The sequence below is a fragment of the Streptomyces sp. T028 genome, assembly GCF_048159505.1.
In the GTDB taxonomy this organism is placed as follows: domain Bacteria; phylum Actinomycetota; class Actinomycetes; order Streptomycetales; family Streptomycetaceae; genus Streptomyces.
The window spans coordinates 114,694-224,169 of record NZ_JBLRVZ010000004.1; the positions used below are offsets into that span (position 1 = coordinate 114,694).

Here is a 109,476-nt window from a genome sequence, read left to right on the forward strand (position 1 = left end):
GGCTGAAGGCGAGCCAGGCTCCGGTGGCCTGGGCCCGTCCTTGGAGGTGGTCGGGGGCGAGTTCCTGGCGGACGGCGCGCTGGAGCCCGCCGTGGCACACAGCGGCACCGGTTTGGATGACCATGCCGACGCCGATGGCGAACTGCCCGCCGAGCCCGGGGCCGGTGACGACCAGGGGAATCTGGGCGACTGGGTTGAGGGCGAGCGCGCCGAGCATCACCTTGCCGGGACCCCAACGTCGCTCCAGGGGCTGCCAGACGAGGGCTCCGAGGATGCCGCCGACTCCGCCGGCGCCCATGACGATCCCGAGGGCGGTCGGGCTCCAGTGCAGTTCGCGTAGCAAATACAGCGACCACAGGGCGCTGCTGGCAGCCAGCACGAAGGAAGTGGCCGTATTCGACAGCACGATCGAGCGCACGACGGGGGTATGCAGCGTGTAGGTGAGGCCCTCGCGGATTTCCGCCCAGTGGCTCCTGCCTGCCGTGCGGGCGGGAGGCGGGTCCTCGCGGTGCTTGATGCGCCACAGGAGCAGGGCGCTGGCGAGGTAGGAGGCGGCATCGACGGTGACGGCGCGGGCCGCGCCGAGCACCGTGACGAGGACGCCGCCGGAGTTTGTGCCGATCAGGTCGGCCAGGGAGTTGTTGGCGCCCATCTTGGAGTTGCCGTCCTTGATCCGGCCTGGGCCGAGGAGGGAGGGCAGGTAACTGATTGAGGCGTTACTGCCGATGACCTGCACGGCGGCCACTGTGAAGGCGACCGCATAGAGGTGAATCAGGGTGATGCGGGCGAGGAGTTGCGCGGTGGGGAGAGTGAGCAGGACGGCGGCGCAGAGCAGGTCGCAGGTGATGATCACCGGGCGCTTGCGACGGCGGTCTGCGAGGACGCCGGCATGGAGGGACAGCAGCAAGGGTGGGAGTTTGGAGGCGAAAGCGATCAGCGCGACGTTGAAGGTGGAGGCGTGCAGTTCGACAACGGCCAGGACGGACAGCGCGATCGTGGTCACGCGACTTCCGGTAACGCTGATGCCGTGCGCGACGGCGTAGCGCCGGAAGTCTCTGTCTCTCCACAGACTTCCTGAGGCGTCGGGTCCGGATCGGTGCGACACGTCAGCGAACTCCCCTCGTAGGTATGACTGTTACGGCCCCGCCGTGCGGCGTCGCGTCCCGTGTTGGGCTCCCGCTGCAGACCAGGGCCGCCCGCGGTCAGCGCGGCAGGAGCCGTTCGACTCCTTCGCCGTGCAGCAGCTGCGCGATGTTCTCCACGAGGCCGCCGACGTCGCCGGCCGGTCCGACGGCTGCGACATGGATCGCGTCGTCGCCTAACGGGTGGAAGACGGCGGCGTCGACTCGGATCCGGTCGGGTTCGTCGGTGTAGTGGGCGTGGACCGAGCAGGCGGTCTGGCAGTTGCCTTTGAGCTGGGCTAGGACGCCGCGCTCGACGGCCAGCAGCCGGGCAGTGGCCGGGTCGTTGATGGCGTCGAGGAGGTGAGCGGCGATGGTGTCGCCACTGCGCTGCTCGACGACGAGCGTGCCGGCGCCGGTGGCCGGGGCTAGCACCGAGGCCGGGATGAGCTGGGTGGCCCGGTCCGCCTGGGACACCCGGCAGAGTCCCGCGTAGGAGACCACGAGGGCATCGAGCGGCTTGTCGCCTTCGCCGGCGTCGAGGCGGGCGAGGCGGGGAAGCAGGTTGCCGCGCACCGGCTGGATGGTGAGGTGGGGGTAGCGGGTGCGGAGTTGGGCGATGCGGCGCGGTGCGCTGGTGCCGAGGACGGTTCCGGGTGGGAGGTCGTCCAGGGTGGCGGCGGGCTGTCCGGCCGGGAGGACGAGGGCGTCCCGGGCGTCTTCGCGGGGCAGGACGGCGCCGATGGTGGTGTCGGTGCCGCGCTCGTGGGGGCCGGGGAGGTCTTTGGCGCACGAGACGGTGGCATCGACGCCTGCGGTGGCCAAGGCCCGGTCCAGCTCGCGTACCCAGACGGCCTTGCCGCCGATCTGCGCGAGGGGTCCCTGGTGCAGGTCGCCAGCGGCTTTCATCGAGGCGACGTGGACGGCGACTTGGGGGAAGGCGCGTTCGAGTAGTCCGGCGACGTGGGCGGCTTGGACGAGGGCCAGGTCGGAGTCGCGGGTTCCGATGACGATTCTGGGCGGGAGGCGGGTCACGGACGGATCCTGTGGTCAGGGAAGTGGGAGGTGAGGAGGGTGACGATCGTGGTGACGGCGAGGCCGCCAGCGATCACGCCGAGACAGCCCAGCAGGTCGCGCAGGGTGCTCCACAGCGGGTCGCCGACCCACTTACTGGGCCGGCGCGCACCGGACCGGGCGGTGTGCAGCGGGTCGTGGGTGTCAAGAGCGCGGCGATCTGTCCGCCAGACCAGGTGCAGGGTGCTGTCCACCAGCGTCGGCACCATGCGGGCGGCCTGCCCGAAGATGGTGTCCAGCCGCGCGTACGCGCGCCGCACCCCGCCGAAGTCGTAGCGCAGCGCCCCGCCGAAGAAGGCAACCTCGGATTCAGAGACCGTCGGCTCCGTCCTCCACACCCGTGTCAACAGCCGCTTCATCGCGCCTCCGACACGGTCGGGCCAGTGGGGCTATGGGGCTCGCCGTCGAGCAGGGCGGCCGGTACCCCAGCGCCCAGGGCGGCATGCGCCGCCTGGATGCGGCGGGCGAGGCGGTGCGGCAGCCGCGCGAGCGCCTCCTCAACTGGGAGGAACTCGGCCGCACCGATCTCCCCGTCCGCGAAGCGCAGGGATTTGGTCTGCTGGTCGGTGAGCGGACCTACGTGGAAGACCGTGACGACCATGGCCCGTCCATACCGGGCAGCAGGGACCTGGTCCAGGACGAGGAGCCGACCGATCGGCACGCCCGTCAGGTCGAGTTCCTCGGCCAGTTCCCGTTGCAGACCCTCGATCTGCGTTTCGCCGGCGTGCACCATGCCGCCGGGCATGTCGAAGCCGTCCTTGTAGGTCGGGTCGACCACGAGGATGCGGTCGTCGGCATCGGTGATCAGGGCGGTGCAGGAGGCCATGGGGGCCTCGACCTGCGCCCAGTACGCCCGCTGCGCGTCGGTGACCACGCGGTCAGGGCGGCCGACAACCTGCTCTTCGCTGGTCATTGAGGTCCTCCTCCAAGGCCACAAGGGCGGTGCGGGGCATCGCGCCGGCTATAGACCGGCACTCGGTGGGCATCACGAACGCAGGGTCAGGGCAGCAGGACCGCCGTGCCCGGATGGGGGATCTCGATCGCGGCCTGCGGCGGACAGAGCGGAATGCCCCAGCAGGCTGCCGCCGTACGAGCCGCGTACACGGCCTGCTCGCGGCCGGCGCGTCCGAGGCCGAGCAGCTCGCTTGCCTGCACCGGGCTGACCAGTAGCCGCCCGTAGGTGATCCCGGTCGCGACATCCTGCGGCGCCGGTCCCAGGGAGGCGATGCGGGCGATGTAGCGGGCCCGGGCATTCGGCCCGGTGCCCGGGCCGTAGACAACACCATCCGGATCGAGGAGGTATCCGAGGTAAGCAACAGCCTGCAGGTGCAGGGCCGCCTCTTCGGAGGCTTCACGAAGTGCCGCCGCCTTCGGACCATCGTCGTGCTCTTCGACCGTGCCTCCTGGAAGGACGCAATGGCCGTCGCGCGGATCCACCAGGACGACGACCCGGCCGAGCGGGTCAAAGGCCCACACCCACGCTTGTTTCACGGGCAGGCTGGCGGCGGGCTCGCTGCCGGGATGCCAGGCGATCTGCTGGTATCCGGCCGCGATGCGCGGAATGACCTTCTGACGCTGCAGCGCCGACCCGCCACCGACGGCATCCCCGTCCTCCAGCACGGCGGGTCCGGCACGGTCGATCCGGGCGCGCAGGGCAGCCAGCATCCGTCGTCCCTCGATCGGGAACATCCGGGATGCGGCCTGGGCCGGAGGCAGGAAGTGGAACGAGGTGATTTCGTCCTCGGCCAGGCGAATCCGAGCGCTGTCACTCTCCTCCAGCACGCCACCGTCCCAGATGGCCACGGTCTCACCTGGGAAGCCGTACACGGTCCCGAACTCAGGATTGCCCTTACTGACCCAGTCGACTGCCAGGAGCCGACGTACGCCGATGGACAGCCCAAGCTCCTCGACCACCTCGCGCACCGCTGCGGCTGAGGGGCGCTCCGTCTGGTCAACTCCCCCGCCGGGCAGCAGCAGCGTCCCCGGCCGGTACGCCGGGTCCAGGGCCAGGACCTTGCCCTCGGCGTCCACGAAGAGCACCGCGGCGCCGCCCCAGAATGCCGCGCGCGAGCGCGCGTAGTCCTCCGGCGCCATCAGCCCCACCGGCTCGCGCCCATCCTCAACAGGCATCGGGCCACCCCAGCGTGCTCGCGCTCTGGCCCCGCTGAATGCACACCAGGGCCTGGCGGGTGTAGCGCACCAATTTCTCCGGCAGCTCCGAGAGCGGCCACCACCGCAGCTCCGCGCACTTGTCCGGTTCCGCAACATAGGGCCGCCCCGAGTACTGCTTGACGGTGAAGAAGACTTGCAGCCGACTCTGGCCGGTTTCGAGGTCATGGTCGTGGACGGCGTGCGCAACCACCAGGTCCTCCTCGGCGAGGGCGATGCCCAGCTCCTCCCGAGCCTCACGGACCATGCCGGCGAGGAAGGACTCCCCGTCCTCAAGATGGCCGGCTGGAACGTGCCACCACCCGTCACACCAGGCGGTGCCCGTGCGTAGGCCGAGCAGCACCAGGTCCTCTTCGATCAGCACCAAGTGAAGTCCGATCACGGACTGGTAGGACAACGCCTTCTCCTTCTCGACAGGTCGGTGCGATCGGGGGGCAGTTGACCGTTCGGACCGCAGTGCTGCCGCCCAGGCGCGGGACGCTCCGTCCTGCCAACGTGATAACTGAAGAGCACGCGACCTTGTGATAAGCGACGGTATGGGTTCGGCCAACGCCCCAGTAAGTGCGTCGGGGTGATACCGACGGCGCCTAGCAGGCAGCACACACGGCACAGCGGGGCCTCCCGAGGCATGAGGAATTCGATGCGTACGCCGCCTGTGACCGCAGCGACTCGGGTGCCCGTTGCCGGACTCTGCCGAGTCTATCTAGCCTGAGCCGTAAGGTCGTTGGACGAGACCGTGTTCTCGACGCTTCCACTCGTTGCGGTGTTTTTCGGATCCTTGGGCGCGTTGAGGCGTGCGAAGGCAAGCAGCCCAGCCGCGGCTGAGAGCCGTTCGCCCGCTCGCCCTCGCAGGTCGATCCGTTGTGCGATGTCGCGTTCGACAGTCGCCCCCGCCTGGGCGAGCCCCGCGAACGCCGACCCCCGAGTGGCGTGCCCTGGTGGAGCTGGCGACGAACTGGCTTGCCACGTCTAGCTCGTGGAGAACGCCAAGGAGGCCCGCCCCGTCCCGGCCTTTGTGGAGGGCCTGGAATGCCTCTTGGCGGCCCCACAGGAGGAGATGGTCCGGCCCACCAAGAGCCGCGGAAAGCCCAGAATCCCACGCTGACCGGCCGGCCCGCCCCACCATCCTCTCGGAGATGGCCGAGGTGGACCGCCTGCGGACCCGGCAGCCCAAGCCCGAGGCACTCGCCGGAATGAGGGCCCGTCTCGGCATCTCCGTGACCGGGTGACCCCGAGATTCCCCCGCGGAGAGCCCGTCACCGCCCCGCAGGATGACGGGCTCCCCCCGGTTGTGGTGAATGATGGCCCCTTAGCACTTGCCGACAAGGGGGGTAACAGCGATGAGACAAAACGACTTCGAGGTCATGCTGGAGTTCTTCCGGGCCCGTCTTCGTGAGGATGAAACTGCTGCTCGCGCGGTGAAGCCCGGCAAGGACGAGGGCACGGCAAGGTTGCAGGCCCGGGTCCTCGCCGACGTTGCCGCGAAACGCCAACTCCTGCGCTGGGTTGCGGCGCCTGAGTGGAAGGCTTGGAAATCAGAGAGTGGGGGCCTCACCCGCTGGCAGAGGGTGGGCGTGGACTTGGTCGCCAGTGTCCCGCAGTATCTCCGTAGACCAGTGATCTACAAACTCGTTGAGGCGTACGCCGACCACCCCGACTTCCGGCCCGAGTGGCTGCCGCTCGAGGACGAGCGAGAGCTGGACAAGGAGTACAAGCCCGGCGCGCACGAGAGCAGCACCGGCAAGCAGGGCCGCACCGTCTGACCCGCAGAGGCACAAGGGTCCGTCACTGAGCGTTTTCAGCGTGGGCACTGATCGGGTGACGCCGGTGTGATGGGGCGGGGGCCGCAACGCACGAGGAGTGGGCGGTGCCGACGGATATCCCGAAGCCAGCCGCGATGCGGTCGCAACAGTCGACGGACAACCCGTTGCTCGATCTCGTCACGGCTCGGCCATGTCCGTAACACCACCGCCCAACACCCGCCCTCGAGCGTCTGAACCGACCCGGCACCAGCACATAAACATGCACTGTTCGCGGCCGATTTACACTCAGACGGCAGGCACTTCGATCGCATTCAGCAGGGCCAGAATAGGTTCGTTCGCACCCAAGCAACGGTCCGCGACCCACTCAAGACCGTAGTCGGCGTAGCTGGAAGCAAGTCTGATGACATCTCGCGGCTGCGCGAGGATTGCCTCGCCCTTTTCGGCTATCGCAAGCAACTCAAGGTGGACGATGCGCCAATCGTCGCTCGCGAAGATGGCGCCATCGGCGAACTTTCGGACTTCGCCAGCACGCTGACGCGTCTCACCGTGCTTGACGCCGATGCACAGACCAAGCCACCAGGCATCGATCATTCGTCCCACTGGCTTGCCGGGCCCGAAAAACTGGCTGATCTTCGGGTGTAGATCCGCCGGCATGGTCAGCTCAACAGACGCGTATGGGTTCATACCGCTCATGCCACCGATTCCTCTCTGAACCGCAAGCCGAGATCGTTGTCGTGGCGCCGCGCACAGATATTGCACTGTTGTCGGTGGCTGCAGCCACAGTTGCGCGAATAAGGCTCATCTTCGGCCCACTTGTGCACGAGATCGAGTGGGTAATGCTGGCTACACGACAGGGTACCGAAGGCTCCAGCCCTCTGGTCCAAGATGTGTTCCACGCCAGCGATCTCTGAACGAGTCAATAGCAGCACCACTTGGTATGGCGTTTCATCGGCCGCTGGAGGACGCGTGATGGCTTCGACCATGCGCTCCTTGGTCGTGCCTGAGACCATTCCAAGCGGGGTGTCGATGAACCGCGGTGCAACGGTGCCAGCGACTTCCATGAGTGACCATACGAATGCAAGTGTGAGCGCCCGCTGAGAGGCCCCGTTTACTTCAAAGTCAGGGTCTAGGCTGTTGCCGTGCTGACTCGAAACAACGATGTCGAAATTGCTAGTGATTGATGTCGCGGTGATGACACCCGTGCTGGCACCATTATCAGCACCAATGATGTCCTTAAACATGCGGTCAAGCCGTTTCGAGACCCGCTCGACGTAGGGTCCCTCAAGCTGGTCCTGCACCGCCCTCGCCAGGTTTAGAAGATCCAGTCCGACGTCCCGCCTAACGGCAAGGTCTCGCGAGATGCTGGCGTTACGCTCGGCGTTTCTTTTCTCCTCGCGTTTCTGGTCACAGTCGTACTTTGCAGTCCCGCGGCGAGTGTCCAGGTTGCCTAGTTTGAATTTGACGTCGCCCTTTTTGCGGTCGAGTTCGGCAAGTTCCTCGGCCAGCTCGCGCACCCTCACGTCGTCAATCAGGGCACGGCGCTCTTTTGCTGCCTGCAAGGCAGTCGTTTTACTCCGCACGGATTCCGCCAGCTTCGCGAAGTCTCCCAGAGCATCGGTACGAGCTCCCGCGAAGTCCTGCTGGTTTACACTGCGCAGTGCCCGCGCGCCGTACCGTAGCTCGGTGAGTCGCTCCGCGATCGCACCTCGGTCCTGCTGCTCGGCCAGCAACTTAGCGACCTCATCACGATGGGTCGAGCCAGGCTCCAGTTCCTCCCCGCAGATGCAGATGCCGAGCTCGAGCCGATCTTCCAAAATCTGCGTCGAGGTCTTCGGGATCAAACGAAGGTCCTTCAGCTCGTCGAGGCGTGTCAGGGCCTTCTTCAGCGAGGCACCGGCAAGAGTCCAGGACAGGGCTTCACTGCGCAGCAGGCCACTCATCGCGGCGAAGTTCTTTTGTTGATATCCCTCTAGCGCAGCGAGATCTTCCTCTAGCCCTTGGATCTCTTGGTTGATGGCGTCGAGGTCGCCGATGCCGCGGATGGCTTCAAGCTCGCGGCCTTTGCGGACTTGGTCCCTCTCAATGTTTCCGAGACGAACCGTGAGCTTTTCATATTCGTCGTCGATCTCCTTGAGTGCCAGTTCGAGCTTTTCGAGCTCACCCGTGACCTTTTCCAGTTTGCCGCCGGCATCCCGGGCGGCCCTGCGGTCGAGGCCGGACTGCACCGCCTCAATGTCAACGACTGCCGTCCGAAGCTGACGGATTCCGAGCAGGCTCTCGATCGCGAGATGAACCTTCTCTTGGCGCACCCGAGCTTCTTGCTTGCCGGTGATGAACTTCTGAACGTCGTCGCCGTTTGTAAAGAAGATGTCCACGAGCCTCTTTGGCAGCCACTGTTCCAACCAGGACTCCGGCTGGTCAAGCTCCTTATCTCCTGCTGCGGTGAGCTTTGAGAGCTTCACGACTTCCCGTCCACGCTCCGCTGATCCAGTCACCTGGGGGGTTTCCTGAACGTGTCGCGTGAGCCGGTAATACGCCGTCCCGCCCTCGTCAGTGATATGGAAGTCGAGAACGACCTCAATGAATACCGGCGATCCCGCAGGTGCAGCCTTGGAAGAGAGTCTGATATCTGTGGGGCTGGTGATGCTCTTGAGAGCGTCCATCCCGTATAGACCCCAGATAATCGCATAGTGGAGGGACGTCTTGCCCGACCCGTTCTCGGCTCGTATGACCGTCAGCGGTTTGGCAGGGTCGATCGATAGTTGAATATCGACGTCTTTGAGCAGCTTGAAGTTATGGACTCTAATCCGCTGGATTATCATTGGCTGCTTCCACCACCAAGCGAGGCCGCCATACTCCCTACCTTCTCTACACGCTTGGCGATGAGTTCCTGCCGCTGCCGGCTGGTCATCATGTGATCCTGCTGCCTTGCGATCAGATCAAGCACCTCAACGAGATCCTCGTGATATCCCTCGTACCGCAGCGGGAGCTGTTTCACCTCGACGCTCGCGACTTCCCGGATGCGGGGAGTTGTTGCCATTCCGCCACCCCTGCCTATAGTGCGGTCTCATACTTGGCGATAATCTCGCGAGGACCGTCGTTGTCGTATTCATTCTCCGCCGTACCGGCGAACTCCCGCGCCCTGGCAAGTTCCCCCTTCAAAACAGAACGTGCAGCTGTCGTATCTAGCCGCGGGGGAACAACCAGGAAGTCATGCAGCTCGGCGATCCTCTTCCCAGGGGATTGACGAAGGATTCTGCCCCTCCTCTGAATCCACTCCCGCCGAACCGTACTAGATGCGAGCAGGTATGCAGTGTCTGTCTGCGGGATGTCCACACCTTCGTCGAGGACCTTCATCGAAGTCAGGGCCTGATAGTCGCCGCTACTAAAGCGTTCAAGGTATTGAGCAGCACCCGAACTGGAGGTTTCCGTGTTTGTGTACTGGTGGAAGCGGATTCCGAGTCGGCGGAGCACACTGTTGACGAGGTGGATCTGCGAGGGCCCTGTCAACGCTACTGGTTTGGCAGAGGTATATATGAGCGTCCGAGCGACGTTCTCGGGTCCGCCCATTTCCAGCAGATGCTCAAGTGCGGGAATCTTGGCCTGCGCCTGTTCAAGGACTGCCCGGCGCTTTCGCAAGAGATGCTCGACCTGAGCATCATGACCGAAGTCCTTGCCGTCATCGGCCCCTATAAACCCTTTGCGCTGTAGCTGGCGTGTCAGGTCCTCGTACTCAGCCATCTCTTGTTCGGTTAGCTCAACCTCGTGGACGTGATAGTTGTATGGCGTCAAGCAGCCGGCGTTGATGGCATCCCTAAGGGTGAACTCGAAAACCGGTGAACCGAAGAACTCAAAAAGTGCCTCCGTGCCGTCGGTATCGTACTGACGACTCGGTGTTGCAGAGAGGCCAAGACGAACATTGAACCGGTGTGGCGCCTTCGCCATGAAACCAGCCGAGCCGAGGTTGTGCACCTCGTCGCCGACGAGTACGGCGAGCACTTCGCCCGGCAGCTCGGCAATAAAGCTGCGCATGCCTTCGTCTTCAGTGAACAGCTTTTGAGTGCAGAGAATAACCGCTGTAAATGGGTCTCGCCCTGAGAGTCCTGCCCGGATCTCTTCAAGGAGGCCGCGCCGCTGCGGACCTGACCTCGTACTCGGCTGAAACGGCTCGACGCCAAAACCTCTGACGGCTTCTGCCCATTGCCGTTGGAGCGGTGCGCTCGGCACAATGATCAAGACGAATACAGGGCCCTTATGTCTGTCCTGCTCGTGAACGGCAGCGATCAAAGCAGTCTGTGTTTTGCCGCCGCCTGTAGCGATGGCGAAAATCCCCCTAGATCCGTTGCCCAGGAACGCGTCCACGGCGTGGCCCTGGTGGCCAAACTTGCCAGTTCTCCACTCTACGTTCTCTGGAATTGTGAGCAGTCGCGGGCCAGCCACGTCGATACCGGGCGGGAGTGGCGGTTCAAGGCCACGCGCGTGGTCGGCGTGCCACGCGCGCCAGAAGTCATCGATCGAAGGGGGCGCTGCTCCGGAATGCCGACGGGCGACCACGTCCAGACCATCCTTGAGATCGATGCACAGGACGTGGGGACTTTTATTCGCCCACTGGCTGTCCCATCGCGCCAGGAGCTTTGTTACGCGGGCTTGCGAGGCGGAGCCATCCGCCCACGGCCGGTCGACGCTCATTTGTTCGCCATTGACCAGAAGGCCCCGGGCTGTAGCGTTGCCGGAGCCGTGGACTGCCGCCCAGGTTGCACCGGAACGTAGCAACCACAGCTTCTTGTGGTACATCCCTTGCTTCATCAGCGCGAAGCGAACCACCAGGCGCTTGGCAGCGACAAGGTACGCAAGACAGTCGAGGGTGTGATGGACCAAGGCGTGCTGCGACAGGGATGCGTCTTCGAGCAGTCGATCTACAGCGATCCGGATCGCCTCCTGGGGCGATAGCGCCCCACGGGCAAGCGCGTCGCGATCTGCGTCGCTGATTGAGGGGCTCATAAGCAACTCGATAGTGCCGTTGCTCCGCTCGAGGAACGAGACCAGACCAGGAGCAATCTGAGCCAGGCACTGCGAACTGAAGAAACCTGCTCCGACTCGGACGTGATCCGCCACTGCCATGGCCGGGATCAGAACGTCACCGATCAGGTCGTCCTCGGGGATGTCATACAGAGACTCGACATCGGCGAGAGCTATTTTGAACTCGCTGGTCACTGATTCACCTTGGCGTTGACACTAACGATGCTCCCGCCGGGGACCAGAGGAACCCACGCGCCAGTGACGCCAGCCGCACAGCGCTCCCTCGTACCCCCCATGGCCCCTCCGACCAGCAATCCAGGTTGACGCTGCATCAAGTATACGTTCACAGTGCTCCGCGCCATCCTGATACTCGGCGATGCCGTCTCCGACACCGATCGATCGGAACGGTAGCGTTCCGGGTAATTGCGCGACACGTGGGTCAACTGCGATGTGCCCACAGGGGCACTTGGTGCCATCGACCACCACAACCAGCCCCGCCCTCCTGGCGGACGCCTCCCCCGCCACCTTGCCGCCCCCGCCCCCCACCGCCGGAGGACCAGCCCTGGACGGCTCAGGACCTGGCCGCCGGCACCACCGGCAGCGCTGCTGTGGGCGAGAATCGTGAGGACGTCGCGGCAGTCTTCGATGTCTCGCTGAAGGCCGTGGACGGCTGGCGGACTGTAATCGGCGACAAGGGCTACAGATAGAAGTTGTCGCATCTCGGAGGCCCTCTGCCACGCACGGCCGGAGTAGATCCCGTCCTCCATTGTGTCCAAGACGCTGGTCCATGTCGCGCAGGCTTCTTCGGCGCCACCTTGTGAGATGTGCGTCGCGGCGACGCGAAGCGCCCGCTCCCTACCGCCCGCTGAGGAAGGATCGAAGCACTTGGTAGAGCGTCTCGGCGGTCGTCGCTCCCTGCACGCCCGGCGTCGCCTCGGGCAACGGCTGGCAGCCGACGAGTGCCGTACGGGTTCCGGCCCGGTGGCCAGCGTCGACGTCGCAAGCGGAGTCGCCGACCATCCACGAGGCGGAGAGATCGAGATCGAGGTCGTGAGCGGCTTGGTGGAGCATGCCCGGAGAGGGCTTTCGGCATGGGCAGATGCTGCGGTAGCGGGGCACGGTGCCGTCCGGGTGGTGGGGGCAGGCGTAGATGCCATCGAGCCGGACCCCATGGCTGGCGAGGAGGCCGCGGAGCCGGTGGTGCATCGCGTCCAAGGCTGCGATGTCGAACAGCCCACGCGCCAGCCCACTCTGGTTGGTGACGACGACCAAAGCGAAGCCCACGTGCTGGAGGGCGCGCAGCGGCGAGCCGATATCCGGCTGCAGGACCAATTCATCAGGGTGGGAGGGGTAGTGGCGGGGCTCGGTGAGGGTGCCGTCGCGGTCGAGGAACACCGCCTGCCGACGCAGCCGACCAGCGCCGAACGCCAATGCCAGAGCTGCCGGTTCATTCTGTGTCACTTTTGCGGAAAGCCTCGAACAGCTCGGCCGCGCGTGCTTCGACGGACACGGTTGAGACGGTCGGCCGGTCGGGCAGTGCCTTGTCGAGCGCGGTCATGTCCGCACAGGTGAAGTACTGATAGGCAGCTGTGTCCGGGTTCGGTACCAACTCGGCGAGCAGAGTCCCGCCGGTCGCGTCACGGTGCAGACGGGCGCACCACTGCGCCACGTCCGCGAAGGACACGGCGTAACCGCCACCGAAGTTGTAGACCCCAGCCGGCACCGGCGGGTGCTTCACGAGCTGGACGATGGTGGTGGTGACGGTCTCGACGGGGATGTAGTCGCGGGCGGCGGTCAGGGAGTCGTCGAAGACGCGGATCTGCCCGGTGCGGGCGGCCTGACGCAGGAGCTGGGACAGGATCGAGGCCATCGGGCCTTTGTCGGCCTCGTCGGGGCCGAAGACGTTGGTGTAGCGCAGCCCCACCCAGTCGAGGCCGGTGCCGTGGCGGGCTCGCATCTGCTGGTCGAGGGCGAGCTTGGAGGCCGCGTACAGGTTGAGCGGCCCGGAGCAGCGGGAGGAGTCGGTGTCCGCGTCCTCGGCGATCGCTGTGCGGTGGTGGAGGGTGCCGTAGACGGAGTGCGAGGAGGCGTAAATCAGGCGGGCGCCGCCGGTGCGGCAGGCGTCGGCCAGACGGAGCGGTCCGAGGGTGTTGGTCTCGTCCAGCTCGGGCCCGGCCGGGACGCGTGTGTCGCTGATACCGGCCTGGTGCACCACTGTGGCGTAGCGGCCAGCTGCGATCTCGGCGAGGAGAGCTGGACTGGCGAAGTCGCGGTGCTGCCAACGGGCCTTACCAGCGAGGTGGTTGGGGGCTGGTCGCAGGTCGACAGCGGTGACCTGGCATCCGGCGCGGTGAAAGGCGGCCACGGTGTGTCGTCCGATGAACCCGGCCGCGCCGGTGACCAGTACTTCGCCTGCGGGGGTCATCGCACGCCTGCCTGCCGGGAGAGCTGGTCGATGCGGCTGGTTGTGGAGTGACCGTCGAGGTACGGCACGACGACGACTTCGCCGCCCCAGCTCTCCACGAGGTCGGCCTCGGTGATCCGCTGGCCCGCGTAGTCGCCGCCCTTGACCCAGATGTCGGGGCGGAGCTCGACCAGCATCTTCTCGGGGGTGTCCTCGTTGAAGACGAGCACGTCGTCCACGCTGTCCAGCGCTTTCAGCATCGCGGCACGCTCGTGCTCGCCGACGACTGGCCGGTCCTCGCCCTTCAGGCGGCGGACGGAGTCGTCGCTGTTGATGCACACCACCAGGATGTCGCCCAGGCGTCGGGCTTGGGTCAGGAGGGAGAGGTGTCCGGCGTGCAGCAGGTCGAAGCAGCCGCCCGCGCCCACGACTTTCCCGCCGCGCGCTCGTACTCGGTCGGCCAGTTCCAGCGGGCCCGGCTGGTCGGCGGGCGGCAGGGCATGGAGGCCGGCGGGGCCGCCTGCTTGAACGTAGGTGGTCGCGGCGTCGACGGCCGTGGCCACGGCGTGAGACGGCAGCCGTCCGAGGCCGAGCATCTTGGCTGCGGTGACCGCGAGCTGGTCCCCGGCCCCGCAGGCGTCCCCGGCGGCGGGACGGGCTGGGACGACCAGGGGGTGGGCGTCGGGGTCGGCGACCAGGACCGCGCCGTCGCGTCCCCGTGTGACTGCGACCTGCTTGACTGGCCATACGGACAGCAGCCGCCCGCCCCGTGTGGCGTCGTCGCCAAGGTTCCGCGGTCCACTGCCGCCGGTCAGGGTCAGGGCTTCGTGCGCGTTCGGGACGGCCAGGGCCGTCCCCGGCACCGGCTCGGCCCCCTTGGGGTGGGGGTCCCACACCAGAGGGCTACGGCAGGCCGCTTCGGTGAGTACCTGGCGAAGTTCATCGTGGGCGGCGATGCCGCGCCCGTAGTCGCACACCACCACGGCTGCGGCCTCGCCCAGCCGAGCGCGGGCGATGTCCGGGAGTGGACCGAGCCGCAGCGGGTCAGCTGCCGTGTCGAAGCGGAGCAGGGTGCGGTCGGCGACGCGGACTCGGGTTTTGACCGGGGTGGTGCCGTCTATGGCAAGGTCGATGACCTCGACTCCGGCCTCACGAAGCATCCCGCGGACGCGGGCCCCAGGGGTGTCCTGTCCGAGACCGCACACCAGGGTGACGCGCCAGCCCTGCTCCCGGGCTGCCAGGACGGCGGCCAGCCCGGCGCCCCCCGGACGGTCGATGCCTTGCGCTTCGGCGACGACCGGCACCGGGGCTTCCGGGGACAGCCGGTCTGCTGTGCCCGTGATGTCATGGTCCAGCACCACGTCACCGACCACCACCAGCCGCCGTACGCCGTCCAGTTCTTCATCGCCGGGCGCGGTCAGCCCGGCGACGTGGGTGTCGACGGCCGCGCACAGTACGTGCACGGCCACCAGGTGGCATTCCTGGACAGTGGCGACATCCTCGGCGTCCAGGTACACGGCCTGATCGCTGGCTTCGGCGAGCGGGTTCGGTGCCGGGCCGGTCAGGGCCCACACGGTGAGGCCGAGTTCCCGGGCGGCGCGGACGGCGGCGAGCACGTTGGGGCTGCGGCCCGAGGTGGAGAGCAGGAGTAGGACGTCGCCGGGTCGGCCATGTGCGCGGACCTGTCGAGCGAAGACCTCCTCGGCGCCGTAGTCGTTGACGATGGCGGTCACCGAGGAGGAGTCGGCGTGTAGCGCGATGGCGGACAGCGGCGCCCGCTCGGCGCGGAAGCGACCGACCAGTTCGGAGGTCAAGTGCTGGGCCTCGGCTGCCGAGCCGCCGTTGCCCGCGACCAGCAGTCGCCCTCCCGCGGGCAGCCGGTTGGCGAGGAGGCGGCCCCATGTCTGGAGGCGATCGACATCGAGCAGGGGTAACGCAGCGGCGAGCGCCTGTATGTGCGCGCGGCCCGACTGGGGCACGTTCAACTCCCTCGAAGGACAAAGCAGCAGGGGTGGTTGCCGGGGTGCCGGCGCTCGCCGACCAGCGCCGACACCCCGGGGGTCACGAGGCGGTGGGCCGATAGCGGGCAAACATCGGGCTGTACGCGGTCAGGGCGCGGTCGCGCTCCAGGAGCGGATAGTCCAGGAGCTTCTCGACGATGCGATGTTCGGCGAGCAGGCGCTCAGCGTGCTGGAGCAGCACGGTGTCGCCGAGTTCGGTGAGGTGAACGCCGTCGCTCCACACCCCGCCCGCTTTGTCATCGGCGGGCAGGTGCCGGGCGACGGCGGTGAAGGGGTTCCACACGTCCAGGAACAGCGCGCCGTGGGCGGCCGCAGCCTTGCGGGCGGCCTCGTTGTAGCGGGCGAGCTCGGTGTTCATGGCGGTGACAGTCCCGGGGTCCTCGATCGGACCGAACGGTGTCTCGCTGATGACGACGACCTGCCGGGAGTAGCCGGTCAGCTGCTCCAGCATGGTGTTGATGTGCCGGGTGTACTCGTCAAGGTCGACCGCCTCGGACAGCCGGTTCTGGAAGCGGCGCCAGACGTCGTTGATGCCGCAGCCGAGGAACACCAGGTCGTAGTCGACGCCTTCGGTCGCCCGGTCCGCTTCCACGAGGGAGGCGATGTCTCGGCTCGTGGCACCGCCCTCGCCGCGGTTGCGGACATCGAAGCCGACGTGGGCGTGGGCGGCGCGCAGCGAGAGCGTGAGGCGATGCACCCAGCCGCGCTGGTGCCAGCCCTCGACGGTGACCTTGGAGCCGATCTCGGGCAGATCGGCCTGGGTGGTCATCTGAGCGTTGAACGCTTCGAGGTGCTCCATGATGCTCGTCCCGAAGAACCCCACGGTCAGGGTGCGCCGGTCCTCGCCTGCGACGGGGGCGCCGTCGAAGTGGCGGCGGACTCCGGCTGGGACGCCTGTGGCGACGGTGTCGGGCGGGATGCTGTGGGAGACGACGGCGTTTGCCCCGACCAGTGCGTTCGCCCCGATGCGGACGCCGCCGGTGACCGTGACCTTGTTCGAGAGGGTTGCGCCCGGCTCGATGATGATCGGCGCGGCCTCGAATCCGGACGCCCACGGCACGGGTTGCCCGGTGGGCACATTGCCGGCGGTGCGCACGCGGTGGTTGTGGTCGTGCAGGTCGACCATGTTCGACAGGGCTGCGCCGTCGCCGAGCCGGATGCCGGCCATTGCGGAGATGAAGGTGTTCTCTCCTATGGCAACGTCGTCGCCGATGGCGACGGTGGCGCCGCGGTGGACCTGGATGGTGGACCCTCGCCGGATGGACACGCGGTCACCGATCGTCAGGTGGGCACCGGTGTCGAGTTCGACCACAAGGTCGTCGGGCAGGTCGCAGTCCTCACCGAGGGTGAGTGCCGCGCCGTGCTGGGCGCGCAGCCGGTCGGCTACCGGCACCTCGGAAGAGGCAGGGGCTGTGCTGGTCATCGCGAATCGGTCCTGTTCGCTTGTTGCGGATGATGGCTACGAGGCCGGCCCTCAACCTACCGGCCGTAAACGGTTGGTGTCGGACAGTCAGTTCGGCCGGTCCTTACGGACGAGGAACGGACCGATGGCGAGTACGTCCAGGGGGCCCGCGGCGAAGGTGGCGACTGCGTCACGGGGGGTGCACACGATCGGCTCGGCCTCGTGATTGAACGAGGTATTCAGCAGCGCGGCTGGCCTGCCGGTCTGCTCGGCGAACGAGGCGAGGAGGCGCGCGTACGGGTCGGCGTCGTCGCGGGCGACGGTCTGCGGGCGCAGTGTGCCGTCGGTGTGGACGACGGCCGGGATCATCTGCCGCGCGGCCTCGGTAGCCTGCCTCGCGACGATCATGAACGGGTGGGGGACGCTCGTGCCGATCAGGTCGGGCGCGGCCTCCTGAAGGAGGACCGGAGCGAGAGGCCGCCACGGCTCCCGGTGCTTCACGCGGTCGTTGATGTGGTCGCGGGCCTGGGTGTGGTGGGCATCGGCGAGGATGCTGCGTTGGCCGAGCGCGCGAGGTCCGGCCTCCATGCGCCCCTGGAACCAGCCGACGGTGCGGCCAAGCGCCAGGTGCCCGGCCACCGCGGTCGGCAGGTCATCTCCATGGTCGCGGAAGGCCAAGCCGTAATCGGTCAGGGCCGTCCGGATGGTGCCCGGGTCGAAGGCAGGGCCAAGGGCGGCGGTGGTCATCGACTCGCCGGGCAGCGTCAGGTCGCCGCGGCGCACCGCGGCCTCGAGCGCCGCGCCGATGGCGCACCCGGCGTCCCCGGCGGCCGGCTGTACGAACAACTCGTCCACGTCGCGCAAGGCGGCGAGACGGCCGTTGGCGGAGCAGTTCAGGCCGACGCCGCCCGCGATGCACAGGCGCCGGACGCCGGTGAGGGTGAGCGCTTCGCGGGCCAGTTCGGTCAGGCACTGCTCCAGCAAGTCCTGCGCCGTGGCAGCGAGGTCGGCGTGCTCGGGGCGGTAGCCGCTGTCAGGCACGACGCGGCCATCGGTGTAGGTGCGGGCGCGGCGGTGGGGCGGAATTCCGAGGTCGGTGTACGCGGCGGCGTACGCGGCCTTCAGGCGCTGGTAGTAGCGCAGGTCGGTGTACTGGTCGTCGACCTGTTCCTCGGGGCGGATGCCCCAGCGGGACAGGTCCAGGTGGTAGCCCCCGGCCTGCGGGCGCAGAAAGTCCAGTTGGTAGCGGTTCGGGTTACCGTAGCCGGCCAGTCCCATGAGCTTGCCGGAGCTCGTCCAGTCCCCGAGCCCCAGGTGTTCGGCGACCGTCTCGTAGAACCACCCGAGGGACTGCGAGAAGGGAAACTGACGTAGGACCTTCAGCCCGCTGGTGGTGCCGTGAGCGAGGGTCGCGGAGATACCGTCGCCCGAGCCATCGACTACGAGCACAGCGGCCTCTTCGAACCCGGAGGGGTGGAACGCCGAGGCGGCGTGCGCGAGGTGGTGCTCGATCACAGTGACCTGCCCCGGCCGGTGATGGTCGAACAGGGCGGGGTCGAGGAGCTCAGCGATCAGCTCAGCGTCGGTACACGTGTCGCTCGGCTCGGGCCAAGTGGGGTTGAACGCGATGGCGATCTCGTCCACCTCGGCCAACGTGATGCCTGCCTCGGACAGGCAGTACGCCGCGGCCACCGCGCAGGAGCGAGAGTCCTTGTGATGCTTGCGGCGGGAGAATCTCTCCTCCTCGGCGAATGCAACGATGCGGCCGTCGATAACCAGGCAGGCGGAGGCGTCGTGGTAATACGGGCCGCCCAGCCCCAGCACGATTCCCAACGTGTTGCTCCGTTTCTCGCGGTGCCCACCGCCCCGGCGCGGGCGGCTTCAGCTGGTGGTCAGGTAGTCGAGGGTCGCCTTGAGGACGGCCGCCGGGTCGATGGTGTCCATGCAGCCGCCGACGCCGCCGCAGGCGACCTGGTGGGCGCACGGCGAGCACGGCAGCGCAGAGCGCAGCGTGGTCCCGTTGGTGACGTGCTTGGGGATGACCTCGGCCCCGTTGCTCGGCCCGAGCAGCAAGACGGTCGGTTTCTCGTGCGCGAGGGCGAGGTGGAAGCCGAAGGAGTCTCCGGTCACCATCACGTCGATCAGGCCCGGTAGCGCGGCGGCCTCCTCCAGGCTGAGCAGTGCGTACGCCACCCGGCTCTCGTCGGCGCCCCGCATCCGCAGGTGCCGTATCAGGGTCTCGCACGCGTCCCGGTCGGTCGGGCCGCCGAGGACGGCCAGTTGCGCGCCCTGGTCGAGCAGCGTGTCGGCGAGCTCGGCCCAGTGCCGTGCTGGCCACAATTTCGTCGGCAGCGATCCGCCCAGGTTCAGGCACACCCGGGGCCCGGTGCGTTCTCCGAGCAGGCCGGCCACGCGCCGTCGCGCGGGCTCCGGCACGTCGAGGACGTATGGCTCGCCCGCGTACGTGTAGCCGGCGACGGCGAAGTACAGCTCCGTCCACGTCTGCGAGTTGGTGATCGTGCGGTAGTCGTTCCAGGTGTTCTGCCGGAAGAACTGCATCGCCGCTTCACCCATCGGGTAGAGGGCGTGGTGGGGTCCGCCGAAGGCGAGACCTGCCTTGTGGCCGGCGTTGATGCGGTCGACCAGCGCCGCCGCAGACGGGGTCCGCTCGAAGGAGTACACGGCGTCGAACCGGCGCGACGGCAACTGGGCCGCCGCCTCCCAGTTGTGGACGAGGACCTCGTCGACGTACGGGTTCATCCGCAGGATCGGCGCGCACGCCTCGTCCACCAGCCAGGTGATGTGCGCGCCGGGTTTCTCGGCGCGGATCCGCTTCGGCAACGGGGAGGCGATGAGCATGTCCCCCAGCAGGCCGAGCATCACGATCAGTACCCGGTGGTCGACGGGGTCATGATGCGGGCAACCGTGGCAGGGCAGCCAGTAGCGGCAGGGCATCCCGCCGACGAAGTGCCGACAGTCCGGGTGAATTACGAACGTGTCCGTCGTGTGCACGGGGCCGAGGAAGGCGCCCTTGGCCGGGAGCTGCTCCGGGATCACGTCCCATCACCTCCCCCTCCGGCGGCCTTGAGAGCGATGTGGAGGACCTGCTCATCAGCTCCGGCAGACGGGTGTGCTTCCGCCAGTGCCGAGGTCCGCGCCGCGACGGCGGCTGGATCCTTGCCGTCGCGCAGCACGGTCGTGAAGATCTCGGCGATCTCCACCATTCCGGCCGCGCCCATCCCCGCCCAGGACACCTCCTGCACGCCCAGGCGCAGCCCTGCCGACGCGGTGATATGCGGCAGCGGGATCGCATTGACGACGATTCCCGCCGCGAACAGCCGCCGGGAGGCTTCCTCGGCGTCCATCAGCGGCTCGATGTCGATCCACAGTTGGTGACAGTCGGTGAACCCTCCCTTCTCCCCGCACACCGTGAACCCGCGCTCGGCCAGGGCCGCACCGAGGCGGCGCGCATTGTCGACTGTCGTCCGGGCGTATGTAATGCCGCGGGTGTCCATCTCGGCGGCGGCCACAGCCAGGGCCACGACGTCGGCAGGATGGTGGTGGGAAACGAAGTGTGAGGCGTGCTCGCCCAATCGGGCGGCCAGTCCTGTGTCGTTGGTGGCCAGCAGCCCCTTGTGCGGACCCGGGTAGGTCTTGTGGGTGGAGCCGCCGAGGCTGTCCGCGCCCTCCGAGAGAGGGTTCTGCCAGGCTCCGCCAGCGATCAGGCCCAGGGTGTGTGAGGCGTCGTAGTGGATCACCGTGTCGGGGCCGACCACTTCGCGCAGCCCGTGCAGGTCCAGGGGGAACAGGCACATGAATGCGTCCAGGTACACCAGCTTCGGCCGCGGCCCGCCGGCCAGCCGGTGCGCCAGGGTGTCCAGATCAAGCGTGCAGGTGGCCGGATCGACGGGGAGATCCTTCATTAGCAGGCCCAGCCGGGTGCCGATGAAGCGAGTCGAGCCGTGCCCTCCGTCGCCCTCCGAGAGGTTGAACGCCGTCGTCCCGGGGCGGGCCAGCGCAGAGAGCGCCACCGTCAGCGCCGACACGCCGGACACCGGCTTCAGGTTCACATGCCGCGCGCACAACTGCTCGCCGAGCCGTACGGCCGTTGCCCGCTCGATTTCGACCAGGTCCTGCCGTCCCGGCCACGCCCAGTTGTCGCCCCCGCCGTCGGGGCCGGGGAAGGCATACCGGACCGCGGCCTCCATGAGGTGCGGCACCCGGGCGGCCAGCGACAGCCCGTTCTCGCTCGGCACCAGATGCAGCCTGTGCCGAGCGGCTTCGTGGTGCGTCGCCGCCTGCCGCAGCGCAGCGAGCGCCTCGGACGGGATGCGGGTCACGAAGCGATCTCCTGACTGTCGAAGACGAGCGCCACCGGGGCGAGCGGGGCCTTGGCCGGCCGGTAGCGGATCTGGTCCGGCGGGCTGCCGAGCAGCCGCGGCAGGCCCCGGTGGAGGACAGAGGCCATAACGGCAAGGGTCATCAGCTCCGCGAGCGGTCGTCCCAAGCAGGCGTGCGCGCCACCGCCGAACGCCCGCAGCCGCGCGCTACGTTCCTGCTGGGCGAGGTACCGTCCTGGCCGGAAGGCGTGCGGCTGTGGGAAGACCTCAGGGTCGAAATGCCCTGCCGACGGGGAATACGCCACTCGCGCTCCGGCCGGAATCCGGAAGCCGCCCAGCTCAACGGAGCACACCGCCTCCCTCATCGAGAGTAGGTTCGGCGAATGTAGGCGCTGGGTCTCAGTGAGCACCGCCCGCAGCACAGGCAAGGCATCCCGCCGCGTCAGCAACTCCGGCGATGCCATGGCCGCGTGGGCCTCCGCCGCAGCGAGCACGGCATGCCGCCGATTGCCAGCCAGCTCAACCAGGCACCAAGTGATCAGGCTTGCCGTCGTCTCCCGCGCCGCGATCAGCAGCGCCAGCAGATGATCCGGCAGCCGCCCCGCCCTTTCGGGCGCGTCGAACGCGGCCACCAGAGCCGTCAGAGCTGAGCCCGTATGGGGCCCCGCGGCAGACGCGTGCGCCCGGCGGCCGAACAGGGTGTGCAACCGCCGACGGGCCGCACGTCCCACCCAGTACCGGCTGGTCGTGAATCGGCGCCACCCTGGCGGCACGCTCGTCGCTGCGACGAACCGCTCGAAGTCGGCGGCGAACACGGTCGCGTCCGTCTCCCCCGGAGCAATGCCGAGTAGCACCCGTGCGCTCAAGGCGCCAGTGAGCGCACGCACCGCCGTATACAGATCTCCCACGCCGCGCTGCTCCCACAGGGCCGCCACCGGGCCCATCACCTCCAGCAGGGACGGCACATAGCCGGGTAACTCCCGGCCCGACAGAGCGGGCCGCAGCCGGCGCCGGGCCTCGGCATGGCTGTCACCGGCAAGGTTGAACAGGGCACTGCCAAACAGGTCGTGCACCAGCGGAGTGTTGAGCACCTCCAACTGTCCGCGCTCGGCCGCGAACAGCTCACCCAGCCCCGCCCAGGTACCCACTAGCACCGTCTCGGCACCGTCGACCATCATGCGGAACACCGGACCGTGTTGCCGGTGCCCTTCTTGAAGAACACCCAGCGGGTTCTCGTCGAAGCCCTGCGCCGCGTGCTGAGGGGGCAACCTGGCGGCAGCCGGTGCACCCGCCTGCTCAGACACGTGACCGCTCCAGAACGTTCAGCTGCTCCACCACGCGGGCGGTGATGATCGCGTGATCAAGCCCGGTCACCTCCAGCGGCGGCTGGCACGTGCACCCTTCGGGCAGGTCGCCAGCCTCACCGCTTTCCCCGAACTGCATCAACGCGTCCACTACCCGGTCCCCACACGTCGGGCAAGCGTCAGGGAACACCGACTCGAAGTCCGTGCCCCGCAGATTCACGCACGCCACCCGCACCGCGAGCCGCTCGTGTACCCGGCGGATCGCCTCCACCACCGTCCACAGATTCGGGGGCGTGTACAGCCCCGCCTGCCACAGCTCCCACGCCACCGTATTCCGCGACACCCGCGTCGGACACAGCGTTATCCCCTGTACGCCGAGGCCGGTTAGGTAGTCGACCGACTGCACCACGTCGGTCACCGCCTCGCCGTCGGTCAGGAACGGGGGCTTGATCATCAGGTAGATCTTCGGATCCGCTCCCTGGCCTGCCATCACCGTCAGCGCCCGCTCGAAGGAGACCTGGGAGATCCGAGTGTTCACCAGCGTCTCGCGCACCAGCATGTCCGCAGACTGCAGGCCGATTCCGATCTCCAGGTCCACCTCGCCCAGTGCCTCGACGAACGGGGCCAGCACCGGCTCGGTGACGAACTGTGGCAGTGACTCCACCACCAGGCGCTTCACCCCGGACGCCGCGACCAACCGGGCGATCTCCACCTGGACGTCCCGCGGGATCTCTCGCGGCGCGAAGAAGCTGCCGTCGTTGTAGAGGGAGAGCACCTCGTACGACGGTTCGTCCTCGGCCCGCACCAGGGTGCGCCGCACCTGGTCCAGCAGACTCTCCCGCGTGGTACCGCCGTCAATGCCGTAGTTGTTCAGGTTGGTGAAGGGGCACATCGTGCAGGTCGGCACCGAGCAGCCGCCAGACATCACGATCACCTTCTTGCGGCCGACCACGTCACCGTTCGGCAGCCTGATCATGTCGAAGTCAACGAATCGAGGCTCCGCCGGCTTCGTCTGCGTCCCCGACGTGCGTAGCTGTAAGGAGAGATCACCGATCCGGCGCCGCAGATCCTTCTCCGTCACCGGAGAGTCGAGCGCGTGCTCAGGCATGAGGAGCCCCCTTGACCCCGGTCGATCAGTCGGACCTGCCCGCGGACCGGAAGCGCGGCGCAGCCGTCACGAATCCCCAAGAGATCCGGAGCTTCGAGGCTTGGGAAGACCGCCCCGAACTACGAGCTCACAGGGCGCGAACTGAACAGACGACAGGTCACTGCGACGTACACCGCCCGCGCATCCGAATGCGAAGGACTCCGAAGGCGTAGGAGCTGTAGCGATGGAGGAACGCACGCCCCCTGGCTGGAGCAAGCAACGACACACTCGACGAGTGAGCAGAGCAGCTTCCGCTGGAGAGCGGACAATCCGCTGTGAGCGGAGCGGGCAGCATGACAGGGCCTCCCGGGGGACGAGGAATCCAATCCACTTGCCGCCTGTGACCGCGACGACCCGGGTGCCCGTTGCCGGACTCCGGCGAGTCTATCTGGCTTGTGCAGCGAGGGCCATGCGACGAAGCAACCCCGGTGAACCCGTCGACAGCCCAACTCTGGCAGCTGAAACTGTGCGAGAACCAGCGCGCCTTCGCAGTGGGGGTCGGACATACCCCCATCCGCTGCGAGCGCGCAGTGAGGACGGGACACTCAATGAGCCCTCTTCGTCCAGACCTTGCCGACGAGCTCTTCGCGCGCATGTCCGAGGACCAGCGTATTCGAATGATGCCTAAAGTGGAGCGGCCACCGGAGTACCTCGCTCAATGGCGGGCTGTCGATGCCGAGAACACGACCGCGCTCTCTCGCATCGTCGACGAACACGGATGGCCGGGATTCGCCTTGGTGGGCAAGGAGGGTGCCACCGCTGCCTGGTTGCTCGCCCAGCACGCTGATTCGAACCCAGCCTTCCAGCGCCGGGCGCTCAGCCTTCTTGCCGCAGCCGTCGACGCAGGGGATGCCGACCCGGCCCATTGGGCGCTCCTCACCGACCGGTGCCGCGTCAGTGAAGATCGCCCCCAGGTGTACGGGAGCCAATATGTTCGAGACGCCGACGGACAGTGGCGCATGCACCCCGTAGAAGAGGCCGAGCGCCTCGACGCACGCCGCGCGGCCGTCGGGCTCGAGCCCCAGGCCGAGAACGAAGCCAGGATCCAAGCCATGTACGACGAGTAGCTCGTCCGGAAGGAGAGCCTGTGCTGTGAGTGAGAGGGGTCCTGGGTTGGAAAGATCGCCTGGATAGGGTCGAGGTACACCGCGAGGAAGGCTAGTGGCATGGTGGGCAAGATTGTTGTCGTACAGACAACCATCGACGATGAGGACAAAGCGATGGTGCTGGCGCGAGGCGCGGTCGAGAACCATCTGGCCGCCGGCGCCCATATCGACCCGCCGTTGACCGCGGTCTACTGGTGGAAGGGAAGGATCGAGACCGCCCGCGAATGGCGAGTCTCATACAAGACGTCCGCCGATCGTCTGCCAGAGCTTCAGACTTGGGTGGCCCAGGAACACAGCTATGAGGTTCCGGAGTTCGTCGTCCTGCCAATTATCGGCGGGACCGACGCATACCTGTCGTGGGTGGCCGAAGAATCGGCCGCAAGGTGAGCCCGAGGATGGGCGTCCCATTGGTTTGGCTATGTGGGGACCCTCGTCGATTTTTGGTAACCCATGTTCGGAAGGAGCCCTACGCCGACGTGGTGGACTGCCACTCTCGATCGAGGATCGCGTGTACTACGGAGTCCCGCCATCTGCCAGCTTTCAGGACGTGCTCGCGGATCACTCCTTCCTCGACCATGCCGACGACTGCCATCGTCTTGGCCGAGGCATCGTTAAGAGGGGATCGCGCTCCCCAGATGCGGTGAAGGCCCAAATCGTCGAACCCGAGACTGAGCAGCAACCGCACCATCTCCACGCCGTAGCCGACGCCCCAGGCAGATGGACGCAGCGCGAAACCCAGGGTGGCCCCGCGCTGTTGATGTGGATCGGCGGCGAGACGGCCGAGCCCAATCAGCTCGTTCGTGGCCTGTTCGATGACGGCGAGCGCGTACTCGATGCGCGGAGTCGCACTCGCTGAGCCAATCGACCTGGTAACCATCTTGGCCACCTCTTCACGGCTCCGCGGTTCGAAGGAAAGGTGCTCCGTGGCTTCGGGGCTGCCGTAGATGGCCAGCACCGCATCCACGTCCTCAAGGGCGAGTTCACGCAGGGCAATGCGTGGGCTAGAACGTCCGACCGGATACATGGAATTCACCCTTCGCTACTGATCCCTTTCCAGCTCCAGAAACGCGGCTCGGCACGGCCGCGCAGGAAGTCGACGCGTTACTGAGCCTCAGCCTGGCATTCGGGTCGCCTCGCTGCGTATCAGCAGGTAGCCGTGAGCCACTTGGACAGATGAGGGTTACGGCGCTACTTGCCTCGCACAGGAGCGTCCGCCGCGTCCTGATCAGCGCTCGGAGAGTAGCTGGCGACCCTGCCCAGCACTGGGGGTCAGCCCTTCTTTGCCCAGTAGTCCTCCAGCATCTCGCCAGGCCAGGCGGGTTCGTGAACCGGGCCGCGCGGCCCCATCTCGGTGAAGAACGGAGACAGGTCGTAAATCTTCGTGCCGACCACGGCGTCAAGGTCGGTCACCCGCAGACGGAGGCCGTCGACTTCCAGCAAGCGAGGAAAGGACTGCGCCAGCTGATTGGGGCGCCGGTGGTTTCGGTGCGCGAACGTGCCCGTTGCCGGCCATCGGGTGTTCCCGCGGGGGCTGCGGGCGTGGTACTCGACGTCGTCCCGGGATGCTTGGTCGAAGTGCCACACGACCACGAGATGAGAGAACTCATCCAGGCCCTGCACAGAGTCGAGGGGGAATTCTTCCTCGTCGAGCTGAATTACCGACTCGACGCCACCCCAATAGTCATCGGCAACCTCCCTACGACCCGCGACGACTTCCCCAATCGGCTTGATCTCCAAAGTCATAGCCCAGCCTTTCGACTCTGTCTCAACGACGCTTGGATCAATCTACTTGGGCCAGACACATGGACGCGCGGGCATCGAGCATGTTCACTGGGGGGATGCCATGCTTCCGGTAGAGCGACAGAAGTTGTCGCATCTCGACAACCCTCTGCCGGGCACGGCGGGCTGACGCTGCCTCGGCTTGGGTAAGTCTGAACTCTAAAACACCCCACCTCCCCCGATCACGAGTGGGAGCCCTCCGTGGCTAAACCCGATTCCGCGACCGTCCGCAACGCGGCCAAGGCCGTCGTCCTGCATGACGGCTGTGTCCTGCTCCAGCGCGCCCACTGGGAGGGACAGGACTGCTACTTCCTTCCGGGCGGCGGCCAGCATCCCGGCGAGACCCTCGGCACCACGGTCCGCCGCGAGGTCCACGAGGAGACCGGCCTGGACGTCACGCCCGAGCGTCTACTGTGGCTGCGCGAGTACATCGGCTCCCATCACGGCGGAGCCCCGGAGGACCACCGGGTTGAAGCGATCTTCCTGTGCCGGCCCCAAGGCGTCCCGGGCCGGCTCGGCGGCCACGCCGAGGACGACGTGCAGACCGGGCTGGAATGGGTGGAACTGGAGAAGGTGCCCGGCCTGAACCTGCTGCCCCAGGGCCTGCGGGGTCCAATCGCCGACCTCGCCCAGAGCGAGCCTCCCACCCGCTACCTCGGCGACATCGCCTGACGTGCGGATGGACGGCCGTGTCCCCGCCGGCGCCACGAAATCACCACCGGCCAGGCCAACCGCTCTGGCATATCAGCGGACGCGAGCCGTACATCCTGAAGCACTACAGCGGCCCGGCCCGTGCCGCCAACGAGGAAGCAGGCGAGGGCCGGAGGCGTCCTCCAGTACGGCGCGGGCGGGCAGCCGTGATCGTCATGCTCGCAAGGCAGCCGTGATCTGCTCGCGCCGGTGCGGGTTACAACGTCTGCTAACTAAGATTGCCCTCATGGCGACAGACATCGTGAGTGTTCGCACCCTTGACGGCCTGCGCCTGACGGGCACCCTCGTACGTCCTCAGCAACCGGCGACGGGGGCCGTGGTGCTCGTGCACGGTGGAGGTGTCACCCGTGAAGAAGGCGGCTTCTTCACGCGCCTCGCTGGCGGCCTTACTGACGCCGGTATCGCCTCGCTCCGGTTTGACCTACGTGGCCATGGCGAGAGTGAAGGACGACAGGAAGAGCTAACGCTCTCGACGATCCTCAACGACATTCGCGTCATGCTTGCGCACGTCCAGGAAGCGACTCAGGCCGAAAGACTTACGTTGCTAGGCGCGAGTTTCGGCGGTGGTATCTGCGCCTACTACGCCGCAAAATCACCGAGCGAAGTGACGCGACTCGTGCTGTTCAACCCGCAACTCGACTACAAACGGCGGACTATCGACAGTCGGCCGTACTGGACAGATGACGTCATCAGCGAGGAAGCAGCCCAGGAACTCAACGAGCGCGGCGCACTCCAGTTCACACCAACGCTCCGCCACGGGCGGCCCATTCTCAACGAGGTGTTTTGGCTTAAGCCCCATGAAGTTCTCGGGGAGGTTAAGGCACCAACGCTCATCGTGCACGGCACGGCTGACACGCTCGTGCCGTACGAGTCCTCGTGCGGGGCCATCAAGCATTTCACGGCACCGGTTGAGCTCGTGCCCGTCGAGGGCTCGCAACACGGTTTTGCCGTCCACGATGACCCGCAGTACTTGAACCCCAAGAGCCAAGAATATCAAGCCTTCGTCATTCGCACCGTGGTCGAGTGGCTTAGGCAATAAGTGACTCACGGAATTCACGAACCGCCGGCCGGCCGCGCCACCTATCAAGGGTCAGAAGTACCTCACCGAGGACCCGCACTGTGCGCTCTGACTTCACCTCGCGCGCTACTTGGGCCGATGCCTTGCCAACGTTCGCAGCTTCGTCAGGCTCACCGCTGAGGGCAAGTGCTGCCGCCCGTCGCGCATTGAAAAAGCCCGTGTCGCGGTGAGAGAGGCCACCTGTACTCAATACATCGGTGAATAGGTCGACGGCGAGACTCGGCTTACCAGCCTCGGTGTAGGTAATTGCATCGCGTAGGAGGCGCGTGTACCCGGTGAAGTAGGCCCCGAGGTTGTTTGGATCATCCTCGGGAACACTGTCCAAGAGGTCTTGTGCCGTGTCCAACTTGCCGCGTACCACGTCGAGCGGGTCCCCCAGCATGGCGCGGCCCAACGCCTCCTGCTGCGTAACTTCGGCCCGCACACGGACCGGCAGCTGCCAACGGGCATTGCCGGCAGCTTGGGCAAGCGTCAGCATGCGGAGGGCATCACGCTCGTCATACGCCATCTGTGACTTTTTGAGAAGCACATAGCCCTGCATGGCTGCGTCGTCCGCTTCCTGTGCCCACTCCATCGCGCGGTCATACCAGAAGACGGCCGCCTGGGGCTGTTGAATATCTCGGTACAGCCATCCGGCGAACTCTGCACCTTCTGCACCGACGGCGAGGAGTTCACGGCGCACACGCGGTGCTACGTCCCGAGCACGGCCCTCAATCGCGCCCATTAGGCCGAGCATAACCGGCAGCGTCTTTCTGGGGCCGAGCGCCCCATCGTCACGCTTCGCTCTTTCGAGTTGGCGACGGAAGTAGCTAACGACCGGCCCGTCGAAGTAGCGGGCATCGTCTAGCGCGGCAGCGACGGGCTCTAGCTCGTCCAGTCCAAGGCCGGGCAGCGCGGCAGCTGCAACGCCAGTCCTGAGAAAGTCTCGGCGGTTGAAGGGACTCATTGGGTCTCGCTCGCATGCGTCCGTGGCGGTGCTGTCCGCCGAGTGACCAAGTAGCGTGCCCAAACCGCTCGCTGCAAGCGTTTCAGCGTTTACCGGCACCAGCACTGTTCGGCCGTGGATAACGACCGGCAGCATCACGCCGACCTGCGGAGCCTCTCTCTGAGCGGACGGCGTTTCTTCGGGTGGTGCGACCGCAGGAACAGTCTCGGTAGAGACTTCCTGTGTTGGTCTGGGCAACTTGAACCACAGTAGGTCTGCCGGGATCCGCAGGCTATGCGCCCACCTCATAAGTTTGCTGAGGTCTTGCGGAGGTTTGCCACCCTCAATACGGCTGAGTTGCGCCTGATTGAGTCCGAGCCATACCGCCATGGCTTCTTGGGAGAGCACACGGCCATGCCAGGGATGCGTGCGGTAGGCGTAGAACACCTGACCCATGTGCCAACTGCTCAGCGCTTCCCTCATGGTGGGCTGCTGCCAGAACTGCGGGGGCACAACAGGCGGGGAGGCGACAACACGAAGTCGGTCCTTACGGAGGCATGCGGCGCACCGAGTCGCGTGATTATCACGCGCCAACCGCGTGCCACAGGCGCAATACCGAACCCGCCCAGGTGCCATGTGCCGTACCCCGCTCGTCTGGCGCTCCACTCTGAGAGCCCAAGCCTAAAGACGCTAGGCGTCCGCTGTCCGGCTGTCCATGCGCCTCATGCATACCCCGCTCATGCAAGGGCGCAATGACGCAAGAGGCTTCGCTGGCCTCATGCTGCTAGCCGTGCTTCGCCCAGCAAGCGCCACAGCAAGGGAGCACCACCATGAACCCGAACCTCTTCGTCAGCCGACGGGAGTTGACCGCACAGACGGATGCTGTGCACGGGGAACAAGCCGTGAGGAGGGAAGGGACAGCCGGGTGGTGCACTGGCATCGGACTACGCCGCCGTGATGCAGCGGAACCCGGTGTCATCATCCTTCATCGTGGAGTTGGCTGCGTTCTCAAGCGCCGGCGCGGCGCGCTCGAACGGGCTGCTGAACGCGGACCCCTTCAACTGGTACCGGTCCGGCCCGTCAGTTCCCGGCGTGGAGCACCACTCCCACACGTTTCCACACAGGTCGAAGACCCCATAAGGGCTTACTCCGGACTGGTAGCGGATGACGGGTGTCGTGCCGCCGATGCCCGACTCTGCGGTATTGCACTTCGCGGCGGTGGGATCACTGCCCCAAGGGTAAGCGCGCCCCTTCGGGCCGCGGGCCGCCTTCTCCCATTGACTGACGGTGGGCAGCGCCTTGCCCGCCCAGCGGGCGTACGCGTCAGCGTCGCGCCACGTCACCCAGACCACGGGATGGTCATGCAGCGCGCTGGGGCAGCGCTGGCCGGTCCAATGCTGCGGGGGCCGGTGCCCTGTGGCGCGGACGAATCGCTCGTAGTCGAGGTTGGTCGTCGGGTAGACGTCGATCCGGTACGCGTCCACCCAGATCGACGTGTCCTCCGGGCCGGAGAGGTAGATGCCTTCCTCGATCAGCACCATGACCTTGCCGTCGACCGGATGTCTTGTTGTGCGCGGGTCGCGGCGCAGGAGCTCCTCGGTTCGCTCGTCGTGCCCCACCGCGGCTTGCTCGGTGAGGAGCTGAGCGAACCGCCACTGGGCGTCGGGGGGCGATGTGGAGAGCAGGGTGTCCAGCGCGGCCTGGTTGTTGGGGTGGGGCTTGATCGACTCGCCCCGCCCCTCCCAGTTCACGAGCTGCCTGGTGCTGATGCCGACCTTGGCGGCGAAGTCCTTGCCGTTCATGCGCAGCGCTTCGCGCAGCAGAGCGACTTCGCGGCCGGTCCACCGTGTGACCCCCGTTGTCACGCTCGTCCCCTATGGCTACAGGGTCTCGCCGGGGATGGACAGGTACGTCTCGCGGAGCACGCTCAGCACGGGGTGTTCGGTTGGCAGTTCCTTGTCGTCGATCGCCGACAGGGCCCGGACCCCGATGCTTGTGTTCGTCGCGAAGACCGCTGCCATGCGTTTGGCCTGGTCGAGGGTGACGGGGGCGGTACGGTGCTCGACGCCGTTGGCGTGCTTCTGGAGGAGGGCCATCGTCACGCCGGGCAGCACAGGTGCCTGCGGCCACACCACGGTTCCGTTGCCGTCGATGAAGGCGACGTTCCAGGTGCCGCCCTCGCTCACGCGACCGTCGCGGCCGACGAACAGGGCGTCGCCGAACCCTGCGCGCTGCGCTGTCCCACGGGCGTGGAGGGCACCGAAGAGACCGACGTGCTTCACCTCGGGCAGGTCGCGCTCGTACGGCACGCTCATGGCGCGCAGCGGTTCCGGGGGCAGGGCGCCGGCACTACGCACGGACACCAGAATGTGGGGCTCGTCGGCGTCGGCCGGGTGTCCCATCTCGACCTTCGGGTCGTAGATCGTGACTCGGACGACGCACGGGCCACTCTGTCCCTCCAGCCCCCGGCGGACGTAGTCGCGAACGAGCACGGTGTCCAGGTCCGCGCCCCACACGGTCTTGCAGTCCCGTACGAGCCGTTCCATGTGCAGCGTCAGGCCCCGGATGCTGCCGTCGCCATCGACGCGCATGGACGTGAAGTGACCGAAGTTGGTCAGGGCCAGGGGGAGCAAGTCGTCTGCGGACACGGGGTTTCCATCAAGAGTTGCCATGCCACCCAGCATGTCAGGACCGTCCGTTCCTGCGGCACCCCAATCAAGGTTACTGACGAGTCAACTTCGTTGATACTTCCTTCCCTCTTCGGTACCGCACGGTGTTCGCTGGTCACCGTGCGAACACGCCTGGTGATCGACGGAACGAGGCGTGCCACCCGACGCAATGGCGCCGCATGCCGCACGCTCCCCCACACCGCCCACCCGGGAGGCCCTCGATGAGCCACGCCACAGCCGTCGCGCCGGCCGCCGCGGAGGCGCTGCCGCAGACGTCGCGCGTCTTCGACGTGGCCTTCACCTCTGACCCAGCCTTTGTCAGCGAGGCACGCCGGATTACCCGCGACTTCCTGGGCCTGTGGAACGTGAAGGGCGAACTGGCCGAGAACATCGTGCTCGCCGTTTCCGAACTGGTGACCAACGCCGTCGAGCACGGGATCGGAGACTTGGGACTCCAGGTCCGATACCCCGACGACGAGTTGCGGATCGAGGTCACTGACGACAACCCGGCTCCGGCCGAACTGCGCTCCGCTGACGACGAGGACGTGTCGGGCCGCGGCCTGTTCCTCGTCGCCGTCCTCGCACGGAAGTGGGGCGTCAGCGAAGACGGCAAGACGACGTGGTGCGTCTTCCGTGTCCCTGCGAGGAGGTCGTGATGGTCGCAGTCTCACGAGAACTCGCCGCAGACCTGAGTCGGCGACGCTCGACCGACGATGTGGGTCCATTACCTGTATCCCCACCTACTTCCGAGACACCGGCAGGGCCATCTGAGGGCCGCAACAGAACGACTCAGCCCCAACGTCGTACTTCTGTTTGGTTACTTGGCCCTGATGGTGATCTGGCCAGCGGGACGTCCCAGGACGTCCTGGCCGAGTCCTGTGCGGCGGTACCGACGTCTCCGAGCTCCCTGAACCATGCTCCTGTAGCTCGCCGCGCCGTGTCTCTCCTGAACGAACCGCCCTTGTCGGCGAGTGGCGGCTCGAAATGCCTCGGCGGCTCCTCTTTGGGGGCCGCCGAGGCGACGCTCAGATTGCCAACTTCGCATCTCACTAATGGAGTTCCCCTTATGCCTCGCACCACGACCTCCGCCACCACAGCTGGCGGTGGGCAAGTGGACGGCGTGTCCAGGCCGGAGGGGTCACTCAGGGAACCGAGCCTTGACCTGAGGACCGTTTTATCCACCCTCGCACCCGGACCATCGCCTCTCGCGGCGCAGGAGACCCTTCACCGCGAAGTGACCAGACTGGTGTTCGCCGAGACTGCCTCCGTCAGCGAAGACCCGGACGAGCGCCACATCCAACTGCTGCTCATGCGCGGTCACTTGATGCGACTACTCGGAGCAGTCGTTCCTGTTAATGCCAACGAGCCTCCTCTGGAAGACGAGCGACTGATCGTACGCGTGCGTGCCCTACTCGACGAAGAGATTCCCGGCGACGACGTGCGTGCGGCGTCCCTGCACCGGCGGATGTCCGAGGTCGGGCGGGAGCTGCTAGCCGTCCTTCCGACTGTCGACGCCTCTGACGACATGGTCAACGCCTGGGGCAGGACTGTGTGCGCTGGGTTCGATTCGACGCGTATCCGCGAAGCCATTCGTGCAGCGAAGTCCTGGGAGCAGGCGGACCTGTACCCGCATCCGCATACCCTCGCGGCGGTCACACGAGCGCTCAGTGCCTACGTCACGACGCTCGTCCCTTACGTCTCGATCCACTTGGAATCGCTCTCCGTCGGGAGTCGCGGGTGGTCCGCCTGTGGTGAGGCGATCGAGCGCTCGCAGGAGGCCCGCGACGTCGCTCCGGGCGAGGGGCTCAAGGCGGCGAGGGAGCACGCATTCCGTCTCGCGGTCCACACCGAGGCACTGCTGCGTTACGCCGAGCGGGACGGTGAGTGACATGGCCAGGTCCTATCGCGTGGCCCACCCTCAGCGGATTCACCGTGGCCCGGCCTCCCCACCGATTTCGGGCTCACCCCGGATAGACGAACCGGCCCCAGGGCGCATTCGACGTGGCTGGCGACAGGCTCGCGCGCACGTGGGCGCTGTCCTCCTCGCTGCCGCTATCAGCCTGCCCACCGTCTGCGTCCTCGCCGAACTCGCCCTGCAGCTCTACGGCGGGTCGTAGCTCACGCCCCCACGAGCCGACCAGCGAAGTGGGCCAGCCCCGATATGACGACGACTGTGTCAGAACACCGAAGGAGTAGGACCATGCCGGCCCCGGACGAGACCATCTCGCCGCCGCTTTCCCCTCAGGAGCGGGAGGCTCTGCTGGGTATCTCCCAGGGAATGACGACCGCTGAGACGGCCTGTGACATGGGAGTGTCCGACAGCACGGTCAAGACGTACATCCTTCGGATCGGTGGAAAGCTCGGGACGTCAGAGCGGGCGGGCATGGTGGACCTCGCCTACCGTCACGGGCACTTGGACGTCCCCGGGCCCGTGGACCACGTGGTCGAGCTGCCGGAGGAGCAGCGCACCATCCTGGCAGGGCTCGCCGGCGGAAAGACCGTCGAGGAGATCGCGGCCGACGAGCAGCGTCCGCTGGACGACGTGCGCAGGGACGCTCGACGCCTGCTGCGGGCACTGGGCGCTTCCTCGGCCGCGCACGCGGTCACGCGAGGGTGGCAGTTCCGTCTCCTGGGACACGCGACCGGCCGTGAAAACTCCGGAGACGTCGTCTCCAAGGCAGGACAGGCATGAACGCCCGCGTCGAACCCGGCAGCCTGCGACCGGGCAGTGGCCACGTTCACCAGCACGCGGGGGACGTGTTCACCTGCGACCGGCGACAGGACTTCGTGCCCAACGTGATCCGTACGCACCGAGGTGGGCGCTGGCGCAGGGTGGACCGGAGTAAGAACGCCGGCGAGTGGGCGAAGTTCGTCCATCGCTCCGAGATGCTCGTGTTCGACGTGGACGATGGTGGGGAGGGCGGCCCCGGCATCGTCACGGGAGTGATCCCGTCCAAGGAAGACGCCACGGCGCGCCTGGCCGCGCTCGCTCCAGTGCCGGGGACGGCCGTGGCCGAGATCGGCACGGACTGCGGCTGGACGGCAGCCTTGCTGGACCACCGCCTCCAGGGCGGCCGGGTAGCGACGGTCGCGGACACTGAACGTCTCGCTGAGATCGCCCGGCAGCGCCTACGCCCCTATCCGCGGGTTCGGGTGGTCAGCGGGTCCGACGCCGGGGCCTTGGGACCGGCGGGCTCGTTCCACGGGCTTCTGTCCCATCGTGCGGTACGCCGTGTGCCGTGGGAGTGGGTCACCCGGGTCCGTCCGGGTGGCCGGCTGTGCCTGCCCGTCCGTACCGCTCTGGGCGGGTCCGGCACGCTGCTCGTGCTGACCGTGGCGCGGGACGGGGCGTCGGCTAGTGGGCGCTTCCACCCCGGACCGGCTCCGCAGACGGTGTGGCTGCGTGAGCACCGCCCTGGTGAGGGCACCGCCGTCGAGTCGCAGGGCAGCCCGAGGGAGTCGGAAGCTCGGGATGCGCGGGAGGCGCACGTACGGCCGGCGGCCCGGTTGTTCGCCGGCCTGCTTCGCCCTGACCTCCGGATGCAGGTCGTGCGCGGCGTTGCGCAGCTCGAAGGCGACGTTGCCGACCGCCTGCGTATTCATGACCACCAGGCGTCTCGGGCCGTGGTCTTCCTCCACTCCCCCCGCATCTACGAGTGGGGGCCGCGCGATCTCGGATCCGATCTGTTCGACGCGCTCGGTCAGTGGCACGCGGCCGGAGAACCAGAGGTTGAGCAGCTGGGCGTAACGATCACGGAGACGGAACACATGCTGTGGCTCGGCGCACCGGATGGTCCGTCGTGGCGTTTGCCCGAACTCCACACGATCACCGGCGGGGTGGAGCGGCATGCGACCTGACCATCCGATGCTCCTCCACCCCTCCGCGGCGATCGCCGAGTTGCAGGCCCGGCCGTCGAGCGCCCGGATGCAGAACTACCTGCTCGGCGGGCGAGACCACTACATCGTCGACCGTGACGAGGCCCTTCGGGCTGCCGACCGCATCCCGTTCCTGGAGAGCGCCGTCCGCCACGAGCGCCTGTACGTGCTCCGGATGGTGCAGGCCCTGGCCATCGCGGGCATCCGCCAACTGGTCGACTTCGGCTGCGGCCTTCCCCACGCCCCGACGCCGGTCGATGTCCTGACGCGCATTCATCCCGACGCCCGCGCCGTGTGCATCGACAACGACGTCCTGGTGCACACCCACGTCGAAGAAATGATGACGGCCAAAGCGCCCGCTGTCGTCGAGAGCCTGTGCGCCGACGTACGCGAGCCCGAGTCGATCCTCGCTTCCAGAGAAGTCCTGGAGACGATCAACTGGCGGGAACCGGTCATCCTTCTCCTCGGCAGCGTGCTCCACCACATCGAGGACACCCCGGCGCAGCCCCTGCCCGTCCTCGTCAACCAGTACAAACACGTCGCCGCCACCGGCAGCGCTCTCGTCGTCACGCACGCCACCGCCGACGTCTCGGGCAAACCCGTGCGCAGATTCGCCAAGACCATGACGGCGGCCGGCTGCCCCGTCCACCTGCGGACGAAGGAACAGATCGCCCGGCTGTTCGACGGCTGGCAACTGACCTCCCCGGGCCTGACCGCGCCGCAGACACTGGCGCTTGAATACCCGGTCCTGCCCCAGGCCGCGTCATACGCCGGCACGGCCCGAAAGGAGCCCGCGCATGGCCGAGCTATGTGATCAGCAGATCGGCGTGATCAAGCCGGTGACCAGCCAACTCCCGATGGTGTTCCGACTAGAATCCGTGGCGTCCGGAAACGGGCACCCGGGCGTCGCGGTCACTGACGCTGGACGTCACGTCTGCACCCCGGAGATCCGCATGCCCAACGCCCACGCGTTCACGCGCGTTCCCGTAAGCCCCTTTGTGGGACGGTTGGCCGATGCCATGCCCTCGTGCCCGGACGCGAGTCGGCGCCAGCCGCATCCCCCTCTGGCAGGCCAGCGGTGAACGGGCAGGCAGCTTCGCGTCGGGGCGGGGACGACATGGTGCAGCGCCACCGGGAACCGGTCGACGTCCATCTCATCCTGCGGCGTGGCGGCGAGGTGCTGCTGAGCCGGCGAGCGGGCGACACCTACGCCTCGGGCCTGCTGCACATGCCCTCCGGGCACCTCGACGGAGACTCCGAGGACGTGGTCACCGGACTGGTCCGGGAAGCCGAGGAAGAACTGGGCATCATCATCCGACCAGCCGATGTCCGCGTCGGGCTGGTGATGCAGCACCGCAGCCCCGCCGGCCATAACCGCACCGGCTGGTTCTTCGAGGTCACCCGGTGGATCGGCGTACCGCGCATCGCCGAACCGGACCGCTGCTCACAGCTCGACTGGTTCGCCCTCCATGACCTGCCCGACGACATGGTGGCGTACTGCCGGGCCGGCCTGGAGGCGTACCGGGACGGGCACTCCTTCGCGCTGCACCTCCAGGAACCCGACGACCCGATCGCCTACGACGCGAACCGCCCAAGCCGTCTGCACCCCTTGGCCGCCCGGGCGCCGGACCCCTACGCCGTACTGGGTGAGCAGCTCGGCACGTTCGCCGAGCAGACCATCGGCCCACTCAAGGGGGCCACGGACGCCTCCTGGGCGCGGGAAGCCTCCCGCGTATGGCGGCTGACCGGACGCGACGGCGGGAGCTGGTTTTTGAAGGTTCACCAGGGGCTCAAGTTCCACCAGCGTGAGGCGGGAGCCCTGAGAGAGTGGGCTCCGTCTCTGGGAGCTGGCCGCGCCCCGCAGCTCATCGCCGCCGATCCGGAAGAGCTTGCCGTGATCGTCAGTGCGCTTCCCGGCCGCGTGCTCCACGGCGCCGACCTGAGCATGGCCGCTTGGGAGTCGGTCTATCGGCAGCTCGGGCAGCTCTTGCGGGCCCTTCACCTCGGGGAGCCCCCGATGATGGCGCAGGCCCTGGGCGGTCTGGCCAAGCTGGATCGGCACCTGGCGGCAGCCGGCGGGCTCCTCGAGCCCGGGGAGGAAGCGCTGGTGCGGTCCCTCGCTCTGCAACTGCCCCGTGTTCCGCCCGTCCCCCATGGTCGTCGCCACGGTGATGTGCAGCGGCGCAACCTGCTGCTCGACGACCACGGGAACCTGGCCCTCATCGACTGGGAACGAGCGGAAATCGGGCCGCTCGTCAGCGACTTCGTGCGCATCGCCGACACCTGGATCGACGCGCCCGAACTCGAAGCCGCCCTGTTCGACGGCTACGGCCGCGCGCTGTCCCCGGACGAGGCCCAAGCGCTCAAGGGTCTGTCGGCCCTCGACGCGCTCAGCGGCATCCAGTACGGCGCCGCGCACGGCGACCCCGAACTCGTCGAGCGCGGGCATCGCACCCTGCACCGGCTCCGGAAGGAGGCACCATGACGACATCCGATCCCACGGCATCGGAGAGGGTGAATGAGGATGCCTGGCGTGAGTACGGGCGCAGGCAGCTCGACCGCGGCTACCAGCCCCCGGAGGCCAACGAGATCGACTGGGGGTTCTGGGGCACCGGCCCCGGCGCCCGCGTCCTCGGCGACGTCGCCGGCTACCGCGTGCTGGACCTCGGCTCCGGGGCCGGAGTCCACGCCGCGCATCTCACCCGCGACCACGCGGCCTTCGTCGACGCCATCGACATTTCCCCCACCCAGCAACAGCGCGCCCGCGACCGGTTCGGCGCCCTGGCAGGCGCGCGGTTCCTGACCGGTGACGCCGTGGCGCACCTGCGCGAGAGCGAACCCTACGACCTCGTCTACTCCGTGCACGGACTGTCTTACATCGACCCGCACCGGCTGCTTCCCGCACTGCGCGACGGGATCCGGCCGCGTGGACGGCTGGTCTTCTCCACCCTGCACACCAACCTGAACGGGCTGGAACCCTCCTCCACCGTCACCGCCCGCCAGGAGGAAGTGCGGCTGGCGAAGACCGCCCCGATCCCGGTGCAGATGTGGATCCTCACCCCCGAGGTCTGGAAGGGGCTGCTGGCCAAGCACGGCTTCGCCGTCGAGTCCGTCGACCTTCTGCACGCCCCGGGTGCCGACAACCCGGTGGTCTGCCAGCTCATCCAGGCCCGCCGTCTTCCGCAAGCCGAGGCGCACAGGGTGGTGGCTCAGGAGCGAAGCCGTCGGCCTCCCCTCGCCCAGGCGGCCCTAGGGGTCGGCGTCATTGTCACCAACCCGGACGGCCATGTGCTGATGGGGCAACACCGCCTGGGCACCTACGAGTTGCCGGGCGGCAAGGTGGACGCATGCGACGGTGCCGGCGAGTCCATCGAGGCCGCCGCGATCCGTGAACTCGCCGAAGAAACCGGCCTCGTGGCACACCCCGAGGACGTCCGGGTGCTCGCCGTGCTCCTGGACGCGAGGCACAACCTCAACCGCCTCACCGCCGCGGTCCTCATCCGCCGCTTCCAGGGCACGCCGACCGCCAAGGAACCGACAGTGGTCGCGGAGTGGCAGTGGCGCCGCGTAAACGATCTGCCCGGCCCGCTGTTCGTGCCCTCCGCCCAGGTCCTCAGCTACTGGCGTCCCGACCTGCCCATCGACCATCCGCCCGCTCACCGCTATCCCGTGCGTTTGTCCCCGTCCGCCCCGGCCGCGCACTGACCACGACGCAAGAAGGAGTCCCGCCGTGACCCCGGCGCTGTTCCGATTCGGCACATACAACGTGTTCAACCTGCAGATACCGACCACGCCCGAACAGAAGCGCCGCTATGAGCTGATCGTCGGCATGATCCGCGCCGCCTTCCAGAACCGCACCGGTGTCCTCGGCGTGCAGGAACTCCTTGGCCCCACCAAGACCGAAGCGCGGCGCCTGCTGCGCATGCTCGCCCAGGACACCGGCCTGATGTGCGAGGCACTCCCGGCCCGCGGCAGGAAGGCGATCCCCGCCCTGGCCAGCCAGTCGCCCGGGGCGAGTGCCCACCGCTTCCACGTCGGCCTGCTGTGGACACCAGACCTCGAACCGGTGCCCGGCAGCCTGCGCACGTACGAGGCCGACAGCGACTTCTGGCACGGCATGGCCATGGCCGACTTCCACACCGACACCCCGTTGCCCACCCGCTGGTGCTCCTACCACGCCTATCCCTTCTGGCCGGATCGGCGACTGCACGAGGCCAGCCGCGTAATCTCGGTTTTCCAGGAGCCCGAAATGGCTGGCGGTGTCGCGGCCGACTGGAACTCGATCAGCGCCGACCGGCGTCCGGACGGCTCGTACTACGACCCCGAGCCCTACCTGGAGCAGAACCACCCCAAGCTCCGCTACCAGGTCAAATTCGACCCCGCCCACCCCGACGCCCCGAAGCTGGCGAACCGGGACGCCGGCGAGTTCCTGCGGCGCGACCCCGGCGGGCTGCGAGACACCGCCGCCGTCCTGGACGTCCCGTGGCAGTGGTCGTGCGGGCACTGGATCGACGCCAAGGGACGCCCCGACGACTTCGGCCCACGCCGGATCGACACCCTCCGCGTCACCAAGAACGTCGCCGTCACCGCCCGCACACATACCACCCACCACGGGCCTGACGCCGAGGCCGCCTCGGACCACCTGCTGGTCACCGCCGACTTCGCCCTGCACGAGCTGGAGGCGACGGCCGCATGAAGGCGTTCATGCATCCCGGACGACGGTGGCGCGCCCAGGGCGCACCCGTCGAGGACAGCGTCCGCCCCCATGTGCTGTGGCTGCCGCCGGCCGAGGTAATCGACTACTTCCGGCAGGTACGCGAGGTCCTCGCCCCGTACGAGGACCTCGTGGCCCCGGTCGCCGACGAGGACCTGCACTGGACCATCCAGGGCGCCATGTCTCACGACTACGCCGACGAGCGTGTCGGCCCCCGCCAACTCAAGGACGCCGCAGACGCCCTTCGCACCGAGCTGGCCGACGAGGAGCCGTTCACGCTCGACATCGGGCCGGTCGCACTCAGCCGCAGCGCGGTCCTCGCCCGCCTCTGGCCCCATGACGTGCCCGCCGATCCGCCGCTGCACCTGAACCTGCGTGTACGGGCTGGTCTGTCGAACGCCGGCCTCGTCCTGCCCGAGGCCGCCGAGGCGTACTTCCCTCATATGTCGGCCGCTTACGGAAAGGTCGACACCCACTACCTCGCTCAGATGGGCCGCGCCGACTCGCTGGCCTCCGCCCTGCTGCGCCGCGCCCGCCATCACGTGACCACCCGCGTTGACTCGGTGTGGCTGGTGATGGAAACCCAGCACCCTGACCGCCACACCTACACGTTCGAACGCGTCCAGGAGGTGCCCTTGGGCCGCAGCGCCAACCGCTCCTGACCAGCCGGCATCCGCCGGCGAACCGCGCGAGGTCCCTCTGCCTGCGCAGTTGTGCAAGAACACCACGTAAGGAACCCCTTTCTATGACCGATGTGACCGTGGACCCCGACGAGGCCACCCAGCTCCGCAACAAGGTCGTCGACCAGCTCAAGGAGGACGGCACGATCGTGTCGCCCGCGGTCGAGGCCGCCATGCGCAAGGTGCCCCGGCACCTTTCCGTGCCCGAGGCGCCGCTCAGCGACGCATACAGCACGTACAACGCCGTGATCACGCAGGAGGACGAGCACGGCAATCACACCAGCTCAGTGTCCGCCCCGCAGATCCAGGCAATGCAGCTGGAACAGGCCGGCATCCGCCCGGGCGACAACGTGCTGGAGATCGGCACCAACGGGCCGAACGCCGCCTACCTCGCGGAGCTGGTCGGGCCCACCGGGCAGGTCACCACCGTCGACATCGACCCCGCGCCCGCCGACCGAGCCAAGCGGTTCCTCAGCGAGACCGGCTACACCAACGTCAACGTCGTGGTCGCCGACGCGGAGGGCGGTGTCGCCAAGTTCGCCCCCTACGACGCGATCGTGGTGACGCTCGGCGCCTGGGACATCCCGCCCGCCTGGATCGACCAGCTCAAGGACGACGGCCGGCTCGTCGTGCCGCTGCGCATCAACGGCCTGACCCGCACGTACGGGTTCATCCGGCACGCCGGCCACCTCGTCGCTGCCAGCGCCCATGTGTGCGGGTTCGTCGCGGTGCAAGGCGCGGGCTCCCACGCCCAGCAGGTCATGCAGCTCCCCGGAGAGGAGGGCGTCACGCTGCGCTTCGACGAGGGCTTGCCCGCCAACCCGTCTCTGCTGGACGGCGTTCTGAACAGCGCCCGCGCCGAGACGTGGACCGGGGTGAGCGTCGCCAGCCAGGAGCCCATCGGCACCCTCCAGATGTACCTGTCCACGCAGGTCCCCACGTTCTGCTTCATGTCCACCAACCCCGAGTTGGCCACCGGCAAGATCGGCCCCACGGGCAACAGCTGGTCCATGGTCGCCATCGACGGGCCGCACTTCGCCTACACCGTCGTGCGCCGCGACACCGAGAAGAAGACCGCAGAGTACGGCGTCCACGCCTTCGGGCCCGACGCGGCCGAGTTCGCTGAGCGAATCGCTGACATCTTCCGCACCTGGAGCGAAAAGGTCCGCGGCGCTGACGGCCCGCGCATCGCCGTCTACCCGGCGGGCACGCCCGATGACCGGATCACCGGCGACCGAATCATCGACAAGAGGCACAGCCGGATTTCGATCTCCTGGCCCACCGCGTAGAACACGGCGCCGGGCCAGGCCGTCCTGAACCATCCCATCGGACAAAGAGAGTGATCGCCATGACCACTGCCGTACTCGACCACCCCACCGCCCCGGCCGACCTGCCGGCCGACGCCCTCGCCGACGACGACTTCGAGCTGGACATCAAGGTCGTCATCTCCGAGAGCCCCCTCACCGTCTTCATGTGCCCCACCAGCGACGGCTGCGGCAACACCTGCGTGAACGGGGCCAGCGCCTGCCAGTCCTCCATCGAGGACGCCGCCTAACACGCGGCATCCGCCGGGGCGGCAGCCGATCATCGCTGCCGCCCCGGCACCCCCCGTCCGCGCACCCCACAACAGGAAGGGGCACCGGTGGCCCAGGGATCACCCCTCACGTATCAGTGGCAGCCCGGCATGCTGCTGCGCGCCTCCACCGCTTCCCGGCCGATCCCCGTGCCGGACTTTGACCTGCACGGCGACGACGTCACGATCCGCGGTCGGCAGTGGCTGGAGGAGGTATGGCACGCCCCGGTGCCCACGGCGCTGTCCGCAGCCAGCCCCGTCCTGTGTCAGCGCGTCGCCGAGATCCTGAACGGCGCCGTCACCGACGGTCGGCGTATCAGGCGGGCTGTCCGGTCTGTTGCCGCGTACCTCCTGCGGTGGAACCACCGGCCCACCCCGTTCGGGGTATTCGCCGGCGTCGCCCCCGCTGAGCCCGCTCAAACCGCCCACATCCTGTGGGGTGAGGGGTACCGGACTGTTCTGCGGCCTGATTCCGACTGGCTGGCGGACGTCATTACCCGCCTGGAGAGCCACCCGGCTCTGCTGGCCCGGCTGACGGTCGTGGCCAACAACACCGGCCGCTCCCGCGGCGACCGGCATGTGGTGGACGGGATGCCGACTGACGCGCACACCTCCGGCTACGCCCCGATCGAGCTGTCAGTCCGCTTGACCCGGCCCGTGGCTGCCGTGCTGGAGAGGGCCCGCGCCCCCATTCCGTACGACAGGCTCGTGCATCAGTTGGCCCGCCAGTTCCCTACGGCGCGCCCAGAACAGCTCACCGGTCTGATCTTCGACCTGTTGAGCAAGAACATTCTGATCAGCAGTCTGTGGCCCCCGATGACCTCGGTCGACACCCTCGCACACCTATGCGACGAGCTGGAGAAAGCTGATGCCTCCAGCATTCCCGACCTCGCCGAATTGACCTCCCAACTCGCCTCGATCCGGGCTGACGTGAACCAGCCCGGCACGGCCGCCCCCTGGACGCCCAGCGACCGGCTGACGCAGAGCATGCAGCGCGTGAGTTCCACCGGGCGCGTCCCCCTCCTCGTGGACGCCGCACTGGACTGCACCGCCTACATCCCCGAAGCCCTCCTGGCCGAAGCCGCCGAAGCCGCCGAGGTCATGCACCAGCTGTCGCCCCATCCGTACGGGTATCTGCAATGGCGCGACTACCACCAGCGGTTCCTCGACCGGTACGGCAACGAGGCCCTCGTGCCTGTACTGGATTTGGTCGCGGACAGCGGTCTCGGCCTGCCCGCGGGCTTCCTGGGCTCCGAGCGCGCCCGCCCGCCGTATCAGGTGACCGCCCGGGACGAGAAGATCCTGCGCCTGCTGCAGGAGGCGATGCTCGAGGGGAGGCGTGAGCTGGTCCTCACCCGGGCGACGATCGCCGACCTGACCGCCGGCCATGCCGAAGCGCTGTTGCCCCTGCCCCGGGCTGAGATCGCCGTGGAGATCCACGCCCCCACTTTGGATGCCGTGCAGTGCGGCGACTACCGGCTGTTGGTCACCGGCTCCCCCCGCCCCGGCAGCAGCATGCTCGGCCGGTTCGCGCACCTGCTCCCGCCGTCCGCACAGACCGCGCTCGCCGACTCTTACGCGACCGCCGGCCCCGGGGCCGTCGCGGCGCAGCTGTCGTTCAGCCCTCGGCGGCGCCGCAACGAGAACATCGTCCGCACTGTGCAGGTCCTGCCCTTCACGATCCCTCTCGGCCAGCACCACGAGTCCGGTCCCGGCGTGATCGCGCTCGACGACCTGGCGGTGACTGCGGATACCCGCCGGTTCTATCTGGTGCGCAGGTCAACGGGGCAGCACGTCGAGCCTCGCGTAACCCATGCGCTGGAAGCGTCCGTCCACACGCCGCCGCTCGCCCGGTTCCTGGCGGAGATCACCACCGCCCGCAGCGCCGCCTACAGGGCGTTCACCTTCGGCGTCGCCGCCACCCTGCCCTACCTGCCACGGGTGCTGTACAAGCGGACTATCCTCGCGCCTGCCCGTTGGCTGCTGTCCGCCGAGGAACTGCCCGGCCGGACCGCCCCCATGGCCGACTGGGACAAGGCCCTGGCCCAATGGCGCGAGCGGCTCTGCGTCCCCGATCACCTTGCTCTGGTCGAGGACGACCAGCAGCTGCCCCTCGACCTCGACCAGCGCATCCACCGGGCGCTGCTGCGCGCCGGGGTGGACCGCAACGGCGTTGTCGAACTGCGCGAAAGCACCACTGCGCAGGACTGGGCATGGATCGGCCGCCCCCACCAGCTCCTGATCCCTCTGGCGAACTCAACCCCCACCACCCCGCCACGCCTTCCGGATCCCACTGCCGCCGCCCCCGGGACGCCCAGCCAGTCCACCGTCCTGTATGCCCGACTATTCGCGCACCCCCAGCGGTACAACGAGATCCTGACCGACCACCTGCCTGATCTGCTCGGCCAGTTCGCCGCCATGCCGCTCTGGTGGTTCCGGCGCCATCGCGACACGGCCCGCCCGGACTCCGACCAGTACCTGGCCCTGTACCTGCTCCTGCCCGGCCCCGACGCGTTCGGACCGGCCGCCCAACTGGTCAACACCTGGGCAGACAGCCTCAACAGCCAACACCTCGCCTCTTGCGTGGAGTTGGCCACCCATCATCCGCAGACGGGCCTGTACAGAGACGGCCCCGCTCTGGACGCCGCGCACAGGGTGTTCACCGCGGACTCGGCCGCCGGCGTGGCGCAGATCCGTGCCGCCGGGGAGGACGCCGCCACCGGGCAGGCCCTGACCGCGGCGAGCATGTTCGACCTGACGGTGCAGTTCTTCGGCGACGCGGACCGAGCCAGCGAGTGGCTGACCCACACCCTGCCCCAGGAACGCGGCCCCCTTCCCCGGGACCGCACCGCGCTCGCCCTGGCCCTGGCCGAGCCCAGTCACGCCACTGTCCTGGACCTGCCAGGCGGCCCGGACGTCGTCGCCGCCTGGCAACAGCGCGCTGCCGCCCTGACCGCCTACCGCCAGCAGCTGGCCCCCGAGCGCGCCCCCGACGACGTGCTGCGGTCGCTGCTGCACCAGCACTGCATCCGAGCCCTGCCGGCAGATTCCGATCACGAACGCGCCACCGGCCGCCTCGCCCGGGCCTGCGCCCTGCGACACCGGGAGCGGCAGGCATGACCATCACAACCAGCCCAGCCCTGCTGATGGACGCCTTCGCCCGTCGCCTCGCCCTCCCCTCCCCGTCCCCCGCGGAACAGCCTTGGGAAGCGCAGGACCTGGCCGCCGGCGCCGCCGGAACCGCGCTCCTGCACATCGAGCGCGCCCGCACCGGACACGGCACATGGCCGCAGGCCCACCAATGGATCAAGACCGCCGTCGCCACCCCCATCAGCGCCGCCGACACCAGCGGCCTGTACCTGGGGGCCCCCGCCGTCGCCCTCATGCTCGACTGCGCCACCGCCCCCGAACAGCCCCACTACCAGGAGGCTCTCTCCGCCGTGGACCGGCACGTAGCCGAACTCGCGCACCGCAGAGCCGACGCGGCTCAGGCACGCATGGACAGCGGGCGTCCGGCCGGCTTCCACGAGTACGACATCTTCTATGGCCTGACGGGGATCGGCGCGTACCTGCTGCGCCGGTCCCCCTCCGGCTCCGCGACACAGCGGGTCCTGGACTGCCTTGTGCGGCTGACCGTTCCCGTCCGGCACGGCGAGGACGGCGTTCTGCCCGGCTGGTGGGTCGCTCACCAACCCGACCTCACGCCGTCCGCTGTCGGTGGCGGCCACGCCAACTTCGGTACAGCCCACGGCATCGGCGGCCCACTACTCCTTCTAGCCCGCGCCCTGCGCGAAGGCGTAACTGTCGACGGCCACGTAGAGGCCATCGACACCATCCTCCACTGGCTCGACACCTGGCGGCAGGACGGACCCTCCGGAACCTGGTGGCCCGAGCACCTCCACCTTGGCGAACTCCGCTCCGGCCGGCCCGCCCAACGCGGCCCGGCCCGGCCCAGCTGGTGCTACGGCACCCCCGGCATCGCCCGCGCCGGACAGCTCGCCGCCCTCTCCCGCCGCGACAGGGCACGCCAGCACCTGTACGAGGACGCCATGGTCCGCTGCCTCACCGACCCCGAACAGCTCGCCAAGATCACCGATGCGGGCCTGTGCCACGGCTGGGCAGGCACCTACCAGACCGCCTTCCGCGCGGCCCACGACGCCGTCACCCCTGCTTTGCCGACCACTCTGCCCGACGTGGCCGCCCAACTGATCCGGCAGGCCCGTCCAGGCACCGGCCCCGGACTCCTGCAAGGCGACGCGGGCACCGCCCTGGCCCTGATCACCGCAGTTAACGACGCAGCGCCAACCTCGGGATGGGACACATGCCTCTTGATCGACTGATCCAGCCCGCCCGCCTGGACGCCACCCTGTACGCCGTGCTGGAGGTCCTGGCCGGAGTCAGCACGGACACGGCCGCAGCCCGAGCCGGACTCGAACCCTCCGATCTGGACGCTGCCGTCACCGTCTACCAGCAGGCCGGACAGCAGGCGCTCGCCCAACAGGCCGGGCCCCCGGCGTGGTGTCAGCTGTACGTCCAGTTCACCGACTGGGACAAGGCCGAGCAGACCGCCGCCGACCACATCGCCCCCATCCTGGACCTGACCCAGCAGGACGGGCAGATCACGAGCTGGTGGTTCATACGAAAACACCCGTGCTGGCGGATGCGGCTGCTGCCGGTTCCCGGAGCGCAGCTGCCTGCGGCACTGGCCGACACGCTGGACGAACTCACCGACGGCGGGAGAATCCACCGCTGGTGGCCCGGCATCTACGAACCCGAGACGGCGGCGTTCGGCGGCCACGCCGGCATGACGATTGCCCATGCCCTGTTCGACGCCGACAGTCGCGCCCTCCTCACCGCATCTCACGGCGAGCTGGGTCGCCGGGAGCTGTCGTTGCTGCTGTGCGCCACGCTGATGCGCGCCGCCGGACTGGAGTGGTTGGAGCAGGGCGACGTCTGGCACCGCGTCACCGGGCAACGGCCCCTCCCTGCGGACGTACCAGCCGACAAGGTCCACACCATGGCCGACACCCTGCGGCACCTGCTCCTTGCCGACACCAGCCCCGCCGGCCCCATGCTTCAGTCGGACCGCTCACTCAAACCCGCCGCCGACTGGGTCAGCGCGTTCCGGCACGCGGGACGAGACCTCGGCGCAGCCAACCGCGACGGCACCCTCGGCCGTGGCCTGCGCGAGGTCATCGCCTATCACGTGATCTTCCACTGGAACCGGCTCGGCCTGCCCGCTCGCACCCAGAGCATCCTCGCGCACGCGGCGCGTACCGCGATCCTGCACCAGGACGTCTCCGAGGAAAGGCCCACACCGTGACCGCCTCACCCCCGCCGGCCCGACTCCAGGGGTTCGCCCGGCGATGGCCTCTGGTCAGCCGGTCCCACCTCGTCTACCCCAGCTTCGCCACCCGGGTCGAGGAAGTGCACACCTGCGCGGAGAAGTCGGCGCAGGACGGGCCGCTCCTCGACCGGATCAACCTTGCGTGCGCCACCTGGAACCTGTCCGCCCTGATCGCCTCCGACTGCGGCCTGACCGACCTGGCCACCGACCTGTGCCTGCGCCAACTCCGCCTCTTCCAGGCCGCATGGCCCGTCACCGGGGATACCGCCATCGCCGCTCTCCAGCCGATCATCAACCTCGTACGCCTGACCGCCCGCGCGGGAGACCCGCACGCCGCCTATCAGCAGCTGATGGGCGTGCACCGCGCCGCACACGACGGCGGCACCGTGACCGTCCACGGCCATCCCATCGACCTCACGGGCTTCACCACCCACGCGACCCTGGACAACATCCAGCCCTGGCTGAACGCTCTCCTCCTCGAAGACGGCACCCGGTTCCTCGTCGCCACCGGCCAATGGCCCCCAGCAGCCGCGCACGCGATCGCCTACGACACGGCCCCCGACCGGCTGCACGACGGCAGGCAAGCGCGCGTCATCGTGAGCCTGCACTCGGCCGACCCGGACACAGCCAACTCCCTGATCGAAACGGCCACGACCACCGAACCGTGGGAGAAAGCCGTCGCTCAACTCCTGCGCCGCTACGCCGACTGCCTGACGGGCCGCGTCACGTCGGAGGGCTTCAGCGCTGTGGCACACGCCGTGCAAAGTGCCCTGGTGCCGGCCCCGCCGCACCTGCGCATGTTCCGGGTGAAGCTGGTCCTGGCGGCGATCGATCTGGCATCGCACGGCTGCGAGGCCGAGGTGCACGCCCTGCACAACACGATCGTCAGCGACACCGTTCAGGCCGGCGACGCCTACGCCGCGCGCGAGATCCTCCGCCACCCGTCTCCACCGGCCAGCGGGCGGTCACGCCATGAGCTGGAGGAGATCGTCCGCGCCGGCGGCCTCGGCCGGGGAGCCCTGCCGGACTCGGTGCAGTCCACGCTCATGCAGGCTGTCCACACAGCTGGAGCGAGCCTCACCCAGTGCCTCACTGTGGAGGAAGGAGTATCACCGGATGCGATACGCCCCGGCGTCAGCTGATGCAACGCGCCAACGGTCCGCTGGCCTGAGAGGCGCGCTGCGCACCCATCACGCGATCGCCGTCTTCGACGGTGCCTGAGTGCCTCCGACGAGCAGGAGGCTGCGGCACTGACTGTGCCAAGTCGCCTGTACATACAGGCGGAAGCCGCCGACGCGCCTCCCCGCCAGCCCACCTCGCAACCCTCTAACCTCACTCGGATGGAGACCACCGTGACGCCCGCTCCCGACCCCGCCGTATGGGGCGAAGACCTCGTGAACCGCCTCGTCGACAGCGGCCACCTGCGCACCCCGGAGATCGTCGCCGCTTTCCGGAGCATCGAGCGCCACCGGTTCCTCCCCGGTGTCGACCCTCAAGACGCCTGCGTCGACGACGCCGTGGCCATCAAGCACGACGAGACGGGCGCGATGATCTCCTGCATTTCCGCCCCCTCGATCGTCGCCACCCAGCTCGAACAACTGGACGCGCGGCCCGGCCACAAGATCCTCGAAGCCGGGGCCGGCACCGGCTACAACGCGGCGCTCCTCGGCCGGCTCGTAACGCCCGGCGGCCACGTGTGGACCGTGGACGTCGACCAGGACCTCGTCGACGGCGCTCAGAAGAACCTCGCGCAGGCTGGGGCCACGAACGTGCAGGTCGTGCTGGGCGACGGCGCAGCCGGCCTTACCGAGCACGCCCCCTACGACCGCGTGCAGTTCACGGTCGGCGCCGGAGACATCCCCCCAACGATTCTCGACCAGCTCGCCCCCGATGGGCGCCTGGTCATCCCCATGCGGATTCGCGGCAGCATCTCCCGCAGCCTGGCCTTTGAACGCGACGGCCAGACCTGGAGGACCGTCTCCACCGAGATGATGACGTTCGTCCCCCTCCGCAAGGGCGTCTGCAACGACATCCGCACCATGGTCGACATGTCAGGCGAAGGCGACGTCCGCCTGGAAACCTACACCGACCAGAACGTCGACCGCGAGGCAATCCGCACCGCACTGGACCAGCCCCCAGCCGAGATCTACACCAGCGTGAAGTTCCGCAAGGGCGACTCCTACCAGTGGCTCTACCTGTATCTGGCATACGTGCTGCCGAACGGCCTGTCCCGGATGCCCGGATCCCGCCCCGGTCTCATCCCGAACTTCGGCTGGGGCTCTATGGCCGCACTCGACAACGAGACCCTGGCCTATCTCACCAAGCGGGAAGGCGAAGACGAGGAAGGTACGTTCTGGCAGATCGGCGTTATCGGCCACGGTCCGCGTGCCGCCGAGCTTGCCGGCCAGGTCGCCACCGCGATCGGCGAATGGGACCAAAGCTGGGGCAACAATGCGCCCGCCCCCGTTCTCCGTATGGCCGTCGGTGACGCCCGCGACCAACTGCAGGTCTCCGAGCCACGCTTCGTTATCGACAAGACCCACAGCCGTCTCGTTGTTGACTGGCCGCGCAGGAACTGAACCCACGACCCCGCGATAGCAAGTCGAACGCCGTTAATCCGTCGATTCGGGACGCCTGAGATGCCCCTGGATAAACGTCAGTTGGATGATTCTCGGCGTGGGCGGTCTACGTCCCGGAGCCCGCAGCGCAGCGGAAATTCCGTTCTGGGCGCGATCACCCTGCTCATCATGCATCTTTCACAGGATTCTGGTCGGAGACCGTCGAATACTGTGCTGGTTTACCTATAAACTCAACGAAGGCCGGAAACGGTCACCCGGGCGTCGCGGACATGACGCAAGACGACAAGTCTGCACACCCGGAGGAGATCGTGCCCGCCCTGTTTTCCGCTTTTCCCGGCATTGCGGCCTGCTTCGGCCGTACCCGGATGATCGCGGCCACAACCTGCGCGGGCACCCCGTCCATAAGGTGCGCGAACGCCTCAAGTCCCGCAGCCACGTGGGCCGTCGTCGCGAGCCCGATTGACCCTGCGGGACTCCTCGGAAGCATGCCCCCGGCAGAAAGCCACTTCCGTGAGCATCAACGTCTCCTTGGTCCTCGTGCTGGCCGTGATGGTGTGGTTGCTGATCCGCAAGGGTGGCCTCAAGGCCGGCCACGCAGTAGCGGCCGTGCTCCTGGGCTTCTACCTCCACGACAGCTCCCTCGCTCCGTCGATCAGCCGCATCGTGCAGAGCGCGGCAGAGGCGCTCAGCGATATCCACATATAGACCGGCTGCCGGGACACCCTCGTGGGCCCCGACCGTACGCCGCTTCCCCCGTCGGCTGCGCTCTGGTGCTTGTGCCCCGGCAGTCACTCCTCAACGGGTCCCGGTCCGGACACGACAGCGCTCGAAGCCGGAGCCGGTGGGTGTTAAACCTGCCGCCGGCCTTAACCGAGCCGCGCGGACGAAGGCAGCGCTGCCTTCTCGCCTCGACCCAACCTGCCCGCCGGGACGTGGGCTCCCTCCGTGCCCGGGGGCATGCGCCTCATCCCGGCGGCCCCCTTCTTGCCCTTTGTCCACGTCACGTGGCTGGCGCTCCCTTCTGGCCGTCCGTCTTCGAGGTTTCCGATGTCTGATGCTTCACGCCCGTCTCGTTCTGCTCGGCGGCGGCACGGCAGACCACCTGGCCAGAGTCTTGCCTCCGCACGGGGTCTGCGGTCGCGGATACGGCTGATCGCTGTGCTGCCGGCCGTTGTCTCGATGCTGGTGCTGTCCGCTGCCGAGTACACAGTCCGTACTCAGGCTCTGGAGTCCGTTGGCATCGCATTGATGTGGTCCGCGGCAGCCGCCGGAGGTCTGATCGTGGTGGCGGTCGCATGGCGTGTCGGTGATGTGACCGCCCGCGAAGTGCACCGCCAGCGTGCAGCGAACACGGATGCGGTGGAGCAGTGGATCGCCCGGCTGCTGGTGGTGGCAGCCGACGGCGGCAAGGTCATTCGCCAGACCATGGACCGGCTTCAGCGCGGTGAGTGGCCTGCCCTGCATGAACTCCCCGTGCCCCCGGACGAGCGGGACCGTTTCGCCGTTCTGGAGTACGAGCTGCACCGGTCCGTACGGGACGCGCAGGCGTTGGTCCTGGGCGCTTCCGCCCAGCAGGAAAAGCGCGCGCATCTGACGCTCGGGCGGCGGATGTTGACGCTGCTCAACCAGATGCTGACGACGTTCGACGAGCTGGAACGCGAGATCGAGGACCCTGACGTCCTGCGCCCTCTGTGGCGGTTGGATCACATGGCGACGCGTGCTCGCCGTTTCGCCGAGAGCATCGCCGTGGTGGGCGGTTCGGTGCCACGGCGCTCCGACAAACCGACCTCGCTGTCCGACGTGATCAGCCACGCGATCGCCGAGGTGGAGCAGTACCCGCGCGTGAAACTGGCGTCGCCGGTCGAGGGCGAGATCCACGGCCGAGCGGCAGCCGGCCTGATTCATCTGCTGGCCGAACTCATCGACAACGCAACGAACTTCTCGCCGCCCGACACACCGGTGCTGATCCGGGTCGTCCGGGTGTCGGCCGGGATCGCCATCGAAGTCGATGATCACGGACGGCTGATGCCCGATCGCACCCGGGAACAGCTGAACGGGCTGCTGTCCGACGTGTCACGGCACAACGTCGGCGAGTACGTGCACGACGGACGCATCGGGATGTGGGTGGTGGCCACCCACGCCAGCCGGATTGGTCTCCAGGTCAGGCTGCAGACCAACGTCTACCACTCCAACCAAGCGGTCGTTGTCATTCCGTTCGACCTGCTGCACCGCACGACCGCCGCCGGGGAAGAGCCGGGACAGGCTGTCCCTGCGTCCAGCCATCCCGCACCGGGTGTTCAAGGTGCGCGACCACCAGGCCGAGGCGATGACCATCGCCGGGGCTCCGGCTCGGGCGGGCTTGCGCCCTCCGCGCGACCTGTGCGCGGGGCGCTGCCACACGCAGTGGCTGCCCCCGGGCAGGGAACGCCCCCTCTGCCCCAGCGCAGGACCGCTCCCCAGCCCGTATCTCCGCAGCCGTCCTCCAAAGCCCGGGCGAGCATGCCCATCGCGGGAGACGAGACTCCTCCGCCGCTGGCGGTCCGTGACCCCTCGCGCTCCTATCTGGCGGCGGGGCTGCGCAGGGGCGTCCCGAGCCGCGCAGAGCCTGCTCGGCCACCTGACGGCGGACTGCTGGCGCGGATCGCCGCGGGGCGCCGGCGCGCAGACCAGCACGGCTCCGCCGGTGATCACCCATCCCTTGACCATTCCGAATCCCCCCATGCCTTGGAGGCATCCGATGAAGCCCGACACCCCGGCGAATGACCTGACGTGGCTGCTGAAGGACTTCGTCGAAAAGACGTCCGGAGCGCAGAGCGCGCTGGTGACGTCCCGAGACGGTTTGAAGGTGGGCTACTTCAGCAGCCGCGAGGAAGCCGAGCCGGACACCCTCAGCGCGATCGCGAGCGGGATGCACTCGCTGGCCATCGGCGCCACCGTCGAGCTCCAGGTCACCGGCGGCGTCCGTCAGGTCACCGTGGAGCTGGACGAGGGCTATCTGTTCATCATGGCGGCCGGGGCAGGCGCCTTGCTCAGCGTCCTGGCCGACAGCAGCACGGACGTCGAGCAGATCTCCTACGAGACGGCGCTGCTGGTCAAGCGCATGCCCGAGCACCTCTCCGTGGCACTTCGCACCCAGGGCGCCGCCGGCGGCCAGCCGGTCCTGTGAAGTGGCGCACGACGACAACGCGGTCTGGATCCAAGACGATCTGGGCTCGGTCAGGCCGTACGCACTGGTCCACGGGCGCGTCCGCGCCACGCACCCCGAACTCGACCGGACCTCCCTGGTCCAGGCCACCCGGGAACCGCCCAGGACGGCCCTGCAGACCCACTACGCGCAAGTGTTCAACCTGTGCCGCTCCGGGCCCCGCTCGGTCGCCGAGATCGCCGCCACGCTGGAAAAGCCCCTGCAAGTCGTCAAGATCTGGCTGTCCGACCTGCTCGACGACCGCTACCTGACGGTGCCCATGCCGGCCGGGTTCACCACAGCCACCAACGACCTACGAGTACTGGAGGACGTCCTTGCCGGGCTACGCAGAAGCCTCTGACCTGACGATCCCGGCCAAGGTCGTGGTCGCGGGCGGCTTCGGGGTGGGCAAGACCACCCTGGTCGGCACCGTCAGCGAGATCAAGCCGCTGCGGACTGAGGAAAACCTCACCATGGCCGGCCTCAGGACGGACAGCCTGAACGGAATCGAACGCAAGTCGCAGACCACGGTTGCCATGGACTTCGGCCGCATGACCTTCCCTCTCAGCGCCCGCACTCTGAGGGAGCTGCGGTTCGGCCCGGCAGCACAGGTCCAGCTGCTGCTGTTCGGCACGCCCGGCCAGGACCGCTTCTGGTTCATGTGGGACGACCTGTCGGAGGGCGCCGCCGGCGCCATCGTTCTCACCGACACACGCCGCCTCGAAGACTGCTTTCCCGCAGTGGAGTACTTCGAGCGCCGCGGAACACCGTTCATCGTGGCGATCAACCGCTTCGACGGCGCCCACCCCTACGCCGAGGAGGCCGTCCGAGCCGCTCTCCACCTGGCTCCGCAGATCCCGGTCGTCTCCTGCGACGCACGCGAGAAGACCTCCGCCCGGCGCGTACTGATCGCCCTGTTCGAGCACGTCTGCGAACGCGCCCAACCCACCTCCCTGCTCACCCGCCCCTGACCCTTGTCCGGGAGACCCACCGATGACCGCCTTCGACGACCAGACCGCCCGCCCTGAACTCGTCCCCGTCGACCGTGAACTCAGCGCGCGCATGCGCCTGTTGCCTGCCCTGAACCTGGCCGAGGACCAGCCGATCCAAGTGTTCGACGACCTCGCCGCGGCGCTCGCGGCCGAGGCGGCCGAACTCGTCGCAAGCCCAGTCGGCTTCTACAGCATGGTCAACATCTTCAAGGACGGCTACCAGTACTTCGCCGGCATGTACGTCCCCGCCGGGCAGGGCAGCGGCCCGAGCCAGACCGCCGCCAGCGAGATCCCGCCCGTGCAGCGGTTCATGCCCCGCGATCAGGGGTGGTGCGTCCACACCCTCGATCGTCGCAAGATCCTGCCCCTGGAAGACATCTACGACTCCCCTCGCTGGGCCGGAAACGGCGCCGTCGCCAGACTCGGCGCCCGCACCTACCTCGGCGGCCCTCTCATCCACCAGTCCACGGACACGGGCATCGGAACCATCTGCCTGGTCGGAGACCGCGTGACCGCCTGGGGCCGTTCCAGCGTCAGCCTCATGAAGCACTACCAGCAGCAGACCCTGGCCCTGATCGACGAACTGCCCGCCCAAGCGCCGCACCTGCTCACCCCGCCGCGCTGACCGCACACCACGGCAAGGCTGTTGGGCCGTCGGCCCGAGGAAGGGGAACAGAGGATGTCTTCTGTCGACGTGTATCTGACCGACGCGCACCGGAGCCTGCGCGAGCAAGTCCGGGAATTCGCCCGCGCAGAGATCTCCCCCCGCATCGCCAAGATGGAGGCGGCGGGCACGCACACCGACCACGACCTCGCGCGCCTCATGGGCGAGCGAGGCTGGTTCGGCGTGTTCATCGGCCCCGAGTACGGGGGCCTGGCCGCCGGACACATCGCCAAGACGATCCTGCTCGATGAACTCTCGTACATCAGCGGCGCCGCCGGCGCGATCCTGCAGGCCCCTCTCATCCCCACGCTCGCCCTCCTGTACCGGGGCAGCACCGAGCAGAAACAGCAGTGGCTCCCCCCGATCACCGCCGGCACCGTGTACATGGCCATCGCGGTCACCGAGCCCGAACACGGCAGCCATGTCATCGGCATGACCAGCACCGCTCGCCGCAAGGGCAAGGACTGGATCATCAACGCCGACAAGTGCTTCGTCGGCGACTCCGGCATCGCCCACCTCTACGTCGTCATCGCCCGCACCGGCAAGCGCAGCGGTCCGCGGAGCCTGTCGGCCTTCCTCGTCGAAGGCAACCAAGAGGGCCTCGAAGTCACCCAACCGCCCCTGGTCGGACTGCACGGCTTCACCGCCGGCAACGTACGGCTGCGCAACGTCCGCGTCCCCGCGAGCGCCCTGCTCGGCGAGGAAGGAGACGGACTGGACATCGCCTACACCGCCTCCCTCGTGTGCGGCCGGCCCAACCTCGCGGCCGTCGCACTGGGCATACACCGCCGAGTGTTCGACGTGACCACCGCATTCACCACGGGTCGCCCCCGCTATGGGGGTGTCCTGGCCGACCTGCCGGTGGTCGGCCACCACCTGGCTGAAATCAAGTCCCGCCTGATGACCGGCGAAGGCGTTCTCTATCACGCAGCGCACCTATTGGACCAAGGCGTTCCGTGCGACGCCGAGCTGCTCAACAGCAAGCTCGTCAACAGCCGAGCCGCCAAGGTTTCGCTCCAGGAAGCCAAGGACACACACGGCGGATACGGCGGCCGGGCCGACTACGAGATATCCCGCCTCTCCCGCGACCTCGACCTGATCTCAGCCCCCGCTGGCCCGGACGACCTCCAGCTCTACCGCCTCGGGGAAATCGCCCGGGGTCTCGACCGCATCCAGTGGTCCGAACGCTACCTCGCGCACATCGCCCCTCGGGCGCCCCTTGCCTGACCTTCCGTTGCCCACTCCCTGCTGACCGACACGGAGACCTCCATGACGAGCACAACTCCCGCCGCGAACCCGGCCGACACCGACGTGACCACGTCGTTGATTGCCGCACGGCGGGAGCTGGACACCATCGCGAACCGGGGCATCGTCTCCGCCCCACGCGCCGTCGCCGACACGCTCACCACACTGGAGGAACTCGCCCCCACCCTGATCCCCCACGCCCGCGCCCTCGCCACAACGCTCGGCGAAAAGGAACGGCCCGAACTGCATGAGCTCATCGACCGGACCGAGCGCCGCGCCGCCTCCCGGCCGCGGGCAGACCTGGCGTACGAACATCTGCTGGTGCTGGTCAACCAGTTGCAGGAGCTACTGCGCCAGCTGGAGCGAGCACACGGCATCGTCTATCGACGCACACAGGCAGGCGCCGCCAAGCGCCGCGGCAACCAAGAGTCAACCGAACCACAGACGTAGCGACCCGCACATGGGTGAATGCGGTCCCCCCATCCGGTGCAGTTGCCGCCGGCCTCGCCCGTTTCACCGACGAATGACACAGCTCGAGCCCGGTGTGGCTAAGGCCGCTCCCCAGTAGGCCAGTCACACCCCAAGTACCCAGCCGAATCCCCACAGCATTCGCGGCCGTCACCGTGAAGCCCCGGCTTCACCTAGCGCCGCTCACACCAGACCGCGAGCACCAATCGTTCGGTCGCGGTACCCCACCGCCGACCGTTTCCCGTTTCCCTGTCCGTACCGCCGAAAGCCAGCTGATGAAGAGCCGAGTGCCCCTGTCTCCCCCGCCGCGGTGGCTGCCCAAAGTCCGTACCGGACATGGATTCCCAGGGCACGTCCATCCCGGCGCCACACCGAGCAGCACCCTCGTGGCCGCACTCGCCGCGGTCCCACGGAATCCACAGCCCGGACGGGTACCGATAACGGCCAGGGGGACAGGGGAATGACGATCACCGACGTCCTCAATGAGACCCGGGGCCACGCTGGGCTCGCTGAGGAGATTGAGCAGATCCTGCGGGACACCGCGTCTCTGATCCAGGAGGTCACGGACCTGTCCTGTCCGAGCCTGGTGTTCCGACTGCTCACTCCCCGCGCCTGGCGGGCTGAGATCCGGGCATGGGCCGAGCGGTCGCTGGAGGCAGACCTTGCACAGGCCCGCCTCAACGGGCCGGAGGCCGACCACGTCCGCGGTCGGTTCGGGGCGTGGGCCACCACCGCCCTGCGCCTGGGCTGGCCGATGAACCCCGGCCTGACGATCACCGACCGCTACGGCGAACCCCGAACCCTGATCACGCCGCAGGCCCTGCACCACACAGGGCTCCGCTACGACCGTACCGCGCTGATCCGCTTCGTCGTCCACGCCGGTGTGCACCACGCGCAGATCGAAGCAAGCGCAGGCGCGCTCCCCCCACCCCCGATCCGTGCTGGTGCCCGGGTGCACGATGACTCTGCCACCAGGGTCCTGATGGAGGGGCATGCCACTTGGGCCGAGCAGAAGGTGGCAGGCGCCTTCTTCGGATTTTGCCGTGAGCACCGGTCCCGAGAAATGCCGCGCTCATGGCGCTACCGGCAGCACGCCCGCCTGCTCTCCCGGTTGCAACACCCTGCGGATCTCACCTCGTTGATGTGCGCGCGATCAGCGGATCCGAGTACGCCGGCCTGCGGCGACGGCGTGAGCTTCATCCAGGCAGCCATCGAAGTCACCGGCAGCGTCGTCCCGTTCAACCGGATCTGGACCGACACCTCGCTCGCCCCCACGCGCCGGGAAATCACCAACCCCGAGGCGTGGTTCAGCCGCGTCAGCATCGAAGGACCGACGCTCCCGCAACCGCCGCCCCACTGGGAAGTCACCGCTCCTACGCCCCTGGCTGGCACCGATTGTCCCGCACCCGCGCCTGACGCGAGGACCACCGACTCACCGCGCCTCCTTCTCCACCCGCCCGGCGAGCGTCCGTGATTCCGGCCCGCAGGCAAGCCGTACCGGACCGTTACCAACCCGCCATTCGACAACGCAGCAAGGGAGAACCGGTGAAGAAGAAGGACAGCGGCGTAGTCCGTCTCGTGCTCATGAACTTGGAGCACGACGGCGGCCCCGAAGAGACGCAGGGCGTCCTCCCCGCGCGGTGGCGCCAAGCGTACGAAGACGTTCTGGCCCCGCTGGAGCCCGACTGGCTTGGGATGACGGAACTCACCTACTCCCAGACCAGGCCCACCGCCACCGCTGCGGAAAAAGCCGCCGCCGACCGGCGATGGCAGGCCGCCCAGGACACACTCGGCATGCGCGGCTTCCGGGCGGAGATGGGCCAGGGCCGCAACCCCACCGGCTTATTCGTACGCGAGCCCGCCTTCACCATCGGCCCCCAGCACCACCACCCAAAGGTGTTCCGGACGCCGCCCGCCAACGTCGTGTTGCGGCTTCCCGAGGTGCCCGAGGTGCCGATCATCACGGCCGCCTTCCACAGCTCGTACTGCAACCCCCGCGTTCGGGAAGCCGAGGCTTACGAGCTGTCGTCACTGGTAGACAAGGTCAAAGCCCACCACATCACCGACCACGCCCGTCTCCAGGCCGCCTGCTGGCTGTTCGGTGACTGCAACGAATACCCCGTGCCGATCGGCGAGCAAGTGCCCGAGATCGACTGGACCTCACCCGAGATCACTGACGTGGTACACCGCCGGCACCGCGCCATCAAACAGCCCGACGGCACATGGAAAAGCTGCACCTCCCTGGACGAGCTGATGCTGGATATCGGCATGCACGACCCCGCCCGGTTCGCCGCGCGTCACCTCGGCCAGCCCGGTGCCCTGGCCGCGACTGCCGGGCACACCCGCCCTGAACAAGGCGGTGAACGCCGTATCGACCGGGGCGCCATGGACGGCTGGACGGTGCAGTCCGTAGTGAGCGTCGAAGTGCTGGACATGCAGCGCCGCGGACTCAGCGACCACAATGCCCTCGTCGTGGACTTGTCCCGCCGCAAGCTCGTCGAGGCTCTGCGCCGCCGCCACGCACCGCTGGCCGCCTGGTCGCTGGCGACCTAACCGCCTGCCGCCCAAACCGACAGCCCGCCACCAGCCTGGATAAGGGCCACGGCTGCTCACTGGTGTCGTACGGAAAGGAATACCCGATGGGTGTCTATTCCACCGAAACCTCTTCAGAGCAGGAGCCGCCCCTGGCTGTACGCCACGAGGCCGCAACCATAACCCGGCGCACCGGCATCGAGCCAACGGTCACGTACGAGAACGCGGACACCATCCGCATCACCCACGAGAACGGGCCCTCGCGGATCGAGTCACTCCACCGGCGCGGCAGCAGGGCCCTGCGCCAATGCCCCGGCTGGTCGCCGTCCTGACGCAGCCGGACGGCGCGCCCGACATGCCCCACCCGCTGAACGTCACCCCAGCCGTACCCGTCAAGGAGCGTGATCATGAAGCCGCTCATCCCGACCTTCCGGAACCAACCCTGGGAGTCCGGCGTCTCCGCCCTGCACCTGTACGTCGTGCCCGACCCGGCTGTGGACACCGAGCTGTTCGCGCTCGTCGCCTGTAGGTTCGCATTTCGCGTGTCCCTTTCTCATTGAAGGCGGCCCTTTTCTGGCCCAAGGGACAATGCGGTGAGACGAACGCCCGTCTGACTGTTCACTCGTCGTAGTGCTGTTCCCGCTCCTGTTCTATGCAGCGGTCCCCTCTCGTTCGATTGTGGAGATGTCGCAGCTGGCCGAGACCGGGAGCTCTGCGCCCCGCTCCGGCTGCTTGGGGGTGGGGCATGTCGCATGTGATCGGCGAAGTCTCGATGAGTCTGCGTCGTACGGACGGAAAGGTCGACGAGGACTTGGTCTGGTCGACGTCGGGCGTCGATGTCTTCGAGCCCTCGATCCCGTGGCGTACGTTCCGCTGGCGCAACGGGCAGAAGCACTACTCCGGCACGCACTGGTCTTCCACCATGCGCGACCACGTCGTCTATGAGTCCCGTCTTGAGCTGACACGCCTGCTCTACGCCGACTTCGACCAGGACGTGACGGCCGTCTTCGCCCAGCCGTTCCTTCTCACCGCCACCGTGGACGGGCGCGAGCGTCGGCACGTTCCGGACTACCTTGTGGTGCGCGAGAAGGATGTGCCGCTGGTCGTGGACGTCAAACCACGGCATCTGCTCACCCGGCCGAAGGTGAACTTCGCGCTCGGCTGGGCGCGCGAGGTCGTCCTCTCCCGTGGCTGGGACTTCGAGGTGTGGTCCGAGCCGCCAGAGGTGGAGCTGGCGAACCTGCGCTTCCTCGCGGGCTATCGCCGCGACTGGCTCTTCGACGAAGACCTCCTCGCGGAGATCCGCGAGGAGGATCTGCACGGGGCGACGCTGGGCGACGCGTTTCGCGCCTTTCCCCGTCACCCGGAGTGGAAGGTACGGGCTGCCGTGCTGCGGCTGTTGTGGTGCCAGCACTTCGTGACCGACCTGACAGCAGTGTTGTCCCAGCGGCATGTGCTGCGCCAGGGGCCGGCCACAGTGGTCGGCGCAGGCCGGCGCGACCTTCCTCGTCCGATCGACGAGTCAGAGCTCGACGGAGATGAAGACGAACCGGTCTGTCGAATGCCGGGATCTCGTTCGGGAGGGCATGTGAGCGGAGCCGCGGTACGGGTCGGGGTAGGCACGAGGCTGAAGTACGACGGCGAAGTCGTCGTGGTGGAGGAGATGTTCGGCTCGGCCGCGGGCAACGAGCTCCTGGTTCGCGATGGGGCCGGCCGCAGGTTCCGGCTGTCTCTGCGGGTGTCGCTCTCCTCGGGCCGTGCCACGGTCATCGCCGCCGAACCGGGGCCACAGGCCGATGATGACCGCGAGACGGCATCGGTGCTGTTCGCGCTGCTCAGTGAGGAGGAACTGGCCGAGGTCAGGGAGCGGGCCGCCCATGTCAACGAGGTTCTGACGGGCTTTCGTTCGGGCAGCGAGGAGGTGCCGGAGCCGGGCGAGCCCCGGCCGCAGTACGCGGCCACGGTGTCCAAGCTGCAGCGGTACGAGGCGAAGGCCACCGAGCTGGGCGTGAGCGTGAGGACCATCAAGCGGTGGGTGCGCGCCTTCCTGCTCGACGGGGAGGCCGGGCTCGTGCGCGGTGGCCCGGACCGCGGAAGCGGGGATATGGGCGGCCTGGGGCGGGCCGATGAGCGGTGGGTGGAGATGGCCCTGGAGATCATGGCCGAGCACGAGAAGGACTCGAAGCCGACCCGCGCGAAGGTGATTCGATCCGTCGGACCGCGCCTTGCGGCCCGCTACGGCGAGGGCGAGGTGAAGCTGCCGACCCGGGCGACCGCGTACCGGTGGCTTGAGGAACTGGAGCGGCGGCTGCCGACGTTCCGGCTGAGTACGAAACGTAACCGGGACATCGCTGCCCGGCCGCCGGGCGCGTACGGGAAGCTGCGGCCGACGAGGCCGGGCGAGTACCTGCTGATGGACACCACACGGCTGGACGTCTTCGCGATGGACCCGATCACGCTGAAGTGGGTGCAGGCCGAGCTGACGGTTGCGATGGACTGGTACACCCGCTGCATCACGGGACTCAGGGTGACGCCGGTGTCCACGCAGTCCATCGACGTAGCGGCGGTGCTGTTCCAGACATATCGCCCCCGGCCGCCGGGCAAGGGCTGGCCGTCATGGGCTCTCTGGCCCGATCACGGTATTCCCCGCACCGTCTTCGTGGAGCGCGAGGCGCTGGAGGAGGGCGATGCGCAGGACGGTGAGGTGAAAGGGGCTGCGGGGCCGGCGCTGGTGCCGGAGACCGTCGTGGTCGATCACGGCAAGCCGTACATCAGCGAGCACATCACCTCCGTGTGCCAGCGTCTTGGCCTGTCCATCCAGCCGGCTCGGCTGCGGACGGGCAGGGACAAGGGTCCGCTCGAACGTTTTTTCAAAACCCTGCGCGAGGGGCCGCTGGAGGTGCTGCCCGGGTACAAGGGGCCGGATGTGTTCTCGCGGGGCGAGCGGCCGGAGAGGGAGGCGTTCTTCTTCCTCCACGAGTTGGAGGCGATCATCCGTGAGTGGACGGCGTGCGTGTATCACCGGCGGGCCCATCGCGGTCTCCTCGACCCGAACGTGCCGGGACTCAGGTTGTCGCCGGCGATGATGTTCGAGCACGGGATCGCCCGCGCCGGGTACATCGAGGTGCCCCGTGACCCGGCGCTGGGGTTCGAGTTCCTCAAGACCGAGTGGAAGCAGCTGCACCACTACGGGGTGGAGATCCGCAAGTGCCGCTACAACGGTCCTGGGCTGGACGGATACCGGGGCGAGAGCAGCGAGTACACCGGGCCGAAGGGCAAGGGGCTGTGGCCCGTCCAGGTCGACCCGGACAACATCAGCTACATCTACTTCCGCCGCCCCGACACCCGCCGCTGGCATGCCCTGCAGTGGGAGCACGCCCCGGCCCTGAAGTTCCCGGTCAGTGAGGGGGCCATCGAACTCGCCCGGAAGGTGGCGGGCGAGAAGTCCCCCTTCCCCGACGACGAGCGTGCGGTCGCCGAACTGCTGGAACGCTGGCATCTGGGACTGGGGCTGACGTTGCCGGAGCGGCGCCTCGCCCTGCGCCAGGCCCGTGAACAGTCCGCCTTCGACCTGCCGGAGACCGTCTGGGACGACGTACGCGCGCTGCCGTCCGTCGCCCGGGTCCTCGCCGGCAGCGACAACGATGCGGACGAGACCGGCGCCGCCGGGGCGGTGCCGTACGAGGGCGCGGTGGCCGGTGATGACGACGAGGACGACGAACTCGAAGGCCCCGACGACGGGGACTTCTACGCCGACGCCCTGGAGGACGCGTGATGCCGGCCTGCCCCGAGACCTTGTCGCTGGACAACCTCACGCTCTCGCGCAAGGAAGGGCTGCGGGCCCTGGCCGAGGCGCCGAAGCGGCAGCCTCCGGAGCTGCTGACGCTCCAGCAGAAGGCGGGCCTGGGGGAGGCGGCGCTGCTGGAGTACGACCAGCGCCGCAGTGTCTGGCACGCCAACCTCGGGCCGATCGGGACGCCTCAGCTCAGGGCACTGCACGAGGACTTGTGGGACATCATCACGAGCAACCAGCAAGACGGCGACAAGGCCAAGGGCGCCGTCGCGGTGGACGCCCATCCCGGGCTCGGCAAGACCACCGCGGTGCTGGACTTCGCGCTCAAGTACCACCGGCAGGTGATCACACGGGAAGGAGCGTTCACCGCGGCCGGGCACGAGCGGTGGCCGGTCTGCCGGGTCGGGCTGACCAGCAACATCGGCATGAAGGAGTTCAACCGGTCGCTGCTGGAGTACTACGCGCACCCCGGACGGACGACCGGCACGGCCGCGCTGTTCGCCCAGCGCGCCCTGGACTGCGTCTTGCAATGTGAGACGCGCATCTTGGTGATCGACGACCTGCACTTCCTGAAGTGGCATGACCGCAACGGCACCGAGGTCAGCAACCACTTCAAGTACATCGCCAACGAGTTCCCGGTCACGATCATCTTCATCGGTGTCGAGCTGGGCAATCGTGGCCTGTACTCCGAGGCCAACTCCTGCGGCGACATCACCCTCGCCCAGACCGCGCGCCGCACCACACCGCTGACCATGGAGCCCTTCACCGTCACCAACGACAAGCACCGGCGTGAGTGGCGCCGCCTGCTGCTCGCCCTGGAGGAGCGGATCGTGCTGTGCCGGAAGTTCCCCGGCATGCTCGCCGACGCGCTGTCCGACTACCTCTACATCCGCACCGGCGGACACATCGGCTCGCTGATGACGCTGGTCAACCGGGGCTGTCAGCGTGCCGCCCGCACCGGCGTCGAACTCCTCAACGAGGACCTCCTCGATCAGGTCAAGCTGGATGCGGCGGCGGAGCGGGCGCGCGCGGCGCTCGCGAAGAAGTTCGCCCGCGGGCGGATGACGACCAAGCTGCGCTCTGGCGCCGCGAAGAACGCGTCGGCGACGACCGTGGTATGAGCGTGGTGCGTTCGCTGCCGCTGCGGACCGACCCGGTGCGCGGGGAGGCGCTGGATTCGTGGCTGGAGGCGCTCGCCGCCTATCTCCGTACGCCGATGGGTGACCTGCTGCGCGCGGTGGGCCTGCTCGAAGAACACCGGCAGGACGGGAAGGCGCTTCCCTGTCGCGCCCCGTGGCTGGTCGTTCTTCGCGCGCAGGAGAGCGGGAACCTGAGCATCGCGACCGGACTGACGCGGGCGGCCCTGCGGGAGATGACGCTGGAGCACTACGACCGGCGCGCCCTATTCATCGACCGCGAGCGGCGTGTGCTGGTCCCTCGGCGAAACTGGCGCCGCGTCGCGAGCACCGGCTCCCGGTTCTGTCCCGACTGCCTCGGCGAGAACGGCGGACGCTGGCAGGTGACCTGGCGGTTCGGCTGGTCCTACGCCTGCCTGAAGCATCACCGCCTGCTCGCGGACGCCTGCCCCGCCTGCGGTGGCCGGCCGCGGGCCGCCGCCCACCCCGGCAGCCTCATCCCGAGCCCCGGCCGCTGCGACCGTCCCGGCCCGCGGCCGACCGCCCACACCCCGCACTCCCGCTGCCTGCACGACTTCGCCACGGCCGCCACGATGCGCCTGGCCCCCGGGCACCCGGCCCTGCTCGCGCAGCGGGACCTCCTCGACACCGTGGCCGCGGGCCACGGCACCTTCGGCGTCTACCGGCACTGCGCCCAGCCCGCTGCGGACGTCCTGGCCGACATCAAGGCACTCGGCCGCAGGGCCCTGTTCGTCATGCCCGCGTACCGGCTGGCGCACCTCGTCCCCGACGACCTGCTGCAGACCGTACTCCCCGGCGGTACGGGTCTGGACGCCTGTGGCAGGGCGGTCCCCGACAGCGCGGCGGGCGCGGCCGCCACGGTCATGGCCGCATGGAACATCCTGCGCCAGGAAGACTGCCGGCAGGCGGCCGGCCTCATGCGGCACGTCCTTCAGGCGAGCGTCGACCGGGGCGACTGGATCAGCCCCACCGTGACCCGCACCTGGGCCAAGTACGCCAGCCCCCGGCTGAACGCCGTTCATCTCACGGCCATCGCCCCTCGGCTGCGCTCCGTCGACCAGCTCCGCTACCGCACCGCGGCGCCGGTCCCGGCTCACCCCTCGGCCCGCAGGGAGAGCGGCGAGCGGCGGGCGGCGAAGACGCCGGGGCTCATCTGGCCGTTGTGGGAGGTACGCCTGGGCACCCCGCGCGTGCGGGAGAACCTGGGCGGCGCGCTGGCCGTCAGCCTGATGCTGGTCAGCAGCCGCACCGACCTCGCCCCGGTCGCCGCGGATCTCGGGGCTGTGGTCACCCAGCCCGTCACGACGCACGTCCTGCAGTCCCTGCGCGGGGATCCGCACTGGGACGCCATCCAGATGGCGCTGATCCGTCTCGCCGACTACCTCGACGCGCACGAGGTCCCCATCGACTACGCCCGGCGCCGCCGCCTCGACTACAGCGATCTGCTCTCGCTCGACGCGTGGCGCACCGTGTGGCACCGCGCGCTCATGCCACCCGCCGCGGCGAACCAACGCCACGGCCTCGCCCGGTGCTTCCTCTTCGAGCGGGCCAGCGGCCTGCCCTGGCAGCGGATGCCCCACCCGCCCCACGACACCGTCGCCTTCAGATCCCGCCGGACCCGGTTCCCCTTCCTCCTCACGCAGAGTCTGATGGACGGCCTCGACCGGATCGGCCGCGCGTTCCTTGCCCGCAACGCCATCCACGACGAACCCGTGTTCTGGCAGCCACCGGCCCGCCTGCTCGACGGCCTCGACCTGCCCCGGCCCGACCCCGACCGCCTCGACATCGCCACCCTGCACGCCCTCCTCGGCGCCGGACACACACCCCAGCACCTCGCCCGGGCGCTCGGCGCCGACCTGCGCACCCTGCGCTACGTCATGGCCCAGCACCCGCGGCCCACGCCCGAACTGTCCCTCGAAACCATCCGTCAACTGCGCTCCGGACGCGGCATCCACAGCGTGCACCTGGCCCGCGAAATCCTCACCAAGGAACATCTGGAGCAGCTGTACCTCGCCCAGGACCGGCCCTTCGTCGACCTCGAACGCACCACGGGCGTCAGCCGCAAGACCCTGGCTGCGCTCGCCGACGCGTACGGCATCCCGAGGCGCTCCACCACCCAGCGCAAGAAGCTGGACAAACAGTGGCTCCATGAGCAGTACCTCATCCAGGGCCGCACCCTGGCCGACATCGGGCGGGAGACCGGCATGAGCGCAGCAGCCGTAGCAGCCCGCGCACGCGGCCATGGGATCCCGGTGCAGAACAACAGGCAGCCCCAGCAGGCACGGTACGACTTCACATCCGCACCCGCAGTGATCCGCCCCAGCCTGCACAACACCTACGCCATCCGCCGACTGCGCATCTTCCTCCAAGTCGTCCGGTACCCCACCCTCGGCGAGGCATGCCGCACCCACAGTCTCGCCCGGGGAACCCTCACCCAGCAGCTGCAGCGGCTGGAGTCCGACCTCGGCGGCCCGCTGCTCATCCGCGCGGGCAGAGGCAGGAACCTCGAACTCACCCGCCTCGGCAAAGAAGTCGTACGGGCTGTCGAAGGCTGGGCTCACACACTCGTGGACCAGCCGCGCGAGACCTGGCAGCGATCGGCACCCCGGCGCTCACCCACCGCAGGCACGAAACGAAGGGCGCCGGCGGGGAGCACGGACGACGCCCCCAACGTGGACTGCTTCCCCGCGCACCTGCAGCCCGCGGTGCGCACCTACGCCGGGCAACGGCGGCTGCACCGGTTCCTCCAAGCCGCCGCCTACCCCACCCTGGCGGCGTTCTGCCGCGAGGCCGGCATCAGCCCCTCCGCCCTGACCCCGCAGCTCCAGCACCTGGAACAAGACCTCCAAGGCCAACTGCTGATCCGCGGCCAGTGCGGGCACCGGATGCGTCTGACCGACTTCGGGAGGAACGTCCTCGACACCGCCCAGCCGTACGCCGACCAACTCGCCACCTATACGACCGACATGAGCTAAAAGCGAGGGCACAGCAGGCGTTACGCACGCCAGCCCACTCCAGGAGAGCCATGCCGAAAAAACCGGCAGCGTGAACATCCTGTTCCCGAACCGACCCACGTTCCTATGCCCTTCGGGCGGGCGTTGTTGGGAAATGCGCCTGACCGATCTCGTTCCACAGTCCGGTCGGAACAGCGTTTCTATGCCCTTCGGGCGGGCGTTGTTGGGAAATCTGCTGGGCGGGCTGCTGCTCGTTCTCGGTCTGATCTGACTTTTCTATGCCCTTCGGGCGGGCGTTGTTGGGAAATGTGGGGTGGGTGATTACGGGGGTCGCCACCGCGATCTTGTTTCTATGCCCTTCGGGCGGGCGTTGCTGGAAAATCTTCGAGTTCATCGAGGAGAACCGGCCCGGGCACCAGTTTCTATGCCCTTCGGGCGGGCGTTGTTGGGAAATCCCCCCAAGGTCAAGAACCTCGGCCCGGACACGGAGAGTTTCTATGCCCTTCGGGCGGGCGTTGTTGGGAAATAGGGGGATGAAGGCCACGGGCAGTGGCCTGATCGTCCGTTTCTATGCCCTTCGGGCGGGCATTGTTGGGAAATTCGCGGTGGCCGGCGTCCAGGAGGGGCACCTGCCGTAAGGTTTCTATGCCCTTCGGGCGGGCGTTGTTGGGAAATTGGCGATGCTTGCCGGACAGCGCGTCGTCTGGCGCGTTTCTATGCCCTTCGGGCGGGCGTTGTTGGGAAATATCACCCCCCAGTGGCGTACTCTTCTTCCCGCCTAACAAAGTTTCTATGCCCTTCGGGCGGGCGTTGTTGGGAAATGCTTGGCCGATCCTACCCGTGCCGGCCTGCGGTGATGCTGTCCGTTGCGCAGAAGTTCACCGACAGGGCCGCTCTGTGGGGTGACTCACGCCACATCCTGTGGTCGCGTGTGCTGTGACCTGGGCGGATAGGTCGCGCAGGAACGGGCGGTTGGGCGGGTGGTGGGTGGAGGGCGGTTACGGGCTGGTCAGGGGGTTGCTGTGGGCGGGGAGCCGGGTGCATGGGGCTTACAGGATCCAGTAGTCGGCGCGTTCTTCGAGGCGGCGGTTGCCGAGGATGACGAGTTCGTTGAGGACGGGGGCGGGCAGGGGGTAGAGGCGGATCTGGTCTTCGTCGCGGTCCATGCGGCGGCGGAGGGTGCCGCGCAGGCGCTGGACGTCTTTCTTGGTGGCGAGCGTGATCTCGAAGACGCTGTACTGGACGCGGGCGCCGTGGGCGGCGAGGAGGTCGGAGATGTCGGCGCGGCGGTCGTCGTCGGGGATGTCGTAGCAGATCAGGTATGTGTACGGCACGGGAGGGTGGTCACCTCCAGCCGGTGGGGAGGTAGGCGGGTTCGCGGCCGGTGATGTGGTCGGCGAAGTGGCGGGCCTGGACGGTGAGCGCGGTGCGGTAGGAGGTGCGGCGGCCCGCGTGGGGGTGGTGGGCGAGGGTGAGCATGCGTTTCTCGTAGGCGTCGAGGAAGGTGCGCAGGGTGTCGCGGTCCATGCGGCAGCCGCGCCCGTTCTCGGTGTCGGTGGTGAAGCCGGCCGGGCTGATCTTTCCGCTGGTGCACAGGCGGATGACGGTGTGGTCGACGATGACCGGGCGGAACTCCTCAATCAGGTCCAGGGCCAAAGAGGGGCGGCCACGGTGGAGTTCGTGGAGGAAGCCGACGGCCGGGTCGAGGCCGGCGAGTTCGCAGGCGGTGACGGCGTCGCGGGCCAGGAGGGTGTAGCCGAAGGAGAGCAGGGCGTTGACGGGGTCGGGCGGGGGTCTGCGTCGTCGGTGGGTGAAGGCCCAGGCCGGGCCGAGGATGGTACCGAGCGCGGTGAAGTAGTCGCGGGTGGCTGCGCCTTCGTGCCCCATGAGAGCGGCGGGCGAGGGCGCGGTGGCGGCCTGGCCGCGTGCCGCGAGCAGGCGTGCGGCAGCCGGTTCGACGTCGGTGATCCTGCCCGCACGGGCGGCGCGGAGCAGGCAGGTCCGCATGTTGGCGATCTTCGCGGTAACGAAGACGCCGGCCAGTTCCAGGCAGGCATGGTCCTTGGCGGCCAGGCGGTGCTGGGCGTGGCGGAGTTCCACGTCGGTGCCGGCCGGGCCGGTCAGACGGCCGAGATATTCGCCGTCCTCCTCCGCCAGGACCAGATCGATGCCGTGTTCCAGGGCGCGGCGCAGGAACGGGCTGGTCAGGGTGACCGGGGCGGTGCAGACGATCTGCCGGACACGGCTGTAGGGCACCGACAGCAGCTGCGTGCTGCGGTGGACGACGCGCAGCCGCTGGCCCTTGGTGCGCAGACTGGCGCCGGGCTCGGTGATGTAGAGGGTGGACTCCAGCGGGGAGGGGCGCTCCTCGGCGCGCGGGCCGGAGCGGGCAGTAGTGGTCTTGCCGAGGAAGTCCACGCCCTCGTCGAAGCTCTCGATGCGTGACTTGGACTCGTTCAGCTCCAGATCGAGACGGCGCAGACCCTCGGCGGCCAAAGCGAGGGCCTGTTCGCCCTGGTGGCGGGTGGCGACGGGGATGGCGAAGTCGTCGGAGTAGCGCAGGACCCGGTGCCCGGAGCGCAGCAGGTCGCGGTCGAAGGCGTCGAGGTAGAGGTTGGTGAGGACCGGGGAGAGGGAACTGCCCTGGTGCAGGCCCTTCCCGGAGCGGATCCGGCGTGCCGCAGGCCCCACCCCGCGCCGGTTGACCAGATGCTGGATCAGCTGGCAGATCTCCGGATCGGGCACGACCTCCCGCAGCCGGGTCAGCGCAGGCCAGCGGGGTATCTGCTCGAAGCAGTCCCGGATGTCCGCCCGCACCACCCACCGGGCACCCTCGTCCCGGGCAGCAGCCAGGTCGTGCAGCGCGTCCCGGACACTCAGCCCCTTGCGGTAGGCGTAACTCCAGGGCAGAAGGACGGCGTCGACGTACTCGTCGATCACCTCCATCACCGCCCGCTCCACGATCCGGTCCTCCACCGCGGGCACCGCCAGCAGCCGCGTCCCGCCCGACCGCTTGCCGATCTCCATCGCGTACACCGGCGACGGCCGCCACGCCCTGGCCTTCAACTCCCGCCCCAGATCCGTCAGCCGGGCCAGCACCCCACGCGCGTACGCGGCCACCTGATCGCTGACCTTCCCGTCCTCCAGGTCATTCGCCTGCACCTCCTGCCAGGCAGCAAGAAGAGACGCCTCGGAAATCGCGCGATGTAGAAGATCGCCCACTGAACCTCACTACCAGCAATCCGGACGGCATAGATCTACAGCAAGTCGCCCTACTCCTCATTCGAGCATGAAGTGAAACCACGTCAGGTGTTTTGCATATGCCTCAACGAGCTTTGGCCTCGTCTACCAGGAATGGTGGGCCCAGGTCTGGGATGTTTCCATGCCCTTCGGGCGGGCGTTCGCCGGAAACCCTGGTGTCGATCCTGTGTGTCGCCGTCGCGATCACCGCGTTTCTATGCCCTTTGGTCGGGCGTTCGCCGGAAACACGGCAAGCTCCGCGTCTGCGGGGTCTACGAGGGGTTTCTATGCCCTCTGGTCGGGCGTTCGTCGGAAACCCGTACGGGACAGGGTGGACAGCAGCCCGCGAAGTTTCTATGCCCTCTGGTCGGGCGTTCGTCGGAAACCCTTCCCCGGACTCGTAGGCTGTGGCCTGGGGTAATGATGCCCGATGCGCAGGATTGCCTGCTGCCGCTTGCGGTGTGCCGTGACTCAGGTCTCACTTCGGAGTATGGCCTGGTCTGACGTGCGGAAACGTTCCGCGCGGAAACTGCCTCTCGGCCTCCTTCTCGACCATGCCCGGTAACACATCTTTTGTGTGGTTTTCTGCTCTCGATTCGCTTCGTTTCCTTGCCTGGGCTGAGGTGGCCAGTGCTCATGGCGGGCGCGTCGCCGGTCGCTGTTCCGGCTCTGATCCTTCCCGGGATGCGAGTTGGTGTCGGGGGGGTGGGGCTGGGGTGTGGTGGGGAGTGGGCGGGCTTGATGGGGTAGGGAATGCGGGTCGGCCTGGAGACGGGGAGGGTGATGGGGATGGGGCGGAGCAGGTCTTGGCTGTGGACGTTCTTGTTGTCCCGTGAGGGGTTGTTGTCGTTGCTGGTCACGACGGCTGCGGCGCTGGCGCTGGGGATGCTGCCGGATCTGGTGGAGGCGGTTCCCGGGGTGGGGGGCTCGGTGTCGTGGATGGGCGGGGTGGCTGTGGTCGCGGTGTTGGTGGTCGCGTGGGCCACGCATGCGCTGCGGTCCAGGGAGGGGGTGGGCATTGTGATCTATCTCGGGTCGGGTGCCCACTGGGACCGTACGCGGCTCAGAGCGATGCAGGACGACGCTCTGCGCCGGCATGCGGCCTGTTTCGTCGTGGAGCCGGAGGCGTTGCTGGGCGGTGTGGAGGTGTCGGACCGGGTTGCTTTCGCATACCGGGTGATGCAGGCGCGGCTTGAGGAGGAGTCGGTCGGGGACAGCGGGGCGCCGGAGTCGGTGTCGTTCTATGTGACAGCCCGGCATGCGGACGCGTTCCGGCTGGGCGGGCTTTTGAGGGCGCAGTTGCACGACAACGTGAGCGTCTTCGCCGAGGTCCCTGACCGGCGGTCTGCCGGGGCGGCGGACCCCGGGCAGCAGCCGCCCGAGCCGTCCGGTGGCCGGACGGTGTCCGGGCGTCGTGTCACGGCTCGTCTGATGGGCCAGTCCGAGGAGCGTGGCCGGGCATCGTTTCCCGCTCTGCGGCTGGACAGTGCGTTGAAGAGGCCCCCGGACGCGGAGGATCTGCGGCGGCTGCGGGACGTGCTGGCGGATCCGGAGGAGGGGCCGGTCTGGCATGCGTTCGGTGGCGGGAGTGTTGCGTCGGGGCCCAGGCGGGTCGCGCTGGTCGTGGCGCTCGCGGACAATCCGGGGCTGGTGCGTGACGCGTTGTCCGCCGCGGAGCGGGGCGAGAGCGAGGCGTACCGGTTCCCGGGAAGCCCGCAGCGCCAGGTTTCTCCTCGCGGCGGTGCCGGGGCCGATGGCAGGCGGACTGCGGGGGCGCGTCCGGGCGCGGGTGGTGCGGACGAGGGCGGTCCCGCGGGCAACCGGTGCGTGGGGGCGTTGGTGATCCGTACGCGTCCGGGGAACGTTCCGGACACGACGGAGCATCATGAGGCGCTGGTGCGTTATGTCGTGCATCACTGGCGGCGTGTGGTGGAGGAGCAGGGGGCCGAGGGGACGTGCTGGCTGTTCACGGACGGGCCCGCCACGTTCGTCCTGGCGCTCGGGGCCCTGGTGGGACGGCGTACCCTGCTGGTCCCTCATGTCTAGCGTCCGGCCTGACCCTGGTGCTGCGGCGGGCGGTGCTGGGGCCGGTCGGCGCGGTCTTCGGTTTCGCCGTCCGACCGGGTGCCTCTGTGCCCGGACTGTTCCGTTTCGCCGGGGCCGGTGTGCACGACAGAGGGTGGGGTCCCGGGGCTTGCCGTTCGTCGTCGTCGGCGGTCGGGGAGATGCCCCGGCGGCCGGATGCGGGCTGGTACCCGTGAGGCGGTGATGGTGTCAACTCGGGTGTCGAAGATGCCGGTTTCGCTTGCATGTGGCACGGGTGCGGGTTCTTAATGTGCTTTACGTTTCGGCGGTGGTTGACCGTTTCGGGGGTGGACGGGATGTCCGACAGCGTGGGTGCGGGGCGGGAGGGGTTCGTCAATCCGTACACGTTCGTGTCCGTGCCGAAGCAGGAGCCGGAGGCGGGCTGGCGGCGGGAGCCGGGCGGGCACGGGCAGCTGGTCGAGGGGCGTTGTTCGGGGGTGGCGGAGGTCGAGCTGACGGCGCGCAGTCCGCTGCTGCTGCGTGGTGTGTACGCCGATGGCGAGGGACGGTTCCCGCGGCGGGCGGTGGCGGGGTTCGCGGAGCCGGTGCCCTATCTGCCGGGGTCGTCGCTGGCGGGTGCGGTGCGCTCGCTGCACGAGACGCTGGCGGGCGGGTGCCTGCGGGTGTTCGACGGGGACTTCCGGCCCGGCTACCGGGACCAGGTGCGCGCCCGCCCGCCCGGCTGGCGGCTGGCCAGGGTCGACGAAGTCGACGAGAACGGCCGGCCGGTGCGGATGCAGCTGTGTTCGAAGGCTCCGGTGTGGGTGGAGGCGGCGGCACTGCACCAGGCGCTGGGCGGGGGACAAGGGCTGCGCACCGGGGTGCGGCTGGCGCTGGACGGTGAGGGCAGCGAGGTGCTGGGGCGCCGTCAGCTGGAGGACGCCGGTTTGGTGCGTGCCGGGGGTGACTGGGTGGTGCTGGTCTCGGACGCCCGCACCCGGCACAAGACGCGTCGGAACCCGGCCGGTGGGGGGTCCTTGCGGGGCCGGTACTTCTGCGCGGCGGGCCGGCTGGATGACGGCATACGTGCCGTGGGTTTCGCGGAGGGCGTGTGGGAGAGCTTCCTGGACGCCGTCGACGACACCGACGACATGCGGCGCTTTCGGCAGGAGCAGGCGCGCGGGGACGCCGAGCCCTGCTGGGTGGATGTCGTCCATCCCGCCGACGGCCGGTTGCTGGGGCGCAGGATCGCGGCGCGGCGGCGGCTGTATGTGGACCAGGTGGTGTGGGTGCTTCCCCGCTTGTGCGCAGAGGGGCTGGTGGTGGCCGATCTGGCGCTGGCGGTGGTGTGGCGGCACGCGGGCGGGGTGGACAAGGCCCGCGCGCGGGTTCCCGGGCATGCGCTGGCGTGTACCGATCCCGGGCGGCTGTGCCCGAGCTGCCGTGTCTTCGGGTCGGCGGATGCCGAGGGCGGCGGCGGGCGGGGGCGGGCGGAGCAGAACGCCTACCGCGGTCACGTCCGCTTCGGTGACGCCCTGCCGTGCGAGGCGTATGCGACGCGGCAGGAGTGGCTGCCGCCGATGGGCGCGCCGAGGCCGGGCGCCGGCCAGTTCTACCTCAGCCGGGACAACGGCTCGGAGCAGGCGACGGCCGCCGGGGTGAGTGCTCCGCCGCTGCGGGAGTGGGGCTCGGAGGGCGACAGCAGGAAGCGGCGGGGGCTGCGGGGGCGCAAGCAGTACTGGCTGACCGGGACACCGGGCCAGCGCCCCTACTTCCGGGCCGCCGAGGAGAAGCCACGGGTCTTCCACGAGGACGTCTACCAGGCGGGCAACGCGATGCTCACCCAGGCCGAGTCGGTGCCGGCGGGCGCGGTGTTCACCACGCGGGTGCGTTTCGAGAACCTCACGGCCGCCGAACTCGGCGGGCTGCTGTGTGCCCTGGACCCCGGCCTGCTCCTGCACGCCTACGACACCGCCGCGGCCCAGGACACGGACGCTGCGGGCGGAGCCGTCGAGTACGGGTGGGCGGTGGGCGGCGGGCGCCCGCTGGGTTTCGGGACGGTGACCTCCCGTATCACCGCGCTGTCCCTGCACGACGCGGCCAGCCGCTACCTCGCCGGGCCCGCTCCGCGGCTTGAGGCGGGCGAGGCAGTGGCGGCGTTTCGCCGTACGGCCTCCGCGGAGCTGAAGGACGTCTGGAAGCGGCAGCTGACGAAGGTGCTGCGGCTGGACTGGGCCCTACCGCACCAGGTGTGGTATCCGCCCGCGGGCCATCTCGCGGGGCCGGACGAACCGCTGGATCCGCAGGCGCTGCTGCCGTCGTTCACCTTCTGGAAGGAGACGACCGGCGGCGTCTCCTGGACCTGGACACCGGAGAGAGGCTGGAAGCGGGGTACCGAGTTCCCCTACCGGCAGCTGCCCGCCTCCGCCGCCCCCGACCCCGCCCTGCCGGTCATCCGCCAGCAGCAGAAGGGACAGGGCAATGGCGGCAGGGGGAGGCCGCGGTGACGGTACGTCATGTGTATGTCGATTTCGGTGCGGTGCGGATCCAGCAGTACCTGACCCGCACTCCGGGACTGCGCGGGCACCGGGCGGCGAGCAACAGCCTGGCGCGGGCCACGGCCGAAGCGGCCATCGCCCGGGTGGCCGAGGGCCTGGCGGAGATCAACCCTGAGGCCGGGACGGCGGACGGGGTGATCAGCCTGAGGATGCCCGCGACGGAGACGGCAGGGGACGATCCGGCGGAGCGGGTACGGCGGTTACAGGACCGCGTCTTCGCCCACCTGCGCAGTGTCCTGCCGGGCGCGGAGTTCCACTCGGTGTGGGGCGAGGGCGAGTCGTATCTCGCCGTCCACGCGCACGTGCTGCAGCCCAGGCTGCGCCGCGGGCGGGTGCGGCACGATCTGCCGCCGGTGGCGGAGTTCCCGCTGGCCGTGCCCTGTCGGATGTGCCACATCGATCCCGCGGTGGGCAGCGAACCGGTCCCGGACGGGAAACTGGCTCTGTGTCTGGACTGCTCGATGCGCAACGTGCCGCGCAGCCAGACGGTGGCGGACCCGCTCACCCCCGAGGGACAGCTGCTGAGGGAGATCGGTCTCAAGCCCGCGCCGGAAGATTTCGCCGGGCTCGCCGCACTTGGCAGCAGCGAGTCGGGGGGCAACCACCTGGCGACCGTGGCCGTGGACGGCAACGCGTTCGGGGCGTTCTTCACCGCCCTGGCCGACGAGAGCGCAGGGGACGCACGGCTGCGCGGGGCGAAGGCCACGATCTCGGCGGCGCTGTCGGCCGCCACCCGCAGCGCGCTCGCCCACGCGGCGCTGGAGCTGCCGCTGACCGTGGAGCACGAGCGGCTGTGTCTGGTGCCGCACGTGGTCGGCGGGGACGACGTGCTGGTGAGCCTGCCGGCCGAACAGGCGTGGCGGTTCACGCTGACGTTCCTGGCCGAGTTCACCCGCCTGGTCCGCCAGGAGACCGGCGAGGTACTGGACAGGCTGAACCGGCTGCGCAGGAACCGCCCCGAACAGCCGGAACTCGAAGCGCCGACTGCGTCGGCCGGCATCGTCTTCGCGCACGCCTCCCACCCGATGAACCTGCTCGTGGAATCGGCCGGGCAGCGCCTGTCGGAGGCCAAGCGGGCGTTCGGCGGACGCATGGCGTCGGTGCAGTGGCTGGACATCACCGCCGACGGACCCGAACCTCCCGCACACCCGCCCCTGGCCCTGTCCGTCCTGCACCCCAGCACCGCCAGCGCCGGCGGCACCGGTGGCGGGGACGGCCGGGCGGTGACCGGGGCCGCCGAGGCGCTGTCGCGGCTGACAGTGGTACCGGCCAGCCATCGCGCCCGCCTCACCGAAGCGGTGCGCGCCCACGGCCCGCTCACGGCGGCGGCCCTCGCCGACCGGGTGGGCCACCTGCCCGCAATCCAGCCGTTCCTGCCCCTTCCCGGCCCGCTCAACGGGCCCTTCCCCAGTGGAGCAGAGGCGCAGTCGGACACCGAACCGCCAGGCAGCTTCGGCGGCAAGCTGCCGGTGTCCGGGATCGGTCTGGAGGCGGCCCTCAACCTCGCCCGGTGGTGGCCATGCGCGTGACGATCACTTTCCACGGCCCGTTCCGGGTCGCGACCGGCACCGGTCGCCCCGGCATCGACGCCGCCGTCGACCGGGACAACCTGCTGCCCGCCTCCACCCTCAAGGGCATCATGCGGGACTCCGCCGAACGCCTCCTGCCCGGCCTGCCCCGCCTGGTCGAAGCGGTCTTCGGCGGCCCCCGCCACCCCACCCCCTGGGGCTGGGAAGCGGCCCGCTTCCCGCAGGCGGGCTCCGGCGGCGAACCCGTGGTGGTCACCCGGGCCCGCGTCCGCCTCGACGAGGACTCCGGCGCCGCGCTGCGCGACCACCTCCTGTACGCGGAGGACGTGTGGGCGCACAGCGCCGAGTTCACGATCACCCAGCACGGGCCGCTGCCCGACACCGCCGAGAGCGACGGTGTGCTGCTGGAGCGGGACGACCATCTGGCGGTGCTGGCCTGCGCTGCGGCCGGTGTGCACAGTCTGGGCGCCGACCGGCGCCGGGGACTTGGCTGGGTGCGGTGCGAGCCCGCCGACCCGGACGTGGACGAGCGGCTGATCAGCCGTTTCACGGCGCTCGCCGAGCAGTGGAGGAACCAGCCGGATGCTTGACGTGACCGTCACCGCCCACCAGCCGCTCGCATTGGGTGTCCGCCCGGTCGGCACCGCGCCGGTGCCCACCCGCCTGCACGTGCCCGGCTCCGTGCTGCGCGGCGCGCTGGCCGCGGCCTGGATCGCCGAACACGGCCTGCCCACCCGTGTCCCGGCGACCCTGCGCGAGGAGTTCATCGCCCTGTTCGAACAGGACGTCTGCTACGGGCCCCTGTTCGCGGCCGGGTCCCAGATCGTGCCGCTGTCCGTGCTGCGCTGCAAGTACCGCCGATGCGCCGTCACCGTCGACGAGGCATTCCCCGATCACGGCACCGGCCGCACCGGCCACCCCGAGGACGGCCATAGCCATCCCGAGCCTGATCACGGTGGCCCCGGCGGGGACGGGGAGGAACCCTCGTGCGCGTGCGGGCCGCTGGTACCCGGCCGGGGCGACGTCGAGTTCACCGCCGCCGCTGCCGGCCCCCCGGTCGTGCAGAGCACCCACCTGCAGATCGACGACGCCCGCCAGGTCGCCGAGGAACGGCTGCTGTTCACCCGCCGCGCCCTGACCCCCCATAACGCCGACGGCACCGAGCGCACCTTCCACGGCCGCATCACCCCCGGCACCACCCTCCCCGAACAGGTCGCCGCCTGGCTCAGCCGCCCCCGGAAACTGCGGCTGGGCGGACGGCGCGGCACCTCCGGCGCCGTCACCTACACCCCCGCCCCGGCCACCGGAGCCCCGCCCGCCACCGCAAGGACCCTCGCCCTGCGGCTGGCCGCCCCGGCCGTCCTCACCGACACCGCGGGCCTGCCCCTCGACCTCGCCGACCACGAGGCACTGCGCCGCGCCCTCGCCGCGCAACTCGACCCGCTGCTCGACGGCTCACGGGTGGCGGCGGTGCGGCGGGTGTGGGCGCGCAGGGAACGCGTCGGCGGCTGGCACGCCGCGTCCCGGCTGCCCAAACCCGTCGAACTCGCCGTCAGCGCCGGCTCCGTCCTCCTCCTGGACTTCGACCAGCCCCCCGACCCCGACCGGCTGCTCGCCCTGAGCGGCCACGGCATCGGGCTGCGCCGCGGTGAGGGCTTCGGAGCCGTGACAATCGCCGCCACCGCCTGGCAGCCCGCCGCCACCGACCTTGGCACGACCCGGCCCCAACCCGGCGCCGGCCGGGGGCTGGACCTGGCCGAGTCGTATGCGCGGCTGCTGTGGGAGACCGGGCACGGCACCTGGTTCGCCGACCAGCTCCGCCCCCTGATCCCCGAACCCGCCGCCTACCGCGGCCTGCTGCTGGAACGCCCCCGGCTGCAACGGCTGCCCCCCTCCCAACGTGACGCCCTCACCGCCCTGCTGGCCGCTCCCGCAGACGTCCTCGACCGCGCCCTGAGCATCCTCAACGTCCTCAACCGGCTGACCGAGAGGCAACCCGCCAGGCCATGACCACGCACGCGACAGCCGCCCACACCACGAACCACGCCATGGGCGTCATCCACATCCTCCAGGCCGACCTGGAACTCACCGGCCCCGCCGCGGTCGCCGCCCCGGAAGCCCACACCGTCGCCTCCAGCCTCCGCCCCGACCTGCCCCTGGCCCGCGACGGCTGGGGCAACCCCTGCCTGCCCGCCACCTCCCTGACCGGCTCACTACGCCACCATGCAGCCCCCCACCGGCGGCGCGCCCTGTTCGGCGACGTGTACAAAACCCCCGCCGCCAAGCAGCAGGACGACGACGGCGACGGCGGGGAGACCATCGCGATCGCCTCCCCCGTCCGCGTGCTCGGCACCCGCCTCACCCTGCCCGACGCACCCCCGGCAGAACGCCGCCGCACCGCCGTCGACCGCCACCGCGCCGCCGCCCTCGCCACCTCCCTCCACAGCCGCGAACTCCTGCCGCCCGGCACCGAACTGACCCTCTGGCTGCGCATCGACACCACCGCCACCTCCTCCCCGCTGGTCGACGAGGTCATCGCCCTGCTCGCCGCCTGGCGACCCCGCATCGGCGGCGGACGCACCACCGGCTACGGCCGCGCCGAACTCATCACCGTCCGCCACCGCACCATCGACCTGACCACCCCCGACGGCCTGCGCCACTGGCTCACCCACGGCGGCCCCGCCCTCGTCGACGACCACGCCACCGTCGTCCACGACCGCGCACAGACAGCCGGCGGCGCCCCCGACGAACCGCACCTGTTCGGCCGGGCCCTGCACTTCCGCATCGCCGACGCCCTCCACATCGGCTCCGGCACCCGCACCGAACGCCCCGGACGGCGCAGCGGCCCCGCCCAGATCCTCCGCGACCACGAGAACACCCCGCTCGTGCCCGGCACCACCTGGAAGGGACTGCTGCGCGCCCGCGTCGAGTTCATCCTGCGCTCGACCGGCATCGGCGACGTGTGCGCCTCCGTCCGCGACGGCGCCCCGGGCAGCTGCGGCACCTGTATGGTCTGCGAAGCCTTCGGCTTCAGCGAACGCCCCCGCACCCCCGCCGACAGCACACCGCCACCGGACACCGCCGGCGCCCGCGGACACCTCCTGTTCGCCGACTCCCCGATCCGCGACGCCACCGTACGTGTCCGCAACCACGTCGCCCTCGACCGCGTCTTCGGCGGCGCCCGCGACGAAGCCCTCTTCGCCGAGGAAACCGCCGAGGACGGCCACCTCACCCTGCACATCCGCCACGACAAACCCGTCCCCGACCTGGTCCGCGCCGCCCTGGTCCTGGCACTGGCCGACCTCGCCGACGGCACCCTCGGCATCGGCGGCGCCACCACCCGCGGCTACGGCACCCTCACCGCCGAGCCCGCCACCGCCGACTGGCTCACCGCACAGCACACCCCGGCCGTCAACACCCTGCGCACCCACACCCCACCCGCCGGCCCCGCCCCGCAGGAGACCCGCGCATGACCACCGTCCTGCCCACCACGACCGAGCCCCGCCACACCGCCGCCCGCATCCCCGCACTCCTGCACCGCATCGGCCGCCTCGACTGGACCCAGGCACGCTCCCTGCTCACCGCCACGCCGAACACGACCTGCGCCTGGGCCGACCTCGACGGCTTCCACATCGCCGACGCCGACCACCTGCCCGCCGACCCCCCGCACGCCACCCACCTGTGGGCCTGGAACGAGGACCGCTGCCTGCGCCTGCGTATCGACGGCTCCCATGCCCTGACCGCCGCCCTCCAGCCCCTCCACCCCGGCCACCACCACGACAGCGCCGACAGCGCCGGCGGGCAGGGCGAACTCGTCCACGTCCGCCTCCGCCCCGGCACCCCCTGGGCCGCCCACGACCAACAGGCCGGCCCCCTGCCCGCCGAAGCCCACACCCTCACCTTCGAACTCCTCGAACTGCCCGGCCCCACCCCCGCCACCTTCGTCCGCGCCACAGCCCGCCGCCCCCCCGGACACCCCACACGCACAGGCCGCCCCACCGTCACCCCGGCACGCCCCCACCTCCGCCGACACGACCACCACGACCGCACCGTCCCCGGACACACCCTCCCGGACCCTCCCATGACACCCGAGCCACCAGCCCGCCACGCCCCCGGACACGACAACAGGCCCAGCCCCGCCCCCGTCCACCTGGTGAACCTCACCCCCCACCCGATCCGGCTGGTCACGGACACCGGCACGCTCCTCACCGAACTCCCGCCCTCACCCACCCCCGCCCGCCGCACCGAGTCCACCACCCCACAGCCATCGCTCATCACCCCCGAGAACATCACCGTGCCCGTCGTACGCCTGGCCTTCGGCCCCGTCGAACACCTACCCCCGCCCGCACCCGGCACGGCCTACGTCGTCTCCCGCCCCGTCGCCGACGCCCACCCCGACCGCGACGACCTCCTCGTCCCCGCACACCTCATCCGGGACGCCGACGGAAACACCACCGCCTGCCGCGCCCTCGCCCGAGGAACGGCCACCCCCTGATGCCGACCCGCTGGACCCTCACCCTCACCGCCCACCGCCCCCACACCCAACGCCCCGTCACACCCGCCCAGCTGCACGGCCTCGCCGCCCACCTGTTCGAAGCCACCGGCACCGACCACCACGCACAGCACAAGCCCTACAGCATCTCCCCCCTCCTCACAGCCACCACCACACCCGCCACCGCTCTCCTCCGCCTCGGCTGGCTGCCCGACACCCCCCGCCCCGACCTCACCCAACTCACCGGCCACACCCTCCGCCTCGGCGCCCAGCACTTCACCGTCACCACCACCCACGAGGAATTCACCCCCTACACCGCCCTCTCCCACCTGCCCCCCGCCACCCGCGCCGTCATCCACTTCCGCTCCGCCACCTACTTCTCCCGCAACGGCCGCTGGCACCCCCTGCCCGACCCCGAACTCCTCTACAGCACACTCATCTGGCGCTGGAACCTCTTCGCCCCCGAAACCGCCCGCATCACCGACACCGAAAGAAAAGAACTCATCGACGCCACAGCCCTCTCCGCCCACGACATCTCCTCACTCCCCGTCAGCCTCGGCACAGGCACCCGCATCGGCTTCACCGGCACCGCCGCCTTCCGCCTCCTCAACCACCCCCAACCCCACACCCCCACATCCCGCCACTTCACCGCCCTCTCCCTGTTCGCCACAACAGCCGGCACAGGCGCCCAGACAACCCACGGCCTCGGCTCCGTCGAAGTCCACCTGGAATGACCAACACCACAACCCGCCCAGCCGACAGCCAGCACAGCCGACACGAGGCCAGCACCAACCCGCCTCCCCACGCCCACAACCCGGCTGACCTGGGCATAACCGGCCCGCCGCCGAACACCCCGAAACAGGCGCTTTTCGCGCGATCGGTTTCCGCAGGCCAACAGCATGATCCCGACGAGAGTGACCTGCGCCACCATGCCCAGGGCCCTCTTGCAGCCGTTCCTGCGCAACGGGCACCATCGTCGCACCTCAGAACCCACGAAACCGGCGAAGCATTTCCCAACAACGCCCGCCCAAAGGGCATAGAAACACTTATTCGCCGGCGGTCCCGTCGCCGTGGCGCGGGTCATTTCCCAACAACGCCCGCCCAAAGGGCATAGAAACAGGAGAGGCTGGATGAAGGACTTGAGCACGTAGCCAAATTTCCCAACAACGCCCGCCCAAAGGGCATAGAAACAGTACGTAGACGTCGCCCTCCTTCTCCCAGTAGAAGAGACGATTTCCCAACAACGCCCGCCCAAAGGGCATAGAAACCGGTGAGCCCGAACGGGTTCATCATTCGCTCCAGACCTTGTTTCCCAACAACGCCCGCCCAAAGGGCATAGAAACGCGGGCTGGGTGAACCCGAAGCCCATGAAGTCCTGCATTTCCCAACAATGCCCGCCCAAAGGGCATGGAAACCATGTCGAGCGGCTTGAGGCCACGCATGCCGTCGCAAATATTTCCCAACAACGCCCGCTCGAAGGGCATAGAAACTACATCTTGACGATGTTCTCCCACACGATGATTCCGGACGTCTATTTTCCCAACAATGCCCGTGCTCTTCAGATGTACGAAGCTGTATGCTCAGCGGCGCTAGCAGAAAAAGAAACACGACACGGAAGTTGCCTGTCCTCGCGTGCTCCGCGGAGGAAACTGCGGTAAGCAGTCGCGGCTGCCACCGACAACGGCGTCTGCCAGCACAGTGAGTCGACAGCGAGCGCGGGCGGGTCTCTGCGTTACCCGCTTGCCGCATAGCTCCGCCCACTGGCTGGCGGGCGAGGGACAAGACCGCGAGACAGACTCTCGTGGCCCTTGAACGAGACAACCAAGAGAAGAGCAGGTCACCACACCGGAACAGGACATTCCGAATGCGGACCTACATCGCCGCATGCCGCGCCACCATGCAGCACTATCCGATCTGGTGCCTGCCCGACGACCTCGTCCACATCACCATCGAGATGGATGCCGCGGCCCCCAGCGAGGAGATCTCAGCAGATCAACGCACGCTCCTCATCTCCGAGCTGAAGGCCGGGCTGCGCAGCCTCGAACCGTTCACCGTGCTGTGCGGTTCCCCCATCGCCAACCGCTCCGGAGCCGTTCTCGACACCCATCCCGACCAGGGCCTGACTGCCCTGCAGAACCTGGCACGTGCCGCCCTGTGGCGGGTCCACGACTCCCCGGCAATCGCACACGACGGCGGTCGCGGACACCTGTCGCTCGGCTACGCATACGACACCGCCGACTCCGATCCGCTCCAGAGCGCACTACGCAGGATCCAGCCCAGCCACGCCCCACTGACCGTGTCCCAACTCCACTTGCTCGATGTGCGCTGGACCGCCCACCCGACACCAGACGGTGGCGCCCGGTGGGAGATGACCTGGGAGCCCGTCGCCGTAGTGCCGTTGGGACCAGAACCACGTGACGTGGACCAGAAACAGGCGCTGGCCGTCTGAGCATTCGCTGCACGTGCCTCCATCCCACCCGCCTCATCTGCCACGTCCGTATCAGCGTCGGCGTTTCGGCCATCACCGCAGTCTGGTGAACCGCCTGAACCAACGACCGCTGGTTACGGCCACGCGATCAGGCGGCTGGGGAAGCGACTCAAACACGTGCGTTCGAAGCCGGACATCACCTCGTTGTTCCGGTCATTATCAGCCTTCCGTCCAAGTCAGTGCTGGAGGTGCCCAGTTGCCTGTCGTCCAGGCTGCCCCGACCGATCCACCAACGGCCCTATGGCCCTTGGTGTTTGTCGCCCCATTTGCAAACAGGCCGAGGGGAGGTGTCCGGTGAGCGCAGAGCCGACATCCCAGACTGCCGCGGTAAGGCCGCGGCGGTTGCCTCCTCCGCCGCCGGCCGAGCTGCGTTACGGCGGCCAGTACAGCAAAAACCCGTTGGCAGAGGTGTCGTTCTGGGCGATGTGCCGGCGGCTTCCGTCGGTGCTGAAGCAGACGGCACGCATGGCATGGGTGATCGACCGGCGCGCGGTGCTGCTGCTCGCCGGCTGCCAGCTGACGATCGGGGTCAGCGCTGGGTATCAGCTGGCGTCGACCGCTGATGCGATGCAGTCCGTACTGGCCGAGGGGCACGTTGCCGACCGGCTGCGCGAGGCGCTGCCCGCGCTGGTGGTCATCGCGCTCGCTGCGGCGGCCGGGCGGGTGGCGACCGCGCTCTCCTCGTACGCGGACGGGCGGATCACTCCGCTGCTGACGACCGAGGCGGACAGCGGTCTCGTGGAGGCGGTGTGCCGGATGGAGGCCGCCGCCCGTGCCGAGGACGGCTGTTCGGACCGGGAGGAGGCCGCCGAGATGGGGGTGGTCCGCAGTCGGCTCGTGGTGCAGGACGCCACCCGTCTCACGGCCGCCGCCATCCGGATGGTCGCCGCGAGCGGGGTGCTGACCGTGCTGCACGTGCTGATGCTGCCTCTGCTGCTCCTCGCGGTCGTTCCCGCCGGGGTCGGCGCGGTGTTGCACGCGAAGGTCACCTACGAGACCCACTACGCCAACGTGGCGGACCGCAACGTCCGGGCGAACATGCGCGGCTGGGCGACGTCTTTGAAGTTCACCGACGAGATCCGCGCCAACGGCATGACCGGCTACCTGGTGTTCTGGTATCGGACGATTTCCGAACGGATCGACGCCCGTACCCTGGCCGCCGCCCCCAAGATGCTGCGGATCACTCTCGTCAGTGCGGCCATCGGCGGCCTCTTCCTGCTCCTCACCTGGGCCGCGCTGGCTTGGCTGGCGGCCACCGGACGGATCGAGGCGGCGATCGCCGCAACTGCGGTCGTCGGCGTCCAGACTGCCCTGGCCGCCCTCAGCCAGCTCGTCATCTACGGCGCGGCCATGTTCCACAGCTCCCTCTACCTCGCCGACATGGACACCTTCCTCACCTACGCCGCCGAGCGCGCACCCGACCGTGGAAGGGAAGGGCTCACCGGACCGCTGGAGACGGTCAGTGCCGAGGAGGCCGTCTACCGCTACCCGGGCAAGGACAAACCGGCGGTCGCCGGGGTGTCGCTGACCGTACGACGGGGCGAGATCCTCGCCGTGGTCGGCGAGAACGGCTCCGGGAAGTCGACCCTCACCCGGCTACTCACCGCGATCTTCCTCACCGACAAGGGCACCGTCCGCTGGAACGGAGACGACGTCGCCGGTCTCGACCCGCACCAGCTCTGGGATGTCTCCGGACTCGTCCCGCAAAACTTCGCACAATGGCCGCTGTCTGTCCGGGACAACGTCACCCTCGGCCAGCCCCGAGAAGCCGGGGACGACCTCGTGTGGCAGGCCCTCGACGCCGTCGGCCTGCGCGAGGCCATCGCAGAACTCCCCAACGGCCTGGACACACTCCTGGCCCGCGAGCACTGGGGCGGAACGGAGCTGTCCGGCGGACAGTGGCAGCGTCTGGCCTGCGCCCGCGCTCTGTACCGGGGAGCGGGCCTGCTGATCCTGGACGAACCGACCAGCCAGATGGACGCCCGCGGCGAACACGTCATCCTCGAACGGATCAAGGCGATCGGCAGCGGCTGCATCACCATCGTCGTCACCCACCAACTGGAAAACACCAAGATCGCCGACCGGATCATCGTCATGGAACAGGGCCGGATCACCGAACAGGGCACATACGACGAACTCGCCGCCGCCGGCGGAACGTTTGCCGAACTCCTCGCCCTTTCCCACGACCGCTGACCACCCCCGCGAACCCGCGCCCATGCCCCGGGCCCTCGCACCCCGTGCGTACGGATGGAGAACTCCATGGCTCCAGCGGCTGTGCCCACGACCGCCACGGCGCTTCTGATCCGCCACGACGGCCGCCAGCTGCTCCACCTGCGTGACGCCAACAAGAACATCTGTGCCGGGCAGTGGTCCTTGCCCGGCGTTCCACCCTGAACCCGGCGAGAGTCTCGATGAGGCGATCGCCCGCGAACTGCTGGAAGAGTCGGGCCTGCAGATTCCCAGCCTGGTCCCGCCGGCACCGGGGCGGGCGCCTCGGCTGGACTGCTCCCGCGAACCGGCCCGCATTCACCACCCCTGACACCCAGGAAAGTTGTGCAGATGATCCACACCAGTTTCTCCGTGACGACCGGAGAGCTTCCAGGCGGAGACCGCCCCAGCGAAGACCGGATCTTCCAAACCCCCGGGGCTGTCGTCGTCCTCGACGGCGTGAGCACCCTCTCCGACGACGAGCCTCGCGGCGGCTGGTACGCCGAGACTCTTGGCGGACATCTCATCGCGGGTCTCGCCGACGATCCGGGCGCGGACCTGCGGCACGTGCTCGAACGGGCCATCTCTGCCGTGGTCAGCAGACACGGCCTGATTCCGGGCTCTTCCCCTGCTGCCACCGTCGCCATGGTGCGTGACCGCGGCGAGCAGGTCGACGCGCTCGTCCTGGCGGACAGTCCCGTGATCGTGTTCACCGTCGACGGCAGTATCGACGCGGTACGAGACAACCGCCTCGCCGAGCTGGTCGCCGGGCGGCCGGAGTACGAGGAGTACAGGTCCCGGCTGCGGGCCGGCCGGGGCTTCACGGCACCAGAGCACCGCGCCCTGCTCCAAAAACTCAGGGACCACCAGCTGCGTCACCTCAATGTGCCCGGTGGCTACTGGGTTGCCGAGGCCGACCCGGAGGCCGCCCACCACGCGCTCATGTGCTCGTGGCGCACCGCCGACATCACCGAGATCCTGGTGATGACAGACGGAGTGAGCGCCGCCGTCGAGGACTACGGCCTGTTTCCCACATGGAATCACCTCGCCCATGCCAGCCGAACCGACGGCCCCGACAAGGCTGTCCGGGCGATCCACGCCTTGGAGACGCTGGAGGATCCCGCCGGCCGCCGCTATCCCCGCTACAAAGTCGCAGACGACAAGGCGCTCGCCCACCTCCGTCCCGCCGGTCACGCCACCGGCCCCTGACGCTGCAGCTGACCTCGTGCCCTCGGGTTACCGCTTCAGCCCGACGCCGCCGAAGTGAGTGACGTCGGTGGCTGCACGGCGCCAACAGGAGCAGGAGACGATGCCCGGGTGTCCAGGAGTTCGACGCCGTCAAAGAGGCGTGCGAGGTCGGCGTGGCTGTGCAGCGTCATCGGGGCCGAGCCTCGGCCGTTCCAGTAGTCAACGGCCGCGGTCATCGCCTCGCCGTCAACCTCGGTGGTGGGGTGGGAGATCACGAGGTGTCTGCCGGATGGTGCGGCGTTCATCAACCGCCATACGACAGTGACCGCTTCGTGGATGTCCATGACGAAGTTGAGGACGCCCGGCATGGTGATGGCGATCGGCTGCTCGAAGTCCAAGGTGGCCGTCGCAGACCGCCGGATCGTGTCGGGTGGGTGGCATTTGAGCCCCCTATACGACGTGCATGAGATCACGGACTCCTGGATGGTCCTCGTACGGTTGCAGTGCGGCAGCCACCTCTCGAAGCCTGGACTGCGCACGGGCCGATTCGACGCCATCGGTGAGTTGGGTCGCCTGCAGGGCCAGTGCGGTGCAGGCGTCGATGTCGCCCGAGACGCGATAGGTATCGGCCAGGTCAAGCGTCGCGAGCATGTGATCGCGGGGGTAGGCAGGGCCAGTCATGGCCAAACGCTGCTTGAGGTAGGGCGTTGCGTCCTCTGGCTTGCGCGCGGCGAGCCAGGCGCGGCCGGTCGCTGCATCGAGCGCGTGTGGGGTGAGCCACTGTGACCACCAGGGCCCGTCTGTGCCGGCGTCCTGAAGGAGTTCGTGACCCTGGTCGCGTGCCCTGCTGAGCGCGTCGGTGTCGCCACGGCGTCCTGCAGCGAAGATTTCCCGGTCGGCGATGACCGCGCGCACGCGGAGTGGGAGATCGCCGTGGGAGGCGACGTCGAGGAGCGTCTTGGCTTCCTGATGCTGCCCGATCCAGGATGCCTGGTAAGCGGCCGAGGCGAGGAGGTTGTGCGCCGCGAAGCGGGCAGGACCGGCCGGTCCGACCTCGCGGGCCATGCGTAGTCCGGTCTGGTAAACGCGTTGCGCCTGCGCATGGCGGTCCGCGTCGAACAGCATCCACCCGTACTGCTCACAGACCTCGATGAAGGCTGTGTGCAGACGGTCGGCCTCGGCATTGCGGTAGCGGGCGTTGATGACGACGCGAGCCACGCTCTGCCACAGTCCGTGCGCCCAATCGAGATTGCTGGAGCTGCCTTCGGTGTCGTCCAGGTCGCGTAGCTCTTGGACGCCTTTTTCGATGCTGGCGACCAGGCGGGGAGAGAGGCGGTCGCCACCCTGTGCGGCTCTCAGAGCCCCGCCGGACATGAGCAGTGCCAGGCCGGGCGCTGTGACAGCGGCACCGCTGAGGAGGGTACGGCGGTCCATGGAGTCGGGGTCTCCCATGCTGATCTCATGGAGCAGGTCGGGCAAGGCGGCATCGCCGGGGGTGTCCAGGCATTGACGGACAGGTCTGTTCTGGCGGCGTCGTGGCCCGTCCCAGCCCAGTTCCTGGGCCGTCACACGGCGTCTGGCTCGGAAGCTGAGCACGGCGAGTGCGTCCGCCTGATTGGCCTTGTCAGGTCGGACTGGCACCGGCCTGATCCACGGGTACGCGCTCTTGAGGTGCAGCGCCGATAACCCGCGACGGGCACGCAGTTCGTTGATTCGCGCGGCGAGCTGTTCGGGTTTCATCCCGAGTTGCTTCAGGAGGACGGCAAGCGGTGCTGCACCTACCGGCTGTGGCTCCACCACGGCACTCCTTCCGGGCGCACAACGCGTCTGTTGACGCTAGCGCGAGGCGCTGCGAATCGACACCTGACGCGGGTGAAGCCTGGTGTAGGTACACCGAGTCGCGTACGTACACCCCGTCCACCCCGTAAACCGCGCGGACGACTACTCCCCGGGCCCCGTTTGCGGTTCTCTGTCGTGCACCGAACGCGGAGCAAGGGGGAGGAAAGTGGATCAACCTGCCGATTCTCTGCAGTGTCGCGGACTCGACACCACGTGTACGGGGCTGGGCGTTCAGCGTCTGGATCCTGCCGAGCCCCCTGCCGTCATCGGCGAGCGGCTGATCAAGGATCGGCTGCCGACCGAGCGGCGCCCGGCTGGACTTGGCAGCCCGGTCCCGTTCCTGCCCGGACGGTGGCGGATCTCCTGATGGCCCGGACCGGATCCGGGCGGGAGTCGCCACCGGCGAGTGAGCCGACCGCTTCGCGAACTGGATCCGCTGCCTGGAGCTGCGCGCCATACCGGGTGCCGGCGCTCACGCCACGAGCCGGCCCCCCTTGCTCTGCACCGCCGAACTGGCCGGGTCAGCGGCATCGCTGCGCCCTGCACTCCACACCGGAAGGAAACCAGATGAACGCCGCCGACGAGGCCGTGGCCTCTTCTCACCTGGCGCAGTCCCTGGCCCCGCCGACGAACAGTTCCCCTCCGAGCCGTGGGCGGAGGCCCACCGCCACGGGCGCGAGCATGGCGCTCGACGACCGATGGCACGCCCAGAGCGCTTGTACGGATGCGCGGGCGGCCACCAGGGGTGACGTGGTCGGACCGAGCGCGAGCGGACAGACCCGTTACCCGCGCTACTTCAGTCGCGCTGCCGGGGCTTACCTGTGGGATCTGGACGGGAGGCGGTACGTCGACTTCAACCTCGGGTACGGGCCCGTCGTCCTCGGGCATGCCGATGAGCGGGTGACCGAGGCGGTACTCGCTGAACTGCACAACGGGAACTGCATCGCTCCGCTGTGGAGCCGCCGCCAGAGCGAGCTAACCGACCTGCTGGTCTCGGTGGTACCCGGCGCGGAGATGGCATACCTGCTCAAGACCGGGTCCGACGCGACGAGTACGGCGGTACGGCTGTCCCGGATCTTCACCGGGCGCGACAAGGTGATCCGCTGGGGCTACAACGGCTGGCACGACTGGGCCGCCGGTACCCCGGCGGGCATCTCGGAAGCGACCCGCGCCGACACGATGTTGTTCGACTACAGCGATCTGCGCACGCTGCGGAAGGCGTTCGCCCGTCATCCCGGGCAGGTGGCGTGCGTGCTGATGATGCCGTTCGGCGACGAGACGGCGCCCGAGTGCCACCTGCAGAAGATCCGCGACATCGCACACGAGCACGGGGCGCTGTTCGTCCTCGACGAGATGCGCTCGGGGTTCAGGGTGGACCTGTCCGGTGCTCAGGGGCTCCTGGGCGTCCAGGCGGACGTCAGCACGTTCAGCAAGGCCATGGCGAACGGGCATCCGATCTCCGCCGTCGTCGGGCGGGCCGACGTGCTGTCGGCCTTGGCCCGCACCCGGATCTCGTCGACGTTCTACGCGGACCCCGCACCGATGGCCGCGGCACTGGCCACGATCCGGATCCTGCGTGACACCGACGCGCTGGAGCGGATCTGGAAGGCCGGCGCCGCGTTCCAGGACGGCCTGGCGGCGCTCGTCGAGCGGCATCAGGTGCCGGCCCGGGTGGTCGGGTACCCGCCGATGCCGTTCCTTCAGTTCACCCACCCCGATCCGGTCCTGCGCGAGCGGCTGAGCACGGCCTTCGCCGCCGAGGCGGCGCGGCACGGGGTGCTGCTGCATCCGAGCCACCAGTGGTTCCTGTCCGCCGCCCACACCCGCGAGGACATCGAGTTCGCGCTGCACGGATGCGACCAGGCGCTGGCCGTGCTCGAAGAGGTGCTCGCGACACACGCCGTCTGATCAACGCCGAAGCCCCGCCCCCGGGCTCGCACCCCGGCGCCGACGTCGAGGCGCGAGCCTGCCCGTCGACGGTTGCCCGCCCGCGACGGCACAGATTCCTTCGCAACTCGCCGACAAGGTTCGGCCGAAGCACTGAGGAGACCACGAGTGACGACAACCCGGCTGATCGCGCCCTCCGACACGGAACAGGCGACCAGAAACCGGCTCATGGAGCTGTTCGCCGAGCGACCGATCCCCGAGGAGGCGCTGCTCGACCACCTCGAAGTCTTCATGCGCCCGCAGCGCATCAACGAGATCCTCACCCTCGACCAGCTCTACCGGCACATCCTCGGCGTCCACGGGATCATCGTCGAGTTCGGCGTCCGCTGGGGCCGCCACCTGTCCGTGTTCAACGCGCTGCGTGCCCGCCACGAGCCGACCAACATGTACCGGAAGATCGTCGGGTTCGACACCTTCACCGGTTTCCTCGACCCGGCTCCCCAGGACGGCGACTCCGACCGCGTCTTCCCGGGCAGCATGAGCGTCACGCCCGGCTACGAGAACTACCTGGAACAGGTCCTGCGCCTACACGAGGCCGAGGCGCCGATGGCGCACATCCAGCGTTTCGAGCTGTGCAAGGGCGACGCTCCGGAGCAGCTGGCCGCCTACCTGGAACGCAACCCGCAGACGATCGTGGCGCTCGCCTACTTCGACATGGACCTGCACGATCCGACCCGCAAGTGCCTGGAGCTGCTTCGCCCGCACATGCCCGCCGGCAGCGTCCTGACCTTCGACGAGCTGACGCACCCGGACTTCCCCGGTGAGACCGTGGCGCTGAAGAACGCGATCGACCTCACCGGCCACCGCGTCCAGCGGTTTCCGCAGTCGCCGTACCCCGCCTTCGTGGTGCTGTGATGTGCGCCGTCACGCAGGTCCTGCGGTGGGCTGCCGGTGCGCCCGACTTCCCGGAGGACCAGGACTTCGACGACCGTGAGCTCCTCGACCTGATCGGGCAGCACGCGCTCAGCGGCCGTCTGGCCCGGCGCCTTCCCACGGGACCGGCATGGCTGCGCGACCGGCTCGGCGGGCCCGTAGCGGCGATGCATTCCGACACCCAGGCGCTCGCCGAGGCCCACATCCGTGCGGTCGACCGGATCGTGGCCGCGCTCGGCGAGCAGCCCCCACCGGTTCTGGTGAAAGGGATCGCGACCGGGCTGCTCACCGGTGACAAGCACCTGCTGCGGTGCGGGGACATCGACCTGGTCTGTGCCGACGGGGGGCCGCTGATCGAGACGTTGACCCGGCTCGGCTACGAGCGCACCCGGGAACCGTTCCTCCACGAACTCGGCGAATTCACCCGTGAGGGCGTCGAGATCGACGTGCACGCCTACGTTCCGGTACCCGGCTACGGTGCGGTGCGGAACGCGGACCTCACACCCCCGCAGCGGGAGACCTGGTATCAGCCGCGCCGTGCTCCCTCGATGCACCCGATCCGGCACGGCCGGATGGTCGACGGCGGCACCGTCACGGTGGGCCGGGTCCAGGTTCCCGACCCCTGCCTGCTGGCGATCGTGCTCTGCGCCCACGCCTTCCTGAACTTCACCAACATGTGGTCTCTGTCGCATCGCGCCAAGCCGTACGTGAAGCTGGCCGAGCTGGCCGACGTGCACGCCTTGGTCCAGCACGAGGCATTCGATACGAAACGGTTCCTCGCGTTGGTCGCGGAGCTGGACGCGGGGGACGCGGTGAGCTGGGCGGGCTGGGCCTCGACCGTGCTCCTCGGGAGGAATCCGCTGCCCGTACCGGCTGGCACCGGACCGTTTCCCCGCTGCCTGTGGTGGGACTTCTGGGCGCGGCTTCCGGTCGACGAGGAGACGCTGCTCCTGCCCGGCTGGTTCGACCCCGCCGCCGTGAACCCCCTGCTCGGAAGTCGGATCGAACTGGACACCGGCCGCCCGGCGCCGCCCTGGACGGTTGAGGTCAGCCGCGACGGCGACCTGGTGACGGTCATGGTCGGCCTGCCGGAATCAACCGACGCGGCGACCGAACGCGGCCGGGTCGACTTCGGAGCGAGCGGAACGGAGTGGGTCCTGTCCGATGGACAGCTGACCGCTGTCGGCGGCCACGACACCTGTGACCTGCTGACCGGGCGGCGCGTCCGGCTGCGCTACCGCGTCCCCCGCGCAGGCGGCGAGATGCTGGTCGGCGTGGCCGAGCAGGACGCTTCCGGAGCGCTGCTGTCGGCGGTGCTGCGTCCCGCCACCTGGCAGTCGGCGGCTCGGGTGGGTGTCCGGTGATCCGCGCCGCTCAACTGCCTGGATACTCCTGGGACACGACCGGGCGGGTCGAAGCGAGTGTCCAGGCCCTGATCGGTGAGCGGCTGGCGGAGCTGCCGGCGCGCGCCGCCGCGGTGGCGGCCCGGCTGCGTGAGGTCACCGGGGACTGCCGCCTGGTCGCGGTCTACCTGCGGCCGGACTCGCCCGACGGCGTCGTTGGGCTGTGTGAACGCCTGGCGTCCTCCGGGAACGCTCAGGAGCGCGCCCGGTTGCAGCACGAGATCGGGCGGCGCCGGTTCGCCCGCCCTGGCACGGCTGAGGCAAGCCTCACGGGCGACCTGGGACGGGTGCTGACGGCGGCCGACGACCGTACCCGGGCATACGTACCCGATCACGGGCGCCGGGACATGATCGGTGCCCTGCTGCACCACTTCGGCACGGGTTTCTCGGACTTCGTGGAGAGCCAGCACGAGGTGCCCGGACCGAACGCCCGCCTGCGCCAGGGCATCGTCAAGTCGTGGCGTCTGCCCGACGGCACCCGAGTGATCAGCAAACGCGCCAACCCGGCCAAACCCGGCCGGTTCGCCCAGGAACAGTTCGCCTACCGCGCCATCGCCTCCCGGCTCGCCGGCCCGGTCACCTTCGGTCGGGACCTGCGTCTTCAGCTCGCACCACTGATCGCGACCATCCGGGACGGCGCCACCGGGCACGTCTACGCCGTCTGGCAGTGGGTGCCCGGTGAGACCGCCGAGTCGATGCTGCTAGCGCCGGGCGAGCACACGTCGCTGCTGCGCGACTACCGGGATCTGATGGACGCCCTCCTCGACCGCGGCATCCTCTGGGGCGACCTGAGTCCCCGCAACGTCCTCGTGCACGACGGCCGGCACTATCTCGTCGACTTCGAGAAGACACAGGTCCCGGGCAAAGGCCCTGTACCGCACGGGGACCGGGTCGCCTACTGCCGCGGTCAGATCGGAGTCGAAGAACTCGGGGTCCTGTGCCCCGAAGCCCAGGTCCGCGCATGCCTGCACGGCTACCTGGACCCCGACGCCTGGGACCTTAATGCGCCCGGCCCGGTGCAGTTCCCGCCGCGCCCGGAGGTGACGGCGGTTCTCGCCGGACGCGGTGTCACCGACCCGGACCTGGGCACCTACAACCAGGCCGACCGGCAGATCTGGCAGGTCCGGTCACCCGACCTCGACCCCGTCACCGGGCTGCCCCGATATCCGGGCCTGGTCAACTTCCGTGTCGAGCACTACCTGAGCTGCGCCGGTCGCACCGACGCGGACGACTACGACCGCAAGACCACCGAGATCCTGATCGCGGGCCGCCGGCACGGCTGCTTCAACGAGGCGGTCCAGGCCGTGGCCGACGCGGTGGACGAGGCAGAACGCCAATTCGTCGTCGCCGAGGTCGCCGAGCTTCTCGCCGGCAACGACACCGGGCCCGTCACCGCGCCGCACGCGGCAATCCGCGCACTGGTGGACCGCATCGACGCCCTCGACACCGCCCGGCAGGATCCCGACCACTTCCGGTCGGCCTGCACGACCCTGGGAAAGGAAGGACGATGACGCACCCGCCCATGCTCGGGTCCGTGTCCTTACGCACGGATCAGGTCGTCCGCGTCGGCCCTCTCACCCTGCGCATCGCCAGCGACGTGCCCGACTTCCCCGCGCTGCACTACTTCAGCCGCGCCGCCCGAATGCCGGTCGGCGCCGTGCCGGACGTGGAACTGTGGTGCCTGTCGGACGCCGATCCCGGCCTGCCCGCCGACACCACGGCGCGCGCCCTCAACTTCGCCTCCGGCTACTACGTGACCGACCATTTCGGCCCCCCGGTGCGGATGTCTAGCTCGGGCAACCGGATCGTGCTCGTGGGGGACCACCTTCAACGGCTGGTCTGGCCGTACATCGTGAAGTACCTGCTCCTTCGGCACACCGCCGCCACCGGTGGGCTCTTCCTCAAAGCAGCCGCCCTCGCGGTCGGCGACGCGGCGACGCTGGTCGTCGGCCGCGGTGGCGCTGGCAAGTCCGTCCTGGTCACCGGGCTGTGCCGGAACGGCGCGACGTTCATCACCAACTCACACGTGGTCCTCGAAAGCGGCGCCGTCCAGGGAGTCGCGAGCACCATGCGGATGCGGCCCGGCCCCTGGCTGGACCAGGCGGCGACTACCGCGGCCCTCGACCCACGCGAGCGCCTCGTCGACCCGTACGACGCGTTCCCCCACCACGCGGGCGCCGCGGTGCCCCTGCGCGCCATATGGATCGCCGACTTCCGCGCCCCTGGCGAACACGACGTGCACCGACTGCCCCCGGCCGAGGCGGCTGGCATCGTCGAACAATTCGCCTTCGGGCTCAACGTCTACCGGCTCGAAGAGGACCTGCTGGACCTGTGCGGCGGCGACTACCGGGCCTTCTCCACGCACTACGGACGGATGCGCGCGCAGCTGCACGCGGCGGTTACCAACTGCCCCACCTACCGCGTGCGCTCGGACGTCCAGCTCACCGCACATCGCGACCAGCTTCTCCAACTGCTCTGTGACGGAGGTACATCATGAGGGGCGCCCTCATCGGCTACGGAACCATCGCGACCGGTCACGCCATCGGATACCGCAACACTGCGGGCATCGACGTGATCGCCGCCGTCGACCCCACCCCGGCACGCGCGGCAGCCGCCCGCAGCGCCGGGCTGCGCGCCTACGCCACCTACGAGGAGATGATCGACCACGAGGCTGTCGACTTCGTCGACATCTGCACGCCGCCCAACAGCCACGCCGGTTACATCGAGCGCGGGCTGCGCGATGGTCTGCACGTGCTGTGCGAAAAGCCGGTGCTGATGCCGCACGAGGGCCGCTACGACCGCGTGCTCGACCAGATCGCGGCCTCGGACAAGGTGTTCTACCCCTGCCACAACTACAAGTTCGCGCCCATCCTGACGGAGATGGAACGGGTCGTGCAGAGCCCCGGCTTCGGCGACGTCCTGAGTGCCCGCTTCCGCACCCTGCGCCAGGGCCATGCCGTTGGCGTCCCCGAGTGGAACCCGCACTGGCGGCGCGATCCGGTCATCGCCGGTGGCGGGATCCTCCGCGACCACGGTCCCCACAGCGTGTACCTGGCGACCCACCTGACCGGACGCACGCCGCTGGCCGTGTCCTGCCTGATCGGTTCCCTGCGCCCCGACGGGCACACCGGCACGGAGGACACCGCGAAGCTGATCATCCGGTGCGACGACGATGTCCAGATCGAACTGGATGTGACCTGGTCGGCCGGCTACCGCAACAGCTACTACTCGATCATCGGCAGCGGCGGCTGGGTCACCGTGGAGAACGACGACGTCCAGTACAGCCTGAACGGCCAGCCGCACCGTGCGGCCCTGCGATCGAACTTCGACGACCCCAGGCACCCCGACTGGTTCGCCGCGATGTTCGCCGACTTCCTGGTCAAGACCCGGCACCCGGAACAGGCGGCACCGCTGCTGGCCGAGTCTTTGACGACCTCCCTGGTGATCGACGCGGCCTACGCCTCGGCCGCCGACGACGGCCGCTGGGTCGAGCTGGCGCCGGCACAGAACCTGCTCATGGGCGCCGCGCGATGACAGCGCCGAAATTCAGCACCGGCCCGGCGACACTCGACGACATCCGGGACTGGCTCAGCAGCCGGCCCGGCGACCGGACCGTGCTCGCCACCGGCTGCTTCGACCTCCTGCACGCCGGACACCTGTGCTTCCTGGAGCAGGCAAGACGGCTCGGTGACCTCCTGGTCGTCGGCGTGAACAGCGACCAGTCCGTCCGGGACCTCAAAGGCCCCAACAGGCCCATCGTCGGCGAACGCGAGCGCGTCACCCTCGTGGGCGCCCTGAAGTGCGTCGACCGGGTGTTCCTCTACGACGAGCCCACCGCCGACCGTCAGATCCGCTTCCTGCGTCCGCAGGTCTTCGCCACCGCGCGCGCGAGCATCTCCGCGTACCCGAGCGAAGTGGCCTCCGCCGTCGAGGTCGCGGCACAGGTGCACGCGATCGACCGGAATACGCCGTACTCGACGACCAGGCTCGTCGACACCCTGCGAGCGAATGTATGACGGAGAAGGTCATCGCCACCGGCAGCGCCTCATGGATCCCGGTGCCGCATCTGATGGAGGTGGTCAGCGCAGGCTTATCCCCACCACAGCACCTGACCACCGCGGCCTTCGGCCTCGTATCCGAGACTCAAGGCCACCTGCTACTGACGCACGTCAACCTTCCCGGACGGGGCTGGGACGTGCCCGGCGGTCACATCGACCCGGGTGAGGACGCCCGGCAGGCCGCAGCGAGAGAAATCAGCGAAGAGACCGGGCTTCTCGTACCTGCCAAGGCGCTGGCGCTGCTCGGATGGCAACGGTTCACCTTGCACGAGAAACCGCCAGCCAGCTATTCGTACCCGTACCCGGTGTCGTACACGCTGATGTTCACCGCGCAGACCGGCCTCGCCGATCCGCCGGTGGACCCACCCCCGGACTCGGAGTGCGGGCCTGCCGGATGGTTCACCCCTGCGCAGGTCCGGCAACGGTGCGCGACCAGCACCTGGCTGCCCTTCCTCGCCCTGCTACGCGAGGCCCGACATCACGCCGACTTCCGCTAGAACTCAGAAGCCTGAGCGTCCCGCGTCGGGCACGAGGAGAACCCGATCGAGAAGGATCACCTGCGTCTACGCCGGGCCGCTTGGGGAACGCTCCTCAAGCGGCCCGAAGCCCTCAGGCACAGGGATACCGAACCGCTGGCACAGCAAGGGCACGTCGTGGCGATCGACATCACGAGCCGGATAGCCGGTATGCCAGCGCACCGCCCACTCCGCCGACTCGCAACGCACTGCAGTTCCGGCAATCGAACCACGTCCGGCGAGGGCCTCAGCCGGAAAGGGACCGCCCCCCACCACGGATCCGTAATGCAGCGATCCGTCCGCGAGCGGCTCGTAGAGGTGCAAGTCGATCCGCAGCCGAACACCGTCGTGCAAGACGAAGTTCCACGGCCTGTCGCCAGGCCACGGAAAGATCCGGTCGACACCAGCCTCAACGAACGCGACGAACAACTGCTCAAGATGTGCGGCCGGCGCCCATACGTCAAGGTCGGAATGTTCTCGCGTCTGCTCCCCGAGCAGCGCATCCACACCCCATCCGCCCCCGATACACGCATCTACGCCGTGCGCGTCGAGCCGCTCCACAAGCGCGACTACATCCTTGGCTGACATCGAATAGTGGCTCACCGCATCAGGGTAGAGGCCAGCCCGACCCCAAATCCGGCGATCACTACGGCTTCACCAGACCGGATCCCGGGGAGAGACACCAAGATCGCCTACAACGAACTGCCCGCGGCTCGCGGCGAGATAGCACAAGACCGACTCAGCGCATCGCGCTGAATACGAAAGCGGTTGCTCGCCCTCCTGTGTACTGCGCCGACGATCGTCCGGGCGGGAGTTTTGGTGGACAGCGTCTTGGTCCGCAATGTGCGCTACGGCTCAGGCGGCGCCTTCCGTCGACATGGGGCGGGTATGGCTGACCAGCCCCATAGCCCGCTCGATCTTGATCTCGATGACCACGCGCTCGGGATCGGGGCCTGGCATTCTGCCGTACCTCTCGGCGTAGCGGGCCACTGCGTCATCGACAGCGGCAGCGTCGGTGACAACTTCGGCCCTGCCCTCCAGGGTGGCCCAGCGTCCCCCGTCGACCTGACAGACAGCGACGCGGGCTTCGCCAGGACGTGACGCCTGGATGTTGGCGACCTTCCTACTTGATTTGCGTGTGATAACGCGAGCTACCCCCGCATCGGCGTCAAGAGTGACACCCACGGGCACCACATGCGGGCTGCCGTCGGAGCGCATCGTCGTCAACGTGCACAGATGGTACTCAGTCCAGAACTCCAAGTAGCCAGGAGCCTGACTGGATATGTCACTAGCCATAGCCTGGAGGCTACCGACGATCGGCACCTCGATTGGCTCAAAAGTGACCACTTCCACACCAGAGCCAACCCTCCAAGCAGAACCACATTGCCGCTTTGATAGATCGATGTCCGCTTTCAGGTCAGATGAAAAGTCTCAGATTCATAACGGATGTGATTGATCTTCGTTGTGATTGTGGCGCTTGCGAGCTGCGCGCGAGGCCCAATTTCAAGCCATGATCCAGAGCAACGTGTGCCGATTTGTGGCGACCTCACACTCAACACCGCCGGTACGTGAGCAGTGACTCAGAACCTTGCGCCGATTCGAGCTTCGCGTAATGTCCGATGGCGTTCCCGATGCATGCCGACGGCATATGACTTTGCTTCTTTGGTCGTTCGCGCTAGTGATCTTTCGCTGCTTGGGAGTCCTGGGGAACGCGTCCTGCGATTCACGGCCCGGCCGCTCGCGACCAACGACGCGCTGCCCTGGACGCCCGTGACCACTTGCGGCCGCGCTGTGCAGAGGGGACTGGATGCTGTCGACACGGGCGTGGTCGGCGCCCGGCTTCGTGTCGGCGCGATCAACGGCTGGCGCGAAGGGGATTACTGATGTGGTCGGAAAGACATGACCGCAGCGCGGCAGACCCCAAGGGGCCTGTGCAACGCTCAGCAAGCCGTCGCCGACTGGGGCGGTGGCGTACCGCCGACAAGCGGGCGGTAGAGCGGGAACTGCACCGCCGCCTGCGGCGAGAACTTCGAGAGCTCGGTATACAGCCTCCCCTGAACCTGGAGGAGCTGGTCCGGGCGCTCAGCGAGAGGCGTGGACGCCCGATCGTCCTGCGCCCCTTCCCGCTGGAGAAGCCGGGGCCCTCGGGACTGTGGATCGATATGCCGGATATGGACGTGATCCTGTACCAGCAGGAGACGACCCGGCTGCACCAGCGGCAGATCATCCTCCACGAGATCCTCCACATCCTCGTCGCCGAATGGGAGGAGGACCAAGCCACGCCGGAGGAATCCCCGGACGACTTCGTCGAGGGCTGGGCAACCCTCATCCCCGTCCTCGATCCCAAGCTGATCCGGCGGGTCGCCCGCCGCTGCTCGTACGAGGACCAGGAAGAGTGCTCGGTCGAACTCGCAGCCACGATCATCCTGGAGTGGTCCTCGGTGCTCGACGAACTCCCCCCGCTGTCGGAAGACCCGGAGGTACGTCGGGTTCAGTCCGCCCTAGGCGACCGGCGAGGGTGGTTGTAGTCCGTGACCAAGATACTCCTGCTGATCATCGCGGCTGCGGTCATATGGCGGCTCTACCTGTGGTCGCGTGCCCCACACGACGCGCCCACCCGCTCGGTCGCCCTCTCCCTCCTGAGCGCGGGCCTGTCCTATCCGGTAGCCATGCCGGGGGGCAGCACCGGCATCGACACCGTCGCCGGGCACGGCACGGCAAAGCTGGTCCAGAACGTCCTGCTGCTGGGGACGGTCTACTTCCTGATGTGCTTCTACCTGTACTCGGCCGACGGGCAGGCGGCGCGGCGCCGCGCCCGGTGGGAAGCCATCGTCGTGACCGTGGTCGCCGTGGCGATCACCTTGGCGGCCGTGAGCGTGCCGCACGAGGCACTGGCCGGCTCATTCAGCACGGCGGACATGACGATCTCCCAGGTCGCCTTCTTCTACGTCGGCGCCGGCCTGTATCTGATGTACGCGCTCGGGGCTGCCGGATGGTGGTCCGCCCGCTATGCCCGCATGTCGCAGCGCCCGCACGCTACGGGGCTGTGGATGACCGCGATCGGCCTCGGGGCAATGGCGGTAGCCTGCGCTGTCCGCGCGGTCTTCGTCGCCGTCCGGTGGAGCGGGGGGTCCGTGCCGCACCAGCTCACGGTGAGCGTGGCGGTCGGGCTGGTGGTGTCGAGTCTGCTCTTCGTCGCAGGCATCACCTATTCGGGAGTCCGCGCCAGGATCACGGCGACGCGGCTGTGGCTGCACCGGCGGCGAGATCACCGTCGGCTGACCCCTCTGTGGCAGCTGCTGATTGAGGTCTACCCCGAGAATGAGCTGCGCCCTGCTTCCCGCGGGCTCTGGGACCGGTGGCGGGCGCGCGGCGTGCACCGCCGCTACCACCGGCGGATAGTGGAATGCCGGGACGGACTCGTCGACATCAGCCCCTACCTGGTGCGCGGCGAGGACGGCACCGACCTGCTGGACCTTGAGCCGACTCAGCTGGCCCAGCGCCTGCGATCCGCCGTAACCATGATCAAGAACGGCGACCCGACGCCGGGGCAGGCAGTCTCCCTGGCGGTGCCGCAGGAAGACGACCGGAATGCGGATGTCCGCCAGCTGATCGCGGTGTCCGAAGCACTCCGGCTGACCGCGTGACCGTGGAAGAGCGAGGGAGACGAGACGTGATGCTGATCACCGCCCGCCGGGTCCTGACCGGCTCCGGGACGTACCTAGAAGACGGCGCTGTCCTCGTCGAGGGCGACTCGATTACCGAAGTCGGGCCGCGCACGCACCTCGCTGACCGCGCCGACGGCACGCACCTGGCGTTTCCCGACGCAACGGTGATGCCCGGACTGATCGACGCGCATGTACATCTCGCGTTCGACGGTGGCAGCGAGCCTGTGGCCACCCTCGCAGCGTCGAGCGACGAGAGACTGCTTCAGGACATGCGCCGGCGCGCGGAACAGCTCCTGCTGAGCGGTGTGACGACGGTCCGCGACCTGGGCGACCGAGGCGGCCTGGCCTTCCGCCTCAACGAGGAGATCAGCCGGGGCAGCACTCCCGGCCCTCGTATCGTGGCCGCGGGCACACCGGCGACCCCACCCGGAGGCCACTGCTATTTCCTGGGCGGTGAGGTCTCCGGCGTGGCCGAGGTCCGTGATCTCGTGCGGCGCAACCTCGCGGCCGGCGCCGGCGTGATCAAAGCGATGGTGACCGGTGGCGGCCTGACCAAGGACGGGCCGAAGAGCTGGCAGAGCCAGTTCTCCACGGAGGAACTCCAGGCCCTGGTGGACGAAGCCCATCAGGCCGGCGTGCCGGTGGCCGCGCATGCTCACGGAGCGGACGGTATCGGCGCGGCCGTAGACGCCGGCGTGGACACCATCGAGCACTGCACCTGGATGACGAGTGACGGCTTCGATCTTCGTCGGGACGTCCTGAAGAAGATCATCGACCAGGGCATCGTGGTCTGCCCGGCCGTCAGCCCGCACTGGCAGATGCTACCGAAGTTCTTCGGCGAGGAGCGGGCGGCAGCCATGTTCGCCCTTGTCCGGGAGATGGCCGAGGCCGGCGCCAAGCTCGTTGCCGGAACAGACGCCGGCGTGCAGCGAGCCGGGTTCGACGGGCTCGTGCCAGCACTCGCCTTCTACAAGCATCTGGGCCTGCCCAACAGCAGGATCCTCGACATGACCACCGCGGACGCGGCCGGAGCCCTCGGGCTGGGCGAGAAGACGGGCCGGATCGCGCCCGGACTCATCGCGGACCTGCTGGTCGTCGACGGAGATCCGCTGGACGACCTCAGCGCCCTCCGCCAGATCCGCACTGTGATCGCGGCAGGACGAGTGCACCAGCCGGACTCTCCGGCACAGAAGAAGCAGTAGCCACGCCACCGGCCCGCAACCTCAAGGGCTGCGGGCCGGACTACTTGCCCGTGTCCGCTTCTTTCTCCTCCAGCTCCGCCACCAGCTCGTTGACCAGCGCCAGCGCCTTAGGCGACAGGCCCCGCGAGCCCAGGCCGCGGGCCCTCACACGGCCCACGGCACCCTTCTTCGCGGCGGCCAGCAACTGCAGCCCCTCATAGACCTGGGCGGCCACAGCCTCGTCCGGCTCGAAGTACATCCGAGACACGCCGATCACGGCGGCCAGCGCGTCCAGGACCGCGGGCGGCGCCGTGTCCGTGACACCGGTCCGCAGATCGGCGAAGTCCCCCTCGGTGATGATCGCCGCCCCGGCATGGGCATTCACGTCGGCCGCCATCTCGGCGTCCGAGGGGGGTCCCTGTGGACCGGGATACGAACGCTGCAGAATCAGCGTGATTTTCTCGGCGAGGGATCCCGGCGGTCCGCTGAACTCCGCGGCAGTAGCTTCCTGGGCTCCCGGCTCTGCCGCCGTGCCGTTCTTTCTCGCCTCCGCGGCGGCCATGGAACGGTCCTCGGCCCGGCGCAGCTCCGCTTCGCTGACGCAGTACTTCGCTGCCAGGGGTGGGACGTACTTGTCCTTGAGCCGGCGGTCACCTCGTTCGGCTCCCGCGACCGGGCCGGCGCTCTTGGTTCCGATCACCGCGGCCGTCTCGTACTGGTAGATGCCGGCATCGCAGCGCAGGTCAGCCAGGTCGGGCAGGCCGGTACGGGGAAACAGATCGTCGAGGTCGCCCCTGAGCGCCGCCGCGTATGCGGGTAGCTTCTCCGGATCGGGCGAGGAGTGGCCAGCCTCCCAGTTCGCTACCGCGGAGTCGGACACGCCCAGCTCTGCCGCCACCTCGCTCTGGAGGATGTCGGCAGCTCGCCGTACCGCGCGAGCACGGTGTCGGTCGAAGTGACGGGCAGGCATCAGACCTCGCTTTTTCTGCAAGTTGAAGCGAATGCATCTTGTTGACTTTTTCTTCGGCTGGGAATAGCTTCAGCGTAGCGAAAACAGGGTGCCTTCGCATACAGCTGGGCCTCTGGTTTCGGCCTCCCCACCAGCCCCTCCTGGCTGCGGTGAGGCCCACACCTCGTGCGAGAGGTCCCCTCTTCGCGACGGCGCGGCGTGCTCCATCTGCGTGTCCGGGGCCGGTAGCGCCCCGCCCTGCAGCGGGCAGCCCGTTCTCCCAATCCCCGTCAGAAAGTCCGAGCCATGCCGCAGCACCTCTTAAGCCGAGCGGCCAACCCGCTCGAGGCGTGCGCCGTGTGACTCCGGGGACCGCCGCCCCTTCGCTTCGCTCCGCCTCGGCGGCCCGCCCTCGGCGGTGCCGCGACAAGTTGTAGAGGATTCAAGAGCTAAGTCTGGATGTCGTGCCAGGTCACACGTATGTTGCTGGTCCCCCCGCGGGGCACCGGCCCCGCTGCGACCTGCACGAGAGGAGAAGCGTTGCGACGCGCACCGCCCCGAGCCCAGGGCTACGGCCCGGAGAACAGCGTCGGCGTCTGGGAGCGTGCAACTCACAGACGCCGATCGCGAGATGACACTCCTGCCTGTGCAAGGGCGGGAGATTCACCCATCACCGCACCGGCCCTTTCCACGGGGCGTACCGGCGCGGGTTCACTTCACAGGAGAGTTTCGCATGTCGACTGCCCTGCGCAAAAGGCCACTGTGCCTGGCCGGCGCGGCAGCCTGTGCCCCTTTCACGCCGTCGGTGCATCGCAGTGGCGGTGATGCCTGATGGCACGCATCCGTACCGTCAAGCCCGAGATGTTCGAGTCCGAGTCACTGGCCGAGTGCTCGGTGACCGCCATGCTCACCTTCATCGGGCTGCTGACGCAGGCCGACGACTCCGGCCGTCACCGCGACCACCCGGCGATCATCGCCGGTCGGCTGTGGGCCCTACGCCCGGAGCACACGGCCGCCGACGTCGCCCAGGACCTGGAGGAACTGGCTGCCGCAGGGCTGATCTGCCGCTACACCGGATGTGACGGGCGGACGTGGCTCCACGTCGTGACGTGGGAGCAGCACCAGAAGATCAACAAGCCCACGGCGTCCCGTGTGCCGCGCTGCCCCAGCCACCAGGGCAGTCAGCCGTGCGGCAAGTGCCAGACCGGCGATTGCTCCACGGCGCGCACGGAAGTTTCCGTGACGTCTCCCGGAAACCTCCGGGAGGACTCCGGGAGCCCGCAGGGAGCGGTGCACAGCCCCATTCCCGCCGCCACCGCCCCTGCTGAGTCCGCCCCCGGCGCCGGTGAACCTGCGTCTGGGCCTCCCGACGGGCTCGCTGTCCCTGCTCCGGCACCGTCCGGGAAAACTGCAGGTGGGGTGGCATTCCCGGAGGGCTCCGGGAGGACTACGGGAGGAGTACCGGAGGACTCCCGCTCTGGATCTAGGATCTTGGATCCTGGATCTTTCCTTACGGGGCGCGAGGCGCCCACACCCGACACCGTCCCCGGATCGGTCTCCGCCAAGGAGCTGGTGGCCGAGTACATCCGGGACTGTCAGCGCCGACCACCGGAGGACTTCCTCGGGCTGCTGGGGCGCAAGGTCAAGGTCCTCCTGGATGAGCGCTTCGAGCCGCAGGACATCCGCGTAGCACTGGAGCGGCTGCGGGCCAAGGGGCTGCACCCCAGCGTGCTGCCGAGCCTGGTCAACGAGGTCGTCAACGCTGCCCCGCAGGCTGCCTCGGTGCCGTCGTCCGCCTCCGGCGCGGGGCCCTGGGCCAGCACCAACTCCTCCCGCTACACGCCGTACCTCAACCCGACCGAGCCGACGACGTTCGGAGGCCGCCTGTGACCCGCGCACACCTCGCCGACCCGCAGCCCGCCATCGGAGAGCGGCTCCGTGCCCGCCTGGAGGCGAAGCTGGCCGAACGCGGCATCGACCCGACCGCGCCGCTGCCGGACACCCCGGAGCCGATCCCGGCCCTGGAAGCCGCCCAGGAGCGCATCCCGGTCGACTACCGCGACGCCGTGGTCGAGCACCCCGACGTCGCCGCCTGGGTGCGCACCATCACCGAGGCAGCCGTCGAGCCGAACGCGGGCGGACTCAACCCGCACTTCGGCACGGCCGGGCGCCGGCGGATCGCGCACGGCCCGTCGCTGCTGCTGTGGGGCGACACCGGGGCCGGCAAGACCCACCAGGCGTACGGGGCGATCCGGGCCCTGACCGCCGCCGGGTGCGGCGTGACCTGGCACGCGGCCACCGCCGCCGACCTGTATGCCGACATGCGCCCGCAGGCCGGTGTCGACCCGGAGCACATGCTGCGCCGGATCGTGCGGGTGCCGCTGCTGCTGCTCGACGACCTCGGCGCCGCCAAGGGCTCGGAGTGGACGGAGGAGATCACCTTCCGGCTGGTGAACTGGCGCTGCCAGAACCGCCTGCCGACGATCTTCACCACGAACCTGCCGCCCGTCCGCGACCGCAGCGTGCCCCCACAGCAGCCGGTCCTCCGCGACAAGATCGGCGACCGCGTCCTGTCCCGCCTGTCCGGCATGTGCACGCCGGTCCACTTCACCGGCCCGGACCGCCGCTTCCTCCGCCGCTGAAACCCGGCCCCCTCCCCCTGACGCCACCTCCGGTGCGGCACCGCCGCGCCCTCACCCCGCCTCACCACCGCGCCGCGCCGTATCCACCCGCCGTCGGCACCGCGCGCCCCACCGAGGCGTACCCGGAGACTTCCTTGCGCACCATCACCACGAACGACACCGCGCGCCCGACGCTGCGCGGGATCGCCGACCACAGCTGGCACGCCCGCGGCCTGTGCTACGGCATGCCCGCCGAGGACGCCGACGAGCTGTTCTTCCACGCTCCCCGCAGCCACGCGGCCATCGCCGAGGCCAAGTCCATCTGCGGCCGGTGCCCGGTCAAGAAGGACTGCTTCAACTACGCCCTCGACAACGAGATCCGCCACGGCATGTGGGGCGGGCTGACCGAGGCCGAGCGCCGCCGCTGGCACGCCAGGGTCAGCAAGCGCCTGGACTACAGCCGGGTGCTAGCCGCCTTCCAGGGGCGGGATGTGCACCTCAGCGAAGCCGAGCGCGAAGCAGTGGTCCGGCACGCCTACGCCCGCGGATGGACGGTCGAGCGCCTCGCCTACACGCTCCAGCTCGAACTCGAGTGGGCCAAGGACCTGATGCGGCAGGCCGCCCACGACGTCACGGATCGCGACCGCTACTGGGGCCTTTACGACGAGGAGACCGACGCCACCGATGAGGAGCACCCCGAGGACGAAGGGGAGGACGGAGACGAGTCCGAGGTGACCACCTCGCCCGTGCCCCGCCAGGTCCACACGTCCGCCCTAATCACCGCGCTCGGAAAGGCTGCATGACCCACCCCACCGCTGCACCTCCCGCCGCAGCCGCTGCCGGACGGAGCGAAGAAGCGCCTCACGATCGCAACCACCCCGACGAAAGAGTCCAGCAGGTGGGCACCACCAAGACCCAGCGCATCCTGATCGTCGTCGGCGCCACCCTGGTCACCGTCGTCGCCATGGCGGCCAGCGCCGACACCCTTGCCGCCCTCGGACGCGCCGTGGGCTGGGGCGCCGTGCTCGCCTGGTCCCTCCCCGTGAGCGTCGATGCCCTGGCACTCGTCGCCGGCCTCGCCTGGATCGCGGCAGGCGTCGGCCGAAAGCTCGGCCAGGTGCTGACGCTCACGACCGTCGCGGTGTCCGTCATCCTCAACGCGGTCGGCCACCTGGTGTCGACCGGGCACCTCATAACCAGCCCCTACTTGGTGATCGCCGTGTCGGCCGTGCCACCACTGGCCGCCGCACTGGCCGTCCATCTCGGCGCCACGGTCAATGCGGACCGGACCCTGATTCCAGCCCAGACCACTGCGTCAGCCAAGGCCGGCCCCGGCACACCTCGTACCCCCGGCAACGAGGAAGCCGTGCCTCTGGCGCGGGCCAGCGCGGACCACCGGCCTCCTGCTGACAGCACTGGCGGACCAGCGCACCAGTCTGGTCCGGAGCACACGGTCCAGGGCCATGCCGGGGACCAGGCAGGTGGGCAGGTTCGTCTGCAAACCACAGACCAGCCGACGGGCTCCGATCCCGCGGACCACGACGCCGAGGCTCCGGACCAGCGGGCCAACGCCGTGCCGGACCACGCGGGCCAACCTGCGGACCAGGCAACTGGTCCCGGTCTGCAGGAGACAGTCCGCAAGGAGCGGACCAGCAACACCGCAGGTCACGCAGCTGCCGAGCCGAAGCGGCCCGCCGACCACGAGCGCGCAGACCACGTCGGCGGACCGGTCGATGAGGTCGATCGGGAGGGCACGGACCACAACTCACCTGCAGACCAGATGCAGGCCCAGGACCACCCGCAGGACACGGACCACACTCTGCGCACCACGGGCCAGTCGACACAATCCGCTCCCCCGGACCACGACGCTGAGGCTCCGGACCAGCGGACCAGCCCTGCCCAGGACCACGCGGACCAACCTGCGGACCAAGACGAGGACGACTCCTCCGGTGGTCTGCAAGGCGCGCGGACCACGCGCCCGCACGGTGCCCCGCCTGCAGTGCAGACCGCCCCGGCGGACCAGGACGACGACGTCCCGTGGGAGGTGAAGGTCGAGGTCGCCCGCAAGGCCGCCCTTGCAGAAGGGCGGATGACCCGCAGGGCCATCCGGCCACACCTGCGCAAACACAACATCAAAGTCAGCAACGAGCTGTTCGGCGAGCTCCAGGACCACCTGTACGCGGACCCGACGCTCGCTCACCTGCCCCGCACACCGAGGAAGACCCGATGAAGACTTGCTCATCCTTCGACCGCATCAAGAGCGGCTACGAGCGGGACATCACGTACCTGGGCAACCATGCCAGGGTCCACGAGGGCACACGGGCGGGGAAGGTCAGCGCGACAACCGTCCACGGTGTCAAGAGCCGCATGGCCAGAGCGCTCAGCAGGCACTACGAGCGCTGCCCTCTATGCGGCTGACACCCGCATAGCCGCAGGTCATACCCCCTGATTCATCCCTCTGACGCGGTGGTCCGGACTTGTGCCGGGCCGCCGCCCGGCCATGGAGGACCCGCCATCCACTCCCGCAACCACCGCACGTCCCTCCCGACCGGCGCCGAGGCAGCCGCCTGGGCGGACGTCCTGGTCCGCCACCAGCTTGTGCACGCGGCGGTTTTGGCCCCGAACGGCCAGTGGCTCGTCCAGCACTGTGCCGAATCGCCCGCCCGCGTCCTAGATGGGCCAGCCGCCATGGTCGAACTCGTCGCCGAAATCCAGCACCAGATACGCACCACGAGGCCCCGAACCCGATGACGAACCCGACGACAAACCCCACCCCCGCGCCAGGTGAGCCCGAAACCAACTCGACCTCAACGCGGTCGGGTAGCCGGAGCCCATCTCTGGGCCCCGGCCCCCTCAGAACCGGACGTGCGCCTTTCAACGCATCCGGCTCAAGCAAGCCGCGAG

97 protein-coding genes and 1 CRISPR repeat array (1 of these 98 only partly in view) are annotated in these 109,476 nt (G+C 68.7%); of the genes, 65 read left to right on the forward strand and 32 right to left on the reverse strand.

Annotation, left to right across the window (positions count from 1 at the left end; all coding sequences use genetic code 11):
• From ACLZN2_RS03890 to ACLZN2_RS03915, 6 genes are all read right to left on the reverse strand, one after another.
• Window positions 1-1,105: the 5' portion of an MFS transporter gene (locus ACLZN2_RS03890; protein ID WP_416976909.1), read on the reverse strand. It extends 185 nt beyond the left edge of the window; the window shows 1,105 of its 1,290 coding nt (coding positions 1-1,105); the start codon lies at window positions 1,103-1,105; its stop codon lies off the left edge, out of view.
• A 97-nt stretch (window positions 1,106-1,202) separates the two neighbouring features.
• Window positions 1,203-2,156: a hydroxymethylbilane synthase gene (gene hemC, locus ACLZN2_RS03895; protein ID WP_416976910.1), complete on the reverse strand. Its 954-nt coding sequence runs from the start codon at window positions 2,154-2,156 to the stop codon at window positions 1,203-1,205.
• A complete protein-coding gene (locus ACLZN2_RS03900) occupies window positions 2,153-2,554 on the reverse strand; it encodes a hypothetical protein (protein ID WP_416976911.1) in 402 nt (133 codons plus the stop codon). Before ACLZN2_RS03900 ends, hemC begins: the two co-directional genes overlap by 4 nt.
• Complete coding sequence (locus ACLZN2_RS03905) at window positions 2,551-3,108, reverse strand: NUDIX domain-containing protein (RefSeq protein ID WP_416976912.1); 558 nt, start codon at window positions 3,106-3,108, stop codon at window positions 2,551-2,553. Before ACLZN2_RS03905 ends, ACLZN2_RS03900 begins: the two co-directional genes overlap by 4 nt.
• An 86-nt stretch (window positions 3,109-3,194) precedes the next feature.
• Window positions 3,195-4,325 carry an NUDIX hydrolase gene (locus ACLZN2_RS03910; RefSeq protein WP_416976913.1) on the reverse strand — a complete coding sequence of 377 codons (1,131 nt, stop codon included), beginning with the start codon at window positions 4,323-4,325 and terminating at the stop codon, window positions 3,195-3,197.
• Window positions 4,315-4,761, reverse strand: a complete 447-nt coding sequence (locus ACLZN2_RS03915; RefSeq protein WP_416976914.1) for an NUDIX hydrolase — start codon at window positions 4,759-4,761, stop codon at window positions 4,315-4,317. The genes ACLZN2_RS03910 and ACLZN2_RS03915 overlap by 11 nt, the downstream gene beginning before the upstream one ends.
• Before the next feature lie 943 nt (window positions 4,762-5,704).
• On the opposite strand from ACLZN2_RS03915, the gene ACLZN2_RS03920 reads away from it, so the two are divergent.
• The gene (locus ACLZN2_RS03920; RefSeq protein WP_416976915.1) at window positions 5,705-6,127 is read left to right on the forward strand and encodes a DUF6221 family protein; all 423 of its coding nucleotides are present in this window, start codon (window positions 5,705-5,707) and stop codon (window positions 6,125-6,127) included.
• Window positions 6,128-6,412: 285 nt separating this feature from the next.
• On the opposite strand, the gene ACLZN2_RS03925 is transcribed toward ACLZN2_RS03920, so the two are convergent.
• The 13 genes from ACLZN2_RS03925 to ACLZN2_RS03985 form a co-directional block, all read right to left on the reverse strand.
• On the reverse strand, window positions 6,413-6,820 hold the full coding sequence (locus ACLZN2_RS03925; protein WP_416976916.1) for a hypothetical protein: 408 nt from the start codon (window positions 6,818-6,820) through the stop codon (window positions 6,413-6,415).
• A complete protein-coding gene (locus ACLZN2_RS03930; RefSeq protein ID WP_416976917.1) occupies window positions 6,817-8,949 on the reverse strand; it encodes an AAA family ATPase in 2,133 nt (710 codons plus the stop codon). Before ACLZN2_RS03930 ends, ACLZN2_RS03925 begins: the two co-directional genes overlap by 4 nt.
• A complete protein-coding gene (locus ACLZN2_RS03935) occupies window positions 8,946-9,167 on the reverse strand; it encodes a hypothetical protein (protein ID WP_416976918.1) in 222 nt (73 codons plus the stop codon). The genes ACLZN2_RS03930 and ACLZN2_RS03935 overlap by 4 nt, the downstream gene beginning before the upstream one ends.
• A gap of 14 nt (window positions 9,168-9,181) precedes the next feature.
• The gene (locus ACLZN2_RS03940; RefSeq protein WP_416976919.1) at window positions 9,182-11,341 is read right to left on the reverse strand and encodes a DEAD/DEAH box helicase family protein; all 2,160 of its coding nucleotides are present in this window, start codon (window positions 11,339-11,341) and stop codon (window positions 9,182-9,184) included.
• 660 nt (window positions 11,342-12,001) lie between these two features.
• Window positions 12,002-12,607, reverse strand: a complete 606-nt coding sequence (locus ACLZN2_RS03945; protein WP_416976920.1) for a D-glycero-alpha-D-manno-heptose-1,7-bisphosphate 7-phosphatase — start codon at window positions 12,605-12,607, stop codon at window positions 12,002-12,004.
• Complete coding sequence (locus ACLZN2_RS03950; RefSeq protein ID WP_416976921.1) at window positions 12,594-13,571, reverse strand: NAD-dependent epimerase/dehydratase family protein; 978 nt, start codon at window positions 13,569-13,571, stop codon at window positions 12,594-12,596. Before ACLZN2_RS03950 ends, ACLZN2_RS03945 begins: the two co-directional genes overlap by 14 nt.
• Window positions 13,568-15,529 carry a D-glycero-beta-D-manno-heptose 1-phosphate adenylyltransferase gene (gene rfaE2, locus ACLZN2_RS03955; RefSeq protein WP_416976922.1) on the reverse strand — a complete coding sequence of 654 codons (1,962 nt, stop codon included), beginning with the start codon at window positions 15,527-15,529 and terminating at the stop codon, window positions 13,568-13,570. Before rfaE2 ends, ACLZN2_RS03950 begins: the two co-directional genes overlap by 4 nt.
• An 82-nt stretch (window positions 15,530-15,611) precedes the next feature.
• The gene (locus ACLZN2_RS03960) at window positions 15,612-16,994 is read right to left on the reverse strand and encodes a GDSL-type esterase/lipase family protein (RefSeq protein WP_416976923.1); all 1,383 of its coding nucleotides are present in this window, start codon (window positions 16,992-16,994) and stop codon (window positions 15,612-15,614) included.
• Between the two features lie 87 nt (window positions 16,995-17,081).
• Entirely contained in the window at window positions 17,082-18,797 is a 1,716-nt protein-coding gene (locus ACLZN2_RS03965) for a carbamoyltransferase (protein ID WP_416977008.1), read from the reverse strand.
• A 57-nt stretch (window positions 18,798-18,854) separates the two neighbouring features.
• Window positions 18,855-20,030 carry a glycosyltransferase family 9 protein gene (locus ACLZN2_RS03970; protein ID WP_416976924.1) on the reverse strand — a complete coding sequence of 392 codons (1,176 nt, stop codon included), beginning with the start codon at window positions 20,028-20,030 and terminating at the stop codon, window positions 18,855-18,857.
• A complete protein-coding gene (locus ACLZN2_RS03975; protein WP_416976925.1) occupies window positions 20,027-21,313 on the reverse strand; it encodes a hypothetical protein in 1,287 nt (428 codons plus the stop codon). Before ACLZN2_RS03975 ends, ACLZN2_RS03970 begins: the two co-directional genes overlap by 4 nt.
• Window positions 21,310-22,617 (reverse strand): cytochrome P450, encoded by a 1,308-nt coding sequence (locus tag ACLZN2_RS03980; protein WP_416976926.1) that lies wholly within the window; start codon window positions 22,615-22,617, stop codon window positions 21,310-21,312. Before ACLZN2_RS03980 ends, ACLZN2_RS03975 begins: the two co-directional genes overlap by 4 nt.
• On the reverse strand, window positions 22,610-23,725 hold the full coding sequence (locus tag ACLZN2_RS03985; protein ID WP_416976927.1) for a hypothetical protein: 1,116 nt from the start codon (window positions 23,723-23,725) through the stop codon (window positions 22,610-22,612). Before ACLZN2_RS03985 ends, ACLZN2_RS03980 begins: the two co-directional genes overlap by 8 nt.
• 587 nt (window positions 23,726-24,312) lie before the next feature.
• On the opposite strand from ACLZN2_RS03985, the gene ACLZN2_RS03990 reads away from it, so the two are divergent.
• Together ACLZN2_RS03990 and cutA are read left to right on the forward strand one after the other, a co-directional pair.
• A complete protein-coding gene (locus ACLZN2_RS03990) occupies window positions 24,313-24,831 on the forward strand; it encodes a DUF6624 domain-containing protein (protein WP_416976928.1) in 519 nt (172 codons plus the stop codon).
• Window positions 24,832-24,930: 99 nt separating this feature from the next.
• Complete coding sequence (gene cutA / locus ACLZN2_RS03995; protein ID WP_416976929.1) at window positions 24,931-25,257, forward strand: divalent-cation tolerance protein CutA; 327 nt, start codon at window positions 24,931-24,933, stop codon at window positions 25,255-25,257.
• A gap of 79 nt (window positions 25,258-25,336) precedes the next feature.
• Here the strand turns inward: cutA and ACLZN2_RS04000 are convergent, their stop codons facing one another.
• Complete coding sequence (locus ACLZN2_RS04000) at window positions 25,337-25,894, reverse strand: GNAT family N-acetyltransferase (protein ID WP_416977009.1); 558 nt, start codon at window positions 25,892-25,894, stop codon at window positions 25,337-25,339.
• A 245-nt stretch (window positions 25,895-26,139) separates the two neighbouring features.
• Entirely contained in the window at window positions 26,140-26,613 is a 474-nt protein-coding gene (locus ACLZN2_RS04005) for a TrmO family methyltransferase domain-containing protein (protein ID WP_416976930.1), read from the reverse strand.
• 237 nt (window positions 26,614-26,850) lie between these two features.
• On the opposite strand from ACLZN2_RS04005, the gene ACLZN2_RS04010 reads away from it, so the two are divergent.
• Window positions 26,851-27,321 carry an NUDIX domain-containing protein gene (locus ACLZN2_RS04010; RefSeq protein WP_416976931.1) on the forward strand — a complete coding sequence of 157 codons (471 nt, stop codon included), beginning with the start codon at window positions 26,851-26,853 and terminating at the stop codon, window positions 27,319-27,321.
• 265 nt (window positions 27,322-27,586) lie between these two features.
• Window positions 27,587-28,399, forward strand: a complete 813-nt coding sequence (locus ACLZN2_RS04015) for an alpha/beta hydrolase (protein ID WP_416976932.1) — start codon at window positions 27,587-27,589, stop codon at window positions 28,397-28,399.
• Here ACLZN2_RS04015 and ACLZN2_RS04020 read toward each other — a convergent pair.
• The 3 genes from ACLZN2_RS04020 to ACLZN2_RS04030 all read right to left on the reverse strand — a co-directional run bounded on the left by ACLZN2_RS04020 (window position 28,389) and on the right by ACLZN2_RS04030 (window position 32,035).
• On the reverse strand, window positions 28,389-29,846 hold the full coding sequence (locus tag ACLZN2_RS04020) for a helix-turn-helix domain-containing protein (RefSeq protein ID WP_416976933.1): 1,458 nt from the start codon (window positions 29,844-29,846) through the stop codon (window positions 28,389-28,391). The genes ACLZN2_RS04015 and ACLZN2_RS04020 overlap by 11 nt on opposite strands.
• Window positions 29,847-30,307: 461 nt before the next feature.
• Window positions 30,308-31,165 carry a formylglycine-generating enzyme family protein gene (locus ACLZN2_RS04025; RefSeq protein ID WP_416976934.1) on the reverse strand — a complete coding sequence of 286 codons (858 nt, stop codon included), beginning with the start codon at window positions 31,163-31,165 and terminating at the stop codon, window positions 30,308-30,310.
• A 78-nt stretch (window positions 31,166-31,243) separates the two neighbouring features.
• Entirely contained in the window at window positions 31,244-32,035 is a 792-nt protein-coding gene (locus ACLZN2_RS04030) for an aminotransferase class IV family protein (protein ID WP_416976935.1), read from the reverse strand.
• A gap of 218 nt (window positions 32,036-32,253) precedes the next feature.
• On the opposite strand from ACLZN2_RS04030, the gene ACLZN2_RS04035 reads away from it, so the two are divergent.
• The 31 genes from ACLZN2_RS04035 to ACLZN2_RS04185 all read left to right on the forward strand — a co-directional run bounded on the left by ACLZN2_RS04035 (window position 32,254) and on the right by ACLZN2_RS04185 (window position 67,811).
• A complete protein-coding gene (locus tag ACLZN2_RS04035; protein WP_416976936.1) occupies window positions 32,254-32,688 on the forward strand; it encodes an ATP-binding protein in 435 nt (144 codons plus the stop codon).
• A 578-nt stretch (window positions 32,689-33,266) separates the two neighbouring features.
• Window positions 33,267-33,920 (forward strand): DUF6415 family natural product biosynthesis protein, encoded by a 654-nt coding sequence (locus tag ACLZN2_RS04040; RefSeq protein WP_416976937.1) that lies wholly within the window; start codon window positions 33,267-33,269, stop codon window positions 33,918-33,920.
• Between the two features lie 312 nt (window positions 33,921-34,232).
• Window positions 34,233-34,724 carry a response regulator transcription factor gene (locus tag ACLZN2_RS04045; protein ID WP_416976938.1) on the forward strand — a complete coding sequence of 164 codons (492 nt, stop codon included), beginning with the start codon at window positions 34,233-34,235 and terminating at the stop codon, window positions 34,722-34,724.
• Entirely contained in the window at window positions 34,721-35,890 is a 1,170-nt protein-coding gene (locus tag ACLZN2_RS04050) for a methyltransferase (protein ID WP_416976939.1), read from the forward strand. The genes ACLZN2_RS04045 and ACLZN2_RS04050 overlap by 4 nt, the downstream gene beginning before the upstream one ends.
• Entirely contained in the window at window positions 35,880-36,722 is an 843-nt protein-coding gene (locus ACLZN2_RS04055; protein WP_416976940.1) for an SAM-dependent methyltransferase, read from the forward strand. Before ACLZN2_RS04050 ends, ACLZN2_RS04055 begins: the two co-directional genes overlap by 11 nt.
• A 303-nt stretch (window positions 36,723-37,025) precedes the next feature.
• Window positions 37,026-38,393 carry a phosphotransferase gene (locus tag ACLZN2_RS04060; RefSeq protein ID WP_416976941.1) on the forward strand — a complete coding sequence of 456 codons (1,368 nt, stop codon included), beginning with the start codon at window positions 37,026-37,028 and terminating at the stop codon, window positions 38,391-38,393.
• Window positions 38,390-39,613 (forward strand): bifunctional class I SAM-dependent methyltransferase/NUDIX hydrolase, encoded by a 1,224-nt coding sequence (locus ACLZN2_RS04065; RefSeq protein WP_416976942.1) that lies wholly within the window; start codon window positions 38,390-38,392, stop codon window positions 39,611-39,613. The genes ACLZN2_RS04060 and ACLZN2_RS04065 overlap by 4 nt, the downstream gene beginning before the upstream one ends.
• A 25-nt stretch (window positions 39,614-39,638) precedes the next feature.
• A complete protein-coding gene (locus ACLZN2_RS04070) occupies window positions 39,639-40,604 on the forward strand; it encodes a hypothetical protein (protein WP_416976943.1) in 966 nt (321 codons plus the stop codon).
• 8 nt (window positions 40,605-40,612) lie between these two features.
• Window positions 40,613-41,284: a 2'-5' RNA ligase family protein gene (locus ACLZN2_RS04075; RefSeq protein WP_416976944.1), complete on the forward strand. Its 672-nt coding sequence runs from the start codon at window positions 40,613-40,615 to the stop codon at window positions 41,282-41,284.
• Window positions 41,285-41,367: 83 nt separating this feature from the next.
• Entirely contained in the window at window positions 41,368-42,591 is a 1,224-nt protein-coding gene (gene fxlM, locus ACLZN2_RS04080; protein ID WP_416976945.1) for a methyltransferase, FxLD system, read from the forward strand.
• Window positions 42,592-42,650: 59 nt separating this feature from the next.
• Window positions 42,651-42,857, forward strand: coding sequence for an FxLD family lanthipeptide (locus tag ACLZN2_RS04085; RefSeq protein ID WP_416976946.1), 207 nt, complete (start codon window positions 42,651-42,653; stop codon window positions 42,855-42,857).
• Between the two features lie 87 nt (window positions 42,858-42,944).
• On the forward strand, window positions 42,945-45,995 hold the full coding sequence (locus ACLZN2_RS04090) for a lantibiotic dehydratase (RefSeq protein ID WP_416976947.1): 3,051 nt from the start codon (window positions 42,945-42,947) through the stop codon (window positions 45,993-45,995).
• On the forward strand, window positions 45,992-47,215 hold the full coding sequence (locus ACLZN2_RS04095) for a lanthionine synthetase C family protein (protein ID WP_416976948.1): 1,224 nt from the start codon (window positions 45,992-45,994) through the stop codon (window positions 47,213-47,215). The genes ACLZN2_RS04090 and ACLZN2_RS04095 overlap by 4 nt, the downstream gene beginning before the upstream one ends.
• Complete coding sequence (locus ACLZN2_RS04100) at window positions 47,197-48,198, forward strand: thiopeptide-type bacteriocin biosynthesis protein (protein WP_416976949.1); 1,002 nt, start codon at window positions 47,197-47,199, stop codon at window positions 48,196-48,198. Before ACLZN2_RS04095 ends, ACLZN2_RS04100 begins: the two co-directional genes overlap by 19 nt.
• Window positions 48,195-49,364 (forward strand): hypothetical protein, encoded by a 1,170-nt coding sequence (locus ACLZN2_RS04105; protein ID WP_416976950.1) that lies wholly within the window; start codon window positions 48,195-48,197, stop codon window positions 49,362-49,364. Before ACLZN2_RS04100 ends, ACLZN2_RS04105 begins: the two co-directional genes overlap by 4 nt.
• Before the next feature lie 198 nt (window positions 49,365-49,562).
• Complete coding sequence (fxlM, locus tag ACLZN2_RS04110; protein WP_416976951.1) at window positions 49,563-50,801, forward strand: methyltransferase, FxLD system; 1,239 nt, start codon at window positions 49,563-49,565, stop codon at window positions 50,799-50,801.
• 510 nt (window positions 50,802-51,311) lie between these two features.
• The gene (locus tag ACLZN2_RS04115; protein ID WP_416976952.1) at window positions 51,312-51,506 is read left to right on the forward strand and encodes a hypothetical protein; all 195 of its coding nucleotides are present in this window, start codon (window positions 51,312-51,314) and stop codon (window positions 51,504-51,506) included.
• A 474-nt stretch (window positions 51,507-51,980) separates the two neighbouring features.
• Window positions 51,981-53,564 (forward strand): ATP-binding protein, encoded by a 1,584-nt coding sequence (locus ACLZN2_RS04120; protein WP_416976953.1) that lies wholly within the window; start codon window positions 51,981-51,983, stop codon window positions 53,562-53,564.
• A complete protein-coding gene (locus ACLZN2_RS04125) occupies window positions 53,539-53,967 on the forward strand; it encodes a roadblock/LC7 domain-containing protein (protein WP_416976954.1) in 429 nt (142 codons plus the stop codon). The genes ACLZN2_RS04120 and ACLZN2_RS04125 overlap by 26 nt, the downstream gene beginning before the upstream one ends.
• Before the next feature lies 1 nt (window position 53,968).
• On the forward strand, window positions 53,969-54,346 hold the full coding sequence (locus ACLZN2_RS04130; RefSeq protein ID WP_416976955.1) for a DUF742 domain-containing protein: 378 nt from the start codon (window positions 53,969-53,971) through the stop codon (window positions 54,344-54,346).
• Window positions 54,321-54,956, forward strand: coding sequence for a GTP-binding protein (locus ACLZN2_RS04135; RefSeq protein WP_416976956.1), 636 nt, complete (start codon window positions 54,321-54,323; stop codon window positions 54,954-54,956). Before ACLZN2_RS04130 ends, ACLZN2_RS04135 begins: the two co-directional genes overlap by 26 nt.
• A gap of 22 nt (window positions 54,957-54,978) precedes the next feature.
• Window positions 54,979-55,602: a GAF domain-containing protein gene (locus ACLZN2_RS04140; protein ID WP_416976957.1), complete on the forward strand. Its 624-nt coding sequence runs from the start codon at window positions 54,979-54,981 to the stop codon at window positions 55,600-55,602.
• A 54-nt stretch (window positions 55,603-55,656) separates the two neighbouring features.
• Complete coding sequence (locus ACLZN2_RS04145) at window positions 55,657-56,868, forward strand: acyl-CoA dehydrogenase family protein (RefSeq protein ID WP_416976958.1); 1,212 nt, start codon at window positions 55,657-55,659, stop codon at window positions 56,866-56,868.
• 42 nt (window positions 56,869-56,910) lie between these two features.
• Window positions 56,911-57,336: a hypothetical protein gene (locus ACLZN2_RS04150; protein ID WP_416976959.1), complete on the forward strand. Its 426-nt coding sequence runs from the start codon at window positions 56,911-56,913 to the stop codon at window positions 57,334-57,336.
• Between the two features lie 478 nt (window positions 57,337-57,814).
• The gene (locus ACLZN2_RS04155) at window positions 57,815-58,828 is read left to right on the forward strand and encodes a hypothetical protein (protein ID WP_416976960.1); all 1,014 of its coding nucleotides are present in this window, start codon (window positions 57,815-57,817) and stop codon (window positions 58,826-58,828) included.
• 71 nt (window positions 58,829-58,899) lie between these two features.
• The gene (locus ACLZN2_RS04160) at window positions 58,900-59,907 is read left to right on the forward strand and encodes an endonuclease/exonuclease/phosphatase family protein (protein WP_416976961.1); all 1,008 of its coding nucleotides are present in this window, start codon (window positions 58,900-58,902) and stop codon (window positions 59,905-59,907) included.
• 86 nt (window positions 59,908-59,993) lie between these two features.
• Window positions 59,994-60,218, forward strand: coding sequence for a hypothetical protein (locus ACLZN2_RS04165; RefSeq protein WP_416976962.1), 225 nt, complete (start codon window positions 59,994-59,996; stop codon window positions 60,216-60,218).
• 75 nt (window positions 60,219-60,293) lie between these two features.
• Complete coding sequence (locus tag ACLZN2_RS04170) at window positions 60,294-60,446, forward strand: hypothetical protein (protein ID WP_416976963.1); 153 nt, start codon at window positions 60,294-60,296, stop codon at window positions 60,444-60,446.
• 185 nt (window positions 60,447-60,631) lie between these two features.
• The gene (locus ACLZN2_RS04175; protein WP_416976964.1) at window positions 60,632-63,661 is read left to right on the forward strand and encodes a TnsA-like heteromeric transposase endonuclease subunit; all 3,030 of its coding nucleotides are present in this window, start codon (window positions 60,632-60,634) and stop codon (window positions 63,659-63,661) included.
• Complete coding sequence (locus tag ACLZN2_RS04180; protein ID WP_416976965.1) at window positions 63,661-64,800, forward strand: TniB family NTP-binding protein; 1,140 nt, start codon at window positions 63,661-63,663, stop codon at window positions 64,798-64,800. The genes ACLZN2_RS04175 and ACLZN2_RS04180 overlap by 1 nt, the downstream gene beginning before the upstream one ends.
• Window positions 64,797-67,811, forward strand: a complete 3,015-nt coding sequence (locus ACLZN2_RS04185) for a TniQ family protein (protein WP_416976966.1) — start codon at window positions 64,797-64,799, stop codon at window positions 67,809-67,811. Before ACLZN2_RS04180 ends, ACLZN2_RS04185 begins: the two co-directional genes overlap by 4 nt.
• A 103-nt stretch (window positions 67,812-67,914) precedes the next feature.
• On the opposite strand, the gene ACLZN2_RS04190 is transcribed toward ACLZN2_RS04185, so the two are convergent.
• The 3 genes from ACLZN2_RS04190 to cas1 all read right to left on the reverse strand — a co-directional run bounded on the left by ACLZN2_RS04190 (window position 67,915) and on the right by cas1 (window position 70,952).
• Complete coding sequence (locus ACLZN2_RS04190; protein ID WP_416976967.1) at window positions 67,915-68,334, reverse strand: hypothetical protein; 420 nt, start codon at window positions 68,332-68,334, stop codon at window positions 67,915-67,917.
• Window positions 68,335-68,839: 505 nt separating this feature from the next.
• Window positions 68,840-69,124 carry a CRISPR-associated endonuclease Cas2 gene (cas2, locus tag ACLZN2_RS04195; protein ID WP_416976968.1) on the reverse strand — a complete coding sequence of 95 codons (285 nt, stop codon included), beginning with the start codon at window positions 69,122-69,124 and terminating at the stop codon, window positions 68,840-68,842.
• A gap of 10 nt (window positions 69,125-69,134) precedes the next feature.
• The gene (gene cas1 / locus ACLZN2_RS04200) at window positions 69,135-70,952 is read right to left on the reverse strand and encodes a CRISPR-associated endonuclease Cas1 (RefSeq protein WP_416976969.1); all 1,818 of its coding nucleotides are present in this window, start codon (window positions 70,950-70,952) and stop codon (window positions 69,135-69,137) included.
• Between the two features lie 927 nt (window positions 70,953-71,879).
• On the opposite strand from cas1, the gene ACLZN2_RS04205 reads away from it, so the two are divergent.
• The 13 genes from ACLZN2_RS04205 (at window position 71,880) to ACLZN2_RS04265 (ending at window position 87,539) form a co-directional block, all read left to right on the forward strand.
• On the forward strand, window positions 71,880-73,076 hold the full coding sequence (locus tag ACLZN2_RS04205) for a hypothetical protein (protein ID WP_416976970.1): 1,197 nt from the start codon (window positions 71,880-71,882) through the stop codon (window positions 73,074-73,076).
• Between the two features lie 335 nt (window positions 73,077-73,411).
• On the forward strand, window positions 73,412-75,562 hold the full coding sequence (locus tag ACLZN2_RS04210) for a hypothetical protein (protein WP_416976971.1): 2,151 nt from the start codon (window positions 73,412-73,414) through the stop codon (window positions 75,560-75,562).
• Window positions 75,559-77,142 (forward strand): Cas10/Cmr2 second palm domain-containing protein, encoded by a 1,584-nt coding sequence (locus ACLZN2_RS04215; RefSeq protein WP_416976972.1) that lies wholly within the window; start codon window positions 75,559-75,561, stop codon window positions 77,140-77,142. The genes ACLZN2_RS04210 and ACLZN2_RS04215 overlap by 4 nt, the downstream gene beginning before the upstream one ends.
• A complete protein-coding gene (locus tag ACLZN2_RS04220; protein ID WP_416976973.1) occupies window positions 77,139-77,732 on the forward strand; it encodes an RAMP superfamily CRISPR-associated protein in 594 nt (197 codons plus the stop codon). The genes ACLZN2_RS04215 and ACLZN2_RS04220 overlap by 4 nt, the downstream gene beginning before the upstream one ends.
• Entirely contained in the window at window positions 77,725-79,152 is a 1,428-nt protein-coding gene (locus tag ACLZN2_RS04225; protein WP_416976974.1) for a type III-B CRISPR module-associated Cmr3 family protein, read from the forward strand. The genes ACLZN2_RS04220 and ACLZN2_RS04225 overlap by 8 nt, the downstream gene beginning before the upstream one ends.
• Window positions 79,149-80,615, forward strand: coding sequence for an RAMP superfamily CRISPR-associated protein (locus tag ACLZN2_RS04230; protein WP_416976975.1), 1,467 nt, complete (start codon window positions 79,149-79,151; stop codon window positions 80,613-80,615). Before ACLZN2_RS04225 ends, ACLZN2_RS04230 begins: the two co-directional genes overlap by 4 nt.
• Window positions 80,612-81,637, forward strand: coding sequence for a hypothetical protein (locus ACLZN2_RS04235; RefSeq protein WP_416976976.1), 1,026 nt, complete (start codon window positions 80,612-80,614; stop codon window positions 81,635-81,637). The genes ACLZN2_RS04230 and ACLZN2_RS04235 overlap by 4 nt, the downstream gene beginning before the upstream one ends.
• Window positions 81,637-82,368: a CRISPR system precrRNA processing endoribonuclease RAMP protein Cas6 gene (gene cas6, locus ACLZN2_RS04240; RefSeq protein WP_416976977.1), complete on the forward strand. Its 732-nt coding sequence runs from the start codon at window positions 81,637-81,639 to the stop codon at window positions 82,366-82,368. The genes ACLZN2_RS04235 and cas6 overlap by 1 nt, the downstream gene beginning before the upstream one ends.
• 275 nt (window positions 82,369-82,643) lie before the next feature.
• Window positions 82,644-83,124: direct repeats of the CRISPR family, unit length 35 nt; unit sequence TTTCCCAACAACGCCCGCCCAAAGGGCATAGAAAC.
• A gap of 374 nt (window positions 83,125-83,498) precedes the next feature.
• A complete protein-coding gene (locus tag ACLZN2_RS04245) occupies window positions 83,499-84,083 on the forward strand; it encodes a hypothetical protein (RefSeq protein ID WP_416976978.1) in 585 nt (194 codons plus the stop codon).
• A gap of 279 nt (window positions 84,084-84,362) precedes the next feature.
• The gene (locus ACLZN2_RS04250; RefSeq protein ID WP_416976979.1) at window positions 84,363-86,315 is read left to right on the forward strand and encodes an ATP-binding cassette domain-containing protein; all 1,953 of its coding nucleotides are present in this window, start codon (window positions 84,363-84,365) and stop codon (window positions 86,313-86,315) included.
• 66 nt (window positions 86,316-86,381) lie between these two features.
• On the forward strand, window positions 86,382-86,516 hold the full coding sequence (locus ACLZN2_RS04255) for a hypothetical protein (protein ID WP_416977011.1): 135 nt from the start codon (window positions 86,382-86,384) through the stop codon (window positions 86,514-86,516).
• A complete protein-coding gene (locus tag ACLZN2_RS04260; RefSeq protein ID WP_416976980.1) occupies window positions 86,479-86,661 on the forward strand; it encodes an NUDIX domain-containing protein in 183 nt (60 codons plus the stop codon). The genes ACLZN2_RS04255 and ACLZN2_RS04260 overlap by 38 nt, the downstream gene beginning before the upstream one ends.
• Before the next feature lie 20 nt (window positions 86,662-86,681).
• Complete coding sequence (locus tag ACLZN2_RS04265) at window positions 86,682-87,539, forward strand: hypothetical protein (RefSeq protein ID WP_416976981.1); 858 nt, start codon at window positions 86,682-86,684, stop codon at window positions 87,537-87,539.
• Window positions 87,540-87,574: 35 nt separating this feature from the next.
• Here the strand turns inward: ACLZN2_RS04265 and ACLZN2_RS04270 are convergent, their stop codons facing one another.
• Both ACLZN2_RS04270 and ACLZN2_RS04275 read right to left on the reverse strand, forming a co-directional pair.
• Window positions 87,575-87,916: an SAM-dependent methyltransferase gene (locus ACLZN2_RS04270; RefSeq protein WP_416976982.1), complete on the reverse strand. Its 342-nt coding sequence runs from the start codon at window positions 87,914-87,916 to the stop codon at window positions 87,575-87,577.
• Window positions 87,917-87,968: 52 nt separating this feature from the next.
• A complete protein-coding gene (locus ACLZN2_RS04275; protein WP_416976983.1) occupies window positions 87,969-89,318 on the reverse strand; it encodes an XRE family transcriptional regulator in 1,350 nt (449 codons plus the stop codon).
• 606 nt (window positions 89,319-89,924) lie between these two features.
• Here ACLZN2_RS04275 and ACLZN2_RS04280 point away from each other — a divergent pair.
• From ACLZN2_RS04280 to ACLZN2_RS04315, 8 genes are all read left to right on the forward strand, one after another.
• A complete protein-coding gene (locus ACLZN2_RS04280; RefSeq protein ID WP_416976984.1) occupies window positions 89,925-91,265 on the forward strand; it encodes an aspartate aminotransferase family protein in 1,341 nt (446 codons plus the stop codon).
• A 147-nt stretch (window positions 91,266-91,412) separates the two neighbouring features.
• Window positions 91,413-92,159, forward strand: a complete 747-nt coding sequence (locus tag ACLZN2_RS04285) for a class I SAM-dependent methyltransferase (protein WP_416976985.1) — start codon at window positions 91,413-91,415, stop codon at window positions 92,157-92,159.
• A complete protein-coding gene (locus ACLZN2_RS04290; RefSeq protein ID WP_416976986.1) occupies window positions 92,159-93,541 on the forward strand; it encodes a nucleotidyltransferase family protein in 1,383 nt (460 codons plus the stop codon). The genes ACLZN2_RS04285 and ACLZN2_RS04290 overlap by 1 nt, the downstream gene beginning before the upstream one ends.
• On the forward strand, window positions 93,538-95,091 hold the full coding sequence (locus tag ACLZN2_RS04295) for a hypothetical protein (RefSeq protein ID WP_416976987.1): 1,554 nt from the start codon (window positions 93,538-93,540) through the stop codon (window positions 95,089-95,091). The genes ACLZN2_RS04290 and ACLZN2_RS04295 overlap by 4 nt, the downstream gene beginning before the upstream one ends.
• Before the next feature lie 23 nt (window positions 95,092-95,114).
• Complete coding sequence (locus ACLZN2_RS04300) at window positions 95,115-96,077, forward strand: hypothetical protein (protein ID WP_416976988.1); 963 nt, start codon at window positions 95,115-95,117, stop codon at window positions 96,075-96,077.
• Entirely contained in the window at window positions 96,074-97,114 is a 1,041-nt protein-coding gene (locus ACLZN2_RS04305; protein ID WP_416976989.1) for a Gfo/Idh/MocA family protein, read from the forward strand. Before ACLZN2_RS04300 ends, ACLZN2_RS04305 begins: the two co-directional genes overlap by 4 nt.
• Window positions 97,111-97,596: an adenylyltransferase/cytidyltransferase family protein gene (locus ACLZN2_RS04310; RefSeq protein ID WP_416976990.1), complete on the forward strand. Its 486-nt coding sequence runs from the start codon at window positions 97,111-97,113 to the stop codon at window positions 97,594-97,596. The genes ACLZN2_RS04305 and ACLZN2_RS04310 overlap by 4 nt, the downstream gene beginning before the upstream one ends.
• On the forward strand, window positions 97,593-98,135 hold the full coding sequence (locus tag ACLZN2_RS04315) for an NUDIX hydrolase (protein ID WP_416976991.1): 543 nt from the start codon (window positions 97,593-97,595) through the stop codon (window positions 98,133-98,135). The genes ACLZN2_RS04310 and ACLZN2_RS04315 overlap by 4 nt, the downstream gene beginning before the upstream one ends.
• Window positions 98,136-98,201: 66 nt before the next feature.
• Here ACLZN2_RS04315 and ACLZN2_RS04320 read toward each other — a convergent pair whose 3' ends face one another.
• Both ACLZN2_RS04320 and ACLZN2_RS04325 read right to left on the reverse strand, forming a co-directional pair.
• Entirely contained in the window at window positions 98,202-98,756 is a 555-nt protein-coding gene (locus ACLZN2_RS04320; RefSeq protein ID WP_416976992.1) for a nucleotidyltransferase domain-containing protein, read from the reverse strand.
• A gap of 252 nt (window positions 98,757-99,008) precedes the next feature.
• Window positions 99,009-99,500, reverse strand: coding sequence for a pyridoxamine 5'-phosphate oxidase family protein (locus ACLZN2_RS04325; RefSeq protein WP_416976993.1), 492 nt, complete (start codon window positions 99,498-99,500; stop codon window positions 99,009-99,011).
• A gap of 584 nt (window positions 99,501-100,084) precedes the next feature.
• Between ACLZN2_RS04325 and ACLZN2_RS04330 the strand changes: the two genes are divergently transcribed.
• From ACLZN2_RS04330 to ACLZN2_RS04340, 3 genes are read left to right on the forward strand one after another with little or no spacing between them, the layout of a single operon-like run.
• Entirely contained in the window at window positions 100,085-100,681 is a 597-nt protein-coding gene (locus tag ACLZN2_RS04330; protein ID WP_416976994.1) for a hypothetical protein, read from the forward strand.
• 3 nt (window positions 100,682-100,684) lie between these two features.
• A complete protein-coding gene (locus ACLZN2_RS04335; RefSeq protein WP_416976995.1) occupies window positions 100,685-101,800 on the forward strand; it encodes an MAB_1171c family putative transporter in 1,116 nt (371 codons plus the stop codon).
• Between the two features lie 29 nt (window positions 101,801-101,829).
• Window positions 101,830-103,023: an amidohydrolase family protein gene (locus ACLZN2_RS04340; RefSeq protein ID WP_416977010.1), complete on the forward strand. Its 1,194-nt coding sequence runs from the start codon at window positions 101,830-101,832 to the stop codon at window positions 103,021-103,023.
• Between the two features lie 40 nt (window positions 103,024-103,063).
• Here ACLZN2_RS04340 and ACLZN2_RS04345 read toward each other — a convergent pair whose 3' ends face one another.
• A complete protein-coding gene (locus tag ACLZN2_RS04345; protein WP_416976996.1) occupies window positions 103,064-103,972 on the reverse strand; it encodes a helix-turn-helix domain-containing protein in 909 nt (302 codons plus the stop codon).
• Between the two features lie 810 nt (window positions 103,973-104,782).
• Between ACLZN2_RS04345 and ACLZN2_RS04350 the strand changes: the two genes are divergently transcribed.
• The 5 genes from ACLZN2_RS04350 (at window position 104,783) to ACLZN2_RS04370 (ending at window position 108,990) form a co-directional block, all read left to right on the forward strand.
• Window positions 104,783-105,841, forward strand: coding sequence for a hypothetical protein (locus ACLZN2_RS04350; protein WP_416976997.1), 1,059 nt, complete (start codon window positions 104,783-104,785; stop codon window positions 105,839-105,841).
• Complete coding sequence (locus ACLZN2_RS04355) at window positions 105,838-106,593, forward strand: ATP-binding protein (protein WP_416976998.1); 756 nt, start codon at window positions 105,838-105,840, stop codon at window positions 106,591-106,593. Before ACLZN2_RS04350 ends, ACLZN2_RS04355 begins: the two co-directional genes overlap by 4 nt.
• A gap of 32 nt (window positions 106,594-106,625) precedes the next feature.
• Window positions 106,626-107,375, forward strand: a complete 750-nt coding sequence (locus ACLZN2_RS04360) for a WhiB family transcriptional regulator (RefSeq protein WP_416976999.1) — start codon at window positions 106,626-106,628, stop codon at window positions 107,373-107,375.
• A 95-nt stretch (window positions 107,376-107,470) separates the two neighbouring features.
• On the forward strand, window positions 107,471-108,802 hold the full coding sequence (locus tag ACLZN2_RS04365; protein WP_416977000.1) for a DUF2637 domain-containing protein: 1,332 nt from the start codon (window positions 107,471-107,473) through the stop codon (window positions 108,800-108,802).
• Window positions 108,799-108,990 (forward strand): hypothetical protein, encoded by a 192-nt coding sequence (locus ACLZN2_RS04370; RefSeq protein ID WP_416977001.1) that lies wholly within the window; start codon window positions 108,799-108,801, stop codon window positions 108,988-108,990. The genes ACLZN2_RS04365 and ACLZN2_RS04370 overlap by 4 nt, the downstream gene beginning before the upstream one ends.
• Window positions 108,991-109,476: the final 486 nt, after the last annotated feature.

What these genes read in the sequence shown, in the direction of transcription:
- fxlM (WP_416976945.1), top strand. Translation starts at nt 41,368, where the DNA reads ATGACCGATGTGACCGTGGACCCCGACGAGGCCACCCAGCTCCGCAAC.
- ACLZN2_RS04060 (WP_416976941.1), top strand. Translation starts at nt 37,026, where the DNA reads ATGGTGCAGCGCCACCGGGAACCGGTCGACGTCCATCTCATCCTGCGG.
- cutA (WP_416976929.1), top strand. Translation starts at nt 24,931, where the DNA reads ATGGTGGGCAAGATTGTTGTCGTACAGACAACCATCGACGATGAGGAC.
- ACLZN2_RS04290 (WP_416976986.1), top strand. Translation starts at nt 92,159, where the DNA reads ATGTGCGCCGTCACGCAGGTCCTGCGGTGGGCTGCCGGTGCGCCCGAC.
- ACLZN2_RS04035 (WP_416976936.1), top strand. Translation starts at nt 32,254, where the DNA reads ATGAGCCACGCCACAGCCGTCGCGCCGGCCGCCGCGGAGGCGCTGCCG.
- ACLZN2_RS03960 (WP_416976923.1), bottom strand. Translation starts at nt 16,994, where the DNA reads ATGACCAGCACAGCCCCTGCCTCTTCCGAGGTGCCGGTAGCCGACCGG.
- ACLZN2_RS03935 (WP_416976918.1), bottom strand. Translation starts at nt 9,167, where the DNA reads ATGGCAACAACTCCCCGCATCCGGGAAGTCGCGAGCGTCGAGGTGAAA.
- ACLZN2_RS04020 (WP_416976933.1), bottom strand. Translation starts at nt 29,846, where the DNA reads ATGAGGGAAGCGCTGAGCAGTTGGCACATGGGTCAGGTGTTCTACGCC.
- ACLZN2_RS04340 (WP_416977010.1), top strand. Translation starts at nt 101,830, where the DNA reads ATGCTGATCACCGCCCGCCGGGTCCTGACCGGCTCCGGGACGTACCTA.
- ACLZN2_RS04210 (WP_416976971.1), top strand. Translation starts at nt 73,412, where the DNA reads ATGTCCGACAGCGTGGGTGCGGGGCGGGAGGGGTTCGTCAATCCGTAC.
- ACLZN2_RS04145 (WP_416976958.1), top strand. Translation starts at nt 55,657, where the DNA reads ATGTCTTCTGTCGACGTGTATCTGACCGACGCGCACCGGAGCCTGCGC.
- ACLZN2_RS03900 (WP_416976911.1), bottom strand. Translation starts at nt 2,554, where the DNA reads ATGAAGCGGCTGTTGACACGGGTGTGGAGGACGGAGCCGACGGTCTCT.
- ACLZN2_RS04140 (WP_416976957.1), top strand. Translation starts at nt 54,979, where the DNA reads ATGACCGCCTTCGACGACCAGACCGCCCGCCCTGAACTCGTCCCCGTC.
- ACLZN2_RS04085 (WP_416976946.1), top strand. Translation starts at nt 42,651, where the DNA reads ATGACCACTGCCGTACTCGACCACCCCACCGCCCCGGCCGACCTGCCG.
- fxlM (WP_416976951.1), top strand. Translation starts at nt 49,563, where the DNA reads ATGGAGACCACCGTGACGCCCGCTCCCGACCCCGCCGTATGGGGCGAA.
- ACLZN2_RS04245 (WP_416976978.1), top strand. Translation starts at nt 83,499, where the DNA reads ATGCGGACCTACATCGCCGCATGCCGCGCCACCATGCAGCACTATCCG.
- ACLZN2_RS04165 (WP_416976962.1), top strand. Translation starts at nt 59,994, where the DNA reads ATGGGTGTCTATTCCACCGAAACCTCTTCAGAGCAGGAGCCGCCCCTG.
- ACLZN2_RS04255 (WP_416977011.1), top strand. Translation starts at nt 86,382, where the DNA reads ATGGCTCCAGCGGCTGTGCCCACGACCGCCACGGCGCTTCTGATCCGC.
- ACLZN2_RS04225 (WP_416976974.1), top strand. Translation starts at nt 77,725, where the DNA reads ATGCTTGACGTGACCGTCACCGCCCACCAGCCGCTCGCATTGGGTGTC.
- ACLZN2_RS04280 (WP_416976984.1), top strand. Translation starts at nt 89,925, where the DNA reads ATGAACGCCGCCGACGAGGCCGTGGCCTCTTCTCACCTGGCGCAGTCC.
- ACLZN2_RS03930 (WP_416976917.1), bottom strand. Translation starts at nt 8,949, where the DNA reads ATGATAATCCAGCGGATTAGAGTCCATAACTTCAAGCTGCTCAAAGAC.
- ACLZN2_RS04155 (WP_416976960.1), top strand. Translation starts at nt 57,815, where the DNA reads ATGACGATCACCGACGTCCTCAATGAGACCCGGGGCCACGCTGGGCTC.
- ACLZN2_RS04065 (WP_416976942.1), top strand. Translation starts at nt 38,390, where the DNA reads ATGACGACATCCGATCCCACGGCATCGGAGAGGGTGAATGAGGATGCC.
- ACLZN2_RS04315 (WP_416976991.1), top strand. Translation starts at nt 97,593, where the DNA reads ATGACGGAGAAGGTCATCGCCACCGGCAGCGCCTCATGGATCCCGGTG.
- ACLZN2_RS04345 (WP_416976996.1), bottom strand. Translation starts at nt 103,972, where the DNA reads ATGCCTGCCCGTCACTTCGACCGACACCGTGCTCGCGCGGTACGGCGA.
- ACLZN2_RS04045 (WP_416976938.1), top strand. Translation starts at nt 34,233, where the DNA reads ATGCCGGCCCCGGACGAGACCATCTCGCCGCCGCTTTCCCCTCAGGAG.
- ACLZN2_RS04235 (WP_416976976.1), top strand. Translation starts at nt 80,612, where the DNA reads ATGACCACCGTCCTGCCCACCACGACCGAGCCCCGCCACACCGCCGCC.
- ACLZN2_RS04170 (WP_416976963.1), top strand. Translation starts at nt 60,294, where the DNA reads ATGAAGCCGCTCATCCCGACCTTCCGGAACCAACCCTGGGAGTCCGGC.
- ACLZN2_RS03905 (WP_416976912.1), bottom strand. Translation starts at nt 3,108, where the DNA reads ATGACCAGCGAAGAGCAGGTTGTCGGCCGCCCTGACCGCGTGGTCACC.
- ACLZN2_RS04125 (WP_416976954.1), top strand. Translation starts at nt 53,539, where the DNA reads ATGAAGCCCGACACCCCGGCGAATGACCTGACGTGGCTGCTGAAGGAC.
- ACLZN2_RS04310 (WP_416976990.1), top strand. Translation starts at nt 97,111, where the DNA reads ATGACAGCGCCGAAATTCAGCACCGGCCCGGCGACACTCGACGACATC.
- ACLZN2_RS03990 (WP_416976928.1), top strand. Translation starts at nt 24,313, where the DNA reads ATGAGCCCTCTTCGTCCAGACCTTGCCGACGAGCTCTTCGCGCGCATG.
- ACLZN2_RS04030 (WP_416976935.1), bottom strand. Translation starts at nt 32,035, where the DNA reads ATGGCAACTCTTGATGGAAACCCCGTGTCCGCAGACGACTTGCTCCCC.
- ACLZN2_RS04100 (WP_416976949.1), top strand. Translation starts at nt 47,197, where the DNA reads ATGCCTCTTGATCGACTGATCCAGCCCGCCCGCCTGGACGCCACCCTG.
- ACLZN2_RS04230 (WP_416976975.1), top strand. Translation starts at nt 79,149, where the DNA reads ATGACCACGCACGCGACAGCCGCCCACACCACGAACCACGCCATGGGC.
- ACLZN2_RS04180 (WP_416976965.1), top strand. Translation starts at nt 63,661, where the DNA reads ATGCCGGCCTGCCCCGAGACCTTGTCGCTGGACAACCTCACGCTCTCG.
- ACLZN2_RS04370 (WP_416977001.1), top strand. Translation starts at nt 108,799, where the DNA reads ATGAAGACTTGCTCATCCTTCGACCGCATCAAGAGCGGCTACGAGCGG.
- ACLZN2_RS04185 (WP_416976966.1), top strand. Translation starts at nt 64,797, where the DNA reads ATGAGCGTGGTGCGTTCGCTGCCGCTGCGGACCGACCCGGTGCGCGGG.
- ACLZN2_RS03920 (WP_416976915.1), top strand. Translation starts at nt 5,705, where the DNA reads ATGAGACAAAACGACTTCGAGGTCATGCTGGAGTTCTTCCGGGCCCGT.
- ACLZN2_RS04175 (WP_416976964.1), top strand. Translation starts at nt 60,632, where the DNA reads ATGTCGCATGTGATCGGCGAAGTCTCGATGAGTCTGCGTCGTACGGAC.
- ACLZN2_RS03910 (WP_416976913.1), bottom strand. Translation starts at nt 4,325, where the DNA reads ATGCCTGTTGAGGATGGGCGCGAGCCGGTGGGGCTGATGGCGCCGGAG.
- ACLZN2_RS04015 (WP_416976932.1), top strand. Translation starts at nt 27,587, where the DNA reads ATGGCGACAGACATCGTGAGTGTTCGCACCCTTGACGGCCTGCGCCTG.
- ACLZN2_RS04005 (WP_416976930.1), bottom strand. Translation starts at nt 26,613, where the DNA reads ATGACTTTGGAGATCAAGCCGATTGGGGAAGTCGTCGCGGGTCGTAGG.
- ACLZN2_RS04075 (WP_416976944.1), top strand. Translation starts at nt 40,613, where the DNA reads ATGCATCCCGGACGACGGTGGCGCGCCCAGGGCGCACCCGTCGAGGAC.
- ACLZN2_RS03950 (WP_416976921.1), bottom strand. Translation starts at nt 13,571, where the DNA reads ATGACCCCCGCAGGCGAAGTACTGGTCACCGGCGCGGCCGGGTTCATC.
- cas6 (WP_416976977.1), top strand. Translation starts at nt 81,637, where the DNA reads ATGCCGACCCGCTGGACCCTCACCCTCACCGCCCACCGCCCCCACACC.
- ACLZN2_RS04305 (WP_416976989.1), top strand. Translation starts at nt 96,074, where the DNA reads ATGAGGGGCGCCCTCATCGGCTACGGAACCATCGCGACCGGTCACGCC.
- ACLZN2_RS03985 (WP_416976927.1), bottom strand. Translation starts at nt 23,725, where the DNA reads ATGCCTGAGCACGCGCTCGACTCTCCGGTGACGGAGAAGGATCTGCGG.
- ACLZN2_RS04120 (WP_416976953.1), top strand. Translation starts at nt 51,981, where the DNA reads ATGCTGGTGCTGTCCGCTGCCGAGTACACAGTCCGTACTCAGGCTCTG.
- ACLZN2_RS04250 (WP_416976979.1), top strand. Translation starts at nt 84,363, where the DNA reads ATGGCCCTTGGTGTTTGTCGCCCCATTTGCAAACAGGCCGAGGGGAGG.
- ACLZN2_RS04050 (WP_416976939.1), top strand. Translation starts at nt 34,721, where the DNA reads ATGAACGCCCGCGTCGAACCCGGCAGCCTGCGACCGGGCAGTGGCCAC.
- ACLZN2_RS04095 (WP_416976948.1), top strand. Translation starts at nt 45,992, where the DNA reads ATGACCATCACAACCAGCCCAGCCCTGCTGATGGACGCCTTCGCCCGT.
- ACLZN2_RS04350 (WP_416976997.1), top strand. Translation starts at nt 104,783, where the DNA reads ATGGCACGCATCCGTACCGTCAAGCCCGAGATGTTCGAGTCCGAGTCA.
- ACLZN2_RS03925 (WP_416976916.1), bottom strand. Translation starts at nt 6,820, where the DNA reads ATGAGCGGTATGAACCCATACGCGTCTGTTGAGCTGACCATGCCGGCG.
- ACLZN2_RS04000 (WP_416977009.1), bottom strand. Translation starts at nt 25,894, where the DNA reads ATGTATCCGGTCGGACGTTCTAGCCCACGCATTGCCCTGCGTGAACTC.
- ACLZN2_RS04025 (WP_416976934.1), bottom strand. Translation starts at nt 31,165, where the DNA reads ATGAACGGCAAGGACTTCGCCGCCAAGGTCGGCATCAGCACCAGGCAG.
- ACLZN2_RS04265 (WP_416976981.1), top strand. Translation starts at nt 86,682, where the DNA reads ATGATCCACACCAGTTTCTCCGTGACGACCGGAGAGCTTCCAGGCGGA.
- ACLZN2_RS04150 (WP_416976959.1), top strand. Translation starts at nt 56,911, where the DNA reads ATGACGAGCACAACTCCCGCCGCGAACCCGGCCGACACCGACGTGACC.
- ACLZN2_RS04055 (WP_416976940.1), top strand. Translation starts at nt 35,880, where the DNA reads ATGCGACCTGACCATCCGATGCTCCTCCACCCCTCCGCGGCGATCGCC.